This is a genomic window from Microbacterium sp. dk485, from assembly GCF_004570445.1.
GTDB lineage: Bacteria > Actinomycetota > Actinomycetes > Actinomycetales > Microbacteriaceae > Microbacterium > Microbacterium wangchenii.
Genome location: NZ_SPQW01000001.1, coordinates 452968 through 550694, shown reverse-complemented (window position 1 = coordinate 550694; position 97727 = coordinate 452968). Strand labels below are relative to the sequence as shown.

The 97727-nt window shown below is 71.8% G+C and carries 88 protein-coding genes, 1 tRNA gene and 1 riboswitch (1 of these 90 running past the window's edge); of the genes, 67 read left to right on the top strand and 22 right to left on the bottom strand.

Features of this window, described 5'->3' with window-relative positions; genetic code table 11:
• The first annotated feature begins 96 nt into the window (after positions 1-96).
• Both E4V99_RS02570 and E4V99_RS02565 read left to right on the top strand, forming a co-directional pair.
• The gene (locus tag E4V99_RS02570) at positions 97-1020 is read left to right on the top strand and encodes a sugar ABC transporter permease (RefSeq protein WP_135116338.1); all 924 of its coding nucleotides are present in this window, start codon (positions 97-99) and stop codon (positions 1018-1020) included.
• Positions 1021-1112: 92 nt separating this feature from the next.
• Complete coding sequence (locus E4V99_RS02565) at positions 1113-1955, top strand: carbohydrate ABC transporter permease (RefSeq protein ID WP_135070875.1); 843 nt, start codon at positions 1113-1115, stop codon at positions 1953-1955.
• 63 nt (positions 1956-2018) lie between these two features.
• Here E4V99_RS02565 and E4V99_RS02560 read toward each other — a convergent pair whose 3' ends face one another.
• Positions 2019-2807 (bottom strand): GAP family protein, encoded by a 789-nt coding sequence (locus tag E4V99_RS02560; protein WP_135116337.1) that lies wholly within the window; start codon positions 2805-2807, stop codon positions 2019-2021.
• A 117-nt stretch (positions 2808-2924) separates the two neighbouring features.
• Between E4V99_RS02560 and E4V99_RS02555 the strand changes: the two genes are divergently transcribed.
• The 15 genes from E4V99_RS02555 (at position 2925) to E4V99_RS02485 (ending at position 18331) form a co-directional block, all read left to right on the top strand.
• Positions 2925-4124, top strand: coding sequence for a histidine kinase (locus E4V99_RS02555; RefSeq protein WP_245233100.1), 1200 nt, complete (start codon positions 2925-2927; stop codon positions 4122-4124).
• Positions 4121-4780 carry a response regulator transcription factor gene (locus tag E4V99_RS02550; protein ID WP_135063716.1) on the top strand — a complete coding sequence of 220 codons (660 nt, stop codon included), beginning with the start codon at positions 4121-4123 and terminating at the stop codon, positions 4778-4780. The genes E4V99_RS02555 and E4V99_RS02550 overlap by 4 nt, the downstream gene beginning before the upstream one ends.
• A gap of 177 nt (positions 4781-4957) precedes the next feature.
• Positions 4958-6007, top strand: a complete 1050-nt coding sequence (locus E4V99_RS02545) for a LacI family DNA-binding transcriptional regulator (RefSeq protein WP_135063718.1) — start codon at positions 4958-4960, stop codon at positions 6005-6007.
• Entirely contained in the window at positions 6004-6948 is a 945-nt protein-coding gene (locus E4V99_RS02540; RefSeq protein ID WP_135063721.1) for a sugar ABC transporter permease, read from the top strand. The genes E4V99_RS02545 and E4V99_RS02540 overlap by 4 nt, the downstream gene beginning before the upstream one ends.
• Positions 6945-7784 (top strand): carbohydrate ABC transporter permease, encoded by an 840-nt coding sequence (locus tag E4V99_RS02535; RefSeq protein ID WP_135063724.1) that lies wholly within the window; start codon positions 6945-6947, stop codon positions 7782-7784. The genes E4V99_RS02540 and E4V99_RS02535 overlap by 4 nt, the downstream gene beginning before the upstream one ends.
• A gap of 44 nt (positions 7785-7828) precedes the next feature.
• Complete coding sequence (locus E4V99_RS02530) at positions 7829-9121, top strand: sugar ABC transporter substrate-binding protein (RefSeq protein ID WP_135116336.1); 1293 nt, start codon at positions 7829-7831, stop codon at positions 9119-9121.
• 68 nt (positions 9122-9189) lie between these two features.
• The gene (locus E4V99_RS02525; RefSeq protein WP_135063730.1) at positions 9190-10359 is read left to right on the top strand and encodes an ADP-ribosylglycohydrolase family protein; all 1170 of its coding nucleotides are present in this window, start codon (positions 9190-9192) and stop codon (positions 10357-10359) included.
• Positions 10356-11723: an ADP-ribosylglycohydrolase family protein gene (locus tag E4V99_RS02520; RefSeq protein ID WP_135063735.1), complete on the top strand. Its 1368-nt coding sequence runs from the start codon at positions 10356-10358 to the stop codon at positions 11721-11723. Before E4V99_RS02525 ends, E4V99_RS02520 begins: the two co-directional genes overlap by 4 nt.
• Positions 11720-12652, top strand: coding sequence for a ribokinase (locus E4V99_RS02515; RefSeq protein ID WP_135116335.1), 933 nt, complete (start codon positions 11720-11722; stop codon positions 12650-12652). Before E4V99_RS02520 ends, E4V99_RS02515 begins: the two co-directional genes overlap by 4 nt.
• The gene (locus E4V99_RS02510; protein ID WP_135116334.1) at positions 12649-14589 is read left to right on the top strand and encodes an SUMF1/EgtB/PvdO family nonheme iron enzyme; all 1941 of its coding nucleotides are present in this window, start codon (positions 12649-12651) and stop codon (positions 14587-14589) included. The genes E4V99_RS02515 and E4V99_RS02510 overlap by 4 nt, the downstream gene beginning before the upstream one ends.
• Entirely contained in the window at positions 14586-15773 is a 1188-nt protein-coding gene (locus tag E4V99_RS02505; protein ID WP_135116333.1) for a CoA transferase, read from the top strand. The genes E4V99_RS02510 and E4V99_RS02505 overlap by 4 nt, the downstream gene beginning before the upstream one ends.
• Entirely contained in the window at positions 15770-16624 is an 855-nt protein-coding gene (locus tag E4V99_RS02500; protein WP_135116332.1) for a CoA ester lyase, read from the top strand. Before E4V99_RS02505 ends, E4V99_RS02500 begins: the two co-directional genes overlap by 4 nt.
• A 50-nt stretch (positions 16625-16674) precedes the next feature.
• A complete protein-coding gene (locus E4V99_RS02495) occupies positions 16675-16884 on the top strand; it encodes a hypothetical protein (protein WP_135116331.1) in 210 nt (69 codons plus the stop codon).
• A gap of 69 nt (positions 16885-16953) precedes the next feature.
• On the top strand, positions 16954-17547 hold the full coding sequence (locus E4V99_RS02490; RefSeq protein WP_135116330.1) for a GNAT family N-acetyltransferase: 594 nt from the start codon (positions 16954-16956) through the stop codon (positions 17545-17547).
• A gap of 106 nt (positions 17548-17653) precedes the next feature.
• Positions 17654-18331 carry a hypothetical protein gene (locus tag E4V99_RS02485; protein WP_135063756.1) on the top strand — a complete coding sequence of 226 codons (678 nt, stop codon included), beginning with the start codon at positions 17654-17656 and terminating at the stop codon, positions 18329-18331.
• An 86-nt stretch (positions 18332-18417) separates the two neighbouring features.
• Here the strand turns inward: E4V99_RS02485 and E4V99_RS18395 are convergent.
• The 3 genes from E4V99_RS18395 to E4V99_RS02475 form a co-directional block, all read right to left on the bottom strand.
• Positions 18418-18492 (bottom strand) — tRNA-Met (locus E4V99_RS18395).
• Between the two features lie 57 nt (positions 18493-18549).
• Positions 18550-19041 (bottom strand): hypothetical protein, encoded by a 492-nt coding sequence (locus E4V99_RS02480; protein WP_135063759.1) that lies wholly within the window; start codon positions 19039-19041, stop codon positions 18550-18552.
• Positions 19042-19165: 124 nt separating this feature from the next.
• Positions 19166-20152 carry a YafY family protein gene (locus E4V99_RS02475; RefSeq protein WP_135063762.1) on the bottom strand — a complete coding sequence of 329 codons (987 nt, stop codon included), beginning with the start codon at positions 20150-20152 and terminating at the stop codon, positions 19166-19168.
• Positions 20153-20213: 61 nt separating this feature from the next.
• Between E4V99_RS02475 and E4V99_RS02470 the strand changes: the two genes are divergently transcribed.
• From E4V99_RS02470 to E4V99_RS02425, 10 genes are all read left to right on the top strand, one after another.
• A complete protein-coding gene (locus E4V99_RS02470) occupies positions 20214-21257 on the top strand; it encodes an ATP-binding cassette domain-containing protein (protein ID WP_135063765.1) in 1044 nt (347 codons plus the stop codon).
• A complete protein-coding gene (locus E4V99_RS02465) occupies positions 21254-22039 on the top strand; it encodes an ABC transporter permease (protein WP_135063768.1) in 786 nt (261 codons plus the stop codon). The genes E4V99_RS02470 and E4V99_RS02465 overlap by 4 nt, the downstream gene beginning before the upstream one ends.
• Before the next feature lie 63 nt (positions 22040-22102).
• Complete coding sequence (locus E4V99_RS02460) at positions 22103-23059, top strand: hypothetical protein (protein ID WP_135063771.1); 957 nt, start codon at positions 22103-22105, stop codon at positions 23057-23059.
• A gap of 61 nt (positions 23060-23120) precedes the next feature.
• Positions 23121-23717: a general stress protein gene (locus tag E4V99_RS02455; RefSeq protein ID WP_240742809.1), complete on the top strand. Its 597-nt coding sequence runs from the start codon at positions 23121-23123 to the stop codon at positions 23715-23717.
• A 106-nt stretch (positions 23718-23823) separates the two neighbouring features.
• Positions 23824-26259 carry a UvrD-helicase domain-containing protein gene (locus tag E4V99_RS02450; RefSeq protein ID WP_135063774.1) on the top strand — a complete coding sequence of 812 codons (2436 nt, stop codon included), beginning with the start codon at positions 23824-23826 and terminating at the stop codon, positions 26257-26259.
• A 33-nt stretch (positions 26260-26292) separates the two neighbouring features.
• Positions 26293-27429, top strand: a complete 1137-nt coding sequence (locus tag E4V99_RS02445; protein WP_135116329.1) for an SseB family protein — start codon at positions 26293-26295, stop codon at positions 27427-27429.
• Positions 27430-27493: 64 nt separating this feature from the next.
• Positions 27494-28528 carry a non-homologous end-joining DNA ligase gene (gene ligD, locus E4V99_RS02440; RefSeq protein ID WP_135063780.1) on the top strand — a complete coding sequence of 345 codons (1035 nt, stop codon included), beginning with the start codon at positions 27494-27496 and terminating at the stop codon, positions 28526-28528.
• A 43-nt stretch (positions 28529-28571) separates the two neighbouring features.
• On the top strand, positions 28572-29642 hold the full coding sequence (locus E4V99_RS02435; RefSeq protein ID WP_135063784.1) for an ATP-dependent DNA ligase: 1071 nt from the start codon (positions 28572-28574) through the stop codon (positions 29640-29642).
• Complete coding sequence (locus tag E4V99_RS02430; protein ID WP_240742810.1) at positions 29639-29983, top strand: TfoX/Sxy family protein; 345 nt, start codon at positions 29639-29641, stop codon at positions 29981-29983. Before E4V99_RS02435 ends, E4V99_RS02430 begins: the two co-directional genes overlap by 4 nt.
• Positions 29984-30005: 22 nt before the next feature.
• Complete coding sequence (locus tag E4V99_RS02425; protein ID WP_135063787.1) at positions 30006-30521, top strand: DUF1697 domain-containing protein; 516 nt, start codon at positions 30006-30008, stop codon at positions 30519-30521.
• Between the two features lie 22 nt (positions 30522-30543).
• Here E4V99_RS02425 and E4V99_RS02420 read toward each other — a convergent pair whose 3' ends face one another.
• From E4V99_RS02420 to E4V99_RS02405, 4 genes are all read right to left on the bottom strand, one after another.
• Positions 30544-31695 carry an AI-2E family transporter gene (locus E4V99_RS02420; protein ID WP_135063790.1) on the bottom strand — a complete coding sequence of 384 codons (1152 nt, stop codon included), beginning with the start codon at positions 31693-31695 and terminating at the stop codon, positions 30544-30546.
• Between the two features lie 49 nt (positions 31696-31744).
• A complete protein-coding gene (locus E4V99_RS02415) occupies positions 31745-32983 on the bottom strand; it encodes an acyl-CoA dehydrogenase family protein (protein WP_135116328.1) in 1239 nt (412 codons plus the stop codon).
• 191 nt (positions 32984-33174) lie between these two features.
• Entirely contained in the window at positions 33175-34326 is a 1152-nt protein-coding gene (locus E4V99_RS02410) for a glutamate--cysteine ligase (protein ID WP_135116327.1), read from the bottom strand.
• A 64-nt stretch (positions 34327-34390) separates the two neighbouring features.
• On the bottom strand, positions 34391-35059 hold the full coding sequence (locus E4V99_RS02405) for a TetR family transcriptional regulator (protein WP_135063799.1): 669 nt from the start codon (positions 35057-35059) through the stop codon (positions 34391-34393).
• 91 nt (positions 35060-35150) lie between these two features.
• Here E4V99_RS02405 and E4V99_RS02400 point away from each other — a divergent pair, with 91 nt between their 5' ends.
• Positions 35151-36662, top strand: coding sequence for an FAD-dependent oxidoreductase (locus E4V99_RS02400; RefSeq protein ID WP_135063802.1), 1512 nt, complete (start codon positions 35151-35153; stop codon positions 36660-36662).
• A gap of 10 nt (positions 36663-36672) precedes the next feature.
• Here E4V99_RS02400 and E4V99_RS02395 read toward each other — a convergent pair whose 3' ends face one another.
• Positions 36673-37176: a small multidrug efflux protein gene (locus E4V99_RS02395; RefSeq protein ID WP_135063805.1), complete on the bottom strand. Its 504-nt coding sequence runs from the start codon at positions 37174-37176 to the stop codon at positions 36673-36675.
• 149 nt (positions 37177-37325) lie between these two features.
• Between E4V99_RS02395 and E4V99_RS02390 the strand changes: the two genes are divergently transcribed.
• From E4V99_RS02390 to sucD, 4 genes are all read left to right on the top strand, one after another.
• Entirely contained in the window at positions 37326-38543 is a 1218-nt protein-coding gene (locus tag E4V99_RS02390; protein WP_135063808.1) for a histidine kinase, read from the top strand.
• Positions 38540-39142, top strand: a complete 603-nt coding sequence (locus E4V99_RS02385; protein ID WP_135063811.1) for a response regulator transcription factor — start codon at positions 38540-38542, stop codon at positions 39140-39142. The genes E4V99_RS02390 and E4V99_RS02385 overlap by 4 nt, the downstream gene beginning before the upstream one ends.
• Before the next feature lie 113 nt (positions 39143-39255).
• Positions 39256-40419, top strand: a complete 1164-nt coding sequence (sucC, locus tag E4V99_RS02380; RefSeq protein WP_135063814.1) for an ADP-forming succinate--CoA ligase subunit beta — start codon at positions 39256-39258, stop codon at positions 40417-40419.
• A gap of 25 nt (positions 40420-40444) precedes the next feature.
• Entirely contained in the window at positions 40445-41344 is a 900-nt protein-coding gene (gene sucD, locus E4V99_RS02375) for a succinate--CoA ligase subunit alpha (RefSeq protein ID WP_135063817.1), read from the top strand.
• Between the two features lie 204 nt (positions 41345-41548).
• Here sucD and E4V99_RS02370 read toward each other — a convergent pair whose 3' ends face one another.
• Entirely contained in the window at positions 41549-42964 is a 1416-nt protein-coding gene (locus E4V99_RS02370) for an NCS2 family permease (RefSeq protein WP_135116326.1), read from the bottom strand.
• A 56-nt stretch (positions 42965-43020) separates the two neighbouring features.
• Here E4V99_RS02370 and E4V99_RS02365 point away from each other — a divergent pair, with 56 nt between their 5' ends.
• The 5 genes from E4V99_RS02365 (at position 43021) to E4V99_RS02345 (ending at position 47805) form a co-directional block, all read left to right on the top strand.
• Complete coding sequence (locus E4V99_RS02365; RefSeq protein WP_135063823.1) at positions 43021-43461, top strand: nitroreductase family deazaflavin-dependent oxidoreductase; 441 nt, start codon at positions 43021-43023, stop codon at positions 43459-43461.
• Positions 43462-43590: 129 nt separating this feature from the next.
• Positions 43591-45144: a DUF6350 family protein gene (locus E4V99_RS02360; protein WP_187270396.1), complete on the top strand. Its 1554-nt coding sequence runs from the start codon at positions 43591-43593 to the stop codon at positions 45142-45144.
• Between the two features lie 4 nt (positions 45145-45148).
• On the top strand, positions 45149-45811 hold the full coding sequence (gene purN / locus E4V99_RS02355; RefSeq protein WP_135063826.1) for a phosphoribosylglycinamide formyltransferase: 663 nt from the start codon (positions 45149-45151) through the stop codon (positions 45809-45811).
• 27 nt (positions 45812-45838) lie between these two features.
• On the top strand, positions 45839-47443 hold the full coding sequence (purH, locus tag E4V99_RS02350) for a bifunctional phosphoribosylaminoimidazolecarboxamide formyltransferase/IMP cyclohydrolase (protein ID WP_135063829.1): 1605 nt from the start codon (positions 45839-45841) through the stop codon (positions 47441-47443).
• A 29-nt stretch (positions 47444-47472) separates the two neighbouring features.
• A complete protein-coding gene (locus tag E4V99_RS02345; protein WP_135063832.1) occupies positions 47473-47805 on the top strand; it encodes a hypothetical protein in 333 nt (110 codons plus the stop codon).
• Between the two features lie 452 nt (positions 47806-48257).
• On the opposite strand, the gene E4V99_RS02340 is transcribed toward E4V99_RS02345, so the two are convergent.
• Together E4V99_RS02340 and E4V99_RS02335 are read right to left on the bottom strand one after the other, a co-directional pair.
• Positions 48258-48956 carry a hypothetical protein gene (locus E4V99_RS02340; protein ID WP_135116325.1) on the bottom strand — a complete coding sequence of 233 codons (699 nt, stop codon included), beginning with the start codon at positions 48954-48956 and terminating at the stop codon, positions 48258-48260.
• Positions 48949-49710: a hypothetical protein gene (locus E4V99_RS02335; RefSeq protein ID WP_135116324.1), complete on the bottom strand. Its 762-nt coding sequence runs from the start codon at positions 49708-49710 to the stop codon at positions 48949-48951. Before E4V99_RS02335 ends, E4V99_RS02340 begins: the two co-directional genes overlap by 8 nt.
• A gap of 77 nt (positions 49711-49787) precedes the next feature.
• Here E4V99_RS02335 and E4V99_RS02330 point away from each other — a divergent pair, with 77 nt between their 5' ends.
• The 11 genes from E4V99_RS02330 (at position 49788) to E4V99_RS02280 (ending at position 62365) form a co-directional block, all read left to right on the top strand.
• Complete coding sequence (locus E4V99_RS02330) at positions 49788-50795, top strand: hypothetical protein (RefSeq protein ID WP_135063841.1); 1008 nt, start codon at positions 49788-49790, stop codon at positions 50793-50795.
• Positions 50792-55135 (top strand): FtsK/SpoIIIE domain-containing protein, encoded by a 4344-nt coding sequence (locus tag E4V99_RS02325; RefSeq protein ID WP_135116323.1) that lies wholly within the window; start codon positions 50792-50794, stop codon positions 55133-55135. Before E4V99_RS02330 ends, E4V99_RS02325 begins: the two co-directional genes overlap by 4 nt.
• A 102-nt stretch (positions 55136-55237) precedes the next feature.
• A complete protein-coding gene (locus E4V99_RS02320; protein ID WP_135063847.1) occupies positions 55238-55843 on the top strand; it encodes an FHA domain-containing protein in 606 nt (201 codons plus the stop codon).
• Between the two features lie 10 nt (positions 55844-55853).
• A complete protein-coding gene (locus tag E4V99_RS02315; protein ID WP_135063850.1) occupies positions 55854-56579 on the top strand; it encodes a hypothetical protein in 726 nt (241 codons plus the stop codon).
• A 125-nt stretch (positions 56580-56704) separates the two neighbouring features.
• A complete protein-coding gene (locus tag E4V99_RS02310) occupies positions 56705-56998 on the top strand; it encodes a WXG100 family type VII secretion target (protein WP_135063853.1) in 294 nt (97 codons plus the stop codon).
• A gap of 81 nt (positions 56999-57079) precedes the next feature.
• Positions 57080-57412, top strand: a complete 333-nt coding sequence (locus E4V99_RS02305) for a WXG100 family type VII secretion target (protein WP_135063856.1) — start codon at positions 57080-57082, stop codon at positions 57410-57412.
• A complete protein-coding gene (locus tag E4V99_RS02300; RefSeq protein ID WP_135063859.1) occupies positions 57409-57702 on the top strand; it encodes a hypothetical protein in 294 nt (97 codons plus the stop codon). The genes E4V99_RS02305 and E4V99_RS02300 overlap by 4 nt, the downstream gene beginning before the upstream one ends.
• Complete coding sequence (locus tag E4V99_RS02295) at positions 57699-60551, top strand: ADP-ribosyltransferase (protein ID WP_135116322.1); 2853 nt, start codon at positions 57699-57701, stop codon at positions 60549-60551. Before E4V99_RS02300 ends, E4V99_RS02295 begins: the two co-directional genes overlap by 4 nt.
• A complete protein-coding gene (locus tag E4V99_RS02290) occupies positions 60488-61393 on the top strand; it encodes a hypothetical protein (protein ID WP_135116321.1) in 906 nt (301 codons plus the stop codon). The genes E4V99_RS02295 and E4V99_RS02290 overlap by 64 nt, the downstream gene beginning before the upstream one ends.
• Before the next feature lie 47 nt (positions 61394-61440).
• Positions 61441-62010, top strand: a complete 570-nt coding sequence (locus E4V99_RS02285) for a hypothetical protein (RefSeq protein ID WP_135063868.1) — start codon at positions 61441-61443, stop codon at positions 62008-62010.
• Between the two features lie 73 nt (positions 62011-62083).
• The gene (locus E4V99_RS02280) at positions 62084-62365 is read left to right on the top strand and encodes a hypothetical protein (RefSeq protein ID WP_135116320.1); all 282 of its coding nucleotides are present in this window, start codon (positions 62084-62086) and stop codon (positions 62363-62365) included.
• A 492-nt stretch (positions 62366-62857) separates the two neighbouring features.
• Here E4V99_RS02280 and E4V99_RS02275 read toward each other — a convergent pair whose 3' ends face one another.
• A complete protein-coding gene (locus E4V99_RS02275; RefSeq protein ID WP_135116319.1) occupies positions 62858-64291 on the bottom strand; it encodes an NAD(P)/FAD-dependent oxidoreductase in 1434 nt (477 codons plus the stop codon).
• A 160-nt stretch (positions 64292-64451) separates the two neighbouring features.
• On the opposite strand from E4V99_RS02275, the gene E4V99_RS02270 reads away from it, so the two are divergent.
• The 10 genes from E4V99_RS02270 (at position 64452) to E4V99_RS02225 (ending at position 77885) form a co-directional block, all read left to right on the top strand.
• Positions 64452-65507 carry a LacI family DNA-binding transcriptional regulator gene (locus E4V99_RS02270; RefSeq protein ID WP_135063876.1) on the top strand — a complete coding sequence of 352 codons (1056 nt, stop codon included), beginning with the start codon at positions 64452-64454 and terminating at the stop codon, positions 65505-65507.
• Position 65508: 1 nt separating this feature from the next.
• A complete protein-coding gene (locus E4V99_RS02265) occupies positions 65509-66792 on the top strand; it encodes an extracellular solute-binding protein (RefSeq protein ID WP_135116318.1) in 1284 nt (427 codons plus the stop codon).
• Between the two features lies 1 nt (position 66793).
• The gene (locus tag E4V99_RS02260) at positions 66794-67762 is read left to right on the top strand and encodes a sugar ABC transporter permease (RefSeq protein ID WP_135116317.1); all 969 of its coding nucleotides are present in this window, start codon (positions 66794-66796) and stop codon (positions 67760-67762) included.
• Entirely contained in the window at positions 67759-68598 is an 840-nt protein-coding gene (locus tag E4V99_RS02255; protein WP_135063885.1) for a carbohydrate ABC transporter permease, read from the top strand. Before E4V99_RS02260 ends, E4V99_RS02255 begins: the two co-directional genes overlap by 4 nt.
• Complete coding sequence (locus tag E4V99_RS02250) at positions 68595-69671, top strand: glycosidase (protein WP_135116316.1); 1077 nt, start codon at positions 68595-68597, stop codon at positions 69669-69671. The genes E4V99_RS02255 and E4V99_RS02250 overlap by 4 nt, the downstream gene beginning before the upstream one ends.
• Before the next feature lie 19 nt (positions 69672-69690).
• Positions 69691-71754, top strand: coding sequence for a hypothetical protein (locus E4V99_RS02245; RefSeq protein ID WP_135116315.1), 2064 nt, complete (start codon positions 69691-69693; stop codon positions 71752-71754).
• Positions 71755-71826: 72 nt separating this feature from the next.
• Positions 71827-73416, top strand: coding sequence for an AlkA N-terminal domain-containing protein (locus E4V99_RS02240; protein ID WP_135116314.1), 1590 nt, complete (start codon positions 71827-71829; stop codon positions 73414-73416).
• Positions 73413-73913 (top strand): methylated-DNA--[protein]-cysteine S-methyltransferase, encoded by a 501-nt coding sequence (locus E4V99_RS02235; RefSeq protein WP_135116313.1) that lies wholly within the window; start codon positions 73413-73415, stop codon positions 73911-73913. Before E4V99_RS02240 ends, E4V99_RS02235 begins: the two co-directional genes overlap by 4 nt.
• Positions 73914-74229: 316 nt before the next feature.
• Positions 74230-76071, top strand: coding sequence for an ABC transporter ATP-binding protein (locus E4V99_RS02230; protein ID WP_135063900.1), 1842 nt, complete (start codon positions 74230-74232; stop codon positions 76069-76071).
• The gene (locus E4V99_RS02225; protein ID WP_135063903.1) at positions 76068-77885 is read left to right on the top strand and encodes an ABC transporter ATP-binding protein; all 1818 of its coding nucleotides are present in this window, start codon (positions 76068-76070) and stop codon (positions 77883-77885) included. Before E4V99_RS02230 ends, E4V99_RS02225 begins: the two co-directional genes overlap by 4 nt.
• 122 nt (positions 77886-78007) lie before the next feature.
• Here E4V99_RS02225 and E4V99_RS02220 read toward each other — a convergent pair whose 3' ends face one another.
• Together E4V99_RS02220 and E4V99_RS02215 are read right to left on the bottom strand one after the other, a co-directional pair.
• Entirely contained in the window at positions 78008-78859 is an 852-nt protein-coding gene (locus E4V99_RS02220; RefSeq protein ID WP_135116312.1) for a DUF559 domain-containing protein, read from the bottom strand.
• Between the two features lie 214 nt (positions 78860-79073).
• Positions 79074-79526, bottom strand: a complete 453-nt coding sequence (locus tag E4V99_RS02215; RefSeq protein ID WP_135063909.1) for a GNAT family N-acetyltransferase — start codon at positions 79524-79526, stop codon at positions 79074-79076.
• 138 nt (positions 79527-79664) lie between these two features.
• Here E4V99_RS02215 and E4V99_RS02210 point away from each other — a divergent pair, with 138 nt between their 5' ends.
• Positions 79665-81884: an NADP-dependent isocitrate dehydrogenase gene (locus E4V99_RS02210; RefSeq protein ID WP_135116311.1), complete on the top strand. Its 2220-nt coding sequence runs from the start codon at positions 79665-79667 to the stop codon at positions 81882-81884.
• 50 nt (positions 81885-81934) lie between these two features.
• Here E4V99_RS02210 and E4V99_RS02205 read toward each other — a convergent pair whose 3' ends face one another.
• The 3 genes from E4V99_RS02205 to E4V99_RS02195 form a co-directional block, all read right to left on the bottom strand.
• Complete coding sequence (locus tag E4V99_RS02205) at positions 81935-82903, bottom strand: acetylxylan esterase (RefSeq protein WP_135116310.1); 969 nt, start codon at positions 82901-82903, stop codon at positions 81935-81937.
• 28 nt (positions 82904-82931) lie between these two features.
• A complete protein-coding gene (locus tag E4V99_RS02200; protein ID WP_135116309.1) occupies positions 82932-84380 on the bottom strand; it encodes a L,D-transpeptidase family protein in 1449 nt (482 codons plus the stop codon).
• Positions 84381-84452: 72 nt separating this feature from the next.
• Positions 84453-84923: a hypothetical protein gene (locus E4V99_RS02195; RefSeq protein ID WP_135116308.1), complete on the bottom strand. Its 471-nt coding sequence runs from the start codon at positions 84921-84923 to the stop codon at positions 84453-84455.
• 145 nt (positions 84924-85068) lie between these two features.
• Between E4V99_RS02195 and E4V99_RS02190 the strand changes: the two genes are divergently transcribed.
• From E4V99_RS02190 to nagB, 6 genes are read left to right on the top strand one after another with little or no spacing between them, the layout of a single operon-like run.
• On the top strand, positions 85069-86220 hold the full coding sequence (locus tag E4V99_RS02190) for an ROK family transcriptional regulator (RefSeq protein WP_135063924.1): 1152 nt from the start codon (positions 85069-85071) through the stop codon (positions 86218-86220).
• Between the two features lie 50 nt (positions 86221-86270).
• Positions 86271-87506 (top strand): extracellular solute-binding protein, encoded by a 1236-nt coding sequence (locus E4V99_RS02185; RefSeq protein ID WP_135063927.1) that lies wholly within the window; start codon positions 86271-86273, stop codon positions 87504-87506.
• A gap of 25 nt (positions 87507-87531) precedes the next feature.
• A complete protein-coding gene (locus E4V99_RS02180) occupies positions 87532-88521 on the top strand; it encodes a sugar ABC transporter permease (protein ID WP_135063930.1) in 990 nt (329 codons plus the stop codon).
• Positions 88518-89369 (top strand): carbohydrate ABC transporter permease, encoded by an 852-nt coding sequence (locus E4V99_RS02175; RefSeq protein ID WP_240742811.1) that lies wholly within the window; start codon positions 88518-88520, stop codon positions 89367-89369. Before E4V99_RS02180 ends, E4V99_RS02175 begins: the two co-directional genes overlap by 4 nt.
• Positions 89369-90322, top strand: a complete 954-nt coding sequence (locus E4V99_RS02170; RefSeq protein WP_245233099.1) for an ROK family protein — start codon at positions 89369-89371, stop codon at positions 90320-90322. Before E4V99_RS02175 ends, E4V99_RS02170 begins: the two co-directional genes overlap by 1 nt.
• Positions 90315-91094, top strand: a complete 780-nt coding sequence (nagB, locus tag E4V99_RS02165; protein WP_135116307.1) for a glucosamine-6-phosphate deaminase — start codon at positions 90315-90317, stop codon at positions 91092-91094. The genes E4V99_RS02170 and nagB overlap by 8 nt, the downstream gene beginning before the upstream one ends.
• A gap of 19 nt (positions 91095-91113) precedes the next feature.
• Here nagB and E4V99_RS02160 read toward each other — a convergent pair whose 3' ends face one another.
• The 4 genes from E4V99_RS02160 to E4V99_RS02145 are packed head-to-tail and all read right to left on the bottom strand — an operon-like array spanning position 91114 to position 95545.
• The gene (locus E4V99_RS02160; RefSeq protein ID WP_245233098.1) at positions 91114-92478 is read right to left on the bottom strand and encodes an FAD-linked oxidase C-terminal domain-containing protein; all 1365 of its coding nucleotides are present in this window, start codon (positions 92476-92478) and stop codon (positions 91114-91116) included.
• Positions 92475-92861 carry a YrdB family protein gene (locus tag E4V99_RS02155; protein WP_135116305.1) on the bottom strand — a complete coding sequence of 129 codons (387 nt, stop codon included), beginning with the start codon at positions 92859-92861 and terminating at the stop codon, positions 92475-92477. The genes E4V99_RS02160 and E4V99_RS02155 overlap by 4 nt, the downstream gene beginning before the upstream one ends.
• Positions 92862-92897: 36 nt before the next feature.
• On the bottom strand, positions 92898-94043 hold the full coding sequence (gene nagA / locus E4V99_RS02150) for an N-acetylglucosamine-6-phosphate deacetylase (protein WP_135116304.1): 1146 nt from the start codon (positions 94041-94043) through the stop codon (positions 92898-92900).
• The gene (locus tag E4V99_RS02145) at positions 94040-95545 is read right to left on the bottom strand and encodes a beta-N-acetylhexosaminidase (protein WP_135116303.1); all 1506 of its coding nucleotides are present in this window, start codon (positions 95543-95545) and stop codon (positions 94040-94042) included. Before E4V99_RS02145 ends, nagA begins: the two co-directional genes overlap by 4 nt.
• A gap of 93 nt (positions 95546-95638) precedes the next feature.
• A riboswitch (ZMP/ZTP riboswitch) is annotated at positions 95639-95724 on the top strand.
• Between the two features lie 39 nt (positions 95725-95763).
• On the opposite strand from E4V99_RS02145, the gene glyA reads away from it, so the two are divergent.
• A complete protein-coding gene (gene glyA, locus E4V99_RS02140; RefSeq protein ID WP_135116302.1) occupies positions 95764-97038 on the top strand; it encodes a serine hydroxymethyltransferase in 1275 nt (424 codons plus the stop codon).
• A 175-nt stretch (positions 97039-97213) separates the two neighbouring features.
• On the top strand, positions 97214-97727 hold the 5' portion of the coding sequence (locus E4V99_RS02135) for a bifunctional methylenetetrahydrofolate dehydrogenase/methenyltetrahydrofolate cyclohydrolase (RefSeq protein WP_135116301.1). It continues 368 nt past the right edge of the window; only the first 514 of its 882 coding nucleotides appear in the window; its start codon is at positions 97214-97216; the stop codon falls past the right edge of the window.

Below are 97727 nucleotides of genomic sequence, written 5' to 3'. Positions count from 1 at the left end.
CCCCGTCCCCCCCCCCCCCCCCCCCCTCCCCCCCCCCCCCCCCCCCCGCCCCCCCCCCGCCCCCCCCCCCCCCCCCCCCGGCGCCGCACGATCCGCGTGCAGCGCGCCACCTTCATCGTGGCCTTCCTCGTCCTCCCGGTGACGGTTTTCGTCGTCTTCATCGCGAGCCCGTTCCTTCAGGCCTTCTATTACTCGCTGACCGACTGGCGCGGGTTCTCACAGGACATGAACTTCGTCGGCCTGGCGAACTTCACCTCCATGTTCGGCGACCCCGTCTTCCTAGCGGCTCTTCGCAACTCGCTGCTCCTGTGCCTCGTCCTGCCGACGGCGGTGCTGGCCGCCGCGTTCCTCATCGCCTTCACCGTCACGGCCGGTGGTCCGTCGGTCGGACATGTCCGCGGGCTGCGAGGCGGCGGTTTCTATCGCATCATCACCTTCTTCCCGTACACGATCCCCGCGATCGTGGTGGGCCTGATCTGGGCCCAGGTCTACGATCCGACCCGGGGTCTGCTGAACAGCGTCCTCACCGGACTCGGGTTCACGGAGTTCGCCAGCTTCGCGTGGCTCGGCGACGCCGACACCGCCATGGCGGCGTCGATGTTCGTCATCTTCTGGGCGCTCGTCGGCTTCTACGTCGTGCTCTTCATCGCGGCCATCAAGGGCATCCCCGGAGAGACGTATGAGGCCGCCCGCCTGGACGGTGCGGGGCGAGCCCGCACGGCATGGTCGATCACGCTCCCGCAGATCCTCGCCAGCATCCAGAGCTCGTACGTGTACCTGGGCCTTATGGTGATCGACTCCTTCGGCTTCATGATGGTGCTCAACCCGCAGGGCGGCCCGGCGTATTCGACCCTCACCCTGACGCAGTACCTCTACATGACGGCGTTCACCAAGGGACAGTTCGGTGACGCGACGGCGATGGGCGTCTTCCTCGCCCTCGTCATCCTGATCTACTCGGGGATCATCTTCGGGATCTTCCGACTGCTCGGCGGAGACAGAAGGAGAGGTGCCGGGGCATGACCATCACGCACACGGAGACCATCGTGCGGGCGGATGCTGCCGGCGCCCGCGGCATCCGGCGCACCGTGCCGCCCGAGCAGCGACGCGGGTCGATGCAGCGTCGGCGCCGCGCCGACATCGCGTACGCGACGACGGCACACGGGGCGCTGGGGATCTGGTCGCTGCTAATCATCGTCCCCTTCCTGTGGACGGTCATGTCCAGCTTGAAGAGCAGCAGCGAGATCCTCGCTTCTCCGCTTGCGCCTCCCACGACGTGGCGATTCGACAACTACGTCCGCGCCTGGACCACGGCGGGCATCGGCGAGTTCTTCTTCAACACCATCCTGGTCGTCGGCTCCGCGCTGGTCATCGTGATGCTGCTGGGGGCGATGTGCGCGTATGTGCTCGCCCGGTTCTCGTTCCCCGGCAACCGCGTCATCTACTACGCGATGCTCATCTCGATGTCGTTCCCGATCTTCCTCGCCATCGTGCCGCTGTTCTTCACACTGCAGAACCTGGGTCTGCTGAACACATTGCCCGGCCTGACCGTCACCTACGTGGCGTTCGCTCTGCCGTTCACCGTCTTCTTCCTCTACGCCTTCTTCGAATCGCTCCCGCACGATGTCTACGAGGCCGCGAAGATCGACGGAGCGGGGGAGTGGCGCGCGTTCTTCTCGGTGATGCTGCCGATGGCGGCGCCGGGGATGGCCTCGGTGGCGATCCTGAACTTCATCGGCTTGTGGAACCAGTTCATGCTCCCGATCGTCCTCAACACGAAGAAGGAGAACTGGGTTCTGACCCAGGGGATGAGCGCGTTCGCGAGCAGCACCGGCCGGTCGGTGGATTACGGGGCGATGTTCGCCGCGGTGGTGATGACCATCATCCCCGTGCTCATCGTCTACATCATCTTCCAGCGCCGTTTGGAAGGATCGGTGTCGCAGGGCACCTTCCGCTGAGCAGTCGGAGGCTCGTCACGGACCTCGACCCCGCCGTGCCCGCCCCTCACGTATCCGCCCGCCTCACACCAACCCGGAGAACAGCCCCAGCTCCGTCGCCGCGCCACGCGCGACGAGGAAGCCGATGATCCCCAGGATCCACGCGGTGTTCTCGCGGCCCGTCCGCTCCATCCAGGCGGCCAGACGCGCGAGAGGGCGCTCGACGAGCGGCGCCGCGACGATGCGCAGCGCCAGGAGGACCAGCGCGGGAAGCACCATGACGGCGCAGTATGCGGCGAGGGCCGCGAAGCGCGTCGGCATCGGAAGCGGCGCTTCGGCCAGCATGCCCATCGCCACGAGATACGGGAGCATCGTCGCGATCTCGACCAGGCCCGCGCCGAGAGCGACGGCCATCACCGCGCCGCGGGATGCGCCGGGCGACAGCACCTTGTCGCGCCACCGCGACAGTCGCGTGCTCGTGCCGGCCGCGGTGGCCGTGGTGCGTGTCGCGCCCGGCGTTGGGGCGGCGTCGGATGCAGCATCCGCGGGTTTCCTGGACGACCCCACGCCGATCAGGATCCCGGTCACCAGAAGTGCGCCGCCGACGACGAGCTGCGCGATCTGCCCGGCGCTCGACGAGAGGAAGTCCTGCGCCACATCGACGAGGTTCACCAGGCCGAGCGTGAAGAGAATGCCGACCGCGAGATAGAAGACGGCGATCGTGAGGAGGTACAGCGTCACGTGGCCGGAGCGCACACGCCCCGGCGCGAGCAGGAAGAACACCGGGATGAGCAGAGTGCCGACGCTCAGACCGTCGAGCAGGGCGAGCGCGCCCAGGGTGAGTGCGAGCGGCGCATCGGTGAGGGCGTCCATGTGACCACCCTCGCGGTCATCGAGCTCGGGCGGATCGGGCGGAAGAGCGAGCCGCCCCGGTGCCGCCTCATCCTTTCGACCGAGCGCGGCGGAGGGGCGGCGTGATTGCATGAGAGTGTGACCGAGAGGCAGGCGTTGATTCCCGCATCCGTCCGCGGGTGGGTGCGCGCGCACCGCTCTCTGGCCGACGCGATCGGCTACGCCGCGCTGGCCGTGCTGGCGTGCGCGCTGGGCCTGGTCGGAGTGTGGTCGCTCTTCTCGGTGCTGCCCGAGCCGGTGTCTCCGTGGTGGTCGCTCGCCACCGCTTTCCCGGCATGCGCGCTCGTGATCTTCCGGCGGAAGGCGCCCATCCCGCTGCTGTGCATCGCGCTGGTCATCTTCGTCGTCGATCTGCTGACGGTCGGCGGGGTCCTGACGCTCATCGTGGTGCTCGACCTGCTGTACGCGGCGACCGTGACGGCCTCGGCATCCACTCGTCGTCGCCTCTTGATCGGCATCGCGGTCGCGATCGTCGTGACGACCGCGGCAGCGCTCCTGCGCGCCGACGACCCTCGTATCGCGGTCTTGATCGGCCTGCAGCTGGGTGCTCTGGCCGGCACGGACTACTGGTACGCCACCGCGGTGGCGCAGGCGAACGAGCTCGTCGTGCTGCACCGGGCGCGTGCCGAGGACGCGGAGCGTCGCTCGGCTCTCGAGCGCGCGGAGGCGGTGCGGAGCGAGCGAGAGCAGATGGCGCGGGAACTGCACGACCTGGTCGCCGGCGACGTGTCGGCGATTGCGATCCGCGCGGAGGCGGCGCTGTCGATCCCGGATGCTCCGGACGCCGACCGTGCCGCGTTGCGGGCCGTGCGCGAGTCGAGCCTGCAGGCCCATCAGGCGCTGCGGTCGATGATCTCCGTGCTGCGCGCCGGGGATGGGGAGGTCGCGGCGCGGCGCCGCGGGTCGCTCCCCGAGCTGGTCGCCGACGCGGAGCGGCACGGGCTCACCGTCACCCTCGACGATGCCCTGCCGCCCCGCATCCCGTCGCCCGTGGACCAGGCCGTCACGCGCATCGTGCAGGAGGCGCTCACCAATTGCGTGCGGCACGCGGCCGGAGCGCGGGTGGACGTGCGGCTGGATGCTGACGGCGGCGAGGTGCGCGTGCGGATCGACTCGCGCGGCGGAGCGCCGGTGACCGCCGCGCCGGTGCGAGGCAGCGGCTGGGGTCTCGACCTGCTGCGGGAGCGGGCGCGCGCACTGGGCGGATCCGTCGACGCGGGACCGGTCGACGACGGCTGGTCGGTGCGCGCACGGATTCCCGTGGAGGTGCCGGCATGAGCGCGCCCCGGGTGCTGCTCGCCGACGATCACGCTGCGATCCGCGAGGCGCTGCGCATCATGCTGGAGTCGCACGGCATCGACGTGGTCGGCGAGGCGGCCGACGGCGCCGTCGCCATGCGCAACGCGGCAGCGCTGAGACCCGACGTGGTGCTCATGGATCTGCGGATGCCCGGCGTCGACGGCGTCACCGCGACGCGCGAGATCGTCGCCGCAGGATGGGCCGAGGTGCTCGTGCTGACGAGCTTCGACGAAGACGACCTGGTGGCAGGTGCGCTGCGCGCGGGTGCGGCCGGCTTCCTGCTGAAGACGGCGGATGCAGCGACCCTCGTCGACGCCGTACGTCGGGTGGCGGCGGGAGAGGGCGTGCTGGACCCGCGGGTCACCCGTCGGGCGTTGTCGCTCATCGCCCCTTCGGCCGGCGAAGGTCGTGCTCCGAGGCTGGAGATGCTCACCGAGCGGGAGCGCGAGGTGCTCGACGGGATGCGAGCCGGCATGTCGAACTCGCAGATCTCGGACGACCTCGGCATCTCCATCGCGACCGTCAAGACGCACGTGTCGAACGTGCTGTCGAAGCTGGGGGCGAGAAGCCGCTCCCACGCCGTTGCCCTCGCCGCGGGGACGGGGACGGGGGCGGGGGAGGCGGGGAGCAACTAGTCGGAATTGCAGCTGTCGGTCGCCCTGTCGCGCGTCGGAGCGCGTCGCCCACCGGTGACTCGGGCAATCCGCCGATGCTGGAGTGAGCCGAGCATCCGGCGCTTGACAAGCTCCCCGGTCGGGTGAGAACGTTTACACCACCCAGGTGGAATCGTTTACACCGCTCGAAGGAGAGCCATGGCTCGCGTCACGATCACGCAGGTCGCCGCCCGCGCGGGCGTCTCCGTCGCGAGCGCGTCGCGGGCGCTGAACGGTCTGATCGCGAGCGCCGAGACGGTCGCGAAGGTGCGGGATGCCGCGCGCGAACTGGGCTACGTCGCCGACGCGACTGCGCAGTCGCTCAAGCGCGGACGCACCCTGCAGCTCGGCTACGCCGTCGCCGACATCGGCAACCCCGTCTACGTCGAGATGATGGCCGCCATCGAGCGGGTCGTGTCGGCATCCGGCTACCGCCTGCTGCTGTCGTCCACCGGCACGGCGTCGTCGTCGGTCGACGTGGTGCGCGATCTCGGGCGCGGCTACGTCGACGGCCTGATCCTCTCGCCCCTCCGCGTGACCGACGAGCTGCTCGCCGCGCTCGCGGCCGCTCCCATTCCGCTCGTGGTGCTCGGGCGCCTCCCCGACTCCGCCGAGTTCGACACCGTCCGTGCCGACTCCCTCACGGCGATGCGGCTCGTCGTCGACCACCTCGTCGCGGCAGGACGGCGCGACATCGCGTTCGTCAACGGCCCCGCCGACACCACGCCGGGCGGGATGCGCCGGGAGGGTTTCATCGCGGCGGCGGCGAATCACCGCGATCTGCGCACGCGGCACATCGACGCATCCGACTTCACCATCGCGGCCGGCTACGACGCGGCGCTGCCGCTCCTGGACCGCACCGACCGGCCGACGGCCGTGGTCGCCGCGAACGACCTCATCGGCGTCGGCGTCCTGCGCGCCGCCGAAGACCTGGGCATCACCGTCCCCGCCGACCTCGCTGTGACGGGCGTGGACGACACGGAACTCGCCGAAGTCGTCCGGCCCGGACTCACGAGCGTGGACCTGGGGGCGAAAGAGCGCGGCCGCGCCGCCGCCGAGATGCTGCTGGCGCGCATCGCCGACCCCGCCCGGCCGGCGCACACGGTCACGGTGCCGCCTTCGCTGGTCGTGCGCGGATCGTCGTCGGCATCCGCCCCCTCCGCCCTGCGCCGACCTGAGCTCATCGATGAAGAGAAGGCCCACGGATGACCACGCTCGAGAAGACGAAGAAGTCCTCACCGCCGCCGCGCGTCCGGCAGATCGGACCCCGCGCCCGCGCCCAGCGCAGAGAGGCCATCGCCCTGGTCGGGCCGGCGCTCCTGCCGATCATCATCTTCTCGGTGATCCCGCTCCTCAGCGGTGTCGCCCTGGGGTTCACGGATGCGACGCTCGCGCGCAATGCCGAGATCAACTTCATCGGCCTCGGCAACTTCATCGACCTGGCGGGTAACCGGCGCTTCTGGGAGTCGTTCGGCATCGGCATCGTGTGGGCCGGGTCGGTCGCGCTCCTGACCCTGGTGAGCGCCATGGGCCTTGCCCTGCTGCTCAACAGCAACCTGCGGCTGAAGGGCCTCACCCGCGTGCTGGCCCTCATCCCGTGGGCGATGCCGCCCGTGGTCATCGCGATCGTGTGGCGCATGATCTACAACCCCAACTCCGGGCCCCTCAACGGCACGCTCAGCTGGTTCGGCATCCCCGGCGTCAACTGGCTCGGCGACTTCTCGACCGCGCTGCCCGCGGTCATCGTGGTGGGCGTGTGGGCCGGCATCCCGCAGACCACGGTGCTGCTCCTGGCCGGCATGCAGTCCATCGCGCCCGAGCAGCACGAGGCCGCCGCCGTCGACGGTGCCGGTGCCGTGCGCCGCTTCTGGCACGTGACCCTGCCGGCCCTGCGGCCCGTCATCATCGCGGTCACGGCGCTCGATTTCATCTGGCAGTTCAACTCCTTCGGCCTCATCTACGTGCTCACCGAGGGCGGACCCGGCGGCCGCACCATGATCCCGCCGCTGTTCACCTACCTCGAGGCGTTCCGCAACCGCGAGATCGGGTACGCGTCGGCCATGGGCAACGTCCTGGTCGTGGCGATCCTGGTGATCCTCTCGCTCTACCTGATCAACCAGTTCCGACAGAACAAGGCGGTCAGCAAATGACCACGAAACGGCCCCTGTACGCCACGGTTCTGATGTACCTCGCGCTGGCGGGGTACCTGATCTTCCTCGGCTTCCCGCTGCTGTGGCTGCTGTCGGCGTCGTTCAAGTCGACACAGGAGCTGAACTCCCTCGCGGTGAACCTCATCCCGCAGCAGTGGGACTTCAGCAACTACGCCTCGGCGCTGGAGCGCCAGAACCTGCTCACCGCCGCCGGCAACTCGATCTTCGTCGCCGTCGTGACGATGATCATCTCGGTGCTGCTGTCGATGCCGATGGCCTACGCCCTCGCGCGGCTGAAGGGCAAGCTGCGCGCCGCCGGCACGGTGTGGATCCTCGTCAGCCAGGTGTTCCCGACGATCCTCATCATCATTCCGCTGTTCCTCGTGCTGCGGAGCCTGCAGCTGAACGACACCCTGTTCGGTCTCATCCTCGTGTACGTCACCTTCACGTTGCCGTTCACGCTCTGGATGCTGCAGGGCTACGTCGCCGCGATCCCTCCCGAACTGGAGGAAGCGGCCGAGATGGATGGCGCGGGGCGGTTCACGATCCTGCGCACCGTCGTCCTGCCGCTGCTGGCCCCGGGCCTGGTGGCCACCGCGATGTTCACGTTCGTGTCGGCGTGGAACGAGTTCTTCCTCGCGCTCGTGCTCATCCAGAGCCCGGAGCTGTACACACTGCCGATCGCGCTGCGCTCGTTCCTCGGCGCCGAGGGGCAGACGCAGCTCGGGCCCCTCGCGGCCGGCGCGATCCTCGCGACCATCCCATCGCTCATCATCTTCGGGATCCTGCAGAAGAAACTCACCGGCGGCATGCTCGCCGGGGCCGTCAAGGGCTGACCCTCCCGAGACGACGAACCAAGAGAAAGAGAAAGGCGATCATCATGAGAAGAATCCGGGGCATCGGCGCCGTCGCATTCGCGGGCGTCGCAGCCATCGCGCTGGCCGGCTGCCAGCAGGGCAGCGCCAACAGCGACGGAGGCGGAGACGGCGACGCCGTCACGCTGCAGTTCCAGTCGCTGTCGGACCAGCCGACGACCCAGGCGGCGATCAAGGAGATCGTGGACGCGTGGAACGCCGAGAACGACGACGTTCAGGTCAAGATCGTCCAGGCCGGATGGGACGGCACGTACGACAAGCTGATCACCCAGTTCACCGGCGGCACGGCGCCCGACATCATTCACTTCGAGGCGAGCTCCATCGTCTCGTTCGCGGCCGACGGGTACCTCGCGGACCTGACCGACCTCATCGATGCGGACCTGAAGTCCGACATCTCCGAGGGCATCTGGGAGTCGGTGACCCACGACGACCAGATCGTCGCGTACCCGTCCACGCTGCAGTCGTACATGGCGTTCGCCAACGCCGACCTGCTTGCCGCGGCGGGCGTGGAGATCCCCTCCGGCGAGACCATGACGTGGGACGAGCTGCAGGAGATCGCCAAGGCGACCACCACCGGTGACCAGTTCGGTCTCGGCTGGGGTCTCGGCTCTCCGACCGCGACGATGATGAGCCTCTCGCTCGGCAACGACGGCGGGTTCTTCGAGGGCGAGGGCGAAGACGTCACCATCGAGGTGGGCGACGACGAGCTGGCCGCGGCCGAGCGCATCCACGAGATGGCCTACACCGACAAGTCGATCGAGCCGACCTCGCTGACGCAGTCGGGATCGGACGTGCTGCCCTCGTTCTACGGCGGCAAGGTCGCCATGACCGTGCAGGGCTCGTTCCAGGCGACGAACATCGCCAACGACGCCCCCGAGGGCTTCAACTGGGTGGCGCTGCCGCCGCTGGAGGGCACCGCTGGTGCTTTCCAGGCCGCGAACCCGCAGACCTACTCGGTGAACATCGACTCGGAGTACGTGGAGGAGTCGGCGGAGTTCCTCAACTTCTTCATGAGCGGCGAGAACCTCGCGAAGATCGCCTACGCCGACGCGCTCATCCCGTCCTCGGGGGCAGCGCGCGCCGAGGTCGAGGAGCTCGCCGGCGACGACGCCGCCTGGCAGCAGGTGCTCGCCTCCGGTGAGGGCCTTGTGGGCCCGCCCTTCCTGAAGGTGTCGAAGTACACCGAATGGAAGGACACGATCGCCACGCCCGCCTTCCAGCAGTACCTGGCCAACCAGATCGATCGGGACCAGCTCGCGACGCAGCTGACCGACGGCTGGGGCGACGTCGCCGGTTGATGATCTCGCGGGGGCGGGTCGCTCGATCCGCCCCCGCGACACCACGCGTGAACGAAGAGAGGGATCGAATGGACGTGTTGCACGATCGGGTGGCAGCAGTACTGGCGGGGGCCGCCGTGGGCGATGCGCTCGGCGGAGCGACCGAGGGCTGGACGCCCGAGCAGATCGAAGAGCGGCACGGGGGACGTGTCGAGGGGATCGTGGGCCCGTTCCTGCCCGACTGGCGTACGGCGCGGCCCATCGCGCCGTACCACAAGGGCGACGGGCACGTGACGGATGACACCCTCATGACCCACGCGCTGATCGAGGTGTACGCCAAGCAGCGGCGCCACCTCGACGCGTACGACGTCGCGAGCGACCTCGTCCCGCTCATGATCGGCGAACGCCGCTGGATCCCCGAACTGGAGGATGAGGCGCTCATCCTGCAGCGCGTGTTCCTGGCCGAGAAGTGGCTCGTCATGAAGCTGCACTACGGCCACGCCGACCCGCGCGAAGCAGGCGTCGGCAACGTCGTGAACTGCGGCGCGACGATGTACATGGCCCCCGTCGGGCTCGTCCACATCGGTGACCCGCAGGGTGCGTACGCCGAGGCGATCGACATCGCCGGCGCCCACCAGTGGTCCTACGGCCGGGAGGCCGCCGGCGTGTTCGCGGCCGCGGTCGCCGCATCCGCCGCCCCCGGCGCGACCGTCGCCGACGTGCGCCGCGCCGTGCTGCAGGTCGCCCACGACGGCACCGCCGCGGCCATCCGCGCCGTCTTCGACGCCGTCGACGCCTTCCTCGCCGCCGGCGGATCCGACGACCCGCGCGAGCTCGGTCGCGTCATCCGCCAGGCCGTCGCGCCCTTCGACACCGTGGGGGAGCAGTACCGCTCGCCGGCGATGGACGCGCGGCTCCCCTCGCGCACGAAAGCGATCGAGGAGCTGCCCGTCGCCCTCGGCTTCGTCGTGGCCCACGACGGCGATTTCCGGGCGGCGGTGCTGGATGCGGTCAACTACGGCCGCGACGCCGACTCGATCGCGACGATGGCCGGTGCCATCTGCGGCGGCCTGCGCGGCAGCGCCGCCGTGCCGAGCGAGTGGGTGAGTGACGTGTCCACCGCCAGCCGTCTCGACCTCGACGGCGTCGTCACGGCGATGACCGACGTCGTCCGCGACATCGCCCGCGCCGACGCCGAGCGGGCGGCCGCACGTGCCGCCGCGCTCTCGACGCTGCTGGCCCCGGAGGCCGCGGCGTGAGACTGACGTGGGCCCAGCCCGAAGACCTCGTCCCCGCCGAGCTCGCGGCCCTCCGCGAGCAGGGCGTGCCCGAGGAGGAACTGCGGCCGATCGAGCGCCGGTGGGCGGACGCGGGTGGCGCGACGCAGCTGGCCCCGTCCGGCGCGAGCGCCACGCCGGCGCCCGCGGCGCTGCGTGCACTCGCGCGGACCGTCCTCGACGAACTGCAGGCGCTGCAGCGGCCGAGCCCGGACGAACCCGACGAGTGGGACGCGATCGAGGCGCTGCTGCCGCCCGAGCCGCCGGCGGCTTCGGGCAGTGCCGGGTTCGACCGCGTGCACGGGGCGTGGCTCGGGCGGTCGGCGGGGTGCCTTCTCGGTAAACCCGTCGAGAAGATCCCGCGCGAGGGCATCGAGGAGATCGCGCGCGCGACGGGCAACTGGCCGATCCGGCGTTACTTCACCGCCCGCGGCCTTCCCGCCGACATCGCGGCGCGCTGGCCGTGGAACCGGCGCTCCGCGCCGACCTCCCTCGTCGAGAACATCGCCGGGATGCCCGAGGACGACGACCTGAACTTCCCGATCCTGGCGCTCGACCTGCTCGAGCAGCACGGGACGGAGCTGACGACCGACCACGTCGCCGAGGCATGGCTCGCGGCCCTGCCCGCCGGCCGCGTCTTCACGGCCGAACGTGCGGCGTACCGCAACATCCTCGACGCCCGCCCCGTGCCCGAGACCGCGACCCACCTCAACCCGTTCCGGGAGTGGATCGGCGCCCTCATCCGCGCCGACGTGCACGGGTGGGCGCACCCGGGCGATGTGCGGGCCGCCGCCCGCTCGGCATGGATCGACGCGCGGCTGAGCCACACGCGCAACGGCCTGTACGGCGAGATGTGGGCGGCCGCCCTCTGTGCCGCATCCCTCGTCGCAGACACCGCCGACGCCGTCCTGGACGCCGCCGACGCCGTGGTCCCGCCTGCCTCCCGTCTCGCGCACGCCGTGCGATTCGGGCGTGCGACCGGTCGCGCCCTCGCCGATGGCCGCCTCAGCACGGCGGACGCGCTCGACGCCCTGCACGCCGAGTACGCCGGCATGCACTGGGTGCACACCCTCAACAACGCCGCGCTCACGGCGTGCGCGCTGCAGGCGCATGGCCGCGACTTCGGTGCCGCCGTCGCGCTCGCCGTCGCCGGCGGCTGGGACACCGACTCCGTCGGCGCGACCGTCGGGTCGGTCGTCGGCGGACTCGTCGGCGCGGACGGCATCGGCGCTCAGTGGACCTCGCCCCTGCAGGATCGGATCGCCACCTCGATGCCCGGCGGTTCGCACCGCTCCATCCGACAGCTCGCCGAGCGCACGTGCGCGCTGTGGGAGGTGGCGTCGTGAGCGTCGTCGTGGTGGGCAGCATCAACCAGGACGTCGTCGCCCGCGTCGACCGCATCCCCGCGCCCGGCGAGACGCTGTTGGCGTCCTCGCTCGTGCGCACGGGCGGCGGCAAGGGCGCGAACCAGGCCGTCGGAGCCCGCCGTGCGGGCGGCGCCGCGGTCGCGTTCGTCGGAGCCGTGGGGGCGGATGCCGAGGGGGAGACCCTCCGCGCCGCGCTTGTGGCTGACGGCATCGACGTCTCCGGTCTCGTGCGGACCGAAGGGGTCACGGGCACCGCGCTCATCTCCGTCGACGCCTCCGGCGAGAACACCGTCGTGGTCGCCGCCGGCGCCAACGCCGCCCGTGAGACGCTGACCGACGCACAGCGCGCGGTCGTCGCCGGTGCCGCGGTGCTCCTGACGCAGTTGGAGATCCCGGTCGCGCTCGTCCAGGATGCGGCCGCCTCCCGCGGCGCGGGAGCGTGGCACGTGCTCAACGCCGCGCCGTCGGCGCCGTTCACATCAGCCCGCGACGCGCTGCTGGCGGTCACGGACGTACTCGTGGTGAACGAGCACGAAGCCCTCGACGTGTCCGGAACCGGCGAGCTGGACGCCGCCGTCGCCGCACTCGCCTCGACCGTCCGGGCGCTCGTGGTCACCCTCGGCCGCCGCGGCTGCCTCGTGGTATGCGGCGACGAGCGCGCCGAGGTTCCCGCGCACGTGGTCACGGCCGTCGACACCACCGGCGCCGGCGACACGTTCTGCGGTGTCCTGGCGGCAGCGCTCGCCGCCTCCGGGCGTCGCCCCGACAGCGTCGACGTCGCCCTGCTCGTCGACGCCGCGCGGGCCGGAGCCGCCGCATCCGCCCTCGCCGTCACGCGCCCCGGCGCGCAGGATGCCGTCCCCACCGCCGGCGAGGTCGCCGCCCTCATGAAGGAGAGCCGGCCGTGAGCGGTGGATTCGATCCCCTCGTCCCGCGCGAGATCGACCGGCCGACGCCGGTTCCGCTGGCCGTCGACGTCACCACTGGCGATGCGGCGACGAGGCTCGACGACGCGAAGATCTTCATCGCCCCGGCGGATCCCGCCGACCTCGACGCGTGGCGCGCGCAGCTGACCGCGTGGCGCCAGGGCGCCCGCGCCCGCCACGGCGCACCGACCCGCTACGACGACCCGGCGTCGGCGTGGGCGAGCCGGTGCTTCACGGTGGCGCAGGTGTGGCTGTGGGATGAGCTCTTCTTCGACTTCGAGGCGCAGCGCTTCACCCCCGAACGCTTCCTCGCCGACGCGCAGCGCCGGTTCGGCGGCCTGGACGGCATCGTGCTGTGGCACGCGTACCCCGTCATCGGCATCGACGACCGCAACCAGTGGGACTTCTACGCCGTCCCGGGTCTTGCCGAGGCCGCCGAGGTGCTGCACACCGCGGGAGTGGCGGTGTTCGTGGACTACAACCCGTGGGACGTCGGCACCCGGCGGGCGGGGGACGACGCCACCGAGCTCGCCGCCACGGTCCGGCGGCTCGGGGCGGACGGCGTCTTCCTCGACACCCTCAAGAAGGCCGATCCCGACCTCGTGGCCGCGCTCGACGCAGCGCGCCCGGGCATCGGGCTGGAGGGGGAGTCGAAGCTCGCGACCGAGCGGATCGCCGATCACACGCTGTCGTGGGCGCAGTGGTTCGCCGACTCGGAGGTTCCCGGCGTCCTGCGGGCCCGCTGGTTCGAGCGCCGTCACATGCAGCACCACATCCGCCGCTGGCACCGCGACCACGCCGAGGAGCTGCGCTCGGCGTGGCTGAACGGGGTCGGCGTCATGGTGTGGGAGGTCGTGTTCGGCGTGTGGGTGGGGTGGAACGACCGCGACGCGGCGACGCTCCGTCGCATGCTGCCCGTGCAGAGAGGCCTGCACCGCTGGTTCGTCGAGGGGGAGTGGACGCCGCTGGCGGTGCACGACGCGCCCGTCTTCGGCTCGGCCTTCGATCTCGACGGCGTGACGCTGCTGTGTCTGGTCAACACGTCCGACGCCGACGTCGTGCACCAGCTTCCCGGCGACGGACGGTACGTCCCGCTGCACCAACCCGGCGACGGGGCGTCGTCGGTGACGGTGCCGGCCGGCGGTGTCGCGGCCGTCGTGCAGGTGCCGGCGGATGCGGCGGTCCCGCCCGTCGTCGAGGAGGTGCGGGCCGCGCTGCTCGCCGAACCGCCCGTGGCTAATGCGTCCTTCCCGCACCGCCGGGCGCGGCGACTGCCCGCACCGGCATGGACGGGACCTGTCCGGGACGATGCTGAGGAGCCTCGCACCGTGACGGTCGCCGCCGGCACGCACGTGCTGACGGTCCGGTTCCGCGCCCGTGAGACCGGCATGTACGAGGGCGCCCCGTACGTCGACGAGTGGAAGCCGCTGCCGCCGCGCCTGCACGACCAGCGCACGCTCGAGCGCGTCGCCGAGGTGCCGCATCCCGTGCGGGTCGCCGCCGCAGAGGTGAGCGAGGCGGAGTACGCCCGGTTCCTCGACGCGCTCGGCGAGCACACCGACGCGCGCGATCCCGAGCTCCCCGCGACCGGGATGACCTTCGCCCGCGCCCGCGCCTACGCGGCCTGGGCGGGCGGACGGCTTCCCACGGAGGACGAGTGGCAGCTCGCCGCATCCGACCCGGCCTTCCGGCGTCGCAGGCCGGAGGTGTGGAACTGGACCGAGTCGGAGCACTCCGACGGACGAACGCGGTTCGTCATGCTCAAAGGCGGCAGCGCGCACCGCAGTGACGGCTCGGACTGGTACTTCGACGGCGGGGTGCAGGCACCGGAGTTCGCCGCGAAGCTGCTGCTGCCGGGGCTCGGGCAGGACGCGTCGCCGTCGATCGGATTCCGGCTGTGCTGGGGGCAGAACGCATGACCCCGCTCGACGGACTGCGCGTCATCGACGCCTCCACTCTGTTCGCCGGCCCCATGGCGGCGATGCACCTCGGCGACATGGGTGCCGAGGTCATCAAGGTGGAGCATCCCACCCGCCCCGACCCGGCGCGAGGGCACGGGCCGAGCAAGGACGGGCAGAACCTCTGGTGGAAGACCCTGGGGCGCAACAAACGCACCGTCGCGATCGACCTGCACACCGGCGACGGACGCGACGCGTTCCTCCGGCTCGCCGGCACCGCCGACGTCGTCATCGAGAACTTCCGCCCCGGGACGCTCGAGCGGTGGGGCCTCGGGTATGAGGAGTTGTCGGCCGAGAACCCCGGCCTGGTGCTGGCGCGCGTGACCGGCTTCGGGCAGATCGGGCCGTACCGCAGCCGGCCGGGCTTCGGGACGCTCGCCGAGGCGATGAGCGGGTTCGCCGCCGCGACCGGCGAACCCGACGGACCCCCGACCCTTCCGCCGTTCGGGCTCGCCGACGGCATCGCGTCGCTCGCGACCGCCTACGCCATCATGACGGCCCTGCATGCGCGCGGGCGCGACGGGCGCGGGCAGGTGGTCGACGTGGCGATCATCGAGCCGATCCTCGCGATGCTCGGCCCGCAGATCACGCGGTGGGATCAGCTGGCAACCGTGCAACCGCGCACCGGTAATCGCTCCACGAACAACGCGCCCCGCAACACCTACCGCACGGCCGACGGATCGTGGGTCGCCGTCTCCACCAGCGCGCAGTCGATCGCCGAGCGCGTGATGGCGCTCGTGGGCCGCCCCGACCTCGCCGCGGAGCCATGGTTCGCGAGCGGATCCACCCGCGCCGAGCACGCCGACGAGCTCGACGACGCGGTCGGCGGCTGGATCGCGCAGCACACGCGCGAGGAGGTCGTGGCCGCGTTCGAGCAGGCGCAGGCCGCCGTCGCGCCGGTGTACGACCCGTCCGACATCGTTGCGGATCCGCAGTTCCAGGCGCTCGGCACGATCCACCGCATCCACGACCCCGAACTCGGCGACATGGCCATGCAGGGGCCGCTGTTCCGCCTGTCGCGCGACGAGTCGAGAATCGCGTTCTCCGGTCGCGCGCACGCCGCCGACACAGACGACGTGCTGGAGTCGCTCGGCTACGCCGCGGAGGACATCGCGCGCCTGCGTGCGGAAGGATCGATCGCATGACCGGCCGCACTCTCGTCGCCCTGTACGCGCCCGCTGACCGTCCGGAGCGCTTCGGGAAGGCGCTGGATGCGGGGGCGGATGCGGTCATCGTCGACCTCGAGGACGCGGTGACGCTCTCGCGGAAGGCGCAGGCGCGGGAGTCGCTCGCCGACTTCGCAGCCGCGTGGACCGAACGCGGGGACCGCGCCCCCGCCGTGCAGGTGCGGATCAATGCGCGCGGCGCCGCCGCCCACGACGAGGACCTCGCCGCCCTCGCCGGCCTGCCCGCATCCTTCGGCGTCCGGCTCCCCAAGACCGAGTCGGCCGAGGACGTCGCCGCGATCCGATCCGCGCTGCCCGGCCGCGAGGTGCACGCGCTACTGGAGTCCGCCCTGTCGATCGAGCGGGCGTTCGAGATCGCGACGGCCGGGGTGGCCTCGATCGCGGCGGGGGAGGCCGATCTCCGCGCCGAACTCGGTGTTCCCGCCGGGCCGGCGGGGGAGCCGGGGCTGGCGTGGTCGCGGGCACGCATCGTCAACGCCGCCGCGGCGGCCGGACTGCCGCTGCCGCTCATGGCCGTGTGGGCCGACGTGGCCGACCTCGACGGGCTGGAGCTGAGCTGCCGCGCCGGCCGCGCGCTCGGCTACGGGGGACGCACCGCCGTCCATCCGCGTCAGATCGAGGTCATCCGCCGGGTGTTCACCCCGCATGCCGACGAGGTCGCCCGCGCGCAGCGCATCGTCGACCGGGTGCGAGCCGCCGCCGCCGACGGCACCGGTGCGTTCGTGCTCGAGGACGGCACGTTCATCGACGTCGCGATGGTGAAAGCCGCGGAACGCGTGCTCGCCGCATCCGATCTCCCCGCCGACTGACCCCGATCGCACGATCGCAGAGCCGCGCCGGGTGCGGCATGCTCGTAGCCATGGCAGGTCTCCCCAGCGGCTTCGAGTTCGTGCAGCGCGGGGATCGCGTGGAGATCCGCCACCACGGGCGCCTCGCCGCGACGCTCCGCAACGCGGCGGCGCGGAAGTTCCTCGACGACATCGAGCGCGGCGACCCGCAGCAGATCATGGCGCGCGTCACCGGCAACTACAAGCGCGGCACCGAGCGCTCCACGTCGCACCGGCCCTGAGCTCGCGGTCCCGTGACCCCGGCAGGGGAGTCCCTGTCGAGCGTCCCCCGCGGTCGGCACACTGGGAGCGTGGCCACGACGACGTCGCATGTGATCAAGCCGCTCACCCCCGAGACCTTCCCGGCGTGGCTCGCGCTTGCCGAGAAGCACAACGGCGTGTGGGGCGGGTGCTGGTGCTCGTACTTCCACGGGGACACGGAAGAGACCATCAAGAGCGAGTACGACGGCCCGACGTTCAAGCGGCGACTCGTGGCTGAAGGGGTCGCGCACGCCGCGCTCGTCTTCGACGGGGACGCCGCGATCGCGTGGTGTCAGTACGGGAGCCCGGCCGAGCTGCCGGGCATCTACCACCGCAAGCAGTACGACGCCGGGGAGACGAACCCCGCGCCGTGGCGCATCACGTGCTTCTTCGTCGACCGCGACCACCGACGCTCGGGAGTGGCCCGCGAGGCGCTGGACGGCGCGCTCGAGTTGATCGCGCAGGCCGGTGGGGGCGAGGTCGTCTCGTTCCCGAACGAGCTGGCTCCGGGGAAGCGGACGTCGTCGTCCTTCCTGCACAACGGCACGAGGGCGATGTTCGAGAAGGCCGGTTTCACTTTCGAGCGTCACATCGGCAAGAGCAAGACCGTGATGCGCAAGACGATCCCGCCGGCCGCCGGCTGACACGCGGCCACGACCGACCGGTTCTGCCCGAGGATTGATTGAGCCGACGCATCGGATATGGCACAGTGTGCGCATCCGAAGTCCACGTGGACGCAGGGAGGGGTGGATGCCCCAAGAAGAAAGTCCGAAGAAGACGCGCCCGGGGTCAGACTGGTCGACTTTCTGGCCCTCGTTCTGGATCACGTTGCTCGGCACAGGGTTGATCGGTGGAGTGGTGGCCGCAGGAGTCGTGTTCCTCTCGGCTCGGATACAACAAGGCATTGCCGAAGAAGCCGCCGCGATCGCCACGTGCGACAACCCTCAGCAACTTCGCCTGGCCGACCGAATCGAGGCGGTCGCTACGAGCGAGCTCCAGTATGAGGACGCAAGCGGCCAATCCCTCAGCTACCCCGCGACACAACTAGTGGATGGAAGCCGCCAGACCGCGTGGATTGCCGGTGAAGCGGGAGGCGGCGTCGGAGCGCAGATCAGCCTCCGGTTGCCGGCGGGCGAAGACGTTCGGGTGATCTGCATCCTCAATGGGTATGCGAAGACGAATGATCTCTATGACGCCAACGGCAGCGTGCGCGTCCTGGAGGTGGCTACGGAGAACGGCGCCCGAGACGCGGCGCTCCCGAGAGTGACTGACGCCAACATCTTCGACTACCAAGCGCTGGTGTTCGCGCCCGGGATGACCCAGGAGATCCTGCTCACGATCCAAGCGTCCGACGTACCGGAGGCTTCCGCTGAGTTCGGCCCGACGTCGGCCGCGATGAGCGAGATCGAGATATGGGTCAAAGAGTGATGCGGCCGCCGGGGTTCCTTGCCGACGACGCACGCTACCAAAGCGACGTTCAGTCACTCTGCGACATCCGGCACCGAGGGGGAGAGTGGACGCGACGGCGGGAGTCGAACCCGCAACGCGATCGGGTATGAGCCGATGACCGGGACCGCCCGGACGCCGCGATGATGCCTCGACGCTATGCGCTGCGGGTGCAGCCGTCGAGGATGTGACGGTCCGTTTCACGAGACGGCGCCGCACGGTCGCCGCCCGTTCACCGCGAGCGCACCCGCGGGCGCTGCGCCGACCGACGCGGACGAGAGTCGCCGCCGCAGCTGGGCGACGAGCTGCGCCAGCCACGTGCTCGTGGGGGCGAGGCCGGGGGAGAGGGCCACGCGGATGTTGCCGGCGGCGAGGCGGCTTCCGCGCCTCCGCGCCTCGCGGAGGCGAGCGCCGGGCACCGGCAGGTAGCGCAGCACCGGCCCGGCGGGTTGCTCCGACCACACCGAGAAGGTCGCGAAGTGGCGGCCATCCCCCGACGTGTCGAGCACGAGAATCTCGTGCGCGGGCATCGTCTGCGCCAGCGCGGCCGACAGTCGCGCGCCGAGGTCACGATCGTCGTCGCCGGCGGGAAGGAGCAGCGAGACGACAGGGGTGCGGCGCGAGTCCGCGTGACGCCAGCGTCCGGTGGCCTCCGCGGAGAGGGCGCAGGCGGACGAGCTCGATTCGGTCATGAGACGACGGTAGGCAAGCCGATGCCGCGGACGGATCCGCCGATCGGCTCGATCCCGTACGACCGCCGTATGACATCCTGCTCGCCCGGAGGCGACGGATCCGTCACCTCGGAGCGACGCGCGCTCACGGCCGGGGCGGTGGCGGGGGAGCGGCGAGGGCCTGCAGCATCCGCGTCAGTGCCTCGCGCATCTCCGCGCGATGCGGCTCGGGGAGGTCGGTCGTGTACGGCACCCCGGCGGGCACCCACGACATGCCGTACATCGTCTCGCGCCAGTCGGATCCGCCGACCGGCCAGCGCGTGCGCTCGTCGTCCTCGGCGGTCGCGCCCTGGCCCCACTGCCCGAAGAGCGCGCGCATGTCCTCGAGGGGAAGCTCCATGACGATGTCGGCCTCGACCGGCTGACGCACCCACGACCGCGCCACGAGGATGAACTCGTCGACCTGCTCCTGGCTGAGCTCGCGCGGGGCGAACAGCACCCTGGTGTGCTCGATCCCCGACAGCCGATCGACGCGGAACGTGCGCCAATCGTCGCGATCCAGGTCCCAGCACAGCAGATACCAGTGCCGGTCGGCGGGGGAGAGGGTGTGCGGCTCGACCCGGCGATGGGTCGACTCACCGGAAGCGGATGTGTACGTGAAGCGCACGCGCTCGGAATCGCGGCAGGCCAGGGCGAGCTCGCCGAGCACCTCGGTGGATGCGGCCTCGCCCCCGCCGACGCCCACCGGCCGCACCGCGTCGGCGAGGGCCGCGACGCGCCGGCGGACGGCGGTGGGCAGCACCTGGTCGAGCTTGGCGAGGGCGGTCAGTGCCGTCTCCGCCCCGCCCACGAGGCGCTGGGATGCGGCGATCCGCAGTCCGATCGCCATCGCCACGGCCTCCTCATCCGTCAACAGCAGCGGCGGCACGGCGCTGCCGGCTTCGAGCCGGTAGCCGCCCGCGGCGCCCGGCGTGGACTCGATGCGGTAGCCCAGCTCCCGCAGGCGGTCGACGTCGCGCCGCACCGTGCGCTCCGTCACGCCGAGGCGCGCGGCCAGCTCGGGGCCCGGCCAGTGCCGGTGCGTCTGGAGGAGGTTGAGCAGCGAGAGTGCGCGACTGGTGGTGTCGGACATGCGCACACTCTGCCATTCATCGCGGACATCATGTGTCCGCATCCGCTCCTACCCTCTCGGCATGGCGAACGAACCCATCCTCGAAGCGCAGGGACTGACCAAGCGCTTCACCGTCAAGAAGAAGACCGTCGAGGCGGTCACCGACCTCACCTTCCAGGTCGCCGCCGGCGAACTGGTCGCCTTCCTCGGGCCCAACGGCGCGGGCAAGTCCACGAGTCTGCGCATGCTCACGACCCTCCTTCCGCCCACCGCCGGTACGGCGCGCGTGGTCGGCCGCGACATCCTGCGCGACCCGGCGGGCGTCCGCGCGCGTATCGGCTACGTCGGCCAGCTCACCAGTGGCAGCTTCTCCCAGCGCGTGCGCGACGAGCTGCTCAGCCAGGGCGCGTTCTACGGCATGTCACGGGCGGCATCGGTGTCGCGGGCGGACGACCTCATCGCCTCGCTGGATCTGACCCCGTTCGCGACGCGCGCGGTGCAGCAGCTGTCCGGCGGGCAGAAGCGGCGCCTCGACATCGCCCTGGGCCTCATGCACGCCCCGCCGCTGCTGTTCCTCGACGAGCCCTCGACCGGCCTGGATCCGCAGAGCCGCGCGAACCTGTGGCAGCACATCCTCGACCTGCGCGTCTCGCACGGCACGACGGTGTTCCTCACGACGCATTACCTCGAAGAGGCCGACCGCTATGCCGAGCGCGTGATGGTGATGGACCGCGGACGCGTCATCGCCGATGACACCGCCGCGCGGCTGAAGGCCGAGCTCGCCGGCGACCTCATGACGCTCGGCTTCGGCTCCGCGGCGGACGCCGACGCCGCGCTCGCCGTCGTGGGACGACTGACCGACCGCGAAGTGCGGCGGGAGGGCGGCGCATCCCTCACCCTCACCGCCCCGGAGGGCGACACGCTGCTGCCGGCGGCCATCCGGGCGCTGGATGCGGCGGGACTCGCGGTCACGCGGGCCACGGGCGTCCCGCCCACCCTCGACGACGTCTTCCTCGCCCTCACCGGGCGCACCCTGCGCGAAGCCGGCGAGGGCGAGCACGCCGAGGAGACCGAATCCGCGGATGCGCCGGCCGCACCCGCCCAGCCGACAGGAGCATCCCGATGACCGCATCCGCCTCGCAGACCGCCGTGCGCGGCAACGCCGCACGCGACACGTGGCACGTGCTCACGCGCGAGCTCAAACCCGTCGTGCGCGATCCGTTCACCCTCATCTTCAGCCTCGTGCAGCCGCTGGTGTTCCTGGGGCTCTTCGCCCCGCTGCTGATCGGCAGCTCCGGGGCTCCCGCGTCGGAGACCCTGCAGTGGTTCGTGCCCGGCGTGCTCGTCATGATCGTGCTCTTCGGCACGGGCGCGACGGGGTCGAACCTGCAGTATGAGATGATGACCGGCTCCCACGAGCGCACGCTGGTCGCACCCCTCGTGCGGTCGTCGCTCCTGGTGGGCCGCGCGCTCAAGGAGATCGTGCCGATCCTCGTGCAGTCGCTTCTCATCGTGCTGATCGCGTGGCCGTTCGGGTTCTCGATCCACCCCGCCGGGCTCGTTCTCGGGCTCGCGCTGCTGGCCGTCTTCGGGGTGGGCCTGGGGTCGCTGTCGTACGCCCTTGCCCTGGCGACGAAGGATCGCGAGTGGCTGTTCTGGGGTGTGCAGCAGACGCTCATCTTCCCCCTGCTGATCCTGTCGGGGATGCTCCTGCCCCTGGATGCGGCACCCTCCTGGATGCGCGTGGTGGCCGCGGTGAACCCGATCAACTGGGTCGTGCAGGGCGAGCGCGCGCTGTTCGCAGGCGACCTCGGCGCCTCGGCCGTGGCGTGGGGATGGGTGTCGGCGCTCGTGCTCGCGGCGGTGGGGCTGCTCGTCGGAATCCGGGCGATGCGACGCTCGCACTGACCCCTCCCGAACCCCCGTCCGGGACGGACAAAAGCAGGGGTGCAAGGGCGCTAGCGTTAGGGGATGGCGACGGCGACGCGGAACGGGGTTCTGGCGGTGGTCGTCGCCGTCCTGCTGCTGCTGAGCGGGGTCGCCGTGGCGTTCGGCGTGGACGCCTCGCTCGCCGCCGACGGAACACCCGATGCGGTTCCCGTCCCCGGCCTCGCCGATCCCACCCTGGTGTGGATGGCGCGCGTGCTGCTCGTGCTCTCGGTGGCGTGGGTCGTGATCGGCATGGTCTCGGCCCGCACCCGGCTGGTGCGCCGGCCGGGAGCTGCCGGCGCGCGCGCCGCATGGCTGGCCTCCACGCGCCCGTGGCGTGCGCGGGAATCGACGCTCGGGATGCTGCCGCTGGACCGCTGGCTCATGATCCTGGTGCCCGGAGCGCTGCTGGTGGCCACGCGGGCGGTGCAGACCGCGCTGCTGGGCTGGGTGGATCTCCTCGTGGCGCTGGGCGGATGGCTCGTTTTCGCGACTGTCGTGCGGCTGCTCATCCGGCAGAGGTCGCCGTGGCCGGTGATCGCCGCCGTGGGCGGCGTCGTCGTGCTGCGATGCGTGCTCGCCTTGGTCGCGGTGTCGATCGCCGGTCCCGCTGCATTCTGGTCGTCGTTCTGGACCGACGCCGCGGTGCGCTGGGCGTACCTCGTGCCATCGGTGGCCCTGGCGCTGTGGGCGTTCGTGGCGGCGGTGTGGGCCCTCGTGGCGCAGTTCGGCCGCCGACAGGCGTGGGGCATGGTGCTCGCCGGCCTCGGTGCCGGACTCGCTGTTCCATCCGCGTTCATCGGGATCGCAGGCATGCGGGCCGTGGCTGACGCGTGGAGCGGACAGCTCCCCGGCATCCGCCCCGACGTCGCCGCCGTCCTGGGCGACGCATCCGGCGCGTGGTGGGCGGTGGCGGTGGGCGTGCTGATGCTGGTCGTCGGACTCGCCCTGCGCCTCGTACGGGCGCGCGACGCCGATCCGGCAAGTCCCTGGCGCTGAGCTGCCGGGCCGGGCATACACTGACGCCACTGTGAGGTATGCGATCCCGGAAGGGGATGTCATGAGCGACGCCACCACCGCGGTGCCCGAACGGCGCCTGCTGTCCAGCTTCACCCAGTACCCCGACGCGCAGGCCACCGTCGACCGGCTCTCCGACGCCGGATTCCCCGTCGAGCGGGTGTCGATCGTGGGCCACAACGTCCGCATCGTCGAGCAGGTCACCGGCCGGATGACCAACGGACGCGCCGCCGGCTACGGCGCCGCCACCGGAGCGTGGTTCGGTCTGCTGATCGGACTGCTGTTCGGACTCCTCGCCCCGCCGCTGACGTGGCTGTGGCTCCTGCTGTGGGGCCTCGTGCTGGGCGCCATCTGGGGCGCGGTGTTCGGGTTCATCGGGCACTGGATCACGCGCGGCCGCCGCGACTTCGCATCCACGCAGAAGCTCGAGGCCGAGCGGTGGGACGTCATGGTCGACGCCGACCAGCTGCTGAAGGCCCAGTCCACGCTCGGCGCACCGCCCGCCGCCGCCCCCGCCGCATCCGCGCCGCCCGCACCCGCCGCCGCTCCGGCAGGTCCGGCCTCCGCTCCCGCGGCGCCGCCTTCCGCTCCCACGGCGCCGCAGACTCCTCCGCCGCCGGCCGGACCGCCGGCCTCCTGAGGCGCGCCGTCGCGCCGACCCCTGAGCCGGGCGTGCCCAGGTTCGCCGCCTGTGCGGTCCGGGCACCGGGCTGGCTGTCAGGGCCCCCGCCTAGACTGAACGGGCCATGACCGACGCATCCACGCCCCTCATCGTCGGCGGCGATCGCGGTCCGCAGTTCGGTGTGGAACCACCGCGCGCGGACGACGATCTGCTCGCCGGGCTCAACCCGCCCCAGCGTGAGGCCGTGACCTATCGCGGCCCGGCGCTGCTCATCGTCGCGGGCGCCGGCTCCGGAAAGACCAGCGTGCTCACCCGCCGCATCGCGTCGCTCCTGCGCAGCGGTGAGGCGTGGCCGAGCCAGATCCTCGCCATCACGTTCACCAACAAGGCCGCCGGCGAGATGCGCGAGCGCGTCCGGCAGCTGATCGGCGACCGCGCCGAGGGCATGTGGATCTCCACGTTCCACTCCGCGTGCGTGCGCATCCTGCGCCGGGAGGCGCAGCAGTTCGGGTTCACCAAGGCCTTCACGATCTACGACTCCGGCGACTCCCGCGCACTCATCAAGCGCCTCGTCAAGGAGCACCAGGGGGATGCGTTCGGCCTCACCCCCGCCGGCACGCAGAGCCGCATCTCCAAGCTCAAGAACGAGCTCGCCGACGCGGAGTCGTACGCGCGTCAGGCGAACATGAGCGACCCCGTCGAGCGGGTCTTCGTGGAGATCTTCTCCGCGTACCAGCGGGCGCTGCAGCGGGCGAACGCGTTCGACTTCGACGACCTCATCGGCCAGACGGTGTACCTGTTCCGGGCGTTCCCGCACGTCGCCGACGTGTATCGCCGCCGGTTCCGCCACATCCTCGTCGACGAGTACCAGGACACCAACCACGCCCAGTACGCGCTCATCCACGAGCTGACCCGGCCGATCGGATCCGACGCCGGACCCATCGCCTCCAGCGGCGGGATGATGATCTTCGACGCCGACCCGGCCGACGATCCGGCCAAGGCGCCGGCGTCGCTGACCGTCGTCGGCGACTCGGATCAGTCGATCTACGCGTTCCGCGGCGCCGACATCCGCAACATCAGCGAGTTCGAGCGCGACTATCCCGGCGCCAAGGTCGTGCTGCTCGAGCAGAACTACCGCTCGACGCAGAACATCCTCTCCGCCGCCAACGCCGTCATCAGCAACAACTTCGACCGCAAGGAGAAGCGGCTGTGGACCGACGTGGGCGCCGGTGACCCCATCATCGGGTTCACCGGGTACTCGCAGCACGACGAGGCGCAGTTCGTCGCCGACGAGATCGAGGCGCTGCGCAAGGGCGGCGTCGACTACAGCCAGATGGCCGTGTTCTACCGGACGAACTCCCAGTCGCGTGCGCTGGAGGAGATCTTCATCCGCTCCGCGATCCCGTACAAGATCATGGGCGGCACGAAGTTCTACGAGCGGGCCGAGATCAAAGACGCCATGGCGTACCTCGTGGCCGTGGCCAACCCCGCCGACGAGATGGCGGTGCGCCGCATCCTGAACCGGCCCCGACGCGGCATCGGTGACGTGACCGAGACGGCGATCGCGCGGTACGCCGCCGACGAGCAGATCACGTTCCGCGACGCGCTGGCCAACGCCTCCGCACTGGGCGTGGGGCCCAAGCTCCAGCAGGCGATCGCGCACCTGGACGCGGTCCTCGCCGAAGCGCGGGAGATCATGCTGCCCGCCTCCGGTGAGCTGGCGCCGCCCACGGCCGTCGCCGAGGGGCTCACGCTGCTGCTGAACAAGAGCGGCTACTTCGACGCGCTGCGCGCCAGCCGTGACCCGCAGGACGAGGCACGACTGGAGAACCTCGACGAACTCATCGCGGTGACCCGCGAATTCGCCCGCAACAATCCCGAGGGCACGGTCGTGGACTTCCTCACGGAGGTCGCCCTCGTCTCCGACGCCGACGACCTCGAGGATGCCTCGGGCTCGGTGTCGCTCATGACGCTGCACACCGCGAAGGGCCTGGAGTACGACGCGGTCTTCCTCACCGGCGTCGAGGAGGACCTCCTCCCGCACCGCATCTCGGCGGGGGAGCCCGGCGGTCCGCAGGAGGAGCGCCGGCTGTTCTACGTCGGCATCACGCGCGCCCGCAAGCGCCTGTACCTCTCCCTCGCGATGACGCGCGCGCAGTTCGGCGAGGTCTCCGTGGCCATGCCGAGCCGCTTCCTGCAGGAGATCCCGGCCGACCTGGTGGACTGGCGGCAGTCGCCGGGAGATGTGAATTCACGCGGCGGAATGCAGTCGCGGGCGCTTAATGCGCGTCCGCGGCGCCCCGGGCAGGGACGCTACGGCGACGACCTCGTGCCGAAGTCGTCGGCGATCGACAAATTCCCCAACCGCATCCCGGCGAAGGTGCGCGACAACGGCGACATGGAGCTGGCCCCGGGTGACCGCATCCGCCACGACGACTTCGGCGAGGGCCAGGTCGACGCCATCACCGGCGAGGGCGCCAAGCGCGTCGCGCACGTGCGGTTCGAGAAGGTGGGCGCCAAGAAGCTGCTCGTGAAGATCGCCCCGATCACCAAGCTCTGACGCCACCGCGCCGCGGTGGTTAGGCTGGCGGGGATGGCTCTCTTCTCCCGCCGAAAGAACTCCCCGCCCGCCGACGTGCCCGACGAGGGGATCGAACCCGGCGAGCAGCCGGTCGATCCCGAGCGCGAGGGCGGGAATTCTCCGGCCGAGGCCGACGCGCCGCAGGCGCCGGCGGTGGGGATCTCCGTCTCTTCGTTCCGCGGAATGGGCGCCGGCGCCGGTGCACCGACCGCGGCACCCGTGAGCGGCGCCGACGATCCGGGGGAAGGCGCGTCAGCCCCGGAGGGTGCGCCGGCAGCGGCTGCAGCATCCGGTTCCGCCGCACCGGACGCACCGCGCCGACTCCCGCCCCGACGGCCCGTGCCGGCTGAGGCGCCCGAGCCCACCTCCACCGTCCCGGGGCTCCGCGACAACACGTTGCTCGTCCAGGCGCTGGCCGGGCTCTCATCCAAGCCCACCGGCCCGGAGCTGATGAACGTCGTGCGACAGCTGCTGCAGGGGCACCTGTTCCTGCGTGTGCAGGGCGACGCGCGCGAGCTGCTGTCGGCGGGCAAGTCGCTGCCGCTGTCGGTCGCGGCGGTCGGAGACGACCGCTACGTGCTGGCCTACAGCGGCGGGGCGGCGCTCCAGGCGAGCGTCCGCGCCGACGGCGACGTGAAGACCTCCGCGATGGGTCAACCCGTGCTCGCCGTGCTGCGGCACGTCCTCTCCGGCGATTTCGCCGGGCTCATCCTCGACAACAACTCCGCGCCGGCGCGCGCGGTGCTGCCCACCGCGGTGCTCCAGCGCGCCGTGGACGATGCCGACGAGGCGCTGCGCATCAAGACGCTGCTGAGCGCGCCGCGCACCGACGCGACCGCGAGCGAGGTCGTCCTCGCCATGACGGAGGCGCCGCTGTGGGTCGCCGTGCAGCGCACCCAGGAGGGTGGCCCCTTCGGCGTCGCCGAAACGCGCACCGCCGAGGGCGAGCGCTACCTCGAGGTGTTCTCGCACCCGCTGGAATCCGTCGCCCTGAACCGGGGTGACGCGGCCGCGCCGATCCCGCCGGCACGTCTGGCGACGGCTCTGGCCCGCGATCCGCAGCTGACGGGCGTGCTGGTGAACCCGGCCGGCCCCTGGATCCGCCTCAGCCGCGCCGACCTGGCCCCACTCCTCGCCCTCGCCGAGTAGCTCCCACCCGAACGCGGCACTGCGGAGGCTGTCGGATGCGGTGGGCTCCCGCTAGCGTCGGAGCATGGCGTCACCGCGCATCACGCTGACCGTTCCCGGACCGCACGGCGACCGCGAGGTCGGCATCTCCAACCCCGACCGCGTCCTGTGGCCCGAGCAGGGCATCACCAAACGCGAGCTGGCGGAGTACTTCATCGCCGTCGCCGAGCCGTTCCTCGCCGCCAACGGGAACCGGCCGGTGTCGCTGGAGCGCTTCCCCGACGGCATCGACGGGGAGAGCTTCTTCTCCAAGAACCCGCCCAAGGGCGCGCCCGACTACGTCGAAGCCGTGACCGTGACGTACAACAGCGGCCGGAAGCATCCGCAGCTCGTGGTCACCGAGATCGCCTCCGCCGTGTGGGCGGCGCAGATGAACACCATCGTCTTCCACCCGTGGGCCTCGCTCGCCGGCGACCCCGACAACCCCGTGGAGCTGCGCATCGACCTCGACCCGCAGCCAGGCACGGGGTTCGCCGAGGCCGTGACCGCCGCGCACGCCCTGCGCGAGGTGCTGCGCGAGGCGGAGCTCGAGCCCTGGATCAAGACGAGCGGCAACCGCGGCCTGCACGTGTTCTGCCCGATCGAGCCGACGCACGAATTCCTCGACGTGCGGCACGCCGTCATCGCGGCGTCGCGCGAACTGGAACGGCGCATGCCCGACCGCGTCACGACCGCGTGGTGGAAGGAGGAGCGCGGCGAACGCATCTTCCTCGACTTCAACCAGGCCAACCGCGACCGCACGATGGCCGGGGCCTACTCGCCGCGGCAGTCGCCGGGAGCCACCGTGTCGACGCCGGTGTCGTGGGACGAGCTGGATGCGGTGGATCCCTCTGCTTTCACGGTCCGCACGGTCCCCGAGCGCCTCGCCACGGTCGGCGACCCGTGGGCGGGCCTCCTCGAGCGGCCCGGCCGCATCGACACGCTCCTGGAGTGGTGGCAGCGCGACCTCGACGACGGGCTGGGTGAACTGCCGTTCCCGCCGGACTTCCCGAAGATGCCCGGCGAGCCCCCGCGCGTGCAGCCCAGCCGCCTCAACCCGGAGAACTGGCCGAAGGAGTAGCCGGACCTGGCGCATCGGGCTCCCCGCACGCGAGACTGGACACGTGCAGCTCCCCGTCATGCCGCCCGTCGCCCCGATGCTGGCGAAGTCCGTCTCGGACATCCCCGACCTCGGGCACACCGAGCCGAAGTGGGACGGGTTCCGCACGATCGTCTTCCGCGACGGCGACCAGGTGATCCTTGGCAGCCGGAACGAGCGGCCGATGACCCGCTACTTCCCCGAGCTGATCGAGGCGATCCGAGCCAACACCCCGCCGCGGTGCGTCATCGACGGGGAGATCGTCGTGGTCACCGGCGACCGTCTCGACTTCGAGGCGCTGCAGCAGCGGGTGCATCCCGCCGATAGCCGCGTCCGCATGCTCGCCGAACAGACCCCGGCCTCCTTCATCGCCTTCGACCTGCTCGCGCTCGGCGACGCCGACCTCATGGACCGCCCGTTCGCCGAACGTCGCGCCGGGCTCGTCGAGGCGCTGGCGGATGCTGCCGCCCCCGTCTTCGTCACCCCCGCCACCGGCGACATGGCCCGGGCGCGCGAGTGGTTCGACATGTTCGAGGGTGCGGGCCTCGACGGCGTCGTCGCCAAGCCGCTGACGGGCACGTACCAGCCCAACAAGCGGACGATGTTCAAGATCAAGCACGAGCGGACGGCCGACTGCGTCGTCGCCGGCTTCCGCTGGCACAAGACCGGCGACGTCGTCGGCTCTCTGCTCCTCGGCCTCTACAACGACTCCGGGCAACTGCAGCACGTCGGGGTGACCGCATCCTTCTCGATGGCTCGGCGCAAGAGCCTCCTGGACGAACTCGCGCCCTACCGAGACGTCGACCTCGACGCGCACCCGTGGGGCGGGTGGGCCGCGCAGGGCGACCGGCCCGACCTGCCGGGCGCGGGCAGCAGATGGAACGCCGGCAAGAGCCTGTCGTTCGAGCCGCTGCGCCCCGAGCTCGTCGTCGAGGTCGCGTACGACCACATGGAGGGCGACCGCTTCCGCCACATCCCCAGCTTCCGCCGCTGGCGCCCAGACCGTGATCCGCGCTCGTGCACGTTCGACCAGCTCGAAGAAGCCGCGGACTTCCGGTTCTCGGCCATCTTCCCCGAAGAGGGAGGTCCCTCGTGACCACACCCGCCCCGCGGTCGCAGCAGGCTCTCGCCGAGCGGATCCGCGTCCTCCTGACCGCCTACCCGGATGTGCGCGAGGTGCGCATGTTCGGCGGTCTGTCGTTCATGGTGAACGAACGGATGGCCGTGGCCGCCGGCCGCGTCGGAGACCTGCTCGTGCGCGTGAATCCTGCCGACTACGACGCCCTGCTCGAGGACGGCGGCGTTCCCGCGTTCATGGGCAAAGACCGGCCGATGGGGCCGGGATGGCTCAGCGTGCCCTCCGAGCGCGTCCAGGACGAGTCCGACCTCGCGCACTGGCTCGACGTCGGCATCCACTCCGGCGACGCGAAGGCCTGACCGGTTGCCGGGACGTGCGGGCATGCGCCAGGTCGTCTTCCTCCGCAACGTGAACCAGGGCCAGCGCGGGCACCCCTCCACCGCTGACATCCTCTCCGCGTTCGCCGACGCGGGGTACCCGGATGCCGCGACCTACCGCAGCAACGGCACGGTCGTCGTCGACGCGGAGATCGACGACGAGGGTGTGGCCGACGTGGTGGCGGCGCTCGCGGTGCGCAGTGGGGAGGAGCGCTCCGCCCTGCGCCTGCCGATGGCGGAACTCTCCGTCATCGTGCGCCGCTTCGGGGATGAACCGGCTCGCCGGGAGCTCACCGTGCACGCGGCGGGCGCCGTCGCCGCCGACGATCCGCGACTGAGAAGCGACGCCGAGCGGTGGGGATGCCGCGTGCTGGGCGCCGGCGACGGGTGGGTGGTCTCCGCCCACGACCGCGACGAGGGGGTCAGCGCCACGCCCGCGCTGGAGCAGTTCACCGGCATGCCGGCGACGTCGCGCGGTCTGCGCACGATCGTCGGCCTGGTGAACCGGTTCGGCGACTGACAGGCCGGGGATCTCCTGGCGGTCAGGCCTCGAGCGTCTTCGGGCGCGCCCAGCGGGCCGGGCGGTCCGGGCCGTCCCACACCTGGATGACACCCCACACCGCCGCGGTGATGGGGACGGCCAGGACCGCGCCGACGATCCCGCCGACGACCGTGCCGACGGTCAGGGCGACCAGGATGACGAAGGCGTGCAGCTTCATCGACCGGCCCATCAGCACCGGCTGCAGGAAGTTGCCCTCGAGCTGGTTGACGAGCACCACGATCCCCACGACGATGAGGGCGATGAGCGGGCCGTTGGCCACGAGCGCGACGAGAGCCGCGAGGATGCCGGCCACGGTCGCGCCGACGATCGGGATGAAGGCGAGCAGGAAGACCAGCACCGCCAGCGGGATCGCGAGCGGCACCTGCAGGATCAGCAGGCCGATCAGGATGCCGATGGCATCCACGGCGGCCACCGTCGCCGTGCCGCGCACATAGGCGCCGAGCACCGTGACCGTCTTGTCGCCGATGCGGCGGGCGCGCACGTAGTTCTCACCGCGGAAGGGGCGCAGGAGGAACTCCCACATCTGCGGCCCGTCCTTGAGGAAGAAGAACAGGATCGTGACGAGCAGGACGAAACCGGTCACGAAGTTGGCCACGGCGCCGACGCCGGCCAGCGCGCCGGAGCCGAACTGCGCGCTCGTGACGAAGTCGGTGACGGTGTCGACCAGCTCGTCGAGCTGGTCGGGCTGCACGAAGTCGAAGGGGAGGTCCTGGACCCACGCCACCAGCTTGCGGAAACCGTCCTCGGCCTGGGCGTAGAGGTCGTTCCACTGGTCGCGCACGGCCCACACGATCAGCCAGCCCAGCGCGGAGAGGATCACCACGATCGCCAGCAGGGTCGCGATGGTCGCCAGCAGCGAGGGCACGCCGCGCCGCCGCATCCAGCTCATCACCGGATTGAACGCGCACGCGAGGATCAGCGCGATGACCAGGGGAATCGTCACGAGCGTGAGCGTCTGGATCGCGAAGATGATCGCGCCTGCCACCACTACCACGACGATGATCTGGATGGCGCGGATGCCGAGCTTGCCGAAGGCGTCGGCCCACAGACTCCACGGAGCCGTGGTGGCCTTCAACTCGACGTCTTTCGACTCCAGCTGCACGCGCTGCGGATCGTTGCGGAACCATGCCATGGGACGAGGCTAATGCCCTCCGCCGGATGCCGCGGCGAAACCGGGACGTTTACGCGAACGCGCTCATGCCGGTGATGTCGCGGCCCAGCAGCAGCGCCTGCACGCTCTCGGTGCCCTCGTACGTGTGGATCGCCTCGATGTCGGCCATGTGCTGCATGACGCCGTTCTCCAGCAGGATGCCGTTGCCCCCGAGCAGATCCCGAGCCGTCGCCGCGATCCGGCGGGCGGTGCGCGTGTTGTGGTACTTCGCGAGCGACGCCTGGGTGGGACGGAGTCCGCCGGTGGACTCCAGGTCGGCCAGACGCCGGCAGTACAGCTGCATCGCGGTGAGGTCGGCGAGCATCTGCGTCAGCCGCTCCTGCACCATCTGGAACTTCGCCAGCGGCTTGCCGAACTGCATCCGCTGGGTGGCATAGGTCAGCGCCGCCTCGTAGCAGGCCGTCGCGTGCCCGAGCGCCGACCACGCGACGCCCGAGCGCGTGGAGTACAGCACGGTCGAGGCATCCTTGAAGCTCTTCGTGCCCGGCAGCACGGCGTCGGCGGGCACGCGCACGTCGTCGAGGGCGATGTGGGCCTGGTGGATACCGCGCAGCGACGCCTTGCCGGTGATCACGGTGCCGGTGTACCCGGGGGTGTCCTGCTGGACGAGGAAGCAGCGCACGGCGCCGTGGTCATCGGCGCACTCGTCCTGCACGCGCGCCCACACGAACGTGACGCCGCCGGACGCGCCGTTGCCGATCCACTTCTTCGCCCCGCGCAGCACCCAGCCCTCGTCGTCGCGGATGGCGGTGGTCTCCAGAGACACGGAGTCGGAGCCGTGGTCGGGCTCGGTGAGCGCGAAGGATCCGAGGACCTCGCCGCGGGCGATCGGCTGCAACCAACGGGCCTGCTGCTCGGGGCTGCCGAAGAGGGCGAGTGTGCGCAGGGCGAGCCCGCCCTGCACGGCGAGCACGGTGCCGAGCGACCCGTCGCCGCGGGAGATCTCCATGTTCACCAGGCCCGCTGCCAGCGGCGAGGAGCCGGGAAGATCGGGGTGGTCGATCCCATCGGTGTACAACTCGAGCTCGCCCATGCGCCGCGTGAGGTCGAGGGGGTAGGTCGCGGCATCCCATTCCTGCTGCATCCGCGGGCCCACCTCGTCGATGAAGGCACGCGCGCGCTCCCACGCGGCCCGGTCGGCGTCGGGGACATCGGCGAACACGGCGTAGTAGTCGGTGTCGCGGCGCGCGGTGACGTCGTAGCGGGCGACGCGCTCGCCGGGAAGGGAGGGGGACTCCGGAGTGCTCATGCACTGAGTATCGCGTATAGAGGAACTCAGTTCCAGGAGGGGCGCGCGGCGGCCGGCCGGCGAGGCCGCTGTCCCCACTTCCGCGCCACTTCCGTGCAACCGCGCCACATCAAAGTGCAGCGAACGCACGTTTGTGGCGCGAACGCGGGGCGGCCGGGGCCGTCGGGGCCGCCGACGCGGCGGGCGCGAGTTCAGCGCGAGCCGGCGAGGGCGGTCGACGCCGCGTCGTGTGCGGATGCTGCGCCCAGATCCGCTGCGGCCAGGACGAGGCCGCGCAGGTCGGTGCCGGCGCCCGCGGTCGCGCGCTGCCACGTCGCGGCGTTGCCTTCGGAGAGGATCCGCTCGACGCCTTCGCTGACCACGGCCAGGTCTCCGTGGGCCGCCAGGCCCGGGGCCGCGAAGTCCACCATGGCGCGCACGACCTCGGCAGCCGGTGCCGGACGGCGCGTGCGCGGGTCCAGCAGCGTGCCGCTCAGCCCGCGCAGTGCCGCATCCCACGTCGCCAGGCGCAGCGCGTTGAGCGAGATGGCGGCGGGCGCCTCACCTCGCCGCGCGGCGTCGGCGGCGGATGCGACCATGCCGCGCACGAGCCCCGCCAGCAGGGCCGTCGTCGCCGGAGTCAGAGGCACGTCGCACACGCGGACCTCGACGGTCGGGAAACGCGCGGACAGGCGCGCGTCGGCGTACAGCATCCCTTCGTCCAGGACCGCGCCGGTGGCCAGCAGCTCCTGGGTCGCACGGTGGTAGGTCTCGGCGTCGCCGAAGACTTCGGCCGGCCCGCTGGAGGGCCACAGGTTCCACAGTTCGTAGCGGTAGCTGTCGTACCCGGTGTCCACGCCCGCGCTGAACGGGGAGTTGGCCGACAGCACGCGCAGCGCGGGGAGCCAGCCGCGGATCCGGTCGAGGACCGCGACGCCCTCGGTGGCCCCGGCGATCGACACGTGCACGTGCAGGCCGCACGTCATGCACTGGGTCGGCGTGATGCCGTATCGCTGGGCGATCAGCTCGTACCGGCTGCCGGGGGAGGGGTGCGGAACGGCCGGGATCGGGGAGGCGGCCAGCGGCGCCACGCGCGTACCGAGGCCCTGGGCGACGCGGTCGACGGTGGCGCGCGCGTATGCGGCTTCGGCCTGCAGGTCCGTCAGCGACCGGTGCGGAGCGCCGACGATCTCGATCATCTCCTGATGCATCTCGGGCACGACCGCCGAGCGGAGGTTCTCGAACGCGGTGCCCGCGATGACGGCCGCTGCGGCGGGGACGGGCACGCCCGTGTCGGCATCGACGAGGAGCATCTCCTCCTCCACGCCGAAGGTGCGCAGAGCGATCTTCGGGCGCTGACGCATGACCCACCTCCTGCCGTCGAGGAGAGGGTCTCTCCGAGGGACCCTGGGTCCTAGGGGGTTGACATCAGCGCGGGAGGAACGCCTGCAACCGGCGCGCCACCTCGGCGGCCGGCATCCCCCGAGGGAAGGCGGCGATGGTGACGTCGTCGTCGGCCGGCGCCGGCGCGTCGGGGTGCACGCCGAAGCGGCGGAGCACGTCGTCCAGGGCCCGGCGCAGCGTCGCGTGCGGCACGCGCTCGCCGCGCAGCAGCCGCCGCAGCACGTGGTTGTGCACGGCGGTGACGAGGGCAGCGAATCCGACGGCGTCCAGCGGATCCAGCCCCGGTATAGCCCGGCGGAGGTACTCGTCGAAGAGCCGCTCGTATCGGAACACCGTGACGATCTCCCGGTCGCGCAGCACCGGCACCTCGCGCACGATCGTGTAGCGCCGGCGGGCGAGGTCGGGGTCGGCCGCGAAGTGGCGGAAGACCTGCATGGATGCGTCGCAGACCGCGGTCCACGGATTGTCGTGGGGCTCGTTCAGGTAGACCTCGAGGGCGTGCAGCAGCTCCTCGTGATCGGCGAAGACGACGTCCTCCTTGCCGCCGAACTGGCGGAAGAACGTCGATCGCGACACGCCCGCGGCGCGTGCGATCTGCTCGACCGACGTGGCATCGAACCCGTGCTCGGCGAAGAGCTCGATCGCGGCGGCGACCACGCGCGTGCTGGTGCTCGGCGGGGGCGCGGCGGTCATGGCCGGAAGCCTAGCGGGCGGCGACCTGCACCGGTCGCGCGCGGATGTCAACCGCTGGGGCGATCGGGCGGCGACGGGTTTGACTGCCGGGATGACGACACCACTGTGGAAACAGGATGCGACCCCCGTCCCCGGCACGGACTTCGAACCGGGGCGGTCCTACGACGTGGTGGTCGTGGGGGCCGGGATCACGGGCCTCGCGACCGCATACCTGCTGGCCCGTGCCGGGATGGGCGTCGCGATCGTCGAAGCCGGCGAAGTAGGCAACCTCGCCACCGGCGGCAACACCGGCAAGGCCTCCCTTCTGCAGGGGACGGTGCTCTCCACGCTGCGCAGCGGTCATCCCGCCGGCCTCGTGCGTGCCTATGTGGAGGCCAACCGCTCGGGGCAGGAGTGGCTGGGTGCCACCGCCGACGAGCTGTCCGTCCCCGTGGTGCGGCGGACGGCGTTCACCTACGCCCAGAGCGACGACGCGCTCTCCTCCGTCGAAGCGGAGAAGGACGCCGCCCGTGAGGCGGGCGTGCCGGTGCGGCGGGCGACGAGGGACGAATTGGATGCGGTGCCGTTCCCGCTCGCGTCGGCCGTGGCGCTGGACGACCAGCTCTCGATCGATCCGATGACCTTCGCCACGGCGCTGGCCCGTGCCGCGGTGGCCGCCGGCGCCGTGCTGCACACCGGCGTGACGGTGCGCGGGGCCAAGGTGCTGCCCCGCGCGCACGTGCAGACCGACGACGGGCCGCTCTACGCCGACAGCATCGTGCTGGCCACCGGCATGCCGATCCTCGATCGCGGCGGTTACTTCGCCAAGGTCCACGGCACGCGCTCGTACTGTGTCGCGTTCGCCACCGACGGCCCGATCCCGGAGGGCATGTACCTCTCCGCCGACTCCCCGAGCCGGTCGGTTCGCGCTGTCTCGGCCGGCGACGGACCAGCCGGCTACAGCGGGATCATCGTCGGCGGTGCGGGGCATCCGGTGGGCCGCGGCGGGTCCGAGCGCGAGCGGGTGGACGAGCTGGTCGCGTGGGCGCGGCAGCACCTGCCCGTCGGGGAGGAGACGCACCGGTGGAGCGCGCAGGACTACCAGTCGCACAACCTCATCCCCTTCATCGGGGCGATGCCGCGGTCCCTCGGTCGCGTGCGCTTCGCGACCGGCTACGGCAAGTGGGGGCTCACCAACGGTCCCGCCGCCGCGCAGCGCATCGCCGCGGAGATCCTCGGCGACCAGGACAAGCCGCAGTGGATGACCGCGCTGGGCACGCGCATGACGATGCCGTCCGACCTCGCTCGCGGCGTGGCGGAGAACGCCAAGGTGGGCCGTGCCGCCGCGCAGGGCTGGGCCGAAGCCGAGCGGACGCCCGTCCCCGTGCCCCAGCCCGCCGAAGGCGCCGGGGTCGTCGCGCAGCGCGGCGGACGTCCGGTCGGCATCTCCACGGTGGACGGGGTCACGCGGGCCGTGGATGCGGTGTGCCCGCACATGGGCGGGGTGCTCTCGTGGAACGACGAGGAGTGCACGTGGGACTGCCCCCTGCACGCCAGCCGGTTCCAGGCGAACGGCGCCCGCATCGAAGGGCCCGCGCGCTCCGACCTCAAGCCGCTGAGCTGAGCCGGGCCGTTCAGGCGACCAGGCGCACGAGCCCCGTCGCGAGCAGCGTCAGGATCGTCGTCCACAGCACGATGGCCGCGGCCTGCCACGCGATCACGCGCGCCGGCGAGACGCCGGTGGCGGTCAGCGCGGCGGCGGTGAACTGCGTGGGCAGCAGCAGCGGGCCCAGCAGGCTCACCCCGGGCGTGCCGTAACGGTGGTAGGCCCGCTGGAACTTCTCGCGGCGCGGTGACGGCGCCTCGGCGCCCGATCCACCGCCGCGGGTGGTCACGGCCGTGCGGACGCGGGCGCTGACGAGCACCACGAGCGCGACGCACGCCAGGTTGCCGATCACGCCGGCGATCGCCGCGACGAGCGGGTGGATGCCCCCGACGATGCCGATCGTGGCCGCCCCCTCGCCCTCGATGAACGGCACGGCTCCGGCGAGGGCGACGATCGCGGGCTGCAGCGCCTCGGGCACGCGTGCGACGAGATCCTGGAAACCGAGGACGAGATCTGCGAGGGGGCTGGACATGGCTGCTCCTGGTGGGATGGGCGCGGTCTTTCCGCGGTGATTCCATCCCAGCGGATGGCGCGGGCGCGGGTGAGTGCCGAGTGTCATCGCCCATCGGGAGGATCCACTGGCGACGGGGTGACAAATGTCATGGCCGTACGCTGGCGGATGTGAGTCGTCCCGACCCGTCCCCCGCCTCGGCGCTGGCCCGCGGTGTCACGGCGACCTGGTGGTACACCGCATCCTCCGTCGTCTTCTTCCAGATCACGATGCTCGCGCTGTGGGGGCTGGATGCGGCGCTGCGCGTGGACGGCTTCCGCGGTGCCGTCCCGGTCGGCTTCCTCGTGTGCGCGCTGCTCTCGGTCGCGGCCGGAGGGGTGCTCCTGGCCGAGTACCGGCGCGAGCGCCGCGCGCAGGAGGGGGATGAGCCCTGGTGGCGCATGCCCCGGTGGAGCGCCGTCGCCCTGGCCGTCTCGCTCCTGTCCGCGATCGCGCTGGGACTTCTGGCGGATGCGGTCGTTCTGGGCGTCGGGCTGGTGGCGTTCACGCTGTGCGTGCGCCCGTGGCCGCCGGGGGTCCGCATCCGCCTCGTGATCCTCCTCGTCGTCCTGATCGTCGCCGCCTGGTTCGTCGACGCCACCCGCGTCCCCGCCGGGGAGGACGGCATCTTCGCCGTGTCGGCACTGTTCGCCCTCATGCTGGCGCCGGCGACGGCCCTGTCGCTGTGGTGGTGGGACATCGTGCTGGCCCTGGATCACGCGCGCGCCGTCGAAAGCCGGCTCGCGGCGGTGCAGGAGCGGCTGCGACTCGCCGGCGATCTGCACGACCTGCAGGGCCACCACCTGCAGGTGATCGCGCTGCAGCTGGAACTGGCCGAACGCACGATGGAGCGCGACCCCGCCACCGCCGCCGAGCACGTGCGCGCCGCGCACCGCAGCGTCGACGACGCCCGCCGCGGCACGCGCGAGCTCGCATCGCGGTTCCGCGGCGTCCCGCTCCCCGACGAGCTCGCCAACGCCGCCGACCTCCTCCGCGCGGCAGGCCTCCGCGTCGAGCTGGAGGTCGCCGCCGACGCCGCCCATGCCAGCGCGGAGGTGTTGGGCCCGATCATCCGCGAGTGCACGACGAACATCCTCAAACACGGCGGCGGGGAGTGGGCGCGGGTCGGGCTCGTGCGGGACGGATGGATGTGGCGGCTGGAGGTCGCCAACGACACGCGCCCAGGCGTCGGTGCATCCGGCCCCGGATCGGGCCTGGCGGGTATCGCGGAGCGGGTCGGCACGGTCGGGGGACAGGTCGACACCGGCACCGCGGACGACGCGTTCCGTGTCGTGGTGACGATCCCCGCCGCCACGAGTGCCGACCACCCGGGGGGTGTGCCGCGATGATCCGCGTGCTCATCGCCGACGACGAGGACATGATCCGCTCCGCGCTGGCGTCGCTCCTGCGCCTGGAGGACGACCTCGACGTCGTCGCCGAATGCCCCGACGGGCAGACCGCGCTCGCCGAGGCGGTGCGACTGCGTCCGGACGTGTGCCTGCTGGATCTGGAGATGCCGGGGCTCGACGGGGTGGACACCGCCGCGCGCATCCTCCGCCAGGTGCCCTCGCGGTGCATCGTCGTGACTCGGCACGCGCGGCCCGGTGTGCTCCGCCGCGCCCTCAGCGTCGGCGTCGACGGCTTCCTGCCCAAGTCCCGTCGCGCCGAGGACGTCGCCGCGGTCATCCGCGACGTGGCGGCCGGTCGCCGCTACGTCGACCCCGAGGTCGCCGCCGACGCGCTCACCGACATCCGCAGCCCTCTGACCGATCGCGAACTCGACGTGCTGCGGGCCGGACAGCGCGGCGAGACGATCGCGCAGATCGCCGCCGCGCTGCACCTCTCGGCGGGAACCGTGCGCAATCACGTCTCGTCGGTGCTGGGGAAACTCGGGGTGCCGACGCGGCAGCAGGCGGCCATCGTGGCGCGCGAGCGCGGCTGGATCTGACGGGTCCCGGGTCGGCCGCGGTCGGGGCCGAGTAGTAGGGTGGGGGACTGGCCGGTCTCTTGATATCAAGACATCCGGCCCCCACCCACTGACCGTCCAGCGGAGGATTCCCTGTGGATCTGTACGAGTACCAGGCACGCGATCTGTTCGAGAAGTACGAGGTGCCGGTGCTTGCCGGCATCATCGCCGACACCCCCGAGGAGGCGAAGGCCGCAGCCGAGAAGCTCGGCGGCGTCGTCGTCGTGAAGGCCCAGGTGAAGACCGGTGGCCGCGGCAAGGCGGGCGGCGTCAAGGTCGCCAAGAACCCGGATGAGGCGTACGAGGCCGCGCAGGCGATCCTCGGCCTCGACATCAAGGGCCACGTCGTCCAGCGCGTCATGGTCGCCGCCGGCGCCCGCATCGCCAAGGAGTTCTACTTCTCGGTGCTGCTGGACCGCGCCAACCGCTCCTACCTGAGCCTCGCCAGCGTCGAAGGCGGCATGGAGATCGAGCAGCTCGCGGTGGAGAAGCCCGAGGCGCTCGCCCGCGTCGAGGTGAACCCCCTCGACGGCATCACCCCCGAGAAGGCGCTCGAGATCGCTCAGGCCGGCGGCTTCGACGACGAGCTGGCCCCCAAGGTCGCCGACGTCTTCGTCAAGCTGTACAACGTCTACAAGGGCGAGGACGCCACGCTCGTCGAGGTCAACCCGCTCATCCAGTCCGAAGACGGCGAGATCATCGCCCTCGACGGCAAGGTCTCCCTCGACGAGAACGCCGCGTTCCGCCACCCCGACCACGCGGCCCTCGAAGACTCGGCCGCAGCCGACCCGCTCGAGGCGAAGGCCAAGGAGCACGACCTCAACTACGTCAAGCTCGACGGCCAGGTCGGCGTCATCGGCAACGGCGCGGGACTGGTCATGTCCACGCTCGACGTCGTCGCGTACGCCGGTGAGAAGCACGGCGGCGTCAAGCCCGCCAACTTCCTCGACATCGGCGGCGGCGCATCCGCCACCGTCATGGCCGCGGGTCTGGACGTCATCCTCGGCGACGAGCAGGTCAAGAGCGTCTTCGTCAACGTCTTCGGCGGCATCACGTCGTGCGTGGCCGTGGCAGAGGGCATCGTCAAGGCCCTCGAGATCCTCGGGGACACCGCATCCAAGCCGCTCGTCGTCCGCCTCGACGGCAACCAGGTCGAGGAGGGACGCGCCATCCTCGCCGGTGCCAACCACCCCCTCGTGACCCTGGCCGCGGGCATGGACGAGGGCGCCGACAAGGCCGCCGAGCTGGCCAACGCCTGATCTCCGGGACGAAAAGGATTCAGTAATGTCGATCTACCTCAACAAGGACTCCAAGGTCATCGTCCAGGGCATCACCGGCGGCGAGGGCACCAAGCACACCGCACTGATGCTGAAGGCCGGCACGCAGGTCGTCGGCGGCGTCAACGCCCGCAAGGCCGGCACGACCGTGTCGCACCAGGACGCCGACGGCAACACCGTCGAGCTGCCCGTGTTCGCCTCCGTGGCCGAGGCCATGGAGAAGACCGGCGCCGACGTGTCGATCGCGTTCGTGCCGCCCGCCTTCACGAAGGACGCGATGATCGAGGCCATCGACGCCGAGATCCCGCTGCTCGTCGTGATCACCGAGGGCGTGCCCGTCGGCGACACCGCCGAGGCATGGGCGTACGCGAAGTCCAAGGGCACCACCCGCATCATCGGGCCGAACTGCCCCGGCATCATCACCCCGGGCGAGGCGCTCGTGGGCATCACGCCGGCCAACATCACCGGCAAGGGCCCGATCGGCCTCGTGTCGAAGTCGGGGACGCTGACGTACCAGATGATGTTCGAGCTGCGCGACCTGGGCTTCTCCACCGCCATCGGCATCGGCGGCGACCCCGTCATCGGCACGACGCACATCGACGCCCTCGAGGCGTTCGAGGCCGACCCCGAGACAAAGGCGATCGTCATGATCGGCGAGATCGGCGGCGACGCCGAGGAGCGTGCGGCCGACTACATCAAGGCGAACGTGACCAAGCCGGTCGTCGGCTACGTCGCAGGATTCACGGCCCCCGAGGGCAAGACGATGGGCCACGCCGGCGCCATCGTGTCCGGCTCGGCCGGTACCGCCCAGGCGAAGAAGGAGGCCCTCGAGGCCGCCGGGGTCAAGGTCGGCAAGACGCCGTCCGAGACCGCCGCCCTGATGCGCGAGATCATCGAGTCGCTGTAACCCGCAACGACGAAGGGCCCGGATGCGAGGCATCCGGGCCCTTCGTCGTCCCCCGCGCGTCCCCGGCCCGGCCGCGCTCCTCGCGCCATCCGCGAGACTGCAGCGCACTGGCGAGACGGCGACATAATGACGCGGTCTCGCCGGTGGCGTGCAGTCTCGCGGGGATGGGCCGGGACGGGACAGGACGGGCCGGGGCCGGGCGGGTCAGCCGAGGAGGTCCTGGATGGGGCCGCGGGCGAAGAAGATCACGAATCCGACGGCGACGACCCACAGCAGCGGATGCACCTGCTTGGCGCGTCCGGAGAGGGCGTTGACGACGACCCAGCTGATGAAGCCCGCACCGATGCCGTTGGCGATCGAGTAGGTCAGCGGCATCACCGTGGCGGTGAGGAACACCGGCAGCAGCACGCGGAAGTCGCTGAAATCGATGTGCTTGATCTGCGCGAGCATCATCGCGCCGACGAGCACGAGCGCCGCGGCGGCCACCTCGCCGGGCACGATCGAGGTGAGCGGCGTGAAGAACATCGCCAGCAGGAACAGCACACCCGTCACGACGTTCGCCAGGCCCGTGCGTGCGCCCTCGCCGATGCCCGAGCCGGACTCGACGAACACGGTCGCCGACGAGGACGACGTGCCGCCGCCGACGACCGCACCCAGACCCTCGACGATGAGCGCCGACTTGATGCGCGGGAAGTCGCCCTTCGCGTCGGCGAGGTCGGCCTCCTTCGCGAGCCCCGTCATGGTGCCCATCGCGTCGAAGAAGTTCGAGAACACGAGAGTGAAGACGATCATCACGAGCGCGATGAAGCCGACCTTGCCCAGGTCGAAGGTGAAGTCCACCTGGCCGATGAGGCTCAGATCGGGGATCGCGATGATGCCGCCCTCACCGGAGACCGCCAGGCCGTAGGGCCAGATGAGGTTCACGACGTGCGCGAGGATCGTGCCGCCGACCAGGCCCAGCAGGAGCCCGCCCTTGACCTTGAGGGCGATGAGGATGCCGGCCAGGAACAGCGTCACGACGAACATCACGGTCTGCACGGTCGCGACCGAGCCGCCGACACCGAGGTCCAGCGGCGGGGAGGGGTTGCCGGTCGCGGTGACGAAGCCGGCGTTGACGAACCCGATGAACGCGATGAACAGGCCGATGCCGACCGTGATCGCGAGCTTCAGCTGCACCGGCACGGCGTCGAAGATGAGCTTGCGCAGCCCGGTGGCAGCCAGCAGCACGATGACGAGACCGTTGATCATCACGAGGGCCATCGCCTCGGGCCACGTCACCTCGCCGACGACGGAGAAGGCGAGGAACGCGTTGATGCCCAGGCCCGCGGCGAACGCGAACGGCAGCCGGGTGACGAGGCCGAACAGGATCGTCATGACGCCCGCCGTCAGCGCCGTCGCGGCGGCGACCGCATTCGCGCTGAGGGTGGTGCCCGCCACGTCGGGGGTGGAGAGGATGATGGGGTTCAGGATGACGATGTAGGCCATCGTCACGAAGGTGACGACACCGCCGCGCACCTCCGTGCCGACGGTGGAGCCGCGCGCGGAGATCTCGAAGAATTTGTCCATCCGGTTCTTCGGCGCGGATGCGGAGGCTGGCGTTTTGGTCGCGTTGGTGCTCATGGGACCTCTGGTTCGGGAGAGTGGGAAGGCGCGGAGCGAGGACGTAGTCTGGGCGCATGCCGCTCACAGGAGAGTATCTGCCAGGGACAAGCGAATGGGCACGCCGCCAGGCGGAGGCGTTCGAAGCATCCGCCGGTGCGGAGGCGAACGAGCTCCGCGGGAAGCCGATCATCGTGCTGACGACCGTCGGGGCGAAGACCGGCGGCCTGCGCAAGACCGCCCTCATGCGGGTCGAGCACGAGGGGCGCTACGCCGTCGTGGCCTCCAAGGGTGGAGCCCCCGAGCCGCCGGCCTGGTACTGGAACATCGTGAAGAACCCGCACGTGCAGCTGCAGGACGGTGACACGCTGCGCGACTACACCGCGCACGAGGCCGAGGGTGCCGAGCGGGAGGAGTGGTGGGCCCGCGCCGTGCAGGCGTGGCCCGACTACGACCAGTACCAGACGAAGACCGAGCGCCGCATCGCACTGTTCGTGCTGGAGCCCGTCGAGGACTGAGTCCGCGGATGCGGCGGTGGTGACGGGCCCGCCGACGCACCGGCGCTGAGGGTCGGCCGCGGGCGGAGGTGGCGCCGCTCGGGGTGCCGTCCGGCCGGGGCACCGCCGCGCGGGTAGGGTCGTCAGCGCATGAACCGCCTGCTCGTCGCCCTCCTGGCCGCCTTCGACGCCCTCGTGGCGGCCGCGGGCGGCCTCGCCATCGCCCTGGCCCCCCTGGCCCTGCTGTGGGTGTTCGCCCTCGGCGGCGGGGCCGACTGGGCCGCGCTGTGGCCGGCGAGTGCGGCGGTGTGGCAGTTCGGTCATCTCGTCCCGCTGACGATCCACCTGCCCGGCACGTACCTCGCCGCGGCGGGGATCGATCCGTCGGCCGCCGACTTCGTGCTCTCCCTGGCTCCGCTGGGCTTCGCGGTGTTCACCGCCCTGTTCGCCGCACGTTCGGGGGGCCGCGCCGCCCGCGCCGGCGAGCCGCTCACCGGCGCCGTGTCGGGGTCGCTGGTCTTCGCCGCCGTGACGGCCGTGGTGGCGCTGAGCGGCGCGACGCCGTTCGCCGAGCCCGCGCTGTGGCAGGCGCTGCTGTTCCCCGCCCTCGTGTACGCGGTGCCGTGCGCCCTGGGCACCGCCGTGGGCGCCTGGGCGGAAGGCGAGGGGATCGCCGGCCGGCTGCGCGAGCGCGTCGAGAGTGCTCGCGGTGGATGGGGCGCCGTGCCCGGGCTTCTCGTGCGGGGCGCCGCGATCTCCGTGCTGGGGGTCGTGGCAGTGGGCGCCCTGGTGTTCGCCGTCGCCGTCCTCGTGCGCGCGGGGCAGGTGGTGGCCCTGTTCGAGGCCGGCAACGTCGACGCCGTGGGCGCGACGGTGCTCGCGGTGGGGCAGCTGGCGTACCTGCCGACGCTCGTCATCTGGAGCGCCTCGTTCGTCGCCGGACCCGGCTTCGCGCTGGGCACGGGGACGGCCGTGTCCCCGGCGGGAACGCAACTCGGCGTCATCCCGGGCATCCCGGTGCTCGGGGCGATCCCCGAATCCACGTCGCCGTGGCTCCTGGTGCTCGCACTCCTGCCCGTGGCGGTGGGGGCGCTGGCCGGGTGGATGCTGCGCTCCCGGCTCGTGGCGGAGCATCCGGGCCGCGAGCACTTCGCACCGCGCGTCGTGGTGGTGGCGGGCATGAGCGCGCTCACGGGCGCCGTCTTCGCGCTCCTGGCGGTGTGCGCGCGCGGCGCGATCGGCCCGGGCCGGCTCGCCGAGACCGGACCCGAGCCCGGGCCGCTGGCTCTCGCGGTCGGCCTCGAGATCGCGGTGGGCGCGGCCATCCTGATGCTCGCGCCGCACCGCGGGTCCGCGTCATCCGGGCTCGGTGCGGCGGCCGGCGCCGCGCCGGTGTTCGGCGCGACGGGCGACGACGAGCGGCGCGACGAAGACGCGCGCTGGGACGAGGGCGCCCCGGAGCGTCCGCGGTGGGGCGGCGAGCCCCGCCACGACGCCCGCTGGAACTCCTACTCCGGGTGGGAGCGCGCTGTGCCGGCCGAGGCCTGGCCGGAGCCGCCCCCGCCGCCGGAGGCCCGGCCCGACGCGGCTCCGCTCCCCACCCTGCCGACCTCCGCCTTCGGCACCGGCCCGCTGGGGTCGGCTCCGCGCGAAGACGCGCAGGAGGACGCGTCCGAACCCGAGCCGGACGGCTCGCTAGACTGACCGGGTGCTCACGGTCGCCGTCCTCATCTCGGGATCGGGCTCCAACCTCCGCGCACTGCTGGATGCCGCCGCGGCGCCCGACTTCCCCGCGCGCGTGATCGTCGTGGGCGCCGACCGCGAGGCCGACGGGTTCGCCCACGCCGAGGCATACGACATCCCGACCTTCCTCGTGCCGTGGAGTGCGTTCGACTCGCGCGAGGCATGGGCCGAAGAGCTGGACGCTCAGCTGCGGGCCTGGCAGCCCGACCTGGTCGTCCTGAGCGGGTTCATGCGGCTCCTGCCGACGAGTTTCGTGGCGGCGTGGTCGCCCCGCATCCTCAACACCCACCCCGCCTACCTGCCCGAGTTCCCCGGCGCCCACGGCGTCCGCGACGCGCTGGCGGCCGGCGCGACGCGCACCGGCGCGAGCGTCATCGTCGTCGACCCCGGCGTGGACAGCGGGCCGATCGTCGCCCAGGAGCGGATCGACGTGCTCCCCGGCGACGACGAGCGCTCGCTGCACGAACGCATCAAGATCGTCGAGCGGCGCCTCCTGATCGACGTCGTCCGCGGGGTCGCCACGGGGGAGCTCGACCTCGCCGCGATCGCCGGTGCACCGCATCCCGCCCCTTCGGCCCCCGCTCCCTCGACCTCCGCGCCCTCAGACACCTCGGCCCCCGCTCCCTGATCGCCCTCGCCCAGAAGGAACACCTCCATGGCTGGACCCCGTCACGACCCGACGCTGTACCGTGAACGCGATGTCGTCCCTATCCGGCGCGCACTGGTGTCGGTCAGCGACAAGACCGATCTGCTGCGCCTCGCCGAAGCCCTCGTCGCTGCCGACGTGGAGATCGTGTCCACCGGATCGACCGCCGCCACGATCCGCGACGCCGGGCACCCCGTGACCGACGTGGCCTCGGTGACGGGTTTCCCCGAGTCGCTCGACGGGCGCGTGAAGACGCTGCACCCCGGCGTGCACGCGGGCCTGCTGGCCGACCTGCGGCTCTCCGACCACGAGCGCCAGCTCGACGAACTGCACATCGCGCCGTTCGAGCTCGTCGTGGTCAACCTCTACCCGTTCGTGGAGACCGTGGCATCCGGAGCCGCCGGCGACGACGTCGTCGAGCAGATCGACATCGGCGGACCGGCGATGGTCCGCGCCTCGGCGAAGAACTTCGCCAACGTCGCGATCGTCGTCTCGCCCGAGAGCTACCCGGCCATCATCGAGGCCATCGGCGGGGGCGGCACGACGCTGACCCAGCGCAAGGAGCTCGCCGCCCGCGCCTTCTCGCACACCGCGGCGTACGATGCCGCCGTCGCGGCCTGGTTCGCGGAGGGGACGCTCGTCGAAGACGGCCTGCCCGAGCACCTCACGATCAAGGCCGAGCGCCTCAGCACGCTGCGCTACGGCGAGAACTCGCACCAGCGCGCTGCGATCTACACGCGCGTGGGCGGGCACGGCATCGCCCAGGCCACGCAGCTGCAGGGCAAGGAGATGTCGTACAACAACTACGTCGACGCCGACGCCGCCCTGCGCGCCGCCTTCGACATGGTCAAGCCCGCCGTCGCGATCATCAAGCACGCCAACCCGTGCGGCATCGCCGTGTCGGCGCCCAACGCGCTGGATGAGATCGCCAGCGCCCACCTGCGCGCCCACGAGTGCGATCCGGTCTCCGCGTTCGGCGGGGTCATCGCCGCCAACCGCACCGTGACGCTGAAGATGGCCGAGAACCTCCGCGACATCTTCACCGAGGTCATCGTCGCGCCGGACTTCGAGCCGGAGGCGCTCGAGGTGTTCAAACTCAAGCAGAACCTGCGCGTCCTGCGTCTGCCCGTGGACTGGCAGCAGGAGCGGATGGATGTGCGCCTGGTGTCGGGCGGCCTGCTGCTGCAGGACGCCGACCGGTTCCCCGACGACATCGAGTCGGTCGCCGACGCGTGGCAGCTCGTCTCGGGCGAGCGCCCGGCCGCGGAGGAGATGACGAACTTCATCTTCGCGTGGAAGGCGTGCCGCGCCGTGAAGTCCAACGCGATCGTGCTGGCGAAGGGCTCCGCCACCGTGGGGATCGGCATGGGACAGGTCAACCGCGTCGACTCGTGCCGGCTCGCCGTCGAGCGCGCCGGGAACCGCGTCGCCGGTTCGGTCGCCGCATCCGACGCCTTCTTCCCGTTCTCCGACGGACCCCAGGTGCTCATCGACGCGGGCGTTTCCGCGATCGTGCAGCCGGGGGGATCCGTGCGGGACGATGAGGTCATCGATGCGGCCCGCGCCGCGGGCATCACGATGTTCTTCACGGGCGAGCGTCACTTCTTCCACTGATCCATCCACGTAAACGAAAGGCGGTTCCCATGTCGGATGTCCTCGCAGAGCGGTGTGCTGCGCTCGCCCAGCCGGTTGTCGACCTCATGGCGGCGGCGATCGAGTGCCAGACGGGTAACCCGGAGACCTTCGACCGGGTGATCGCGCTGGCCGGTCAGGTGCGCACCGTCGCCGAGCAGGGGGCCGACGGCATTTCGCAGCCGGATTACTCCGCGTGGGCCACCGGCGCGCCCGCCGTGCTCACCGCGATGGAGCGGGCCGCCGAGCGCCGCGACGCGAAGGGCGTCTGGACCGCGTTCGCCGACCCGCAGGTGGGTCTGCACCGCGTCGGCACCGCGTGCCAGGGCTACCCCCGCTGGTAGCCCGGCCGCTGTAGCCGCTCCGGCCGCGGCGTGCTGTCGGCGTGCTGTCGGCGTGCTGATGCTGCCGCCCGAACTCCGCAAGACCGCGCCCGGGAACCGGTTGCTACGCGCGGTTGCGCCGGATTTCCGGCCGGATTTGAGGAGTTCGGGTCGAGCGGGAGGCGGCTGGGTCGACGGGGACCACACGCAGCGGGCGCCTCCACCTCGAGCCACGACGGATCAGCCGGCGCGGCGTGCGGCCCTCGGGTTCGCCGGGGCCGCCGCCCGAACTCCGCAAGACCGCGCCCGGGAACCGGTTGCTACGCGCGGTTGCGCCGGATTTCCCGCCGGATTTGAGGAGTTCGGGCAGGCGAAGTGCGAAGGGAAGCAGCGCCGGCGCGGGCGGGTTCGCAGGGCACGGGGAGGGCTCGGCGGACGCGGGCGACGTGCGGGCGACGTGCGGGCGAGCCGGGTCAGCAGGGGCCGGGGGGCGTCACGTCGGGCTCGGCGCCCCAGTTCGTGAACGTCACGTCGACCGCCCCGACCTCATCGGCACGCACCAGGCGCGACGGCAGGGCCGGGCCCGAGGTCGCCACGGTGAGCACGCCGGCCGCACCGTCCTCGCCCAGCAGCAGGTCCACGGAGCCGTCGGCGGGCGCGGTCAGGCCCGACGCATCCGACGTCAGCTCCGTGACCAGGTCGACCGGCTGCACGAGCGGCATCCACCGCTGCACGGCCGGGTCCTCCGGCGACACGCACGACCACTGCCCCGCGGGCAGGGCGAGCTGCCCCGCGACGGCGGGGGAGGGGCGGACCCACGCATCGCCCTCGTCCACGACGATCGAGGTCGCGGCGCCGTCGACGGTGACTTCGGCGGTCCACCTCTGCTCGTCGCCGATGCGGCTCACCTGAAGCTGGCGGCCGGATGCGGCGTCCCGGTAGCTGCCCGCGAGCTCCACCGCGCCGGCGGCCCGCATCGCGCGGATCACGCTGTCCCGCGCCCCCGGCGGCGGCAGCAGCGCCACGCCGTTGCCGTGGTCGGCGGGATCGTAGGTGGAGAGGTCGGCCGTGGTCGGTGTGGGCACCGGCTCGGCGGGCGCCCCGGCGCATCCCGCCAGCAGCGCGACGGTCGCCGCGAGCACGGCCAGGGCGCGGATGCGGCGGTCAGTCATCCGCCACGCAGGCCGACGCGCCGCCCTGATCGGCCACCGTGGCCGCGTCCAGAGCCACCTCGGCGGTCTCGTTGCCCTCGGCGGGGCGCACGACCACGCACGAGCGGTCGTCGATGAAGCCCATGCCCGTCGGGATCCACGCCTCGGTGCCGGTGACCAGCTGCGACACGTCGAGTTCGTCGCCGCCCGGTCCGCCGACGACGATCACCTGGTAGGCCACGTCGGGGCCCGACCACGACACGTGCACGTTGTCGTCGCCGGCGTCGAGGGTGAGGCCGGTCGCGGCAGGGCGCGGGTTCAGCAGGCCCAGCACGAGGAAGACGGCCAGGGCGATGAGGGCGAGCAGCGTCGTGATGGCCGAGACCAGGAACGCCGGATGCTTCCACATGGGCCGCGGCGTGATCTGGGCCTCTTCCAGCTCGGGCAGCACATCCGCGGCGGTTTCGAGGGGGCGGATCTCTCCCGCCGTCGCCGACAGGCTCGATCGGCCGGCGTCCCAGCCGATGCGGGCGGGAGCGGCGTCGGCCGGTGGCTGCTCGAACCGCGTGGGTGCGAACACCGGCGCGCTGGTGATCGGCGCCGCCGAACGGCGGGGGGCGGCCACGGTGGCGGCGGGGATGCCCTGGGCGGGTCGCCACTCGGTGTGGCCGGCTTCACGGTCGGCGGGGTCGGCCAGTGCCGCTCCCGAGCGCGCCGCACCGGGGCCGTCGGCCGCGTCGCGTTGCGCTCGGCGCGTCGGGATGCTCTCGCTCATACCACGCTCCGGAACCCCGGTTCGGAGCCGGGCACCCGCTTATCATAGTCAGAATCCTCACTTCCTTTGGAGGCGCTATGCCCCGCTCGCCCCTGCGCATCGTCAGCGCGGCCGCGGCGTTCCTGGTGTGCATGGGCCTCGGGGCGACCTCCGTCGCCGCGGCGGCGCCCGAGGATCCCGCCGCCGACAGCGGGGTGATCGAGATCCCCTATGGTGAGCCTGTCGACGTGCGCCCCAGTGCCGGCTGGACCGTCGACTGCGCGGGCGTCGGCACGCTCGACGACGTCGATGTGGCGTGCACCGACGAGGGTGTCACCCTCTCGGCCCCCTATGACCCCGACCACCCCGAGCAGGTGCTCGTGGTGCCGCTCCGGGCCGGCGACGCCGCTGCGCAGGTGCGGTACCGCGTGCGGCTTGCTCCTCCGGCCGCACCGGAGATCGCGGCATCCGCCATCGACGTGCCGCTCCCCGTCGGGCGGCAGAGTCTCATCCCGCTGACCCTGCTCGAGCTCACGTGCGTGCTGTGCGCCGACGCGCGCGTGGAGATCGGCGAGGTCCTGCCGGCCACCGCGCTGGTCGGGGTGGGGCCGGCGCACCTGGCCGTACGGCCGGGCGAGCCCGGTCCGATCTCGGTGAAGCTGACCGTCACCGACGACGCCGGCCAGTCCGTCGACGCCGAGCTGACCCTCTCCGCCGTCGCCGCCACCGACGGCGGTCCGGTCGCCGTGCACGCGAACGGACCCGAGCTCCGCCCCCTCGCGGAGCTCGTCGCCGGGGACGACATCACGGTGTCGTGCCTCGCTCTCAGCCCGCGCCTGTCGTGCGGCGCCGACGGCGAGCTCACCCTCACGGAGGAGTCGGATGCTGCCGTGCAGGCGGCGTTTCGCGTGATCGACGCCGACGGCCGCCAGGCGCTCGGGAGCATCACGGTCGGCCCCGATCTGCCCGCCGCACCCGTGGCGCCGCTGTGGACCGACGCCGCCGATCTCGGCATCGTCGTGCCGGCGCCGCCGGAAGAAGAATCCACCGCACCCTCGCTTCTCACCCCGCTCGCCCGCATCCTGCAGGAGGTACCGGCGTCATGACGCTCCGGCTCACGATCGATCGTCCCACCGACGCCGCCCGCCGCCCGGAGTCGTGGGTGGTGAAGGTGGATGCGGCCACCACCGTGTCGGAGCTGGCGGAGTCGCTGAAGGTCGATCCGGATCTCCTGGCACCCGGCGCCGACACGGCCGAGAGCTTCGCCGAGTCCGGCGTGCACAGCGGTGTGCGCGTCCCCGCGGCCTCACCCGTCGTGATCTCTCCCGGACGCCTGCGGCTGGAGTTCGTCGCCGGTCCCTTCGCCGGCGAGGTGGTGCCACTCGAACCCGGCCAGGAGGTGTCGATCGGGCGCGGCAACGACGCGCATATCTGCGTCGCCGACCCGCACCTGGAGGGCCGTCATGCGATCCTCACGGCGGTGGGCGGCATGTCGCCGGACGGCTCGTTCGCGCCGCTGACGGCGACCGTGTCGCTGGCCGATCCGCAGGGCCACCTCGTCGTCAACGGCGCCGAGACGGCCGCCGCCGTCCAGATCGTCCCCGCCGACCTGGTGCAGCTGGGCAGCAGCATCGTCCGCATCGGACTGGCCCCGGCGCCGGACGCCGACCTCACCGTGGACGAGGTCGGCACGCGCGCGTTCAACCGCCCGTCCCGCATCCGCCCGGCGCGTCAGGTCCCCGTCGTCGCCCTCCCCGGTGACAAGCCCGACGAGGCGGACGGATCGCCGTTGCCGTGGCTGTCGGCGCTCATCCCGATCGTGCTGGGCGTGACCCTGGCCGTGGTGTTCCAGCGCCCCATCATGCTCATGATGGCTGCCGCCTCGCCCATCATGGTCGTCGGGTCGTTCATCATGAACAAGCGCCTCGCCGAGCGCAAAGGCCAGCGCACCGAGGCCGAGTGGGTGCAGGACATCCACGACGCGCGGGCCCGGATCGCCGAACTCACCCGCGATCAGCGCCTGGACGCGTGGTACCGGCACCTGGATCCGGTCCTCATCCGCGACATCGCCACGCGCCCGCTGGCGCGGCTGTGGGAGCGGCGCCGCACCGACACCGACGCCCTCCGCGTCCGCGTCGGCGTCGCCGAGACGCCGTTGGAGGTGCGGTTCGAGGGTGGACCGCAGAAGGAGCGCACGCTGGAGCGCCGCGTGGGCGTCTCGCCGGCACCGGTGTCGGTCGACCTCGCCGCCGGCCCCGTCGGCGTGAGCGGCCCCGCCGACGTCACCGCGGGCCTGGCGCGTGCGATGATCACCGACCTGGCCACGCTCCGCTCGCCCCGCGACCTGCAGTTCATCGTCCTGTGCGACCGCGAGCAGGAGTCCACGTGGTCGTGGGTGCAGTGGCTTCCGCACCTGAACGCCGGCGCCGGGCCGGTCGCCCTCATCGGCAACACCGACCACACCCGCCGCGAGCGCCTGCGCGAGCTGGGCGCCGTCCTGGACGCCCGGATGCGGGTCGCCGGCGAACGCCGCGGCGCCTCAGCGGACGCGCAGATCGTGCTCGTCATCGACGGCGCGCGGCGCTACCGCATGCTCCCGGGCATGGTGACGATCCTGGAGAAGGGCGCCCTGTTCGGCATCCACGTGCTCGCGATCGACAGCGACCGCTCGCGCCTGCCCGAGGAAGCCGCATCCGTCGTGACCGTCGACGGGGTCGATCCGCTCCTGGGCCGCGTCGAGTCGGCGGAGGAGTACTACGCGCCGGTGCTGCTGGATCAGGTGAGCCTCGCGTACGCCGAAGACGTCGCGCGGGCGCTGTGCCCCATCGAGCACGTGCGCGGCGTCGGCGATGACGCCACGCTTCCCTCCAGCGTCCGGTACAGCGAGCTCATGGGCATCGACCTGGACGATGCGCGGCCGATCGCCGAGCAGTGGCAGCTGGTGCCGCGCCAGTCGTACGTCGTGGTGGGTGCCGGCACCGAGGGGGAGTTCGCGATCGACATCGCCTCCGACGGCCCGCACGCGCTCGTGGCCGGGACGACCGGTTCGGGCAAGTCGGAGTTCCTGCAGACGCTCGTGATCTCCCTCGCGCTGGCCAACCGCCCGGACGCGCTGAACTTCGTGCTCATCGACTACAAGGGCGGCTCCGCCTTCGCCGATTGCAGCCGCCTGCCGCACACCGTCGGCATGGTGACCAACCTCGACGCCCGCGAGACCGAGCGGGCCCTGGCCTCCCTCGACGCGGAGCTGAAGCGTCGCGAGCGCGTCCTGCGCGACGACATCGGCGCGAAGGACGTCGACGCCGCGTGGGAGAAGGACCCGGATGCCGCGGCACGGCTGGGCCTTGCGCGCCTCATGATCGTCGTCGACGAGTTCGCCGAGCTCAAGACCGAGCTGCCCGACTTCATCAACGGCCTCGTGCGCATCGCGCGCGTGGGTCGCTCGCTCGGGGTCAACCTCGTGCTCGCGACGCAGCGACCCTCCGGCGTCATCACTCCGGAGATGCAGTCCAACATCAACCTGCGCGTCGCGCTGCGCGTGACCGACCGCGCCGACTCCGGCGACGTCATCGGAACCCCCGATGCCGCGCTCATCCCCGCCGGCTCGCCCGGTCGCGGGTACGTGCGCGCGGGACTGGATGCGGCGCCCATCCCGTTCCAGACCGCGCGGGTGGCCGCCCTCCGCCTCGGGCACCAGCGCACCGCGCGGGTGCTTCCTCCCGCCGCACGCGTGGAGTGGCAGACGCTCGGCCTCCCGCCGCGCTACCCCTCCGCGACCGAGCAGGCCACGCACCGCCCCGACCAGGACGACACGGATCTGCGTGCCCTCGTCCAGCTGGCCGGGAAGGCCGCGCAGCTGCTGGGCGTGCCCAAGAGCCCGTCGCCGTGGCTCATGCCGCTGCCCGACGTGCTGCCGCTGGACCGCTTCGACGACGGCGCCGTGCCCGAGGGTGCCGTGATCCTGGGCCTGGAGGACGTCCCCAGCGAGCAGACCCAGCGGCCGCTCGCGTGGAGCATCCTCGACGACTCGCACCTGCTGCTGTTCGGCGGCAGCCGCTCGGGCCGCACGACGGCGCTGCGCACGCTGCTGTCGCAGGCCGTGCTGCGCTTCACCCCCGCCGACCTGCACCTGTACGTCGTCGACTGGGGCAACGGTGCGCTCCTTCCCCTGACCGGGGCGCCGCACACGGGCGCCGTGATCACCCCGCAGGACGCCGAGCGGCTGCCGCGCCTGCTCGGACGCCTCGCCGGCGAGCTGTCCCGCCGCCAGGGCGTGCTCGCCCAGGCGGCCGTCGGCAGCATCGCCGAGCAGCGCCGCACCGCCGATCCGCGTGAGGCGCTCGCCTACGCGATCGTCGTGATCGACGGCTGGGAGCGGCTGTCGGCCTCCCTCAGCCCCGACGAGATGGTCAGCGTGCGCGACCAGATGCTGCGCCTGCTGCGCGAGGGTCCGGCTGTCGGCATCCGCGTGGTCGTGACGGCTGACCGCAGCATCCCGTCCGACCGCATCGCGAGCTTCATCGACACGCAGTATGCACTCCCCATGCGCGACGTGAACGACTACCGCGGCGCCGGCATCATGGTGCGCGAGATCCCGGCCGACATGCCGGCCGGCCGCGTCCTGTTCGGCGCCGACGGAGCCGAGGGCCAGATCGCCGTGGTGTCGGCCGACACGTCCGGCGAGGCTCAGGCGGCGAACCTGCGCGGCACCGTCGAGCACGCCGCCGCGCACTTCGCCCGGTTCCCGCAGCTGGCCGAGCTGCCCTCCGCCCTGAGGGTGGACCCGCTGCCCTCGCACATCGGACTGTCGGATGCTGCGTTGCTGCCGCTGGCCGAGCCGGATGCGGCGGAGACCCCCGTGGTCGGCGTGGGCGGCGACACGCTGTCGCGCTTCACGATCGACTGGCCGGAAGTCGGCGGCTTCATCGTCGTCGGCGACCGCCGCAGCGGCAAGACCGACGCGCTCGCGCTCATCGCCCACCAGCTCGGATGGGCGGGCACGCCGATGGCGGTCGTCGCCGCCGCCGGATCCGTGCTGGCGGAGGTCGCCGCGGCCCACGACGTCCCCGTGCTGACCTCGGCGGCCACCGCCGAGCAGATCGAGGAGGCTCTCGCGGGGGAGGGCCTGGTCACCGTGATCGTCGACGACGCCGAAGCGATCCGCGACTCGGTGCTCGAGCGTGCGCTGGTGGCTGCCCGCACGCGCCTGCGCTTCATCATCTCGCTCGGCGCCGACTCCGCCGGCACCGCGATCAGCGGTGTGGTCACCGACGCCAAGCGCGGGCGCACGGGCCTCGTGCTCTCGCCCACGTCGACGATCCTGGGCACCCAGCTGTTCAGCACGCAGATCCCTCGGCCCTTCGTCGGCCGCGGGGCGCCGGGGTCGGGCGTGCTGTTCGCGACGGGTGGCTACAGCGCGGTGCAGGTGCCCGATCTGCGCGCCTGACCCGGTCGCGACCCGTGGCCGCAACCGGCTTCCCGCGCGCGTAAGCTGGGGGGGTTGTGTGCGGACGGGGGTCCGCACCATTCCGATGCGAGGATGCGCTTCATGAGCACGCAGTGCCGGTTCTGTGGTGCGGCCGTCCGGCCGAACACGATGTTCTGCCCGTCGTGCGGTCAGATCGTGGTGGCGGATGCGCCCGCGGCGACCGCCAGCGTCCTCCCGCCGCCCTTCCGCACGACCGGTGGCGGCACGCGCGAACCGCAGACCGTCGCCGCACCCGTCGCGCCGCCCGAGCCCGTGGCGCCCGTCCCGCTGCCCGACCTCGCCCCGCCCGTGGCCCGGCCGGCCGCCGTGGCCCCGCCGGCGCCCGTGGCTCCGGCCGCGCTGGCGCTGCGCATGCCGCAGGGCGCCGAAGTCGCCATCGACCAGGTGCTGGTCCTCGGACGCAACCCCGCCGGACGCGCGGCCGATCACGGCGGCGCGCCGATCGAGGTGGCCGACCCCACGCGCTCGGTGTCGCGCGTGCATCTGATCGTGCGTCCCTCCGGCCCTGGTGAGGCCTCGGCCGAAGACGCCGGCTCGGGCAACGGCACCCTCCTCGAGCGCGGCGGTGCGCGGCATCCGCTGCGCCCTCGCGACCCCATCGCCATCCACGCCGGCGACCGCCTCATCCTCGGCGACGTCGTGGTCGAAGTGGGGACGGCGCGATAGATTCGTCGCCATGACGGAGAGCGCGCCCGCCGAGAGACTGACCGAAGCGGTCGCGTTCGACGCCGACCGCGGCCAGCTGCGCGCTGCGCTGCGCCGCAACACCGTCTACGTCGCGGTGTACCTTGCGCTGGTCGCGCTCGTGGGAGCCGGCATCGTCGCCCTCGCGATGAGCGGCATCGGACGGCTCGCGACCTACTTCCTCCTGAGCATCTTCCTCCTCGTCCTGCTGGCCAGCGTCGTGCTGGGCCTGCGCCTCCGCCGTCGGCTGCAGACCTTCCTGCGCGCGGGTGATCCGCTGCTGCTGCTCTCCCCGCACGCGCTCGTCTTCGCCGGCATCCCGCCGATCCCGTGGGCGGACGTGCTGGGCGTCGTCTACTGCGACGAGCGGGCGAACCTGTCATCCGGCGGGGGGATCGGGCGCTGGATGAAGCGCCTCACCTACCGCGCGGGCGGTTCCCAGGTCACGCTCGTCGTGGGCGTCGCCCGGCCGAAGCGGTTCCGTGAAGGGGCCGCCGGCGGGCTCACGCGGTATCTCAGCTCGTCGTTCGATCTCGGCGGCTTCACGCTGCCCGTGGACACGGCCCTCAGCGACGTCCAACTGAGAGCGCTCGCGGGGTCGTTCCGCGCGCTGGCGGAGGGGGCAATCGTCCGTTACCTGGAGACCGATGACGCCCGTCGCGTCGGCCGCGCGGCCGCCTCCATGGCCACTGGCCGGCCCATGCGGCGGGACGCGTGACATGAGTTTCCTTTCATACTTGACACCCGCAGCGCAATAGCTATATTCGGACCGCCGTATATGTGTTAGAACTATGCGGAACCTATGACCCGGGCGGCTGATCGCCCTGAACCACGGAGGATCACATGGCGGACATCAAAGTCACCTCGGAGTCGCTCTCGGGCGTCGCGAACCAGCTCTCTTCGGGAGCCGCTTCGATCGAGTCGCAGCTGAGCAACCTGAAGTCGCTCGTGCAGGGACTCATCGCGGGCGACTGGGGCGGCGCAGCCTCGCAGTCGTTCAACGAGCTGTACGAGCAGTGGGATGCAGCGGGCCTGCAGTTGAAGGAATCCCTCACCGGGATCAGCGACCAGCTCTCGAAGGCCGCGCTGGCCTACGAGGAGTCGGAGAACAACATCAGCAACAGCTTCCGCGCCTGAGCATGATCGTCGGGGGCGCCGGCTGACGGCGCCCCCTGTCGTGGGTGGGCGGCGGAAGAGCTTAGGGAGCAGGAGCAGCAGATGGGGCAATTCTCGGTATCGACACCGGCCCTGGGGTATTCGGCCTCGGCGATGGTCGGAGCCGTCGCCCAGTTCGACGGGCACGTGTCTCAGATCTCCGGCGTGGTGACATCCATCGTGGGTGCATCGTGGAGCGGCGACGCCGCGGAGAAGTTCGCGGAGAGCTGGGCGGAGTGGCAGACCAACGCCGGTCTGGTCCGCGACGCCCTCACCGACATCGCCGCCCGTGTGCAGGGCGCGGAGACGGGCTACACCATGACGGAGATGCAGGTCACCGCCGCATCCCGTTCATCCACCGTCGGCACACGCCGGCAGGGTGGGGGAACCGCGTGAGCCTGCACACCTTCGACCTCGCGCAGCTGCGCGAGCTGGAGACGGCGCTCGACAACCTCATCACCTACTGCACCGACCTCGAGACGCACGCCGCCGGCGCCACCGCCGCAGCCAACGCCCAGTGGGCGGGCGTGGCCAGCGTGGAGTTCCTCGGGCTCGTCGGCACGTGGCAGCTCGGCGCGGCGGCGATCAAGACGCACGCCGAAGACCTGAAGAAGTGGGTCGGTGAGGCCGCATCGGTCTACGAGGCCGCCCAGAACAACAATCGCACGATGTGGGCCAGCGCATGACGACGAGACGAATCGACCCGACCCTGTACGTGCAGGCTGCCGACGCCTTCGACGCGGTGGCCGAGTCCGCCGACACGGTCGGCAGCACCGCCCGCTCCTCCGCGAATGGCTTTGCGAGCATGGCCGGCTCCGACCCCGGCGGCGAGCAGTTCGCGGGCGCCTACGACGATGTCGCGGGCGCCGCGCTGCAGAACATCTTCGACATCGGCGTGCGCGCCAACAGCCTGGACCGCCTCTTCATGGCCAGCGGGGGCAACGCCGCGTCGGCGGAGGCGGTCGCATCCGGGCAGCCCTTCGACGCCGGAAGCTTCACGCTCCGGCCGCCGCGCAGCCCGCAGAGCGTCGCACCGCCCCCCTCCGCCTTCGGCGGCAGCACCAACGAGCCCACGGGCTGGGATCTGGTGATGGACGTCGTCGGGATGATGTGGCCCAATGCCGACACCGACAAGCTCGACGACGCCGCACGGGCGTGGAAGGACATCGCCCGCGACGTCCGCCGCCTGGCGACGGACGTGCGTCAGGGCGACAACCCCGTGGCCTCCCTGGACAGCGTCGAACTCGTCAAGGCCCGCACTGAGGTGAGCGACTTCGCGACCGACATCGGTGACGTGGCCGACCTCATCGAGGACCTCGGGACCCAGTGCAGCGACTACGCCGATGACGTGCGTGAAGCGCACAAGGAAGTCATCGAGATGCTCGTGCAGCTCGCGATCGAGATCGCCGCGACGGTGGCCATCAGCGCCGCGCTGAGTGCGTTCACCTTCGGCGCCAGCGCCGCTGCCGGCGCTGCAGCCATGACCGCGCGCATCGCCGTGATCGGCGGTCGCATCCTCACGATCCTCACCCGCGTGGGGGGTACGGCTGCCCGCGTGGCCGTGCGCATCCGCGCCATCCGAGCCAGCCTCATCCCCTTCGCGCTGCGCCACAAGCGCCAGGTCCAGGCCGCCATCGATCTCGCCGCCGGGACGGCGGCTGCGCTGACCGCGGAGGTGGTCGTCAAGCGCGGCGACGCGAACCTCCTCGCGGTTCTCGGCTCCAGCCTCGTCGGCGGCGCGGTATCGGACGTCATCGCCAGGCCGTTCGGTCGGTACGGCGAGAATGTCGTCGTCAGGGCTCTTGCCGGCGGCGGCGGGGGAGCGGCGGGTGCCGCGACCGACGGTCTCATCAGTGACGGCAGCGTGGACCCCCGCTCTGTCGTGATCGGTGGTCTGGGCGGCGTGGTGACCTCCGGCGGAGGATCGCGCAGCGGCTCCGGCCGCGGCTCGTCGTCGGCTGCCGACCCGGGTCGGGGCAACATCGACGTCAACGAGAACGTGCCGGTCGTCACCGGCGGCAACAACGCCAACAGCGGCGGCCCCGACGGCGGTGGCCGCCCCGGTACGACGGACTATGAGGGTCCGAACGTCTCCGGCGGCAACGAGGTCAGCGGCGGCGGTGGCGACGGCGGTCCCGCCGGCACGACCGACTACGAGGGCCCTAACGTCACGGGCGGCAACGAGGTCAGTGGCGGCGGTGGCGACGGCGGCGGCGGTCCGCGCGTGCCCGAAGGCGAAGCACCCACACCGACCGGCGGCGAGGGTATCCCCTCACCGGGCGGGAACGGTGGGGGCGGCCCGCGTGGCGGCAACGACCCGGTCGATGTCCCGACCCCGCCGGTCAACACCGGCGGTGGCGGCGGGAACGGCCTGCCTCCGGGCTCCGGCTCGGGTAACGGCTCCCAGAACCCGGGCGGGTACGACCCCGAGACGCCGATCTTCCACGACGTCGAGAACGACCTCGGGATGGATGTCGACGGCGACGGATTCCCGGCTTCATCCGGCGGAGCCGGCAACTCTGCTCCGGCCTCGAGCGATCCCGACGCGCCGACTGCCGGCAGCGGACGCCCGGGCGATGGCGACGGCGGGCGCCCTGGTGATGCCGACGGCGGACGCCCTGGTGATGCCGATGGCGGACGCCCCGGTGATGCCGATGGCGGACGCCCGGGTGATGCCGATGGCGGACGCCCGGGTGATGCCGATGGTGGCCGTCCGGGTGATGCCGACGGCGGTGCCGATCCGGCTCCGCACACGCCGGATGCCGATGGCGTGCCCGTGACGGGAGATGCGCCGGACGCGGGCGGCTCCCCGGCCACGCCGGGTGACCCGTCGGGCAACCCGACCGACGCCGGCGATGCGCCGGCAGGAGGCGCAGATCCGGCGGACGCACCGGACTCCGCGCCGCTCACCCCTGAGGAGTTCGCGAAGCTCACGCCGCAGGAGCAGTATGACGCGGCGATGAACGAGATCTCGGGTGGACGGACGTTCGCTGACGATGCTGCGGCAACCCAGTTCGGTCAGGAGCACTGGGCCGGGATCAAGGATGACCTGACGGACACGCAGCGGGATGCGGTGCTGGACTACACCCGTGAGGCGCCCGGTACCAGCGGGGTGACCTATCGGGAGATCAACGGAGCGCTGCGAGCCGGGGATCCCTACCCCGCTCATCTCCAGCCTCACATCCAGAACATCGACGCTGCCATGAACTCCCGGCCGCTTCCCTCTGAAGTAGTCGTCACGCGCGCCATGAACGTGGACCACTGGCCGGTGACGCCCCAAAGCGCGCCAGGGACCAAGTTCGACGAATCGTCCTACCTGTCCACCTCCCTGGGCGGTGTCGCGGACTCGTTCAAGGGCAAGGATGTCGTCCTGCACCTTTCTGTGCCGGAGAAGACCCCGGCGATGTGGGTGGAGTCGGTGTCGGCGTTCGGTGGCTCCGAGCGAGAGTTGCTCTTGGGTAGGGGTCTATCGTGGACCGCGACCCGTTCCGTTCTGATCGACGGACAGTGGCATGTTTTCGGGAGGATCGGATGATCGCCAGCGTGTTCTCGGACGAGGACTTCTCAGGAAAGGTCTCAGGAGACCTGCCTACCTACCATGCCGGGCCGCGTGGACCGATTCGTGCCGTCGCCATCCGTCGGGAGGGGGTCGTCGAGGCATACCTGTTCCACGGCGTGGACGGCGACGAGAAGGATGCAGCCGGTCTGATCTCCCGTCGCGAGGGCGACTTCCAACCACAGGGATCCGGTTATTGGATCGAGGAGCTGCGTCGACGCCACGACGACGGAGTGCCCGCTGCCGAAGCCGTTGCTTCCCTCGCGGGGACCGCCGGCCCTGCATACGCTGGAGCAGCCGACACGTCCTTCGAGAGCTTCGAGAGCAAGGCCTCCGCACGGGAAGCGCTCGAACCGCGCAGGGATGATGCGCCTCGGCGGAACGAACCCGAAGCGAAACGGCCCGAGCGGACCGAGATCGACGCGGCTCTGCGAGCGGGGGGTGCATTGGCGCCCCGCATCGCAGAGAGCGTGCGCGCCCTGGATTCGGCTCTTCAGGTTCGTCCCACACCGGAGCCGGTGGTCGTGACGCTTGTCCGTTCTCGGGACTCGCTGCCCACCGACCTCACGATGGGAACGCGCATCCACGAACCGGCGTATCTCCTTTCGCTGCTCGCCGGCCAAGACGTCCTTCCTCCCGAGGCGGAGGTGGTCGTGAAACTCCACGTACCGGCCGGCGTGCCGGCCCTCTATCAGGATGCGTCGCTCCCGGGAGAGCCGGGTACGCTGCTGCTGGCGCGCGGGTTGGACTGGGAGGTCTTGCGGGTGATCGACATGCCGGGTCAGATCGTCGTGACCGGCCGGGTGTCGCCGCCTCAGTGAGGTAGATTGCCGCCCGGCCAGGCAGTGCAACGGGGAGACACGCAGACATGGCCGAGCACGAAGAGCGTAACGGCCAGACGGCCGATTCATGCGCCCAGCTCGCGCGGTGGTTGACGGACGAAGGTCTCGAACTGCTGCCGTCCAAAGACGCGCATCTCCTCCTGGACGATGGCGAATCGCGTGTGCGCATCGATCGGACAGGCGACGGATGGGTGCTGAGCAGGAGCCTGCGCGACGCGAAGCCGCTCAGGGAGGTGTCTTCACGCCGGTGGCAGGACGTTGAGCGCTACGTGGTGATGCTTTACCTGGGATCCGCGCGCGAATCGCGCGGGCTGAGTCGGCTGGCGCCACTGGTGGAGTTGGACGCAGAGGGCACTGCGGTGGTCAGGGAAGGGTGGAATCTACGGAGCGGCGACGAGGGCGGCGTTCTCCTCACGGGGCCTGACGGCGCACAGATATGGTTCTCCAGCGACATCGCGGCCGCGGCGTTCTCCCGCTATGCGGTGTACTCGGCCGACGAGCTTCGGGCACAGGGCTCCATCGCGGACGCCCCGCTGGCGCGTCGGCGCGAGCTCCGTTCCTCCACGCCTGGTCGTGACGAGGCCGAGGCGACATGATCCCACCGGAGTACTCACCTCTCCGAGTTCGATGCTCTGCGGTGGACGGGGCCGTGGATCGAGAGGAACGCGAGTGGCTGACGACACCCTGAGTGCAGCGGTTCTGACGTATGTCGGATACGACCGGGCCGCCGCGGTCCCTGGACGTTTCCCCTCCCGCATCGACGACCCGAAGCTACGGCAACACGTTCTGGACATCATCGCCGAAGCAGACGCAGACGCCGATCCGCGGACCGCGGAGAAGCTCTCGGCGTGGGGCGACGCGCTGGTGGCGGGTGTCCACGATCGACACCCGGAGTTGTCCGAGGAAGCTCTCGCAGCAGTGAAGGGGCTCCTGACCTTCGAGTATTGCTGAGCCGCGCCCGCGTCGGCTCGACGCGTCCGCGCCCAGGTTCGGGTGCGGTGTGCCGTCCCGGAGCATCGTCGGCTGCCCGAACTCCTCAAAACTCCGCCGAAACAGCCCGGTTCCGGCCGGGAGCGGCCGCCTCCGGCTCATCGTTGAGGAGTTCGGGAAGCGGGAGTAGCCAGCAGCTGAGATGCGCCGTTCGCAGCTCCTATCCCGTCTCCGCACGTCGGGTTGCAGGTCCCCACCCGGGTCCAGGTCCACGCCAGGGTCGAGGCTCGGGGTCAGGGCCTCGCCGGCTGCCCGAACTCCTCAAGACTGCGCTGAAACAGCCCGGTTCCGGCAGGAAGCGGCCGCCTCCGGCTCATCGTTGAGGAGTTCGGGAAGCGGAGGACCCGGGGAGCGGCGGGACCCGGGAAGCGGGGAACCCGGGAAGCGGCAGTGCGGGGGAGCGGCGGTGCAGGAAAGCGGCTCCCATCCTGATGCACGGTCCGCGGCGGGCGGTCAGTGCGACGCGCTGTCGCGGCCGTACGTCTCAAGGAACCGCAGCCACACCTCGCTGACCGTCGGGTACGACGGAACGGCGTGCCATAGCCGGTGCAGCGGGACCTCGCCGACGATCGCGATCGTCGCGGAGTGCAGCAGCTCCGCGACGCTCGGACCCACGAAGGTCACCCCGACGAGAACCCCCCGGTCCTCGTCCACGACGGCGCGGGCCTGGCCACGGTAGTCGTCCGACCACTCGCTCGCGCCCGCGACCCACGACAGGTCGTAGTCGATCACGCGCGTGCGGATGCCGGCCTTCTCGGCCCTCGCCGCGGTCAGACCCACCGAGGCGACCTCGGGATCGGTGAAGGTCACCTGCGGCACGGCCGCATGGTCCGCGGTGGCCACGTGCGCCCCCCACGGCGCATCCTGCACGGGTGCGCCGTTCGCGCGCGCGGCAATGACGTCGCCCGCCGCGCGGGCCTGGTACTTGCCCTGATGCGTCAGGAGCGCGCGGTGGTTCACGTCGCCGGCGGCGTACAGCCAGTCGGTACCGCGGACGAGGAGGGTGTCGTCGACGTCGAGCCACGAGCCCGGCTCCAGGCCCACCGTCTCCAGCCCCAGGTCGCCCGTGCGCGGCACGCGGCCGGTGGCGACGAGCACCTCCTCCGCCTCGAGCGTCGTGCCGTCCGACAGCTCCAGCCGTGCGGGGCTCTCGCCGTCGCGCCGTGCCGAGGAGATCGTGACGCCCGTGCGCACGTCCGCGCCGAGATCCCGCAGGGATGCCGCGACCAGCTCACCCGCGAACGGCTCCTCGTTCGTCAGCAGGCCCGATCGCGCGAGCACCGTCACACGCGTGCCGAAGCTCGCGTAGGCCGTCGCCATCTCCGTCGCGACGACGCCGCCGCCGAGGATCGCGAGCGACTCGGGCGCGGTCTGCGCGGCGGTCGCCTCGCGGCTGGTCCAGGGCTGGATGGCGCGGAGCCCGGGGATGTCGGGCAGGAGCGCGGCCGAGCCCGTGCACACTACGACGGCGTGACGGGCCACGAGGTCGGTGACCGCGCCGTCGTCGGCCGTGACGCGCACGCGTTTCTCACCCGCGAGCGCGCCATGGCCGCGCACGAGGTCGATGCCGGCCTTGTCGACCCAGGTCACCTGGGAGTCGTCGTTCCAGTCGTGCACCATGCGGTCGCGCCGGGCGAGCACCGCGGCGACGTCGAGGGTGCCGGTGATGGCCTGCTTCGCTCCATCCACCGCCTGGGCCGCCCGCAGGGCCGCGCCGCTGCGCAGCAGCGCCTTGGAGGGCATGCACGCCCAGTACGAGCATTCGCCGCCGACGAGCTCGGCCTCGACGAGCACGGCCGACAGCCCGCCCTGCACGGCACGGTCGGCGACGTTCTCGCCCACCGGTCCTGCCCCGACCACGATGACGTCGTACTCGCGCGCACTCATGCCCGACACGCTACTCGCGCCACGGCGGCGGGGGTCCCTACCCGTGGAATCCGCGATCCCGGGGTTTGTCAAGGCCTGTCGGCGCGTCTCTGAACCGGTTTAGATCAACTGCGTCGAGGGTCCGTCGCGCGGATCCGGGCCCGGTCACGAAGGAGTGCGGATGGGACACGGCCAGCGAGCCACGATCGCCGACGTCGCCCGGCGGGCGGGCGTGAGCAAAGGCCTGGTGTCCTTCGCGCTGAACAACCGCCCGGGTGTCGCACCCGAAACGCGCACGCGCATCCTCGCCGCCGCCGGCGAACTGGGCTGGTCTCCGAGCGTGCGCGGCCGCTCGCTCAGCGTCGGGCGGGCGTTCGCGTGCGGACTGGTGATCGGCCGCAGCCCCGACGTCATCGCCGCCGACCCCTTCTTCCCTGCCTTCATCGCCGGATTGGAAGACGCCTTCTCCGTCTCCGGTCAGGCGCTCGTCCTGGCCGTCGCCACACCCGGCCGCCACGAGGCCGAGACCTACCGGGGGCTCGCCGCCGATCGGCGCGTGGACGGGGTCATCCTCACCGACCTGCGCGTGGCGGATCCGCGCATCTCCCTAGTCGAGGGGCTCGGCCTGTCGGCCGTGACCCTCGGCCGGCCCGACGGAGCGAGCCCGTTCTCCTCGGTGTGCGTCGACGACGGTGTAGGCATCCGCCTGGCCGTGGAGCACCTCGCCGCGCTCGGCCATCGCGACATCGCGCACGTCGCCGGTCCCGCCGAACTCCTCCATGCCGCCCGGCGGCGCGCAGCCTTCGACGTCGCCGCCACCCGGCTCGGACTGCGTGCCTCCGTCGTGGAGACCGACTTCAGCGCCGCAGACGGCGCCAGGGCGACGGCGCACGTGCTCGACCGCCCGGAGCGACCCACGGCGGTCGTGTACTCCAACGACAGCATGGCCCTCGCCGGCATGGGCGTCGCCCAGCAGCGCGGGCTCTCGGTGCCGCGCGACCTGTCGATCACCGGCTTCGACGACACCGAGATGGGCCGGCACGTCCATCCCTCGCTCACGAGCGTGGCGACGGATGTGCGCGGCTGGGGCGCGATCGTCGCGCGCACGCTGCTCGTGGCGGTCGCCGGCGGCGCGGCCGAGCACCTCACGCTTCCCGACCCGCGCCTGGTCACCCGGGCCTCGACCTGCTCACCCTCGGACACCGCGACCTCGGCCGCACCTTTGGAAGGAGATTGACATGCGACGACGCATCCTGATCACCGCCGCGACGGCAACCGGCATCCTCGCTCTCACCGCCTGCGGCGGGGGCGGCGGTGGCGGGGGCGGCACGGAGGGCCGCGGCGAGATCACCATCTGGTACTCCAACAATGAGTCGGAGATCGCGTGGGGCGAGCAGATGGTGGAGGCCTGGAACAGCGAGAACCCCGACGAGCAGATCCGCGCGCAGGAGATCCCGGCCGGCTCCTCCAGCGAAGAGGTGATCGGCGCGGCGATCACGGCCGGAAACGCGCCGTGCCTGATCTTCAACACCTCGCCCGCCGCCGTGCCCGGCTTCCAGCGTCAGGGGGGCCTGGTGAACCTGTCGGAGTTCGAAGACGGTGACGACTACATCACCGAGCGCAGCGGTGAGGTCGCCGAGCAGTACCGCTCGGAGGACGGCGACTTCTACCAGATGCCGTGGAAATCCAACCCCGTCGTGATCTTCTACAACAAGGCGTTGTTCGAACAGGCGGGCCTCGATCCGGAGAATCCCGCCCTGTCCACCTACGACGAGTTTGTGCAGACCGCGCGCACTCTCAAGGAGTCCGGCGTCGCGGACTTCGCGATCAACCCCGCTCCCACGAGCGAGTTCTTCCAGTCGTGGTTCGACTTCTACCCGCTGTATGCCGCGCAGACCGGCGGCACGCAGCTCGTCGAGGAGGGCGAGGCGACCTTCGACGACGAGAACGGCACCGCCGTCGCGGAGTTCTGGCGCACCCTGTACGCCGAGCAGCTCGCCGGCAACGAGCAGTACCAGGGCGACGCGTTCGCCGACGGGTACGCCGCAATGGCGATCGTCGGGCCGTGGGCGATCAACGTGTACGGGGAGGATGTGGACTGGGGCGCCGTCCCCGTACCCACCCAGGACGGCACCGACCCCGCAGAGACGTGGACCTTCAGCGACGCGAAGAACGTGGGCATGTTCACCGCGTGCGAGAACCAGGCCACGGCGTGGGACGTGCTGAAGTTCGCCACCAGTGAGGAGCAGGACGGCATCTGGCTGGAGGAGACCGGGCAGATGCCGCTGCGCCAGGACCTCAGCGAGACCTACGCCGACTTCTTCGAGGCCAACCCCGCCTACGCGCTGTTCGGCGATCAGGCCGCCCGCACGGTGGAGGTGCCCAACGTGCCCAACTCCGTGGAGATCTGGCAGGCGTTCCGCGACGGGTACTCACGCGCGGTGATCTTCGGCGAGGACGACGTGCAGACCTTCCTCACCGATAGCGCCGAGCAGATCAACGAGCTGGCGGCGGGTAACTGACATGACCGAGGTCGTGCCGGGGCGGCCGGTGGCCCCGGCCGCCGCGGCCTCGGCGGTTCCCGCGGGCGAGGGCCGACAGCGCCGTGGCCGGCGCGGACTGCTGGGGGAGAACCCGCTGGGGATCCTCTTCTCCGCCCCCTACATCGTGTTCGTGGCGGTGGTCTTCGCCTACCCGATCGTCTTCGCGGTGTGGATGTCATTCCAGGACTACTTCTTCGCCGCGCCCGGCGCGGTGGTGGATCGTCCGTTCGTCGGTTTCGCGAACTACGTCACGGCGGTGACCGACCCCGCGGTGTGGCGGTCGTTCCTCAACGTGGGGATCTTCCTTCTCATCAACGTGCCCCTCACGGTGATGCTGTCGCTTCTGCTCGCGACGGCGCTGGACCGCGTGGTCAAGGCGCGCACGTTCTTCCGCGTCAGTTACTACGTGCCGTACGTCAGCGCATCGGTGGCCGTCGTGGCGGTGTGGCTGTTCCTCTTCTCCAACAACGGACTGGTCAACAACGTCCTCGGGCCGCTCGCGCCCGATCCGTCGTGGCTGGTGAACTCCGCCCTGGCGATGCCGACGATCGCACTCTTCGTCACGTGGAAGGGGCTGGGCTTCTACATCCTGCTGTACCTCGCCGCACTGCAGAACGTGTCCAAGGAGCTGTACGAGTCGGTCTCGGTCGACGGCGGCGGCCGCATCCGGCAGTTCTTCTCCGTGACCGTGCCGGGGGTGCGCCCGGCGACGCTGCTGGTGGTGCTGCTGGCCACCATCACGGGCGCCAACCTCTTCACCGAGCCGTATCTGCTCACCGGCGGGGGCGGCCCGAACGGGGCGTCCACCTCGCCCGTCCTGCTGATCTATCAGAAGGGCATCGAGCAGCAGAACCCGGATGTCGCCGCCGCCATCGGCGTGATCCTCATCTTCTTCGTGCTGATCATCGCCGCCGTCCAGCGCCGCTTCGTGGGAGGGGAGGAGCGATGAGACGCGCACTGGGTGGCAAGGTCGCGATGTACGTCGTGCTGTCGCTGGGCGCCGTGGCCTTCCTCTTCCCCTTCTACTACATGGTCATCGGGTCGCTGCAGACGGATGTCGACCCCACGCCCGCCGGGGCCTTCCCCAACCCGGCGAACCTCACGCTGGAGAACTACGTCGCCATCAACGCGCGGATCAACCTGCTTCGTGGTCTGGTGAACTCCGGGATCTTCGCCGGCGGCGTCATCCTCGGCACGGTCGTGTTCGGCGTGCTCGCCGGGTACGCCCTCGCCGTGCTGCAGTGGCGCGGCCGCGGCGCGGTGTTCTCGCTCGCGCTGCTGGTGCAGGTGATCCCGTTCCAGCTGCTCATGATCCCGCTGTACGTCATGATCGCGCGCGACTACGGTCTGTCCGACAGCTACCTCGGGATGATCCTGCCGTTCTTCATCAGCTCCACCGCGGTCGTGATCTTCCGGCAGTACTTCATGCAGCTGCCCCGAGAGCTCTTCGACGCGGCGCGCATCGACGGGGCGGGGGAGTTCCGGCTGCTGTGGAACGTGGCGCTGCCGCTCGTGCGACCGGCGCTGCTCACGGTCGTGCTGCTGACCTTCATCGGGCCGTGGAACGAGTTCCTGTGGCCATTCCTCATCACGAAGGAGGCGTCGATGCAGCCGCTGGCGGTGTCGCTGGCGAACTTCATCTCCAACATCGCCGCCTCCACGTCCAATCCGTTCGGCGCGATGATGGCCGGTGCTGTCGTGCTGGCAGCTCCGGCCGTCGCCCTGTTCCTGGTGTTCCAGCGGTACTTCACCTCGAACGACCTCGGATCGGGGGTGAAGGGATGACCCGTGCCGTGCCCTACCGGCTGACGCGCGCCGGGATCGTGATGACCCCCGACCCCGGCGACCCGAACGAGGCGGAGGGCGTGCTCAACCCCGGCTCGGGCCGCGGACCCGACGGGGAGCTGTACCTCCTGCCGCGCCTGGTCGCCGCCGGCAACGTCTCGCGCGTGGGCCTGGCACGCGTCGTGGTCGAGGGCGGCGTGCCGGTCGGGGTGGTCCGCGAGGGCGTCGTGCTGGCGCCGGACCGCGGCTGGGAGCGGGGCGCCGATCACGCCGGGGTGGAGGATCCGCGCATCACGTGGATCGACGTGCTCGGGCTGCACGTCATGACCTACGTCGCGTTCGGCCCCCTCGGGCCGCGCACGGCGCTCGCGGTGTCGGACGACCTGCGCACGTGGCGGCGGCTCGGACCGGCGCTGTTCCGCTACCAGGACGACCTCGACACCGACCTGAACCTGTTCCACAACAAGGACACCGTGTTCTTCCCCGAGCCCGTCCGCGCCCCCGACGGCACGGAGGCGCTCGCCGTCCTGCACCGGCCGATGTGGGATCTGGGCGAGACGCGCCCGGGACAGGGTGTCCGGCTGCCGGCGGGTGTCGAGGACCCCCGCCAGTCCGTCTGGATCAGCTACGTGCCGCTGGCCGCCGTGCTGGCCGATGTCGGCAACCTCACGCTGTGGGAGCAGCACCGGTTCGTCGCCGGTCCGCAGTTCGCCTTCGAGGAGCTGAAGATCGGCGGCGGGCCGCCCCCGCTGCGCGTCCCGGAGGGCTGGCTCGTGCTGCACCACGGGGTCACCGGCGTCATCGACGACGCGTTCACGCAGCAGCAGAACGTCAACTACGCCGCCGGCGCGCTCCTGCTGGATGCGGCCGACCCGGGCCGCGTCCTCGCGCGCACCACCGAGCCGCTGCTGGCTCCGGAGACGGCCGACGAGCGCAGCGGCATCGTGCCCAACGTCGTCTTCCCCACCGCGATCGAGCAGATCGACGGCCGGCACTTCGTGTTCTACGGCATGGCGGACAGCAAGATCGGCGTCGCGCTGCTGGAACGCTCCGATGCCACCTCATCCCCCTGACCCGGAAGGACACCCCCTCATGCCCGTACGATGGAGTGCGCGCGCGACCGCCGTGATCGGCGCCCTCACGCTCGCCGTTCCGCTGCTCGTCGCAGCCCCCGCCTCGGCCGCCGCCCACACCGCCGCCTCGGTCACCGCGACCACGGCCGGCGCCTCGGTCCCTGCGACCACGGCCGGCGCGGCGCCGCTGGCGAACCTCGCCCACCTCGACTTCCTGCTCGATACGGCCACCCCGCCCGCCGGCGTGGCCGGCCACACGACCTACCGGCTCGCGGAGGAGCCGGAGCTGATCCAGCCGTGGACCTACGCCGACGCGCGTGACGGCGGCACCTTCGAACGCGTCGGCGGCGGACCGCTCGATCCCGCCACCGGCACGTGGGGCCAGGGCGCGTTCAACGCCGACGACACCGCCCGCGCCGCCGTGGTCTACCTGCGCCACTGGCGGCTGACCGGCGCGGATGACAGCCGCCAGACCGCATACGAGCTGCTGCGCTCGCTCACCTACCTGCAGACCGCCGAGGGTCCCAACGCCGGCAACGTGGTGCTGTGGATGCAGCCGGACGGCACCCTGAACCCGTCCGCGGAGCCGGTCGAACTCCCCGACCCCTCCGACAGCGGGCCCAGCTACTGGCTGGCGCGCACGATCTGGGCCCTCGGGGAGGGCTACGCCGCGTTCGCCGACGCCGATCCGGCCTTCGCGGCGTTCCTGGAGGAGCGCCTCGCGCTCTCCCTCACGGCGCTCCAGCGCGATGTGCTGTCGCGCTACGGGCGGTGGTCCACCGCCGACGGCATGCGCGTGCCCACGTGGCTCATCGTCGACGGCGCGGATGCCTCGGCCGAGGCTGTGCTCGGACTGGCCGCGCGCGTCCAGGCCCGACCCGATGACACCGCCGCCGCCACAGCCCTGCGCCAGCTGGCCGAAGGCATCGGTGCGATGGCCTCCGGCACGACGCGCGCGTGGCCGTACCGTGCGATCCTGCCGTGGGCGAAGTCGCCCGCGATCTGGCACGCGTGGGGCTCGCAGATGCCGGCGGCGCTGGCCGCGGCATCCGAGGCCCTCGGCGACCCGGCGCTCGCGGCGCCGGCGATCGCCGACGCCGCCGTGTTCACCCCGACCCTGCTGACCGCCGGCGGTCCCGACAACGGCTGGAACCCCACGCCCACCGACCGCGTGCAGATCGCGTACGGCGCGGACTCGCGCGTGCAGTCCCTGCTGGCCGTGGCGGATGCGACGGGATCGACGGCGTTCACCGAGCTCGCCGGAATCCAGGCGGCATGGTTCTTCGGAGCCAATCATGCCGGCGCGCGCATGTACGACCCGGCGACGGGCGTGACGTTCGACGGCCTGCAGCCCAACGGCGACGTCAACCGCAACAGCGGCGCCGAATCCACCATCCACGGGCTGCTCACGGCCCTCGCCCTCGACGCGCGGCCCGACGTGGCGCAACGGGCCACGTCCGTCACCGAGATCACGGCGCGCGACGGACTGGAATTCGTCGAGGCGGAGAGCACGACCGAGACGAACGGGACGCTGAGCACGCCGGAGTCGTGGACGGGGGAGTCCGGCTGGTCGGGCGACGCGCTGACCCTCACGCGCGGTCAGCGCGCGGTGTTCGACATCGGCACCGACGCCACGCGCCGCTGGGTCGAGCCGGTCGTGTGGTCGTCCCCGGGTCAGCGCACCACGTCGCTGTGGCGCGGCGGCGGGCTGCCGAGCGGACTCCTGCGGCTCACCGGCCCGGAGCAGGGCATCTCGCCCACCCCCGGCGCGCTGCTGCCCCAGTCGCTGCAGGCGCCGGTGCTGGGCGACCGATCCCGCCTGCGTGTCGACGTGCTGTCGGGGGACGTGGTGCTGGACGGGATGATCGTGCGCCCGGTCGTGTCGCGACTCGTGGTGGAGGGGGCCGGTGGCCGCACGGAGCTCGTGCACTCCAGCGCCGCTCTGCCGCAGCCGGCGACCGTGGACGGGGGCGGGATCGTGCGCGTCTACGACGACGACGGCGCCCTCCTGCGCACGCACCCCTACGAGGGCCGGACGACGATCGTCCTCCCGCCGGGGGGACTCGCCATCGCGACGCGCTGACCCGCGGAGCCGCCGCGCCGCCATGTCCGAATTCCGCCAGCCGGTGGGGGCGGGGAGTGGCAGGGTGGAGGCATGGGCACCGGAATGACCTTCGACGAGCGGTATCGCGTCATCCAGTCGCGCGACCGCCGCTTCGACGGTCAGTTCGTCACCGCCGTCCGCACGACCGGCATCTACTGCCGGCCGAGCTGCCCGGCGCGCACCCCGAAGCCCGCGCATGTCACGTTCTTCGCGACGTCGGCCGCCGCGCACGAGGCCGGGTTCCGCGCCTGCCGGCGCTGCCTGCCGGAGGCGGCGCCGGGTTCGCCGGAGTGGAACGTGCGCGGCGACGTCACCGCTCGTGCGATGCGTCTCATCGCCGAGGGGGTCGTCGACCGCGAAGGCGTGCCGGGCCTCGCTCGGCGTCTCGGATACTCCTCGCGGCACCTCACGCGGCTGCTCACGGCGGAGCTCGGCGCAGGCCCGCTCGCCCTCAGTCGCGCGCACCGCGCGCACACCGCGCGCATGCTGCTGGTGGGCACCGATCTGCCCGCCGCCGACGTCGCGTTCTCTGCGGGGTTCTCCAGCGTCCGCCAGTTCAACGAGACCGTCGGGGAGGTGTTCGGCATGCCGCCGCTGCAGCTGCGCGCCCGCCGCCGGTCGACCGACTCTGTGGGCGGGGCGATCGATCTCGTCCTCCCGCACCGCGGTCCGCTGGATGCCGACGGGCTGTTCGCGTGGATGGCGGCGCGCGCCCTGCCCGGCGTCGAGACGGCGGATGCTGCGCACTTCGCCCGCGCGCTGCGCCTTCCCGGCGGCCCGGGCTGGTTCGCGCTGCGGGTCGACGAGGTCGGACGTGTGCGGCTGCGCGCACGCCTGGCCCGCCTGTCCGACCTCTCGACGCTGGTGACCCGGGCCCGTCGGCTGTTCGATCTCGACGCCGACCCGGTCGCGATCGATGACGCGCTCGCGCAGCATCCCGAGCTCGCCCCGCTCGTGGCGAAGACCCCCGGCATCCGGGTTCCGGGAGGGGCCGATCCGCACGAGATGCTCATCCGCGCCATGGTCGGGCAGCAGATCACCGTGGCTGCCGCCCGTACAGCGCTGAGCGCGCTCGCCGACGCCCTGGGTGAGCGGGTCGCCGATGTGGAGGGCACCTCGGTGCTGTTCCCGACGATGGCGGCGATCGCCGAACACGGCTCCGAGGTGCTGCGCGGACCCGCGGCCCGCATCCGCGCGATCACCGGCGCGGCCGCCGCGCTCGCCTCAGGGGATCTCGTCCTCACCAGCGGCGACGACCGTGCCGGGCAGCGCGCGGCGCTGCTCGCGATGCCCGGCATCGGCCCCTGGACGGCGGACTACGTGCGCATGCGCGTGCTGGCAGACCCCGACGTGCTGCTGCCCGGCGACGTCGCCGCCCGCGCGGGCGCCGCCGCCGCGGGGCTCCCCGCCGATCCGGCCGGACTCACGGCGTGGTCGGCGCGGGTCGCACCGTGGCGCACGTACCTCACCGCCCACCTGTGGCGCGCGACGCCGGTCCGCCCGACTCGTGCGCAGAACTCAGGAAGAACCGCCGTCCGGCGGCTCCGGGAGGCGCCGGAGGTGCCGGATCTCCTGAATTCCGAACAACCGTCCCGGCTGCCCGCGTCGGCGGGAGCCGATACCGAGGAGGTCCTCGCATGACCACGACCGCCATCATCCAGACCCTCCAGACCCCCGACGGGGCCTTCACGCTGCTCGCCGACGAGTCCGGTCACGTGCTCGCCTCGGGCTGGACGCCTGACGCCGACGCCGTCGTCGCCCGGCTGCCCGAACTCCGTCGCCCCGCCCGTGTGGTCGAGGGCACGACGGATGCGGCCACCGCCGTCCGCGCCTACTACGACGGGGACGTCGCGGCGATCGACGACGTGCCGGTCCGTCAGTTCGGCACCGTCCTGCAGAACGCCGGCTGGGCGGCCCTCCGCCGCATCCGGCCGGGGGACCCGCTGACCTACACCGGGTTCGCCGCCGCGCTGGGGCAGCCCGCCGCGGTGCGGGCGGCGGCATCCATCTGCGCGCGCAACGCCCCCGCGCTGTTCGTGCCGTGCCACCGGGTCCTGCGCACCGACGGCTCGCTGGGCGGGTTCGCGTGGGGTCTCCCGGTCAAGCGGAGCCTGCTCGCGCGCGAAGCGATCACATGAGCGGAACGGTTGTGCCCAGCAGATTCTCAGGTTAAGCTGGGCGGCTGTCGCGCCGGAGGTGCGGCACGATCTCGCCCCGCCTGAGGAGGTTGCCATGGACACGACCGTTTCCGCTGCACAGCCGGTCGCCCTGCGCATCCGCTTCCGCGGGCGCATGGAGCTGACCGCCGGATGGGCATTCCCCGCAGCATCCGCGGCATAACGCCGCCCGCCTTTCCGTTCCATCCTGTATGTGGCTGACGGCCGCCTCTCGTCGAGCACGCTCGGCCCCCTTTCGACGCCCGGTCCGGCGTCCGGCTCCCACCCTTCGAGGATCATGACCCGCTCTTCCACCCCCGCCCCCTCCACGATCCGCTCTCTCGCGCGGCTCCTGCCCTTCGCCACGCCGGTTCTCGGGCGCCTGTCGCTGGGCGCGGTCAGCGCGCTCCTGGCGAGCCTCCTGGCACTGGGCATCCCGCTCGTGCTCGAGGTCATCGTCGGCGAGAGCGGGCCGATCACCTCCGGTGACCCCGCCCTCATCGCCGTGGGCGCCGGCGCGATCCTCCTGCTCGGACTGCTCGAGGCGCTCCTGGTGTGGGCGCGCCGCTGGTTCGTGCTCGGACCGGCCACGCAGGTCGAGTACGAGCTGCGCACCGAGTTCTACTCACGTCTGCAGCGCCTCCCGGTCTCCTTCCACGATCGCTGGCAGTCGGGGCAGCTGCTCAGCCGCATGATGCAGGACATCTCCGTCATCCGCCGCTGGTTGGCCTTCGGCCTCATCCTGCTGATCGTGAACCTCCTCACGATCCTCGCCGGCTCGGCCATCCTGTTCACGTGGCACTGGGTGCTCGGCGCCATCTTCGTCGTGTGCGCGCTGCCGCTGTGGATCGCCGGCTACCTCTTCGAGAAGCGCTACGGGATGCTGTCGCGCCAGAGCCAGGACCAGGCCGGTGACCTCGCGACCTCCGTCGAGGAGAGCGTCCACGGCATCCGCGTCCTGAAGGCGTTCGGCCGCGGCCGGCATGCCCTGCACAAGTTCGCCCGCCAGGCCGAGACCCTCCGTGAGACCGAGCTGGCCAAGGCCCGCGCCGTCGGCTGGATCTGGTTCTGGCTCGTACTCCTGCCCGACATCGCCTTCGCGGTGTGCCTGGGCGCGGGCATCGTGCTCGTCCAGCTCGGCCAGCTCGAAGTGGCCCAGCTCATCGCGTTCTTCGCGATGGCGACGATCCTGCGGTGGCCGGTGGAGTCCATCGGGTTCCTGTTCTCGTTCCTCGTCGATGCGCGCACCGCCACCGACCGTATCTTCGAGGTGTTCGACGAGCGCAACACCATCACCGATCCGGCGGAGCCCCGCACGATCGCCGAGGTCCGAGGCGAGCTCGCGTTCGAGGACGCGCACTTCCGGTACCAGGATGCGCCGGCCGCCAGTCGCGACCTCCTCGACGGCATCGACCTCGTGCTGCGGCCGGGGGAGACCATGGCGCTCGTGGGCCTCACCGGCTCGGGCAAGACCACCCTCACGACCCTTCCTGGGCGGCTCTACGACGTCACCGGCGGGCGCGTGACCCTCGACGGCGTGGACGTGCGCGACCTGGAGCTGCGGGAGCTGCGGCGGCACGTGGGCATGGCGTTCGAAGACGCCACGCTCTTCTCCGCCTCCGTGCGCGACAACGTGCTCCTCGGGCGCGAGGAGCTCGTACCCGGCTCTCCCGAGGCCGAGGCGGTGCTGCGCGAGGCGCTCGAGGTCGCTCAGGCCGGCTTCGTCCACGATCTGCCGGAGGGCCTGGACACCGTCATCGGCGAGGAGGGGCTGAGCCTGTCCGGCGGGCAGCGTCAGCGGCTGGCGCTGGCCCGTGCCGTCGCCGCGCGGCCCGCCGTGCTCGTGCTGGACGATCCGCTGTCGGCGCTGGATGTGGACACCGAGGCCCTCGTCGAGGAGGCGCTGCGGCGCGTGCTGGCCGACACCACGGCGCTCATCGTGGCGCACCGTCCCTCGACCGTCATGCTCGCCGACCGCGTCGCGCTGCTCCAGGGCGGCCGCATCACCGCGGTCGGCACGCACTCGGACCTGCTGCGCGAGAGCGAGCACTACCGCCACGTCATCTCGAGCCTCGAGGTGGAGGCCCTCCGCAAGGCCGAGACCGGACGCATCCAGACCCAGGAGGAGGTGGCCCGATGAGCGCGACGACCGTCACCGGCACGAGCGGCGAAGACCGCTCCGACTACACGCGCGAGGAGAGCCGCGCCATCCGCCGCCGCTCGCTGCGGCTGCTCGGCTCCCTGGTGTCGCCGCTGAAGTGGCAGCTCGTGCTCGCCGGCGTCGTGCTGATCGTCTCCACCGCGCTGCGCGTGGCGGGGCCCGCCCTCGTCGGCTACGGCATCACCACGGCTCTGCCCGCCGTGGTGGACCGCATGGACTGGATGCCGGCGATCCTCGTCGTCGCCGTCTACCTGGTCACCGGCATCGCGGGGGCGGCGCTCATCGGCTGGTACGCCGTCGTGGCCGCGCGCCTCACGCAGGCGATCATGTTCGACCTGCGCAAGCGCATCTTCCTGCACACGCAGCGGCTGAGCCTGGAGTTCCACGAGTCGTACACGTCGGGGCGCATCATCTCGCGTCAGACCAGCGACCTCGACACGATCCGCGAACTGCTCGACGGTGGGCTGAACGAGCTGGTCTCCGGGCTGCTGTACGGCGGGTTCACCCTCATCGCGCTGCTGCTGCTGGACTGGCAGTCCGGCGTCATCCTCCTGGTCATGGGCGTACCGCTGTTCCTGCTCATGCGGTGGTTCTACCTGCGCTCGCAGGTGGTCTACCGCGAGTCGCGCGTGATCAGCGCGAAGGTGATCGTGAAGTTCGTCGAGACGATGACCGGCATCCGCGCCGTCAAGGCGTTCCGCAAGGAACCGCGCAACGACGAGGAGTTCGGTGCGCTCGCGAGCGACTACCGCGACATCAACATGCGCTCGATCCGCCTGTTCGGCACGTTCGAGCCCGGCCTGATGGCCGTCGCATCGGTGACCCTCGGCGTCGTCGTGCTGTGGGGCGGGCTGCGTGTGCTCGACGGCGCGCTGGCGCTCGGATTCCTGCTGTCGGCCGTGCTGTACGTGCGCAACTTCTTCGCGCCCATGCAGGAGGTGGCGTTCTTCCTGAACTCCTACCAGTCGGCCACCGCGGCGCTGGAGAAGGTCTCCGGCGTGCTCGAGGAGCAGCCGACCGTGCCCGACCCGACGTCGCCGATCGACCTGTGGAAGGCGCGCGGACACGTCCGGTTCGAAGACGTCGTGTTCGGTTACTCCGGCGACCGCGTCATCCTGCCCGACTTCTCCCTCGACATCCCGGCCGGGCAGACGATCGCGCTCGTCGGCACGACGGGCGCGGGCAAGTCGACGCTCGCCAAGCTCGTCGCGCGCTTCTACGACCCCACGTCGGGACGCGTGACGCTGGATGGCGTGGACCTGCGGGCGCTGCATCCGAAGGACCTGCGCCGCGCGATCGTGATGGTCACCCAGGAGGCGTACCTGTTCAGCGGCACGGTCGCCGACAACATCGCCCTCGGCAAGCCCGACGCGACGCTGGAGGAGATCAAGGCCGCGGCCCGCGCAGTCGGCGCGCACGAGTTCATCGAGGCGCTGCCCGACGGGTACGGCACCGACGTCAACAAGCGCGGTGGGCGCGTGTCGGCGGGGCAGCGGCAGCTGATCTCGTTCGCGCGGGCGTTCCTCGCCGACCCGGCCGTGCTGATCCTCGACGAGGCGACTGCGTCGCTGGACATCCCGAGCGAGCGCCTCATCCAGGACGCCCTGCAGACGCTGCTGTCCGACCGCACCGCGATCATCATCGCCCACCGTCTGTCGACGGTCGCGATCGCCGACCGCGTGCTCGTGATGGAGCACGGTCGCATCATCGAGGACGACGAGCCCGACACGCTCATCGCGGGCACCGGTCGCTTCGCGCAGCTGCACGCCGCGTGGCGCGAGTCTCTCGTCTGACCCACGCCCCCCGCGTCACGTGCGGTTTGCGCCGCACGAAGGTCGGAGGATCGCACCTCGGTCGGACGATGCGCCCGGCATCCTCCGACCTTCGTGCGATCCTCCGACGCGGCGGCGGGCGATCAGGCGGCCAGGTGGGCGCCGGCGGCGATGGCGCGGGCGACCGTGCGCGCCACCGCGGGCCAGTCGTGCATGATCTGGGCGTACGTGAAGCGCAGCACGGTGTAGCCGCGCAGGCGCAGCTCGGCATCATGCGCGACGTCGCGCGTGCGGTCGGCCGAGCTGGAGTGGAAGCGATGCCCGTCCACCTGCACCACGAGCCGCTCGCCGATGAGGACATCGACCGGACGCCCCGCGAGGACCACCTGCTGGCGGAACAGGACGCCCCACGGGCTCAGCCGGTACGTGAAGAAGGTCTCCAGCCCGGAGTCCGACAGGCCCGTGACGCGGCTCGCGCACCACGCCGCATCCCGCGTGCTCCAGCGCACGCGGGCGAGGGCCTCCACGTGCAGCTTCTCGATCCGCACCGCCGATTCCCACACGGCCAGGGCATCAGCACGGGGAAGGCAGGATGCCACGTGGGCGAGGGCGTCCTCCACCGACTCCTCCAGGGCGTAGGCCGACACCGGTTCGATGGGCGCCGCCCAGTGCACCACGCCGTCGAATCCGCTGAGGCCGTCGGACCTGGCGTGGGGACGCAGGGCCAGGTGCATCCTTCCGGCCGCGTCGTCGGTCAGCCACCAGCCCCGGCGCCGGGCGACCGAGACGCACGCGATCCGTCCACCCATCCGAGCCGCCGTCAGCTCAGCCGGCGGCGCCTCGGGCAGGGCGAGCCACACGCGTCGCACGCGGGTGATGCCGGTGTGCGGGCCCACCGCGGCGCGCAGCCGGGCGGGGGAGAATCCCGCATCCAGCGCCGTCTCGCGGTGCGCGATGCCGCCCTGCCCGCGCAGCCACGCCGCCAGATCCTGCATGGCCCCATCGTCGCCGCAACGACGTCCGGTCCGCCGCATCCGGCGGCATCCTGGGGATGAGCGCGTCCCGGCGCACCTTGGGGAGGAGACATGATGCCGCGCGAGCGTCGGAGAATCGCACCAAGGTCGGGCGATGCACGCCGGATGCTCCGACCTCGGCGCGATTCTCCGACCGCGGTGGCGCGGACGGGGCGGAGGGAGGCCGGGCGGGGGGTTAGAGGCGGATCTCGGCGATGACCTCGCCGTACTCCGTTTCGCCCGTGGGGGTGAAGCCCACGGCGCGGAAGAACGCCTCCGGGCCGGCCTCGCCGGGCTCGTAGATGACGTCGACATGGTCCATACCGCGGTTGCGGGCCTCGGCGAGCAGGCTCTCCACCGCGAAGCGGCCGATGCCCCGGCCCTGGTCGTCGGCGTCGACGTTGATGCGCCACAGCACGGAGCGGAAGTGCTCCTGCGGGGCATCCGGGTCGAAGTTCGCGCTGACGAAGCCCACGACCTCATCGCCGTCGAGGATGACGCGCTGCCACGAGGTCTGCGGATTCACCACGGTCGCGGCGATGCCGTAGCTCAGCGGTGCGAGGAACTGTTCCTGCCCCGGCTTGAGCGACAGGGTGTTCACGGCGACGATCGTCGCGGCGGACAGTTCTTCGAGGCGGAGGGCGGCCATAGGCACAGGCTAGCCGGGAAGCGCGCGCGGAGGAAAGCGCGTTACTCCGCGCGGCAGAAGTATCTCGACGTCAAGATATCTTGCCGTCGTGCGATAGGCTGAGCGCAACCCCGCGACGCCCCATTGGAGAGACGACACGTGCCCGACTCCACCATCATCTACACCCACACCGACGAGGCTCCGGCCCTGGCGACCGCTTCGTTCCTGCCCATCGTGCAGGCCGTGACGCGGCAGGCGGGAGTCGACGTGGAAACGCGCGACATCTCCCTCGCCGGCCGCATCCTCGCCGCCTTCCCGCAGCGCCTCGCGCCCGAGCAGCAGGTCGGTGACGCCCTCGCCGAACTGGGCGGCCTGGCCACCCTGCCCGAGGCGAACATCATCAAGCTGCCCAACATCTCCGCCTCGATCCCCCAGCTGAAGGCCGCGATCGCCGAACTGCAGGCGCAGGGCTACGACATCCCCGACTACCCGGATGAGCCGGCCTCGGCCGAGGACAAGGACATCCGCGCGCGGTACGACCGCATCAAGGGCTCCGCGGTGAACCCGGTGCTGCGCGAGGGCAACAGCGACCGCCGCGCGCCGCTGTCGGTGAAGAACTACGCCCGCAAGCACCCGCACCGCAACAAGGCGTTCCCCGAAGGCTCGAAGACCCGCGTCGCCACGCTCGGGCACGACGACTTCCGTTCCAACGAGAAGTCGGTCGTGATCGCCGGCGACGACGTCCTCAGCATCCAGCACGTCGCCGCCGACGGCACCGTCACGGTCCTGAAGGAGAACCTGAAGGTGCTTCCCGGCGAGATCGTGGATGCCACGTTCCTGTCCGCGAAGGCGCTGGATGCGTTCCTCGCCGACACGCTCGAGCAGGCCAAGGCCGACGACGTCCTGTACTCGGTGCACCTGAAGGCCACGATGATGAAGGTCAGCGACCCGATCATCTTCGGTCACGTCGTCCGGGCGTTCTTCTCCGACGTGTTCGACCGCTACGGAGACGCCATCGCGGCGGCCGGCCTCACGGCGAACGACGGCCTCGGCGCGATCCTGTCGGGTCTGTCGTCGGTCGAGGGCGGCGACGAGATCGCCGCGGCGATCACCGCCGACATCGAGCGCGGTCCGCGGCTGTCCTACGTCAACTCCGACAAGGGCATCACGAACCTGCACGTCCCCTCCGATGTCATCGTCGACGCCTCGATGCCGGCCCTCATCCGCAACGGCGGCAAACTGTGGGGCGCCGACGGCGGCGAGGACGACACCCTCGCGGTCATCCCGGACTCGTCCTACGCGGGCGTGTACCAGGCGGTCATCGACGACGTGAACGCGCACGGCCCGCTGGACCCCGCGACCATCGGCACCGTCCCCAACGTCGGCCTCATGGCGCAGGCGGCGGAGGAGTACGGCAGCCACGACAAGACGTTCGAGATCTCCGCCCCCGGCGTGGTCCAGGTGCGCGACTCCGCCGGGAACGTGCTCATCGAGCACGCGGTGGAGCCGGGCGACATCTGGCGTGCGACGCAGACCAAGGACGTGCCGGTGCGCGACTGGGTCAAGCTCGCCGTGTCCCGCGCGCGGGCCACGGGTTCGCCCGCGGTGTTCTGGCTCGACGCCTCCCGCGCGCACGACGCGCAGCTCATCGAGAAGGTCACGGCGACCCTCGCCGAGCACGACACCGAGGGCCTCACGATCGAGATCCTTCCGCCGGTGGACGCCACCCGCTATTCGCTGGAGCGCATGCGCCGCGGCGAGGACACCATCTCGGTGACCGGCAACGTGCTGCGCGACTACCTCACCGATCTGTTCCCGATCCTCGAGGTCGGCACGAGCGCCAAGATGCTCTCCATCGTTCCGCTGCTGGCCGGCGGCGGGCTGTTCGAGACGGGGGCGGGTGGCTCCGCGCCGAAGCACGTGCAGCAGCTCGTGGCCGAGGACTACCTGCGATGGGACTCGCTGGGGGAGTTCTTCGCCCTCGCCGCGTCACTGGAGCACCTGGCCACCACCACCGGCAACGCCAAGGCGCAGGTCCTGGCCGACACGCTTGATGCGGCGACGGGCACGTTCCTGGAGAACGACAAGTCGCCCGGGCGTGCGCTGGGCACGATCGACAACCGCGGCAGTCACTTCTACCTCGCCCTGTACTGGGCGCAGGAGCTGGCCCGCCAGACGGCGGACGCCGACCTCGCGGCCGTCTTCGGCCCGGTGGCGGAGTCCCTCGCCGCGAACGAGCAGAAGATCGTCGACGAGCTCCTCGCCGTGCAGGGCTCGCCGGTCGACATCGGCGGCTACTACCACCCCGACGCCGACAAGGTCGTCTCGGTCATGCGCCCGTCCGCGACTCTCAACGAGATCGTCGACGCGATCGCCTGAGCCGGTACGACGAAGAGCGGATGCCCCGGGGCATCCGCTCTTCGCGTTCGTCAGGAGAGGCGCTCGGCCAGCCACGCCACCTGGCGGGTGAGCTGGTACGCCTGACCGCCCTCGTGGTCGTTGTGCGGGAACACGTCGATCTCGCGGGGTCCGGTGTAGGCGTTGTACGCCGCGAAGACCGTCGAGGGCGGGCACGTCTGATCCAGCAGGGCCGTGGAGAAGAGTGCGGGCGCGTCGGCGCGCCGGGCGAAGTTCACCCCGTCGAGGTAGGACAGGGTGCGGAACACGGTCGCTTCCGCCCCCCGGTGCACCGCCAGGTACCGCACGACCTCGTGGTACGGGTCGCGATCGGTGAGCCCCACGGCCCGCTCGAAGTGGCACAGGAACGGGACATCCGGCATGACCCCCACGAGACCCGTGCACAGCCCTGCCGCGGCCAGCGCGATGCCGCCGCCCTGACTGCCGCCGGTCACGGCGATGCGGTCGGGATCGGCACCGGGCAGGAGACGGGCGGCGTCGACCGCGCGCACCGCGTCGGTGAAGACGCGGCGGTAGTAGTGGTCGATGGGGTCGTCGATGCCCCGGGTGAGGTATCCGGGGGTGGCGGGGCCCGCGCCGTGCGGATCGGCCGTGTCCCCGCCGCTGCCCCAGCCTGACCCCTGGCCGCGCGTGTCCATGACGAGGTGGCCGTAGCCGGCGGCCGACCACGCGAGGCGGTCGACGGGCAGCCCGCGGCCGCCGCCGTAGCCGAGGAACTCCACGACCACCGGAAGCGGCTCGGCCCGGCCGGCGGGGCGCAGGTACCACGCCTTGACGGGGTCGCCCGCGAAGCCGGGGAACGTCACGTCCCATACGTCCACCGTGCGCAGCATCGTGGCCGCGCGGACCACGATGACCTCGCCCCCGGCGGCCCGGGATTCGGCGAGCGTCCGGCCCCAGAAGGCGTCGAAGTCGTCGGGCTCGGCGACCTCCGGCCGGTACTGCTCCAGTTCGCTCAGCGGCAGGTCGAATCGCGGCATCCCGCCACGATAGCGCGCTGCAAGCGGGTCAGTAGTGAACCGAGACCTGCGTGCCCTGAGGGGCCCAGTCGTAGATGAACTTCGCGGCGCTGACCGGGAGATTCACGCAGCCGTGGCTCATCACGTTGCCGAAGTTGTTGTGCCAGTACGCACCGTGGAAGGCCTGATCGCCGTTGAAGTACGACACCCACGGCACGTTCTCGGTGCAGTAGGGGGCGCCGGGGAAGCAACCCATGTCCTGCATCGGCGTCTTCCAGCCGATGCGGAAGCTGCCGGGAAGCGTGGGGGAGCCGGGCAGGCCCGACGACATCGACCACGACTGCACGACCTGGTCGTTCTCGAAGAGGGTCGTGCGCTGCGCGCTGAGGTTCACGTCGATGCGGCGGACGAGCGCCGTCGTGGCGAACTCGGTCTCGGTGACGGTGAGGGGGAAGACGGCCTGGCCCTCGTTGAGCATGCCGGCGAACTGCTCGGCGATCCCGTCGGTGCTTCCCAGGGCACGGCCGGTCACGCCGGCGGTCTGCTCGCGCAGGACCTCGCCGGCGGTGTCGGTGATGACGGTCGCGTTGACCGGCTCGCGGTTGACGGCGGCCGGCAGCGCGTCGACGACGGGCTGGATCGCGGCAGGGTCGGCGGCGATGGCGAAGGCGCCGTCTTCGGCGGTGACGCTCAGCCACGACGCGGCGACCGCGCGGTCGACCGGGACCGTGCGTTCCTCGCCGACGTAGAAGCCGACGACATCGAGCATGCCGTTGAGGCTCGTCGCGATCGCGGTGGCCTCCTCCGTGGTGGCGGCCGCTTCCACGGGGGCGATGGCGGCCTCGAGCGAAGTCGTGGTGGCGCCGGAGTCGAATGCTCCCTGCAGACCCTCCTGGACGGCGGTCAGGTCGATGCCTTCGCCGGTCTGCGCCTCGGTCACGACGTAGCTCGCCGACGCCGGATCGAACGACACCGCAGCATCCACGGGGTCGACGTAGAGGTCGCCGGCGACGGCGCGCAGCGCCTCGGTCGCGCGGGACTCGTCCAGCGTCACGGGCACGTCGATGCCGGCAGGGAACCACGTGGTCGGATTCCACAGGGGGTGCTCGGAGAAGGCGGCCTCCGCGGCGGCGGTGGCGTCCACAGTCGCCCCCAGGTCGGCGCCGGTGACCTGGAACTCCCCCGCGGGACCCTCCAGCACGAGGGTCGTCTCGGCCAGGCGTTCGGAGATGGCGTCGGCGGCGGCGCCGGCGGTGAAGCCGCCCACGTTCACGCCGGCCACGGTCGTGCCGGGGGCGATGAGGACGAGGGATGCGGCCACGAGCGCGACGGCGGTGGCACCGGCCGGGAGGCCGATCCACAGGAGCGCACGCTTCTTGGGCGCAGCCGGTTCGGCCGGGGCCCACTGGTACTCGGAAGCGTCACCGTCGCCGGTCGAGGAGGCGGCGTCGTGCGCGCGCTCTTCGTCGGCGTCGGGTCTCGTGGCGAGATCCGTCATGTCGTGGCACCCCTTCTCGTCATTCCATGGTAAGGGAGCGGCCCGTTCGGGGACGCAACATTCCGGTCACGGTCATCCCGTTTCGCACAGTTCCTGGTATGCGGCGGCCGACTCCTGGAACCGAGCGCTCAGCGCGGAGATATCGCCCGCGCGGGAGACGTCGCCCTCCGCCATGGCGGCCATCGCCTCCGCCGCCTGCGCGAACATGTCCCGCAGGGGCGGGAGGAGTGCTCCGACGTCGTCGTTCGTGACCTGTGCGGAGATCGTCCCGAGCTCGGCGGAGGCGGACTCCAGTGCGGTGACGACGGATGCCGGGTCGGACGGGTCGGCGGAGGCGAACGTGGCGGTGGCGCCGTCGATGGACTCCTGGACGATGGCGCACGCGTCGGACGTCGACTGACCTTCGTTGCCGGCGGCGTCGGCGGCGGGCGTGGATGCCGCGGGGGAGTCGTCGGCGGCCGGCGCCGTGCATCCGGCGAGCGCCGCGGTCAGGGCGATCGCCACCGCGAGGGGGAGCGCGCGGAGGGCAGGGCGACGGCGCATGGGGTCTCCTCGGTCCAGGAGTGCACCACCCTAGGCGTGACGGCGGGCGGGCGGCCGGCGTTGGTGATAACGACTGGGTAAATCCGCGCTCGCGCGTGACGAAAGTCCTTGCGCCAGGGTTAGTTCGTAAGGTCTACTAACAAACATGACCATCCCGGGTGCCGCCGTCCGTCCGTTCGGAGCGGGGCGCGCCCTGCGTCCCCGGGCGAAGGTGCTGCCCGAGCAGGCCCGCGCGCACAACCGGTCGCTCGTGCTGCAGACGCTCTTCTCCGATGGGGCGATGTCCCGCGCCGACCTGGCGCGGGAGACCGGGCTCACGCGCGTGACGATCTCCGACCTCGTGGCCGCGCTGATGGCCGAGGGCTACGTCACCGAGATCGGCATGCGCGAAAGCGCCCGTCCCGGCAAACCGGGCATGCTCGTCGACGTGGACCGCGCCGGCCACCGCATCGTCGGCATCGACCTCTCCGGCAGCACCGCGATCCTCGGCGCCGTCCTCACCCTCGGCGGGGAGATCGTCGCGCGGCGCGAGGTGCCCGTCCCCGGTGCGGACGCGGATGTCGTGGAGGTCGTCACCGGCCTTGCGCGGGAACTGATCGCCGACTCCCACGCGCCCGTCCTCGGGGTGGGGGTGGGCTCGCCCGGCGTCGTCGACGACGCCGGCGTCGTGCTGACCGCTCCCAATTTCGGCTGGGAGCGGATGGACCTGCAGCAGCGCCTGACGGGCGCGCTGGGTCTTCCCGTTCTGGTGGCCAACGACGCCAATGCCGCGGTGCTGGCCGAATACACCTTCGGCGGCGCGCACGACGACGTGCTGCTGGTGAAGGTGGGGCGCGGCGTGGGCTCGGGCCTCCTCGCCGGCGGCAGGCCCCTGCGCGGCGGACGCTTCGCCGCGGGGGAGATCGGCCACGTCACGGTCGGCACCGACGGCGGGCCCCGCTGCGTGTGCGGGAAGCTCGGATGCCTCGAGGCGTGGCTGTCGGTGCCCGCCCTGTCGGCGCGGCTGGAGTCGGCGCAGGGCTCCGCGCGCGAGGGCGTCCTGCGTGACGCCGGCGAGCGCCTGGGCATCGCACTCGCGCCGGTCGTGGGAGCACTCGACCTGTCGGAGATCGTGCTCTCGGGGCCGGTCGAGCTCCTCGCCGGTCCCCTCGCCGAATCGGCCGCATCGACCCTCCGCGGGCGCACGCTCGCGCAGTTCCACGACGGCGTGCGGGTGCGGATGACCGCGCACGGCGACGACATCGTCCTGCGCGGGGCAGCCGTCATGGTCCTCTCCGCGCGCCTCGGCGTCTCCTGAACTCACCCGACCACTCCCACCGTGCACCATCAACGACGAAGGAAGGCATCATGAACAGAAAGCTCGCGTCCCTCGCTCTCGCCGGCGCGTCGGCGCTCGCGCTCGCCGGCTGCGCCGGCGGAGGAGGAGGCGGCGGCGGCGACGGCGCCGAGATCCGCGTGTGGCTCGTCGGAACCGACACCCCGCAGGCGGCCAGGGACCATCTCGTGGAGACCTTCGAAGAGGAGAACCCCGGCAGCACCCTCGTCATCGAGGAGCAGACGTGGGACGGCCTCGTGGACAAGCTGACGACGAGTCTGTCCAGCTCCGACAGCCCCGACATCGTGGAGTTCGGCAACACGCAGGCGCCTGCCTTCACGTCGGTGGGTGCGCTGCTGGACATCTCCGACATCTACGAAGACCTCGGCGGGGACGACCTGCTGCCCGGCTTCGTCGAGGCAGGGTCGTTCGACGGGGCGTTCTACGCTGCGCCGCTGTACTCGGGGGCGCGCGTCGTCTTCGCCGACCCGGCGTTCGTGTCCGAGCCGCCCGCGACACTGGACGAGTACGTCGCCCAAGGGATGGAGCTCGCCGCGGCCAACCCGGGCATGTCGGGCGTGTACTTCGCCGGACAGGACTGGTACAACGCGCTGCCGTTCATCTGGGAGCACGGCGGCGAGATCGCCGTGCCGGACGGCGAGGAGTGGGATGCGCAGTTCTCCTCACCGGAATCCCTCGCCGGGCTCACGCAGGTGCAGCAGCTCATGACCACCGCCTCGACGGCGCCGAAGGACGGCGACAACGCCGAACCGTGGACCCCGTACTGCGAGGGGGCGGCGATCCAGTTCTCCGCGCCCAACTGGGCACTCGGCCTGGCCAGCGAGTGCGAGACCGACGACCCGCCCGCCGCTCCGCTCGTGTACGCCCTGCCCGGCGCGGACGGCGACGTCGCGCAGGCGTTCGCCGGCGGATCCAACATCGGCATCTCGGCCAACTCGGCCAACCCCGACCTGGCCAAGAGCGCCCTGCAGATCATCCTGAGCGACGAGTTCCAGACCATCTACGGCGAGAACGGCCTCATCCCGGCCAAGCAGTCCCTCGCCGCGACGCTGGGCGACAGCCCGGAGGCCCAGGCCTTCACGGCCGCCGCCGCCAATGCCAAGCTCACCCCCGCGTCGCCGAACTGGGCCGAGGTGGAAGCCTCCCGCGTGCTGGAGGACTTCTTCGTCCAGGTCGCCCAGGGCGGAGACCTCCCCGCGCTGGCGGAAGCGGTCGACACCAAGATCGAAGACATCCTCAACGGCTGACCCCGCACCCGACATCGGACTCGCCATGCCACGTGTGCACACCGCCCCCGCCCCCGCCGTCAGCGGCGTGGACGGGGAGCGGCTGGTCGCCCCCACGCCCCGCGCCTCTCCCGCCCGGCGGCGCGGGAGGCGCGGGGGATGGACCCCGTACGCGCTGCTGACGCCGGCGCTCATCGTCCTGGCGGCGCTGTCGGCGTGGCCGCTCCTGCAACTGGTGATCATGTCGTTCCAGGAGTTCGGGCGCGCGCAGGTCTTCGGCGCGCCGGCAGAGTTCATCGGTGCCGGCAACTACGTCGCGGTGCTGACGGATCCGGAGTTCTGGCGCGTGCTGTCGCGCTCGCTGGCGTTCGCGGCGGTGTGCGTCGTGCTGACGATGGTCCTGGGCGTGCTCGTCGCACTGCTCATGCGGCGCCTCGGGACGGCGCTGCGCACGCTCGTGTCCGTCGGCCTCCTGCTGGCCTGGGCGATGCCGCCGCTGTCGGCCACGATCGTGTGGGGCTGGATCTTCGACACGCAGTACGGCGTGCTCAATCACATCCTCAGCCGCTGGTTGGGCCTGCCGTTCGAGGGGCACTCGTGGCTGCTCGCGCCGGAGAGCTTCTTCCTCGTCGCGACGGTCATCATCGTGTGGGGCGCGGTGCCCTTCGTCGCGTTCACCGTCTACGCCGGCCTCACGCAGGTGCCCGACGAGGTGATGGAGGCGGCGCAGCTGGATGGTGCGGGATCGACGCAGCGGTTCCTGCTCGTGGTGATGCCGTATCTGCGGCCGCTCCTGACGATCGTGACGATCCTGCAGGTGATATGGGATCTGCGCGTGTTCACGCAGATCTATTCGCTGCAGTCCATCGGCGGCATCGCCGATCAGACCAACACGCTCGGGGTGTACATCTACCGCGTGTCCCTGGGGTCGGGGGACTTCGGCGTCGGCGGGGCCATCTCGGTGCTCGTCGTGCTGCTGCTGGTGGCCCTGTCGGCGTTCTACGTGCGCCGCACCGTGAAGGAGGAGACGCTGTGACCCCCCGCCTCCGCCGGCGCGCGGGCTCGATCGCGGCCGGGATCGCGGCGATCGCGGTGTTCGTGGCCTCGGCGTTCCCGGTGTACTGGATGGTCAACACCTCACTGCAGCCCAACGGGCAGGTGCGCGGCAGCGAGCTGCGGTTCTGGCCGGAGAACGCGACGCTGGAGAATTACCTCGGCGTCATCTTCCGTGCCGACCGCGCGCCGTTCCTGCCGGCGCTGGGCAACTCGCTCGCCGTCACGCTCCTCACGGTGCTCGTGGCGCTCGTGGTCGCCTTCCTGGCAGCCCTCGCCGTCTCGCGGTTCCGGTTCCGATCCCGCGCGGCCTTCCTCGTGGCGATCCTCATCGTGCAGATGATCCCGGCCGAGGCGATGATCATCTCGATCTTCCGGCTGGTGGACGGATGGCACCTGCTCAACTCCGTCATCGGCCTGACCGCGGTGTACGTGGCCACGGTGCTCCCCTTCACGATCTGGACGCTGCGCGGATTCGTGCAGGGGATCCCGGTGGAGCTGGAGGAGGCGGGCATGGTCGACGGCCTCAGCCGCGCGCAGGCGTTCTGGCGCGTGACCTTCCCGCTCCTGGCGCCGGGGCTCGTCGCGACGGGCGTGTTCGGCTTCATCCAGGCCTGGAACGAGTTCGTCTTCGCCCTCGTGCTCAATCCCCGTCCCGACGCGATGACGCTGCCGGTGTGGCTGCGCACCTTCCTCGACCCCAACGGCGGCATCAACTGGGCCGAGCTCATGGCCGGGTCCACGCTCGTCGCGGTGCCGGTGGTGGTGTTCTTCCTTCTCGTGCAGCACCGCATGACCAGCGGCCTGGTCTCCGGGGCGGTCAAGGGCTGATGCCGGCACACGCACCCGCGGAGGCGGCTTCCCGCATCCGCATCGGCCTCGACGTGGGCGGGACCAAGACCGATGCCGTCGCGCTCGCCGCCGACGACTCGGTGCTCGCGCGCGTGCGGCGCGCGAGCGGATGGGGTGCGGAGGGGACCGTCCGCGGCATCCTCGCCACCGTCGCCGAGCTGACGGCGGACCCGCGCATGGCCGGTCGCACGGTCGCCTCGATCGGCATCGGCGTGCCGGGGCAGGTGGATGCCGACGGCGCACGCGTCGTGCACGCGGTGAACCTCGGCATCGACCGGCTCGACTTGGCCGCGCACGTCGGCGGCTCGCTCGGCGTGCCGGTACGCGTGGAGAACGACGTCAAGGCGGCCGCGGCGGGGGCGTGGCGCCTGCACGGGGGAAGGGGGACGCTGGCCTACCTCAACGTCGGCACGGGCATCGCCGCCGCCCTCATCGTGGACGGGGCGGTGTGGCGGGGCTCCCGCGGGGCCGCCGGCGAGGTGGGCCACGTCTCGGTCGACCCCGCGGGGCCGCCCTGCGCGTGCGGTCAGCGCGGATGCATCGAAGCGCTCGCCGGCGGAGCATCCGTGGCCGCACGGTGGGGCACGGCCGCGGCGCATCCCGTGCGCGCGGTGTTCGACGCCGCGGAGGCCGGTGACGAACGCGCTCGCGCGCTGCGCCGCGACGTGGTCGCCGGGATCGCGGCGGCGGTGCGGATTCTCGTGCTGACCACGGATGCCGATACGGTCGTTCTGGGCGGCGGACTCACCGCACTCGGCCCGCGCTTGACCGACGACGTCGCCGCGGCGCTGCACGACAGCGCTGCGGGGTCGGAGTTCCTGCGGTCGGTGGGGGTGGCCGAGCGCCTGAGGGTGCTGCCGGCCGGATCGCCGGCGGCCGCGGTGGGTGCCGCGCTGGTCGGCACAGAAGTGGAGGTACTCAGTCGTGGCTGAAGTCGTGATCGTCCCCGATCGCCGGACCGCCGGGGCCCTCGTGGCCGACGAGGTGGCGCGGCTCGTGCGCGAGCGCCCCGACACCGTGCTGGGAGTCGCCACCGGCTCGACCCCGCTGCCGGTGTACGAGGCGCTGCGCGAGCGCCTGGACGGCGTCGACCTCTCCCGCCTGCAGGCGTTCGCCCTCGATGAGTACGTCGGCCTGGATCCGCAGCATCCGGAGAGCTACCGCTCCGTGATCCGGCGCGAGGTCGTCGAGCCGCTGGGCCTGGACCCGCGGCGCGTGCACGTCCCCGATGGGTCGGTGGAGGGGATCGCGGAGGCGGGGGAGAAGTACGAGCAGGCCATCGCCGCCGCCGGCGGAATCGACCTCCAGCTGCTGGGCATCGGCACCGACGGCCACATCGGGTTCAACGAGCCGGGGTCGTCGTTCGCCTCCCGCACGCGCGTGAAGACCCTCACCCGCCAGACCCGGGAGGACAACGCGCGCTTCTTCGACGACGTCGACGAGGTGCCGCGCCACTGCATCACGCAGGGACTCGGGACGATCCTGGATGCGCGCCACCTCGTGCTGCTCGCCTTCGGGTCGGGCAAGGCCGAGGCGGTCGCCGGAGCCGTCGAGGGCCCCGTGACCGCGTCGCTGCCCGGCTCCGCGATCCAGCTGCACCCCCGCGTCACCGTCGTGATCGACGAGGAGGCCGCCGCGGGGCTCCGCTTCGCCGACTACTACCGCGAGACCTACGCGCACAAGCCGGCCTGGCAGGGCCTCTGACGCTCCGGCGGCGCGTCGGTCAGGGGGCGAAGACCTTGCCGGGGTTGAGGATGCCGGCCGGATCGAACACGTGGGCGATCTGCCGCTGCAGCTCCCACTGATCCCCGCCCAGCTCGTCGGCGAGCCACCGCCGTTTGAGCACGCCGACGCCGTGCTCGCCGGTGAGGGTGCCGCCCAGGGCGAGGGCGGCCTGGAACAGCTCGCCCGCCGCCTGCCAGATCTCCTCGGGCACCTCGGGACCGGGGACGACGAAGTTGGGGTGCAGGTTGCCGTCGCCGGCATGGGCCACGGTGGGGATCGCGATACCGTAGCGGCGCTCCAGATCGGCGATCACGTCGAACATCGCCGGCAGCGCGCTGCGGGGCACCGAGACGTCTTCGATGAGCGTCGTGCCCGCCGTCTCCCACGCCGGATGCATCGAGCGGCGGATGGAGAGGAGGTGAGCGGCCTGCGCCTCGTCGGCGGCGACCACGACGACGCCGCCGGCTGCCACGAGCGTCGCCGCGATCGCGTCGGCCTCGGCCGTCGCGGCCGGACCGTCGGTCTGCACGAGCAGCTGCGCGGCGCCGGGGGCGGGGGCGGGCAGCCCCAGGTAGGCGTGGGTGCGGGCGAGGCTCGTCGCATCCATGAGTTCCATGATCGCCGGCTGCACACCCGAGGCGGTCACGGCGGCGGAGGCGACGGCGGCCGTGCGCACATCGGGGAAGGTCGCAGACAGCGTGCGCACCTCGCCGGGGATGAGCCGCCGCAGCTTCAGCGTCGCGGCGACCACGACGCCCAGCACGCCCTCCGATCCGATCACGAGGGACGTGAGGTCGAGACCCGTGACGCCCTTCACGCTGCGGTGGCCGAGGCGCAGGAGCCGTCCGTCGGCGAGCACGAGGTCGACGCCGAGGACCGCGTCGCGCACGACGCCGTACTTGGCGCACAGCAGCCCGCCGGCGCCCGTGGCGATGTTGCCGCCGACGGTGGAGATGTCGCGGCTGGCGGGGTCGGGCGCCCACCACAGGCCCTGTTCGGCGAGGACCGCGTTCAGATCGGCGTTGATGATCCCCGGTTCGACGACGGCGAGCAGGTCGTCACGGCGCACCTCGAGGATGCGGTCCATTCCGCGCAGCGACAGGGAGATCTCGCCCTCACCGGTGTTGGCGGCGCCGGCCAGTCCCGTCCCCGCGCCGCGGGGGACCACCGGCGTCCCGGTCGCGGAGGCGATCCGCAGAACCGCCTGCACGTCGGCGACCGATCCGGCGTGCACGACGGCCAGCGGCAGGCCGGCGGCGGCGTGCCCGGACTTGTCGGCGCGGGCGGCGTGCAGCGCGTCGGGCGTCGTGTCGACGCGGTCGCCCAGCTCGGCGACGAGCCGCGCGACGACGTCGGAGCTCACGACAGGCGCCGGCGTCCGGTGACCAGCCCGAACGCCACGGCGACGACGCCGTAGCCGAGCCCGATCCACGGCTGCCCCATGCTCCACCATGCGATCGTGGCCGACAGGTACACGAGCAGTTCGACCACGGCGCGGATGAAGGGATGCACCGCCAGCACGGCGCGCGGGGAGACGAACAGCGCCCAGATCAGGATCGCGACCACGGGTGCGCCGATGCCGAACACGAGGTTCCAGGGGAAGGCCCAGGCGGTGAAGCCCCACAGGGCGAGGGTTCCGAAGGCGACCAGGCCGCACAGGACGGAGATGACCTCCACGACCGAGACAGCGGGCCGCGTGCCCGGTTCTGCCGGGGCTTCGGGACGCACGTACGGGGTGTCGGTCATGGCCCTCATTCTACGGCGGGCCTGCCGCGCGAACGCTCAGGGGACGGGTGCCCCGGCGGCCCACACCGCGCGCACGGTCAGGTCGGCGTCCAGGAGCACGGCGTCGGCGCGGGCACCCGGGCGCAGGTGTCCCACCTCGGGCGCGCCGATGGCCTGGGCCGGCGTGGCCGTGACCGCGCGCAGCGCGTCGGCCAGGCCCACTCCGGCTGCCACCGCCGTGCGCACCGCCTGGTCCTGCGTGAGGGTCGACCCCGCGATCGCGCCACCGTCGGCCAGGCGCGCGACGCCGCCGGAGACCTCGACGTCGAGCCCGCCGAGGGTGTACCGGCCATCGCCCACCCCCGTGGCGGCCATCGCGTCGCTGACCAGGGCGATCCGCCCCGGCGCCGCCGCGAACGCGATCCGGACGAGCTCGGGGTGCACGTGCACGCCGTCGGCGATGAGCTCGACGGTCACACGCTCATCCGTCAGGGCGGCGCCGGCGGGTCCCGGCGCGCGGTGGTGCAGACCCGGCATCGCGTTGAACACGTGCGTCAGGATGCGGGCGCCGGCGTCGAACGCAGCAGCCGTCAGCGCCGCATCCGCGCCGGTGTGCCCGATCGCCGCGACCGCGCCGGCCGCCGTCAGCTCGCGGATGGCGTCGAAGGCGCCGGGCAGCTCGGGGGCGATCGTGACCTGGCGCACGGTTCCCCCGCCCGCCGCCAGCAGGGCGTCGACGACGACGGGGGAGGCCAGGGCGGCGGGGTCGTGCGCACCGCGGTGGCCGGGGTCGAGGAACGGGCCCTCCAGATGGGAGCCGAGGATGTCGCCGTCGGCGCGGGTGAGCTCGGCGATCAGGCGCGTGCGCCGGACGAGGTCGTCGAGGGGTGCGGTCACCAGCGACACGACGGCGCTCGTCGTGCCGTGGCGGCGGTGCAGCGCGCGGGCGGCGCGGATGGCGTCGGCCCCGTCGTCGAAGGCGAACCCACCGCCACCGTGCCCGTGGATGTCGACGAACCCGGGTGAGAGGATCGCTCCCGGGCCGGCGAGCTCCGCCGCATCCACGACGGTGTCGGCGGGGGCGTGGCGCCACGTGCTTCCCGTGCCGTGCTCGGCGACGCGGCCGTCGGCGAAGCGCACCCACGCCGCATCCGTGCGCGTGCCGCCGTCGATGAGCGACGCGGAATGGACGATCGTGCTCATTCGCTCTGCCACGGGATCTCGGGCGAGGCGGTGAAGGCGATCCCCAGCGCCGACCACAGAGGCCCCAGGCCCCCCACACGCGCGCGGAACGACTCCCACGTGCGTGCGGCGCTCGCCGACGGGGCGGGGGACCAGCCGATCTCGGCGACGGCGGCCAGGCGCGGGAACACCAGTGCATCGATGTCGGCCGGCGTCCGCACCGTCTCGGTCCACAGCGGCGCCTCGACCCCGAGGATGTCGCCGGGCTCCACCCCCGGCAGGAGTCCCGCCGGCTCCCACTCGTAGGCGCGCTGAACGCTCGTGGGGCCGTCCGCCCACATCAGGCCGAGCGGGAAGTCGGCATCGGGCTTCATGTCGAGGTATGCGGCATCCGAGGGGGAGAGGATCACCGACGACGCCCGGGCGGCCGTCGTCGAGGGGCTCGGGGTGACGAAGCCCCAGTACTGCGCGACGAGCCCGGCCGGCAGCGGCTCGACGGCGGCGGCCTCGTGCCACGCGATCGCGGTCTTGCCGGCGGCGGCGATGATGCCGACCGTGCGCGCGATGACCGCGGCGTAGTCGGCGCGGTCGGTCCCCAGTGCCTCGTCGCCGCCGAGGTGCAGGTATGGGCCCGGGGTGAGGGCGGCGAGCTCGCCGAACACGTCGGCGAGAAAGGCGTCGGTGCGTGCGTCGCCGATCCGCAGGGACGAGAATCCCACCGCGATGCCGGTGTAGGGCTGCCCGGCGACGGGCACCGCCGCGCCGGCCGCCTCTGCGTCGGCGCGCACCTCGTCGGTGAGAACGGGGTCGGCGGCGATGTCGGGGTAGGCCAGGCCCACCGCGTGCGTGTGACCGGGGATGTCGATCTCGGGCACGATCGTGACGTGCCGGGATGCCGCGTGCGCGAGGATCCGCGCGTAGTCCTCCTGCGTGTAGAAGCCGCCGTCGTCCCCGCCCACCGCCGTGCCCGCCGCGCGGGCGGTCAGCTCGGGGCGGGAGCGCAGCTGCAGGCGCCAGCCCTGGTCGTCGGTGAGGTGCAGGTGCAGGTGGTTGCACTTGAGCGAGGCCGCGCGGTCGATGAACGACATGACCGCCTGGACGCCGAAGAAGTGGCGTGCGACATCCAGCATCACGCCCCGGTAGGCGAACCGCGGGGCATCCTCGATCTCCACCGGCGGGAGCACCCACGCGCCCTCCTGCTGACGGAGCAGCTGGGCGAGGGTCTGCACGCCGTAGAACAGCCCCGCCGCATCCGCACCCGTGACGGTGACCGACGCCTCCTCGACGGTGAGGACGTAGGACTCCGGCGCAGCCGGGTCGTCCGGCCCATCCGCGGCGACGCGCAGGCGGATGCTGCCGGATGCCGCGCGGGCCGGCTCGATGCCCGTGCGAGCCCGCACGAGGCGGGACAGTTCGGCGGCCGCACCGGCATCCCCCGCGACGGTCGCGCCGGCGAGGGGGAACGGGGTGCCCTCGCGCGTGCGCAGGGCGGCGGGGAACGGCACCACGGTCGGTGTCGGCACGATGCTCCTTCGCGGCCGGCGGGGCGGCCTCGGCTTGCGTCTGACGCCGGTGGCAGTGCGGCGTTTCCCCACTGTATCCCCGAGGCGGTACGCTGGGCTGGTCGCAACTGGCGTTGAGGTGGGGAACCACCGGGGAGCGACCGAACGACGGCATTCGACCGCACGCCTGGGCCGATGTAGGACTTTCCCATTCCGCAGCCGACGTCGAGGAGACTCCCGTGTCCGACCCGTATTTCAACGCCCCCCTTGCCGAAGTCGATCCGGAGATCGCCCAGGTTCTCGAGCGCGAGCTCGACCGCCAGCGCGGATACCTCGAGATGATCGCATCCGAGAACTTCGTGCCCGTCTCGGTGCTGCAGTCGCAGGGCTCCGTGCTGACGAACAAGTACGCAGAGGGCTACCCCGGGCGCCGCTACTACGGCGGCTGCGAAGAAGTCGACGTCGCCGAGGAGCTCGCCATCGCCCGCGCCAAGGCGCTGTTCGGCGCGGAGTTCGCCAACGTGCAGCCGCACTCGGGCGCCACCGCCAACGCCGCCGTGCTGCACGCGATCGCCCGCCCCGGCGACACGCTCCTGGGTCTGTCGCTGGACCAGGGCGGCCACCTCACGCACGGCATGAAGATCAACTTCTCCGGCCGGCTGTACAACATCGTCGCGTACGGCGTCGACACCGAGACGTCCCTCATCGACATGGACGAGGTCCACCGCCTGGCCGTCGAGCATCAGCCGAAGGTCATCATCGCCGGGTGGTCGGCCTACCCCCGCCAGCTCGACTTCGCGCGGTTCCGGGAGATCGCCGACGAGGTGGGCGCGCTGCTGTGGGTCGACATGGCGCACTTCGCCGGCCTCGTGGCCGCGGGCCTGCACCCCAACCCCGTGCCGCACGCGCACGTGGTGTCCTCCACGGTGCACAAGACGATCGGCGGGCCGCGGTCGGGCTTCATCCTCACCAACGACCCCGAGCTGGCGAAGAAGATCAACACCGCGGTCTTCCCCGGCCAGCAGGGTGGCCCGCTCATGCACGTGATCGCGGCCAAGGCGACGGCGTTCAAGCTCGCCGCGACGCCGGAGTTCCGGGAGCGTCAGGAGCGCACCATCCGCGGCGCCGCGATCATCGCCGAGCGCCTGTCGCAGCCGGATGTCGCGGCCGCCGGCATCTCGGTGCGCTCGGGCGGCACCGACGTGCACCTCGTGCTCGTCGACCTCCGGGACGCCGAGATCGACGGCAAGCAGGCCGAAGACCTGTTGCACGAGATCCACATCACGGTCAACCGCAACGCCGTCCCGCACGACCCGCGGCCGCCGATGGTGACCTCGGGGCTGCGGATCGGCACGCCCGCCCTCGCGACGCGCGGCTTCGGCGACGCCGAGTTCACCGAGGTCGCCGACGTCCTCGCGCAGGCGCTCCTGCCCGGCGCCGACGTCGAGGCGCTGCGGATGCGCGTGGCCGCCCTGACCGCCGCGTTCCCGCTGTACCCCGGCCTGTCGGCCTGACCCCGCCCAGGACCCGGCGCGCCCGCCCTACCCGCACCACCCGCCCCACCCCGCGCACCGCGCCCCGCGCCATCCGCGAGACTGCACGTCACCGGCCAGACCGCGACATGATGTCAAGGTCTCGTCAGCGGCAAGCAGTCTCGCGGAGCCGCGGACCAATCAGAGAGGATTACGGATGACGGCTGTACGACTGGACGGCAAAGCCGCCGCAGCGCAGATCAAGACCGAACTGGCCGAGCGCGTCGCAGCGCTCAAGGAACGCGGGGTGACCCCCGGGATCGCCACGGTGCTCGTGGGGGCCGATCCCGCCTCGCAGCTGTACGTGGGGATGAAGCACCGCGACTCCGAGGCCATCGGCATGAACTCGATCCAGGTGGAGCTTCCCGCCGAGTCGACGCAGGAAGAGGTCGAGGCCGCGATCGACGCGCTCAACGCCGATCCCGCGTGCCACGGGTACATCGTGCAGCTGCCGCTGCCCAAGCACCTGGACACCGACGCGATCCTCGAGCGGATCGATCCCGCGAAGGACGCCGACGGGCTGCACCCCACCAACCTCGGGCGCCTCGTGCTCAACGTCAACGGCCCCATCACGACGCCGCTGCCGTGCACGCCCCGCGGCGTCATCGAGCTGCTGCAGCGCAACGGCTACGACCTGTCCGGCAAGGACGTCGTGGTCGTCGGCCGCGGCG

Coding starts and splice junctions, on each gene's coding strand:
- E4V99_RS02425 (WP_135063787.1), top strand. CDS start 30,006: ATGCGCCAGGTCGTCTTCCTCCGCAACGTGAACCAGGGCCAGCGCGGG.
- E4V99_RS02475 (WP_135063762.1), bottom strand. CDS start 20,152: ATGTCCGACACCACCAGTCGCGCACTCTCGCTGCTCAACCTCCTCCAG.
- E4V99_RS02195 (WP_135116308.1), bottom strand. CDS start 84,923: ATGCGCCGTCGCCCTGCCCTCCGCGCGCTCCCCCTCGCGGTGGCGATC.
- E4V99_RS02455 (WP_240742809.1), top strand. CDS start 23,121: ATGAGCGACGCCACCACCGCGGTGCCCGAACGGCGCCTGCTGTCCAGC.
- E4V99_RS02405 (WP_135063799.1), bottom strand. CDS start 35,059: ATGACCGCCGCGCCCCCGCCGAGCACCAGCACGCGCGTGGTCGCCGCC.
- E4V99_RS02305 (WP_135063856.1), top strand. CDS start 57,080: ATGGGGCAATTCTCGGTATCGACACCGGCCCTGGGGTATTCGGCCTCG.
- E4V99_RS02445 (WP_135116329.1), top strand. CDS start 26,293: ATGGCTCTCTTCTCCCGCCGAAAGAACTCCCCGCCCGCCGACGTGCCC.
- E4V99_RS02345 (WP_135063832.1), top strand. CDS start 47,473: ATGTCGGATGTCCTCGCAGAGCGGTGTGCTGCGCTCGCCCAGCCGGTT.
- E4V99_RS02500 (WP_135116332.1), top strand. CDS start 15,770: ATGACCGGCCGCACTCTCGTCGCCCTGTACGCGCCCGCTGACCGTCCG.
- E4V99_RS02395 (WP_135063805.1), bottom strand. CDS start 37,176: ATGTCCAGCCCCCTCGCAGATCTCGTCCTCGGTTTCCAGGATCTCGTC.
- E4V99_RS02450 (WP_135063774.1), top strand. CDS start 23,824: ATGACCGACGCATCCACGCCCCTCATCGTCGGCGGCGATCGCGGTCCG.
- E4V99_RS02550 (WP_135063716.1), top strand. CDS start 4,121: ATGAGCGCGCCCCGGGTGCTGCTCGCCGACGATCACGCTGCGATCCGC.
- E4V99_RS02535 (WP_135063724.1), top strand. CDS start 6,945: ATGACCACGAAACGGCCCCTGTACGCCACGGTTCTGATGTACCTCGCG.
- E4V99_RS02230 (WP_135063900.1), top strand. CDS start 74,230: ATGACCCGCTCTTCCACCCCCGCCCCCTCCACGATCCGCTCTCTCGCG.
- E4V99_RS02170 (WP_245233099.1), top strand. CDS start 89,369: ATGCCGGCACACGCACCCGCGGAGGCGGCTTCCCGCATCCGCATCGGC.
- E4V99_RS02370 (WP_135116326.1), bottom strand. CDS start 42,964: ATGAGCACCAACGCGACCAAAACGCCAGCCTCCGCATCCGCGCCGAAG.
- E4V99_RS02365 (WP_135063823.1), top strand. CDS start 43,021: ATGCCGCTCACAGGAGAGTATCTGCCAGGGACAAGCGAATGGGCACGC.
- E4V99_RS02495 (WP_135116331.1), top strand. CDS start 16,675: ATGGCAGGTCTCCCCAGCGGCTTCGAGTTCGTGCAGCGCGGGGATCGC.
- E4V99_RS02460 (WP_135063771.1), top strand. CDS start 22,103: ATGGCGACGGCGACGCGGAACGGGGTTCTGGCGGTGGTCGTCGCCGTC.
- E4V99_RS02270 (WP_135063876.1), top strand. CDS start 64,452: ATGGGACACGGCCAGCGAGCCACGATCGCCGACGTCGCCCGGCGGGCG.
- E4V99_RS02200 (WP_135116309.1), bottom strand. CDS start 84,380: ATGACGGATCTCGCCACGAGACCCGACGCCGACGAAGAGCGCGCGCAC.
- purH (WP_135063829.1), top strand. CDS start 45,839: ATGGCTGGACCCCGTCACGACCCGACGCTGTACCGTGAACGCGATGTC.
- E4V99_RS02340 (WP_135116325.1), bottom strand. CDS start 48,956: ATGACTGACCGCCGCATCCGCGCCCTGGCCGTGCTCGCGGCGACCGTC.
- E4V99_RS02385 (WP_135063811.1), top strand. CDS start 38,540: ATGATCCGCGTGCTCATCGCCGACGACGAGGACATGATCCGCTCCGCG.
- E4V99_RS02235 (WP_135116313.1), top strand. CDS start 73,413: ATGACCACGACCGCCATCATCCAGACCCTCCAGACCCCCGACGGGGCC.
- E4V99_RS02525 (WP_135063730.1), top strand. CDS start 9,190: ATGGACGTGTTGCACGATCGGGTGGCAGCAGTACTGGCGGGGGCCGCC.
- E4V99_RS02220 (WP_135116312.1), bottom strand. CDS start 78,859: ATGCAGGATCTGGCGGCGTGGCTGCGCGGGCAGGGCGGCATCGCGCAC.
- E4V99_RS02560 (WP_135116337.1), bottom strand. CDS start 2,807: ATGGACGCCCTCACCGATGCGCCGCTCGCACTCACCCTGGGCGCGCTC.
- E4V99_RS02320 (WP_135063847.1), top strand. CDS start 55,238: ATGAGCACGCAGTGCCGGTTCTGTGGTGCGGCCGTCCGGCCGAACACG.
- E4V99_RS02285 (WP_135063868.1), top strand. CDS start 61,441: ATGGCCGAGCACGAAGAGCGTAACGGCCAGACGGCCGATTCATGCGCC.
- E4V99_RS02250 (WP_135116316.1), top strand. CDS start 68,595: ATGACCCGTGCCGTGCCCTACCGGCTGACGCGCGCCGGGATCGTGATG.
- E4V99_RS02295 (WP_135116322.1), top strand. CDS start 57,699: ATGACGACGAGACGAATCGACCCGACCCTGTACGTGCAGGCTGCCGAC.
- E4V99_RS02505 (WP_135116333.1), top strand. CDS start 14,586: ATGACCCCGCTCGACGGACTGCGCGTCATCGACGCCTCCACTCTGTTC.
- E4V99_RS02245 (WP_135116315.1), top strand. CDS start 69,691: ATGCCCGTACGATGGAGTGCGCGCGCGACCGCCGTGATCGGCGCCCTC.
- E4V99_RS02480 (WP_135063759.1), bottom strand. CDS start 19,041: ATGACCGAATCGAGCTCGTCCGCCTGCGCCCTCTCCGCGGAGGCCACC.
- E4V99_RS02260 (WP_135116317.1), top strand. CDS start 66,794: ATGACCGAGGTCGTGCCGGGGCGGCCGGTGGCCCCGGCCGCCGCGGCC.
- E4V99_RS02470 (WP_135063765.1), top strand. CDS start 20,214: ATGGCGAACGAACCCATCCTCGAAGCGCAGGGACTGACCAAGCGCTTC.
- E4V99_RS02540 (WP_135063721.1), top strand. CDS start 6,004: ATGACCACGCTCGAGAAGACGAAGAAGTCCTCACCGCCGCCGCGCGTC.
- E4V99_RS02185 (WP_135063927.1), top strand. CDS start 86,271: ATGAACAGAAAGCTCGCGTCCCTCGCTCTCGCCGGCGCGTCGGCGCTC.
- E4V99_RS02265 (WP_135116318.1), top strand. CDS start 65,509: ATGCGACGACGCATCCTGATCACCGCCGCGACGGCAACCGGCATCCTC.
- E4V99_RS02565 (WP_135070875.1), top strand. CDS start 1,113: ATGCAGCGTCGGCGCCGCGCCGACATCGCGTACGCGACGACGGCACAC.
- E4V99_RS02400 (WP_135063802.1), top strand. CDS start 35,151: ATGACGACACCACTGTGGAAACAGGATGCGACCCCCGTCCCCGGCACG.
- E4V99_RS02330 (WP_135063841.1), top strand. CDS start 49,788: ATGCCCCGCTCGCCCCTGCGCATCGTCAGCGCGGCCGCGGCGTTCCTG.
- E4V99_RS02410 (WP_135116327.1), bottom strand. CDS start 34,326: ATGCGTCAGCGCCCGAAGATCGCTCTGCGCACCTTCGGCGTGGAGGAG.
- E4V99_RS02155 (WP_135116305.1), bottom strand. CDS start 92,861: ATGACCGACACCCCGTACGTGCGTCCCGAAGCCCCGGCAGAACCGGGC.
- E4V99_RS02465 (WP_135063768.1), top strand. CDS start 21,254: ATGACCGCATCCGCCTCGCAGACCGCCGTGCGCGGCAACGCCGCACGC.
- E4V99_RS02275 (WP_135116319.1), bottom strand. CDS start 64,291: ATGAGTGCGCGCGAGTACGACGTCATCGTGGTCGGGGCAGGACCGGTG.
- E4V99_RS02485 (WP_135063756.1), top strand. CDS start 17,654: ATGCCCCAAGAAGAAAGTCCGAAGAAGACGCGCCCGGGGTCAGACTGG.
- E4V99_RS02335 (WP_135116324.1), bottom strand. CDS start 49,710: ATGAGCGAGAGCATCCCGACGCGCCGAGCGCAACGCGACGCGGCCGAC.
- E4V99_RS02180 (WP_135063930.1), top strand. CDS start 87,532: ATGCCACGTGTGCACACCGCCCCCGCCCCCGCCGTCAGCGGCGTGGAC.
- E4V99_RS02205 (WP_135116310.1), bottom strand. CDS start 82,903: ATGCCGCGATTCGACCTGCCGCTGAGCGAACTGGAGCAGTACCGGCCG.
- E4V99_RS02415 (WP_135116328.1), bottom strand. CDS start 32,983: ATGAGCACTCCGGAGTCCCCCTCCCTTCCCGGCGAGCGCGTCGCCCGC.
- ligD (WP_135063780.1), top strand. CDS start 27,494: ATGGCGTCACCGCGCATCACGCTGACCGTTCCCGGACCGCACGGCGAC.
- E4V99_RS02325 (WP_135116323.1), top strand. CDS start 50,792: ATGACGCTCCGGCTCACGATCGATCGTCCCACCGACGCCGCCCGCCGC.
- E4V99_RS02215 (WP_135063909.1), bottom strand. CDS start 79,526: ATGGCCGCCCTCCGCCTCGAAGAACTGTCCGCCGCGACGATCGTCGCC.
- E4V99_RS02310 (WP_135063853.1), top strand. CDS start 56,705: ATGGCGGACATCAAAGTCACCTCGGAGTCGCTCTCGGGCGTCGCGAAC.
- E4V99_RS02545 (WP_135063718.1), top strand. CDS start 4,958: ATGGCTCGCGTCACGATCACGCAGGTCGCCGCCCGCGCGGGCGTCTCC.
- E4V99_RS02240 (WP_135116314.1), top strand. CDS start 71,827: ATGGGCACCGGAATGACCTTCGACGAGCGGTATCGCGTCATCCAGTCG.
- E4V99_RS02360 (WP_187270396.1), top strand. CDS start 43,591: ATGAACCGCCTGCTCGTCGCCCTCCTGGCCGCCTTCGACGCCCTCGTG.
- E4V99_RS02530 (WP_135116336.1), top strand. CDS start 7,829: ATGAGAAGAATCCGGGGCATCGGCGCCGTCGCATTCGCGGGCGTCGCA.
- E4V99_RS02255 (WP_135063885.1), top strand. CDS start 67,759: ATGAGACGCGCACTGGGTGGCAAGGTCGCGATGTACGTCGTGCTGTCG.
- E4V99_RS02190 (WP_135063924.1), top strand. CDS start 85,069: ATGACCATCCCGGGTGCCGCCGTCCGTCCGTTCGGAGCGGGGCGCGCC.
- sucD (WP_135063817.1), top strand. CDS start 40,445: ATGTCGATCTACCTCAACAAGGACTCCAAGGTCATCGTCCAGGGCATC.
- nagA (WP_135116304.1), bottom strand. CDS start 94,043: ATGAGCACGATCGTCCATTCCGCGTCGCTCATCGACGGCGGCACGCGC.
- E4V99_RS02225 (WP_135063903.1), top strand. CDS start 76,068: ATGAGCGCGACGACCGTCACCGGCACGAGCGGCGAAGACCGCTCCGAC.
- E4V99_RS02315 (WP_135063850.1), top strand. CDS start 55,854: ATGACGGAGAGCGCGCCCGCCGAGAGACTGACCGAAGCGGTCGCGTTC.
- E4V99_RS02420 (WP_135063790.1), bottom strand. CDS start 31,695: ATGGCATGGTTCCGCAACGATCCGCAGCGCGTGCAGCTGGAGTCGAAA.